We start from the raw sequence: 115,343 nt of genomic DNA on the forward strand, positions 1-115,343 counted from the left end.
TAACGGCAACTGGGCGCATTTAAACAGAGCCGAACAGGGAAAAAAACCGGAATCCGAAATTTTTAAATCGACTCTGGCACCAAATTTCCGAGCGTGCCTGCAAGGGTGTTGGATCTTATGGATTTCAGGGGATCTTTCACTCTGACCCTATTTTTGCAGGGCGCGTCGATGCAGGGGTTGTGACAGATTTTCCTGTCGCCTTTCAGGGGGCCGAATAAATCCCACTCTGGAACCATTTATTGCTTAAAGATTTTTAATTAACGGGGTGGAGGCGGTTCTTTCATCATTAAAGGCTGAGCAGAGAGCGGATTGCCCGCAAATGGAAAATTTTCAATTAACGTGTAATCGCGTGAAATCAAATTTTGGCGATTTGCGCGGGTTACTCAATTGTTGCGTGATGGGGCGTCGGGTATACTGCGCGCCTGCATCATTATGGCCAGTGCGATCTGCACACGTTTTTTCAGTGACGCAATCGACAGAATCCGATCAGCCGGCGCGGTAATGGGAAGTACTGTGCTCATGTTCCAGGGAGGTGGGTGTGAACGATGAAACACGCATAGTCAAGCGGCGGGGCGAGCCCCTGCCGGAATGCGATGACGGCGACACGACAGTTTATGTCGAGCACGAGAATACCGGGGCCAACGATCATCCGCCGGCCAGTGCAAATCCCGGCCTGATCCCCTCTGCGGCCGCCGGCTTCACCGCCGATGCCACCGTCGTCAAACCCGCGGCCCATGTGAAGAGCACGCCCAAGCCACAAGATGCGGTGGAGTTCGAACCTTCGGCCGCCGGCTCCGGCGCCGTCACAAAGACGGTCATCAAGGGGCGCTTCGAGCTCGACAAGCTGCTCGGCGTCGGCGGCATGGGGGCTGTCTACAAGGCGCTCGACCGCCGCAAGCTGGAAGCCAGCGACAGCGAACCCTATGTGGCCATCAAGCTGCTCAACGACGATTTCCAGCAGCATCCGGACGCCTTCATCTCCCTGCAGCGCGAGGCGCGCAAGTCGCAGACCCTGGCGCACCCGAATATCGTAACCGTCTACGACTTCGACCGGGAAGACGATCGTGTCTTCATGACCATGGAGTTCCTCGAGGGCTCCCCGCTCGACAAGCTGCTGCGCGAACACGCCGATGTGGGGCTGGAATTCGACCAGGCCTGCTCGGTGCTGCACGATATCTCCCAGGCCCTGATATACGCCCACTCCCACCAGATCGTACACTCGGACTTCAAGCCCGGGAATATCTTCGTTACCCGCAAGAAAGGCGCCAAGGTTTTCGATTTCGGTATTGCCCGCGCGGTATCCGAGGGCAGTGTCGCCAGTTCAGCGGGCGAGAAAACCCTGTTCGATGCCGGCACCCTGGGGGCGCTGACGCCGGCCTACGCCAGCTACGAGATGCTCAAGGGCGGCGAGCCAGCGCCCAGCGACGATGTCTACGCACTCGCCTGTGTGGCCTACGAGCTGTTCAGTGGCCGGCACCCCTTCGGCAAGCAGCCCGCCGACAGAGCGGCGGAGCGCAAGCTGAAACCCGCACGAATCCGCTCCCTGAGCCGCCGCCAATGGCGCGCCCTGGAGTCCGCCCTCGCGATCCACCGCGAGGACCGGACGCCCACCGTCGACAAGTTCGTGCAGAAATTTTTCGGCAACAATACCTGGAAATGGGTTTTCGGCAGTGTGATAGCCGCGTTGGTGGTCGCTGCCGGCGCCGGCTACACCTATCTGGAAAAAGAAAACGTCCAGGAGCAGAAGCGGGTTAAAGTCGAGCTGGAACAGAAGCTGGAGCAAGAGCTTCTGCAGAGCCGTATCGCCGACAAGCGCGAGGCCATCGACCGGCTGGTGGCCCTCAGTGCCCTCACCCCCGCCTGGGAGGAGGATCTGGAGATCGAGCTTCAGGAGTATTCCGAACTCAACCCCTCGGACGAAAGCTACCTCGATACCACCCAGCAGCAGGTCTACGAACTGTTTGTAGCCGCCGCCACCGGTCAGCTCAATCTCGGCAACCTCGACCAGGCGGAAGACATGCTTACCCGCGGTGCCGGCTGGCACAGCGAAACCGGCGAGGCCGAAGCGATCAAATCGCAGCTGGCAGACGAGCGCCAAGCGCTGCGCCAGCGTCTGGAAGCCGAGCGACTCGCGGCCGAGCGGGAAGCAGCGCTCAAGCGCCAGCGGGAACTGGCCGAACAGCGCCGCCAGGCGGCCCTGGAGGAGCAGCGCAAGATCGATGCGGTACTGGACGATATGGAGCAGGCCCTGCGCTGCAGTTTCAATATGAATATTGCCGGCGGTGTCGGCGGGCAGCTGGAGCGCCTGGCGGCGCTGGATTCGGCCAAGGCGCAGAAAATCCGCCCGGTGCTCGGCGAGGAAATGGCTGGCTGCTTCAGCCGGCTGGCCGACCGAAACCCCGTACGCACTGAGCCCCTCCTGAACGAGGCCAGAGCCCTGCTGCCGGCACAGGCAGTACTGACGGACTTTAAGCTTGATTTCTGCGGGCACCTCCAGCCCGGTAGCGGCGGCCGCGGCGATCGCTACAGCTGTGCCGACCACCTGGCCGGAGGCGGGGAAGCGCCCGTTATGGTTGTTGTCAAAGGGGACAGTAACAAGCCGCTGGTTGTTGGAAAGTACGAGATCAGCAACGGCGACTACCGACACTTCTGCGAGTCGACCGGTCAGTGTGACGATCTATCCTCCCTTGGCCCCGATAACATGCCGCTCAACAACATCTCGCTGGCGCAGGCACAGGCCTATATCGATTGGCTCAGCGAGCAGACGGGGCACCAGTATCGACTGCCCACAGAACGCGAGTGGTTTGCTGCGGCCAGCGCCGGAGGGCAGGGGGAAGTCGCAGACCGCAACTGTTACCTGAAATACGGCGGTATCGAAAAGGGGGCCGAGCTAGTGGCGGTAAGCTCGGGCGGTGGCAACAGCTTTGGCCTAGTCAACCCGGTGGGGAATGTGCAGGAGTGGGCCTACGGTGCGGATGGAAGCCTGTTGGCCGTTGGAGGCAGCCGCGAAGACGCGATGAGCCGCTGCCTCGCTACTACCAAGCGCTTTCACGACGGTCAGGCCGACCTCGTGACCGGTTTCCGGGTCGCGCGAGATCTGAGGCGCTGATCCACATAGGTGGCCATGTCCTTGTGGCTTCCGGCTCCCGTCAATGGTCCCGGTTCGGATTTTTCCGGCCGGATGATTAAAACAACAAGTCTCGGCCGCTTCCGACGAAGCCTGGCTTCGGCCGGTCGAATGATGACTTACAAGGATTGTTAAGGGGTGGATATGTTTTCGCGTTATCGAAGCCGATTAGCTGTTGTCGGAGCCAGTCTGCTGTTGTTGCCGCCTGCAGCGCAGTCGCAGGATGAGGGTTCTAGCTTCCGAAGCAAGGTTCGGGCGGCCTTCGACCAGGATGTGCCCACAGTCAGCGAGCAGGACGCAAGCCGGGAATTTCTGCAGCGGCGACGGGAAGCACGTGACCCTAATCTCGACACTGATATCCCCGAGGCCTCCCAGCGAACCGAGGGACCGCGGATCAGCGTAAAGGAATTTCGCTTTCACCGGCTCAAGGAATTTCCGGAGTATGGAGTTACCCGCGAAAAGGTGCAGCGGCTCGCCGAGGAGTTGCGGGTAAAATTCATGAAAGAGGACCAGCTCGTTGCCAGTGGCTATACCGTAGAGGAGTTGGAGGAGCTGGCTCTTCAGCTTGACGGCATCGGTGCCCGCTATAACGCGGAGGATCTGGGCCCCGCCGAACTGCGCCGGCTGGTCAATATGGTAGAGAAGCAAAACGCCGAGCGCGGCCTCACTTTCGGCGACCTGGAGGAAATTGCCGCGGAAATGACCCGCTTTTACCGTAAACAGGGTCTGTTTCTGGCTCAGGTCCTGATCCCGGCACAGGAGGTAAGCGACGGTGTAGTCACATTGACGGTCCAAGAGGGACTCTTGGGGCAGATCGTTGCCGATGACAACAAGAAATACAGCCTGGAACAGCTGTCCGAACCCTTTGAAGGCCAGCGTGGCCAATTGGTCAGTCACGACAGCGTGGAGGAAGGCCTCTATCTGCTGAACGACCTTCCGAGCCTGAATATCACCGGCTATTTCAGTGCTGGAGAAAATCCGGGAGAAACAAAGCTGAACCTGAGGGTGCGCGACGAAAGCAGCTGGCGAATGGTTAGCCGTTTTGATAACCATGGTTCCACGTTTACTGGCGACCAACGCATGTTCAACTCTGTGGACTGGCTCAACCCTCTCGGTATTGGTGACGCGTTGACGTTAGGCTACCTGAAATCCAGTGATGCCAGTAACCTGGACGAAGACTTTGGCTCGGACCTGGGCCAGTTTCGTTACAGTCTGCCGATGTTTGGTGCTCGCACGCGTCTGCAGCTTTCCGCCGACTACAACCAATTTAAGCTGCACGATGTAGAAAACCCGAACAACGTGGTCAATCTGCTGGAAATCGAAGGGGTTAATGAAAGCTACGCGGTAAGCATAGACCACAAATTCCGTCGTTCGCGGGATTTCAACCTGACGGGATCTTTCAGCCTCACCGAAAAGAAATCCGAGCTGGAAGCCATCGTCCCCCTGCCGGAACCGGGGGACCATGTGTATGGCGGCGAGCTGGGGTTGTATGTCGATACCCTGTCCAGTGGTGCGGTTTCGATGCTCAACATTCTAAATGCCAAAGTCCAGTACGGCGAGCACCAGAACCCGGTCGAGGAGGAGCGCGGGGTCGACTTCACCAAGTTCGCGGCCGACAGCAATTCGCTGATACTTGTCCCCATGCCCTTTAGCGATAAAAAATCGCGCCTGATTCTCAAGAGCCGCTGGCAGTACAGCGACAGCAGTCTTCCAGCATTTGAGCAGTTTCCCCTGGGCGGTGCTAACGGCGTCCGCAGTTTCAACGTACGTGATTTTTCCGCCGATACTGCCGGCCTGCTCTCCGCGGAGTGGTACCTGGATTTTCCGGATACAATCAATCCCCGAATCCTGGGGCGCGAGTTGAACGATATTCTGCAGGTCGCGCTGATAGCCGATGGCGGCTACGGCGTTGTGCGAAACTACGAAGAGGGGGAGCACGATGACTGGGCCAGATTCTCAGGTGCGGGCCTGCTGTTCAAAATGAGCTGGAATGAATCTTTCAGCAGCCAGGTCTCCGTCGCCTGGCCCACCATGTCCAAATCCTCTGTGGATGGAACGGGGGACGATGCGGACGATCCGGCCATCTACGCAGACCTGACGTTCTTCTTCAACTGATCGAACCAAATTTTCGTCGGACAATGCACGCGAGCGGGATGCTCGCTACAGGATACCAGCATGAAAGCAAACAAAGTAGCATTCCAACTCAAGAAACTGGCTTCCGCGATCAGATTATCCCCATTTGCCTGCGCCGGCGTAATTGCCAGCCAGGTGGGGGCTCCACATGCCTACGCCGGACCATCGGGTGAGACCATCGTCAATGGTACGGGTGACGTTACCTACAACATAGAAGAACTCATCACTACCATCGAGCAGGATAGCGATTTCCTGGCCATAGAGTGGGATTCATTCGATATCAGCCCCGATGAGCTTGTCGAGTTCCTTCACTCCGACGAAAGCAACTCTTCCTTCGTGGTCCTAAATCGCATCATCGGTGGAGATGCCAGCGAAATCCAGGGAAGCATCGAGTCTTCGGGCCACGTCATTCTCGTAAACCCGCGCGGTATCCTGTTTACCGAATCTGCGACCATCGATGTGGGGGCCATTACCGCCTCCGGCCTGGATGTCGACGCTGACAAGATCCGTGAAGCCGGCTTCAGCCTGGCGGAAGACTTGTCCCTCGCTGCCGACGGTGCCGGCGGTGGGTATGTGATCAATGAGGGTGTCATCGATGCCGCCAGCGGTTCGGCGGCGCTGGTGGGGCGCCAGGTGCACAATGCCGCCGGCGCACAGCTGATCGGGGCCAGGCTGGCGAGCCTGACCGCGGCAGATGAAGCCGTTCTCACATTTGACGCAGACGGACTGATTGGTGTCAGCGTCGAACAGGCGGTACTGGAAGATGTGCTCGGTATCGACAGTGCCCTGCTGAACCAGGGGGAAGTGGCCGGCGCCCAGGTGCTGATGGAGGCGAGCGTTTCCGGGGGGTTGTTTACCAATGCGGTAAATAACGAGGGTGTCGTCCGCGCGAACGGTATCGACGCCAGTGATGGCAGTATACGCCTGACCGGCAGTGGTGCCGGCATAAGCAACAGCCAGGAACTGACAGCCAATTCCGAACTTATTGCCAGCACCCAAGGTTCGTTCGTCAATACGGGGCTCATCGAGGCCGAAGGTGTAACCATTGATGTGGGTACCGGCGGCGCGGATACCCAGAATACCCTGGGTGATATCAATGTCTCCGGCTCGATTACCGTAACCGGCGGTGCCGGAGAAGACAGCTTTGGCCTGTCGCAGACAGAAGACGACCTGGAAATTACCGGTAGCAAATCCCTGTCGGTTGGTGACAGCACTACATTCAGCCAGGTCGAGATCATCGACGTTTCCGCGGGTACCGGGACAATTGACGGCGCGACAGATGAAGACTGGGTGCTGACGAATGACGGAAATACCCAGAACAGCGATATCACATTTGTCAATGCGCAAGAGCTGCGGGCCAACGGCGGGAAGCTGGTGGGCAGCGGCAATGCCGACGAATTTGTAATCGCGGACCAGAATGCGGTCAGTGTCGGCGATATGACTTTTCGCAATATTTCACAGGTGGAGGGGACCACTGCCGATAATGATCTGGATGCCGGAAACGACAGGATCGATCTCGCCGGCGAGAATCGCAAGCTGACAGCTTCGGGCGTCACCTTCACGGGCATCGCCAGTGCCACGACGGGCTCCCTCCACGGTGATGCCGGAGCCGGGGGCTTTACCCTTAATGCCGGGGGAGGCGTCACAGCTTGGCAAACCACATTCAGTGACCTTTCCAATGTGGTTTCCGATGGCGCCGTCAATCTTCTCGATGCCACCGCTGTAACCGATCTGGCCCTGACCGGAGAATTGAAGCAGGTTAGAGCCGCGAGCATCGACTTCGATGGTCTCGACAGTGTCACAGCCAGCGAACTGGACGCGACTGCGGTCAGCGACCTGGCACTGACCGGAGGTGCGAATGAAGTAAGTTCCTCGGAAATCACCTTCACAGGACTCTCGCACGTCGATGCAACGAACCTGAACGCCACTAGCGCGAATGACCTGGCGTTGACCGGCGAATCGAAGCAGGTTAGAGCCGCGAGCATCGACTTCGATGGTCTCGACAGTGTCACCGCCGGCGACCTGGATGCGACTGCGGTCAACGACCTGGCACTGACCGGAGGCGCGAATGAAGTAAGCTCCTCGGAAATCACTTTCACGGGACTCTCCCACGTCGACGCAACGATCCTGGACGCGACCAGCGTGAATGACCTGGCGCTGACCGGCGAATCGAAGCAGGTTAGAGCCGCGAGCATCGACTTCGATGGTCTCGACAGTGTCACCGCCGGCGAACTGGATGCGACTGCGGTCAACGACCTGGCACTGACCGGAGGCGCGAATGAAGTAAGCTCCTCGGAAATCACTTTCACGGGACTCTCAAACGTCGACGCAACGAGCCTGGACGCTACCAGCGTGAATGACCTGGCGCTGACCGGCGAATCGAAGCAGGTTCGAGCAGGAGGTATCGACTTCGATGGTCTCGGCAACGTCACGGCCGGCGAACTGGATGCGACTGCGGTAAGCGATCTGGCACTGACCGGAGGTGCGAATGAGGTAAACTCCTCGGAAATCACTTTCACGGGACTTTCAAACGTCGACGCAACGAGCCTGGATGGCACCAGCGTGAATGACCTGACGCTGACCGGAGAATTGAAGCAGGTTAGAGCCGCGAGCATCGACTTCGATGGTCTCGGCACCGTCACCGCCGGCGAACTGGATGCGACTGCGGTCAGCGACGTGGCACTGACCGGAGGCGCGAATGACGTAATCTCCTCGGAAATCACTTTCACGGGACTTTCAATCGTCGACGCAACGAGCCTGGACGCTACCAACGTGAATGACCTGGCGCTGACCGGCGAATCGAAGAAAGTTAGAGCAGGGGGCATCGACTTCGATGGTCTCGGCAACGTCACCGCCGGCGAACTGGATGCGACTGCGGTCAGCGACTTGGCACTGACCGGAGGCGCGAATGAAGTAAGCTCCTCGGAAATCATCTTCACGGGACTCTCGCACGTCGATACAACGAGCCTGGATGCCACCAGCGCGACCGACCTGGCGTTGACTGGCGAATTAAAGCAGGTTAAAGCCGCGAACATCGACTTCGATGGTCTCGACAGTGTCACTGCCAGCGACCTGGATGCGACTGCGGTCAGCGAGCTGGCACTGACCGGAGGCGCGAATGAAGTAAGCTCCTCGGAAATCATCTTCACGGGACTCTCGCACGTCGATACAACGAGCCTGGATGCCACCAGCGCGACCGACCTGGCGTTGACTGGCGAATAAAAGCAGGTTAAAGCCGCGAACATCGACTTCGATGGTCTCGACAGTGTCACTGCCAGCGAACTGGATGCGACTGCGGTCAGCGATCTGGCACTGACCGGAGGCGCGAATGAAGTAAATTCCTCGGAAATCACGTTCGCGGGACTCTCGAACGTCGATGCAACGAGCCTGGACGCCACCAGAGCGACCGACCTGGCGTTGACTGGCGAATCGAAGCAGGTTAGAGCCGCGAACATCGATTTCGATGGTCTCGACAGTGTCACTGCCAGCGAACTGGATGCGACTGCGGTCAGCGATCTGGCACTGACCGGAGGCGCGAATGAAGTAAATTCCTCGGAAATCACCTTCGCGGGACTCTCGAACGTCGATGCAACGAGCCTGGACGCCACCAGTGCGACCGACCTGGCGTTGACTGGCGAATCGAAGCAGGTTAGAGCCGCGAACATCGATTTCGATGGTCTCGACAGTGTCACTGCCAGCGCCCTGGATGCAACTGCGGTCAGCGACCTAACACTGACTGGAGGCGCGAATGAAGTAAGCTCCTCGGAAATCACTTTCGCGGGGCTCTCAACCGTTGACGCAACGAGCCTGGATGCCACCAGAGTGGATGACCTGGTGTTGACCGGCGAGTCCCGTGAGGTTGAATCATCCGGTATTACTTTCGCGGGCCTGTCCAATGTGAACGCGGAAAGTCTGACAGGTAGTGGCGATGGCAGTAGCCTTCTGCTTCGGGCCGATGGAGATCTTCGTTCCAGTGACATCATCTTTGCAAACCTGGAAACGGTAGAGGCGGTTGGCGCCGAAGATTCACTGGATGCCAGTGAATATACACAAGGTCTGTCAGTGGAAGATGGAGACAATCATCTGAGTTCCGCTGATATCAACTTTACCGGTATCGATTCCGCTGTTGTCGCCACTCTGGAAAGTGATCGTTCTACGGGGATTTATGAAATAACAGGTGAAAACAGTCTCGAATTCGCGGAAATCAGTTTTAGTGGCCTGGAAAAACTGAACGGGAACGGCGGGGAAGTGGCGTTGGTAACACTGGCAGGCGATATAGCCCTGGATTGGGATTACGACAACGGATATTTCTATTCCGCCAATGGAATTACCGTGACTGGCATTGATGCCCTGGAAGTCGACTCCAGTATTGCGGATGCGGTTCTTCTCGGACGGTCTGGCAACGATGACACCTTCGAGACGAGCAGTAATTCCAAAGAGGTGGACATTGGTGATATTTCCTTCGGGAATATTGCCGAAGTGGATGGCAATGGTGGCGAGAATCACTTGAGTGCGAATGGGGATATTACCCTGACAGGAACTGACAGGGAAGCTGAAAGCAGCGAGATTCTGTTCAAGAATATAAAGAGTGCCGACGGTGATGGGATAACCGCTTCCGATAAAGACGACACTTTTATCGTGACGAACTGGAAGCGTCTGGAAGCCAATGGTATAGAGTTCGATAGTGAAGTGAGCCATGTCGATGGCCTTGATAATGAGGATGACGGAGATAGCGTTAAAGGTCGTGAGGGCCGGGACTGGTATCTGTCTGAGGAGGGGGGCAGTGCGTGGAATTCGGGCATTACATTCGAAAACGTAGAGAATTTTGCCAGCAGCGGCGAAGATATTGAGCTTGTAGGAACGGGATCTCGGGAAGAGTTTCAGCTTGCAAGCGACGGTCGGATATCGATTCAGGGCATGAGCTTTGAGGGGCTCAGTAGGGTGAGGGGGGAAGGCGAATCGGATATGCTGGATGCCCTCGATTACGATGGACAGATATCCCTGACATTCTATGACAATGAGCTATTCGGCAGCGGTATCACTTTCGAAGGTATTGATAGCGCAAAGCTTGTGGAGTTGACAGGGAGAAGTTACGACACTGACTTCGACTTTGTCGATATGGATGGCAGTATTGTACTCAGGTCAAATAATATAGATTTTCTGGATGTCAGCTCTGTTACAGGCGATAGCAATAATGATTTTGTCAGTGTCCTGGGGGATGTTGAGCTTACTGGTAACGAGGGTGGGTTCACCGCGCATGGTGTTACCTTCTCTCGGATAGATAGGGTTGATATCGATGGACTCCTGGTTGGCTCTTCGTCCAATGATGAGTTTATATTGGATGGCCATGATAACAACTACACCCTTAAGGCAAATGGTATTGATTTTGGAATGTATAGCGGGGAAGTGGATTCGGGTGGCGAGAGTGGCGATAGCTTGGATGCAACTGACTATACTGATGGCTTGGAGCTGACAGGCGGATTGCGTGAGGTCAAGGCGAGAAATTCCGAGCTATGGTTCTCCAATATTGAAAATTCTTCTGTTTCTCATTTGTTTGGTACCGTAGGGAACGATGAATTTAAATTCACAGCTGATGGCTGGCTAATTGCAAATGAAATCAGCTTCGACAGTCTAAGTCAGATTGATGGGGGAGACGGCCGAGATTTGGTAGATAATTCATCGGCGGGAGAAGGTATAACTTTCAAAAATATTGAAGTGTTTGCCAATGGGTATGCAGATCTGAGTGATTTTACTGAAGGGAAGCTAAGCTTTGAAACAGCTTCAGACCTTATTTTCGAATATATCGATGAGGATGGCATATCTCGGGATATCACTTACGAAGATGTTGATTTAATCGATGTCGGTGACTCCGAAATGATATCGGTCACCGGATTCTCCGGTGCTGACTGGATTATAAAAGACTATAAAGTAGCGGAAAATAACGGCGTAACTTTTGAAAATGTTATTACCTTGATTGCTAATAATGCGGGTATACGGGGAACGGCTGGTGTAGATACGTTTACGCTGCTGGCCAGTGGCGCACTCTCTATCAACGATATGAATATCACCGGAATGGCCTCCGTAAGCGGTGGTGGTGAAGATGGCAGCGATATTTTGTATGCCACCGATAGGACGGCAATCCTGGATTTCGTCGGGGAGTCCACAGAGCTGACAGTTGAAGACCTGGTGTTCGATGGATTTACCGATATTCATGTCCTGGACTTGGAGAGCAATCTTTCCGGCCAGACCTACACCCTCTCTGGAGAAGATAGCCTGGAGGTGTCAGGTCTCAACTTCAATGACCTGCAAACATTCTCCGCCGACGGCGGGACCCTGGCATTCGATGGTGTCTCCGCAGATATCCTGCTGAATGAGTCATCCGATCAGTCAATAGCGGGCTTCAGTGTAAACAGTATTGGCCAGGTCTCGGGCATCGAGATCATTGATGCGAGCAGCATAGAAGACGCCCAGCTTACCGGCAGTTCCGACAGCAACCGTTTTGATGTGGCACTGGTTACTGATGGATCCGGCGATATTACCGGCAGTACCGTAAGCATCGATAATTTCGAGTTTGCGGGCATATCCGATCTTGATGCCAGCGATGGCGGTATCTCGGTGGTCGATGATGCGACCATCGGGCTGTCCGGCGGTTCGGGTAATGCTCACTATGCCGATGCTAAAATCCGGTTTACCAATCTCGGTTCCGTGTCGGGCGGACTGGTCGAGGGCTCCGCTGATGACGACACCTTTATCGTCAGCGGTGCCGGGGCGGTGTTGGCCAATGATATCCAGTTCTCAGGTCTGGACTCCGTTGATACCGGTGGCGGTGGCGACAAGGTGACCGGTTATTCCGGCAAGAATTGGCTGTTGAACGGCAATGAGGGTGAGGCCGAAAACCATGGCATCACCTTTACCAATATCAGTGAACTGGTAGCCGTTGATGCCGGACTGATTGCCACGAACGCCGAAAGGGATTTCGAGCTTAATGACAACGGCTCGGTGAACATTGATTCCGCCAAACTGGTTGCCAGCGGGCTTGCCAGCCTGGACGCCGGCGGTGGCAGCAATACCCTTACTGTTATCGATACCGCCACCATACTCGACACCCGCTCGGTAGAGGCCGGCGGCATTCGCTTCAGTAATATCGATACGGTTCTGGATACCGGTACCCTGGTCGGCACTACGGGGGCCGACGACTTCACGGTCGATGATGAAGATGGTGAAAGGCAGCTGGAGAGCTACGGGATGGCTTTCCGGGATGTCACATCCGTCGATGCACGCGGAAGTGGTAATCACCTGGAAGGCCTGCTGGATGAGGAATGGGTTCTCAGCGGCGCTGACAGGGCACTGGGTTATGGCAATATACAATTCACCGGCCTGGATTCCGCCGCCGGTGGCTCCGGAGTGATCAGGGGCTCTGATGCCGGCGACCAGTACGCCATCGGTAGCGCAAACAACCTGACTGCCAACAGTATCGACTTTGCCGCTATTGATGAGGTGCGGGCCGGAGATGGTATCGACACCGTGGATGCCTCCAGCGGCACCCAGTGGGTGCTGGGAGACGATAGCGGCAAGGCCCGCGCCGGCGAGATCGACTTCGATGGCATAGAGCGGGTCTCCGCAGAAGAAGTGGTGCTAGATGCGGCCGTCAACGGCATTGCCGACGAGTTTTTCCTGGGTACCAGCGGTAAACAGCTGCGTGTCCGCGATATCACTTTCGCATCCGTCAACCGCGTGGATGCCGGCTCCGCCATGGATGCTACTGTCACCGGTGAGGCCAGCAACTGGCGCATCGATGGCGCCGAGGGGCAGCTTCGGGTCAATGGTGTCGACTTTGCCGGTATCGGTGCGGTCAATACGAGCGACGCCACCCTCAGGGCTACCGGTGATGACGAAGTCTTCACTCTTGTCGGCGGCGATCGCGCCCTGAACGCAGCGGGGATAGACTTCGATGGTGTCGCCTCCATCCGGGCCGATGGTGAAAACAGTCAGCTGCGTTCCGGCTCAGACACAACCTATACGCTGGATGCCGCGGGGGATATCAGCACTGCCGCAATGGCGTTCAGCGGCATTGAGCGGGTATCGTCTGCCGGCAAGGATACGATCAATGCGGATGGTGCCGGTTGGTCCTCCGTCGTGAGTAATGGCGCGCTTAGGGAGGGCGTTGCCCGGGCCTCGGTGAACGGTATTACTGTCCTGTTCGAAAACCTGGCGCAGGTCAACGGCACAGACACCTATATCGGTGCAAACCTCGACAGTACCTACGCCTTTGATGACCTGGATACGATGCGTATCGGTGGCGTTACTTACGCCGGTGTGACAGACCTGCAGGCCGGCAGCGGAACGGACCTGCTGGTGGGGGCGGATATCACTGCCGACTGGCGTGTGGATGCTGGCGGTAGCCGCATCAGCAGTAATGGCGGAAGCCTCAGCTTCAGCAGCGTCGAGTCCATCCAGGCCGGGGGGGGAGTGGATACATTTACCCTGTCCGGTGGCAGTCTCACCAGTATCCATACCGGCGGTGGCAGCGATGTGGTGCGATTGGCGGGTACCAATCTTTCCAGCCTGGACCTGGGCAGTGGAGACAACCGGGTTCGGGTGGACAGCGAAAGTGGCGGCAACCTGTCGATTTCGGCCGGCGATGGTGACAACAGCCTGCAGTACAATGTGGCCGGCAATACCTGGGATATCTCCGCCGATGGCACCCGAGTGGGCAACCTGTCGATAAACGGGTTTCGGCAGCTGGAAAATGGCGCCGGTGACCTGAGCCTGCAGACCGATCTCGGTTTTGACTTTGTGGCCAGTGGCAGCCGCAACGGTATCCAGTTTACCGGCCGGGATCTCTACCTGGCCTATGATGGCAATGAAAACATTACCCTCACCAGTGCCACTACCCGAACCATTGGCGGTGAGCTTCGGGCGGATCACGCGGATCTCTCCCTGTCCGGCGACCTGGATATCAGCGCCGATGCCGACACCCTTAACGTGGCGACCACTGGCGACGATATCGATGTGGCGGTGCTGGCGCTGGGGGATCTGACCATAGAGCAGATAGATGCCGGCCGCGGCGATATCACCCTCACGAGCGACAGCTTTGGTTCGCTCGCCGCCCAGACCTACGGTGTGACACACCTGGTCGGCCACAATGTGACTGTGGGCTCCGAAGTTGGCCAGTGGAGCATGATCGGCAGCGCCATCAACCCCCTCCGGATCGACGCCTCGGGTTCGGTGGAATTTGTGTCCCTCAGTTACTTCGAACCGGAGTTTATTGGCGGGATTCCGCAGTTCGCAGCTACCGGTGACCGGTTGCAGTCTGTAGCCAGCGCCCAGGCGGCCCAGGGGCTCAAGTCCGCGGTCCAGAATGCGGTGGAGGATTTCTCCCAGGTGGACGAGGGTATCTTTGTGGAGGTGGCGCCCTATAGCAGTGGCGTGGACGCGGTCAACCTGCCGGAAGCGTCCCTGACTGGACCCGATTCGAATGAGGACGAGGAGGAAGAGGATCGCCTTCAAGAACAGCCCGAGCTTTCTGCAGCTCCATAGGGCTTACTCAGGGCTCTTCAACGGCATACATATTTTATGTCAACAAAAAAGCCGGCTCAAAAGAGCCGGCTTTTTTTTCGCAATTTATATCAGTATAGATATACGGCGCCACTAAATTCAGATTCGTTGCTGTCTTGAGTGCCATTTATTCCGTTGGCATTGCTGGCTTCATTTTGAGCAGAAACCGCGAGAGTATTACCTTCGGATGACAGCGCAATATGTGCACCAAATAGATCGAAATAATCTTGATTTGATTCGGTGTTGGATGCCTTCAGGTATGCAGTTTGCCTCCATGTACTGCTGGAGTAAGTGAAAAGATATGCCGAACCGGCGGAACGGTTAAATGGATCACTCCCCCCCTGGAAGCTGGATGAATTATCGTTCTCATCACCATTTATTCCCGTAGCATTACTGTCTTCGCCATAGGCTCCTACGGCCAGGATGGAAGCATCGTAAGATAGGGCTAGGTCGGTTCCAAAGGTATCTCCCGCTTCTGAATTAGAAGGTTTTAGATAGCTAACCTGCTCCCAGCTTGATCCATCAAGTGAAAATAGATAAACGGCACCACTATCTTCAGCCTCATTGTTGTTTTCTTCGCCATTGATACCTGTGGACTTACTGTCCTCGCCTAGCGCAGAAACGGCCAGAAATCTTCCGTTTCCTGATAGCGCAATTTTGCTTCCAAAAAAATCATGACCTTCCGCATTCGATGCTTTAATAAAGTATTTCTCTTCCCAGCTGTCTTCATTTTGGGTAAATATGTAGGCTGCGCCACTTCTCAGGGCGCCAGAGTCATTTCCTTCGTTATCACTATCTTCATACTGCGCACTGACAGCTAGGGTTTTACCATCGTTGGATAGGGAGACATCAAAGCCGAACTGGTCATGTGATTCGCCGTTACTTGCCTTAAAGTAGGATTGCTGCTCCCAGTAATTCCCGCTTCGAACAAATATATAGGCAGCACCACTGTTTGAACCACCATTATTGGTCTCGTCTCCATCTATTTCTGTTGCGTCGCTGTCTTCTTCGCTTGCGCCGACTGCCAGAATGTCTCCATTGCCAGATAGTGACAGGCTGATACCAAATTCATCCTCAGGGTCCTGATTGGCCGCGGTTAGCCGGGTTTCCTCTATCCAGGAGCCGTTTTCTTCTCCGAATATATAGATAGAATTGGTGAAGTCTTCATTTAACGACCTTACTGCAAGAGTCTTGCCGTCCGCAGAGAGTGATAAATTATCACCAAAAAAGGCACGCTCTGAGGGGATGGTGGCCTTGAGGTAGGTTTGTTGCTTCCAATGTTGCCCTTGCTTATTGAAGATATAGACCGCGCCACTAGATTCAAGATCATCACTTCCCTCATCCTCTATGTTGTCGCTGTCTTCCCCATCAGCACCAACCGCGAGCACTGAGCCGTCGGCTGAAATAGCCAGGCTAGTGCCAAATAGGTCTCGTGCTCCCGTATTGGACGCTTTGAAATAACCAATAGCTTCCACAAGATTGCTGGTCACATTCGACACAGCCACCGGGTCGGACTCCGTACAGCCATAGTCGTTACAGGCCTCCAGGATATAGCTCGCGTTGATCCGGTGCGGGAGGAAGACCTCCAGGTCGTGCCCGGTGGTGTCGCCGTCGAAGCTGTCTATTTCGGGAAAGCCCGATTCGCCATCCGCGTTCTCCAGTAGTCGGTACTCGTCCGCCCCGCTCACTGGCTCCCAGCCGAACTGGAATATCTTGGTAGCCCGTGGCTCCATGGTGAGGGTCGGCTGGTCAGGCGTAGTACCCGTGCCTCCGCTGCTGCTTCCACTGCTTGAGCTGCTGGAGGAACTGGAACTGCTTGAAGAGCTTCCCCCAGAGCTGCTGCCGGAACTGCCGCCCCCATTGTCGCCACCACCCCCTCCGCCGCCTCCACAGGCCGCCAGAAATGCGCTCAGTAGTAAAACCGGCAATTTGCCGCCCAGGTCTGCAAGCCGGTGGCCGGCCGCTTTGGTGTTTATGATCATTGCTGCTCCTTATGAACTGACCGTGTAGGGTTCCCTTCGATGGTGTTGTTGCGCCGTTGCCGATCCTGATCGGCAAATTTCAACTGGCATACTGTTCGATTTTTATTGGGTAGGGGCCTATCTGCGCTGATATTGCCCTGATGGCAGACCGAGAGGCTCGGGACGGGATTCCGCACAAGTGCTTAATATAATTACCTGTGCCAAATGGCAGGATACTGGAGGAAAGTCTGGAGAATACTTCGCTTTGTCTGCGCCCACAATCCCTTGAATTTTCCCTGTCACGCTGTCGGTCCTACCTGCCCGATTCTAGCGAAACTGGTGGTGTTGTATCCACTCCAGGAGGCTGAATCGGAGAACTGAATCGCATTTTTATTTACTGTAGGGAAAGGGGATGGGAGGTGCCGCGCGCACCCCAGGGTGGAAGGTGTCTCCAATAACCGGTGCATTCGTTGCCGGTCGAAAACCTGCTGATTCGATCACTGGGTTATTTTATGTGGCACGGTTCTATTCAAAGCGAATTCCTGGTTTTATTCATGGGAGTTGAAATTTTGTGTTGACGTACAGGATCAATTGCTATTCCCGCATCCTATGTAAATTAAGAATAAGAAATTTACTGGCCTGAAAAGAAGTGATTTGTATCGAAAAATGTTGCAGATGGAAGTAAATTTCCAGGAAAGTCAGCGATCAGGGGTCTTTCTTCATTTTGAAAATATGCGAACATAGCCGGTTCGTCCTGCTACGGAGAATGAAATTGGTGAACCAGGATCAGAACGCCCCTTTACGGGAAGATGTCCGCCTACTCGGCGAGGAGCTCGGCGCGGTACTGCGCGAGCAGGCCGGCGAGCCATTATTCGATACAGTTGAAACCATTCGCCAGGCAGCGGTGGAAAGCCGCAGCCAGGGGGAAATGGAAGTGGGCCGCCTGCGCGAGCTCCTCGATCCGTTGGATGATGAAACTTTGCTGGAAGTCGCGCGCGCGTTCAGCCAGTTTCTCAATCTGGCCAATATTGCGGAGCAGCGTCACCGTGAACGCCTGCATCGGCACCACCAGCGTTTCCCCGGCGATCCGGATACCGACCAGGGGTTGCGCCAGGTTCTGGCGGAACTGAAGAAGGCCGGCATCGGTCGGGACAGGGTCATGGCGGTTCTGCAGGACCTGTCCGTGGAGCTGGTGCTCACCGCCCATCCCACCGAGGTTACCCGCCGCACACTGATTCGCAAATACGACCAGATGGCCGACCTGCTGAGCGATCTGGACAGGCCCGACCTGACGGAAGAGGAGCAGGAAACGTTGCGCCGCCACCTGCGCGAGCAGATCCTCTCCGCCTGGAGCACCGACGAAATCCGACGCGAGCGGCCCACGCCGGTGGACGAGGCCAAGTGGGGCTTCGCCACCATCGAGCAGTCCCTCTGGCAGGCGGTGCCCCAGGGCATGCGCGAGATCGAAGCGGAACTGGACCGCGCCGGCCTGGACCCGCTGCCCGCGGACTGGGTGCCGATCCGATTTGCCTCCTGGATGGGCGGCGACCGCGACGGCAACCCCAATGTCACTGCCGCCGTCACCCGCCAGGTACTATTGCTGGCCCGCTGGATGGCCGCCGACCTCTACCTGCGCGATGTGGAAAACCTGCTCGCCGATCTCTCCATGCACCGCGCCAGCGACGAACTGCTGGAACACACCGGCCCCAGCCATGAACCCTACCGACTGGTGTTGCGCCGCGTCCGCGATCGCCTGCGCACCACCCGCGCGCGCATGGAAGCCCGCGTGACCGGCCGCCCGGAACCGCAAGGGGAGGGCTACACCAGCGGCAGCCAGCTGTTCGACGAGCTGAGCCTGATCGACCGCTCCCTGCGCGCAGTGGGGCTGGCGGCCATCGCCAACGGCCAGCTCAAGGACACACTGCGCCGCCTCAACTGTTTCGGCATCACCCTGTTGTGCCTGGATATCCGCCAGGAATCCACCCGGCATAGCGACGCGCTGGACGCCATCACCCGCTACTTGGAGTTGGGTAGCTACGCGGAGTGGGATGAGGCGCAGAAGCAGCAGTTCCTGCTGGCTGAACTGGAGAGCCGCAGGCCGCTGGTGGACGAGGCCTTTTACGGCAGCGACCTGTGCAGCGACGAAGTGCGCGAGATTCTGGACACCTGCAAAGTGATCGCCGAGCAGGGGCCGGAAGGGCTGGGTGCCTATGTGATTTCCATGGCCCGGACCTCCTCCGACGTGCTCGCCGTGATGCTGCTGCAGAAGATCGCCGGCGTGCGACAGCCGATGCGCGTGGTACCGCTGTTCGAAACCCTGGACGACCTCAACAACGCCGGCGATACCATGAGTGCGCTGCTGGATATCCCGCTGTACAAACAGCGTGTGGCTGCCGGCCAGGAAGTGATGATCGGCTACTCCGATTCCGCCAAGGACGCCGGCTTCCTGGGCGCCGCCTGGGCCCAGTTCCGCACCCAGGAAAAACTCACCGCGATCTTCCGCGAACACGGCATTCCGCTGACCCTGTTCCACGGCCGCGGCGGCTCCATCTCCCGCGGTGGTTCGCCCACCCGCATGGCGCTCCTGTCCCAGCCGCCTGGCTCCGTGGCCGGCCGCATCCGCGTCACCGAACAGGGCGAGATGATCCGCTTCAAGTACGGCCGCCCCTCGGTGGCGGCCTACAACCTGGAGCAGTATGTGGCCGCCACCCTGGAAGCCACGCTGATGCCGCCGGCGGAACCGCGCCCCGAGTGGCGCGAGGAAATGGACCGATTGACCGAAGTGTCGGTGGACGGTTACCGCCAGGTAGTGCGCGACGACCCCGCGCTGGTGTCCTACCTGCGCACGGTGACGCCGGAAACCGAGCTCAGCCGCCTGGCGCTGGGCAGCCGCCCGGCGCGTCGCAAGCCCGGCGGCGGCGTGGAAACCCTGCGCGCGATTCCCTGGGTGTTCGCCTGGACCCAGATCCGCCTGATGCTGCCCGCCTGGCTGGGCTCCGGCGCAGCGTTGGAGAGGGCCCTGGCGAGTCGCGAAGAAACCGAAACCCTGCGCGCCATGAATGAACAGTGGCCCTTCTTCCAGGGCGCCGTGGATATGCTGGAGATGGTACTCGCCAAGGCCGATCCCCGCGTCGCCGCCTGGTACGAAGAGCGCCTCACCGACGACGCCGAGCAGATCCGCCTCGGCCGCACCCTGCGCGAGCGCCTGGCCAGCACCGTCTCGGCACTGCACCGCCTCACCGGCCACGAGAGCCTACTCGACAACAACCCGGTGATGCGCTGGTCCATCCGCGTGCGCGACCCCTATACAGATCCGTTGCACCTGCTGCAGGCGGAACTGATGGCGCGCCTGCGCAACCGCGATAAGGACCCGGAGCTGGAGAGCGCATTGATGGTAACCATCGCCGGTATCGCCGCGGGGATGCGCAATACCGGATGATGCTGCCTCCAGTGCCCGAATTCGGATGACAAGTTCTCGAAATAAATAAGGCCGACTCTCGCGAGAGTCGGCCTTTTTAAAGTGGTGCCGACGACGTAGGGTGCGCCGTGCGCACCGATCAGCTGCTTGCTTCGGAATAGAGGGTCTCGCCGTAGTCGATGATGGTTATCCCGTCTTTGTCGACATGGGCGGGCCATTTCAGCGGTGCGCAGTCGGACGAAACAGAGAGGTCCGGGCAGGTTTTTCTGATCTCATCGACGATGTTTTGGGTTTCCGGAGACAGGGTGAGTCGAATACTACCGACGATGTTGTCGATTAATTCCTGCATGGGTTTGGGACTTATTTTTTCGTCCTTTTCAGCTTGGTGGCCAGAGCAGCTCTGAAGATAGGCGAAACTGAAGTAGATGATTTTCTCCGGAGATATGGGAAGAAAAACGTACTTGTTTCTATAGGTTGGAATCTTAGTGGATTCCATGCCGAAATATACTGCAGGTACAGGTAGCTTGGTAAGTGGCTCCCAGTCAAGGGGCGCTCTGTAATAGGGTTCCCCCTCATCATACAGAATATGGCCCCAGCAAGCAGTTATAAAACCCAGTACAGCGGATTCAAATGCCTGGGGATTTAGGAAGTTAGCCCGTTGGTTGCGTTCTGCTGTATGTATTCCGCCAATATAGCAAGACAGTGTGCCTTTAAGACCAGTGAACCACGGGCCATAGTAAGCCCACTTGCGGCGAAAAATACTGGTCGCTTTCCAGCTTTCGCTGGGCATCAAGTCCTCATCAAAAGTGATTCCGTCTAGGTCATAGTCTGATCGTGAGGCCTTTCTTTCCGGTATGCTCTCTGTTGATGCTGGTGCGTGCTTGGGAGCGTGAAATTCGAGAGTGCTCCCAAGAAGATTCACTTTAACTTTTTTGGCGCTCGAGAAAGAGGGGCCGCGCGGAATGCAGAGCCCTTCGTGCTTGCGGAACTTTAGTGATGAGTATTTTATAAAGTTGCGCATCAGAATTTGCTCTTTATTTTGTCGTGGTGTTTGGGGAGCCAAGCTCTGACCATCGAATTGCCTATCTTTCCTATTCCTACCGCGGATCCGGCAATAGTGGTGGCTTTGCCCAAAGCGGTCAGGAAGGCCGCTGCCGCCGCCGGAGCCGGTGCGCTAATGACCAGGCCCGCCGCTGCCGCGAGCGTGCCGGCAAAAGCACCGCCGCCATGCAGGCTTTTGCCGTGTTCTACTACATCTGCTGTTGCTTTGGCTAAACTGTAGCTGCCATGCCTGTCCTTTTCATGCTTGAGGCGATTATAGATAAGTTCCAGCTGATCCCGGTTACCGATAATATCCAGCTTATCGGTTTTGGAGAACTTGCGGTCCAGTTTCAGGCCGGCCGCATGGGCTGCCTTGACAGCTTCATTGGGAGAGGTGGTGGGTCTTACGAGAAATGCAGTGTGCTTTTCCAGTTTTACATCTTGGTCGGCGAGAATCCTGAGTGCCTGGGTTAGAATTGCCGACCCTCCGAACTCGGATACCCAGCCGATTCCTTTGAGATCCCTAGCTTCGTACATGGTTCTGGCCAGCAGTAGTGCCGATCCGTGCAGCTCCTGATTCTGCAGTGGGCGGATGGCGCGTTTATAGCTCTTCAGGCCGCCAATACGCCTTTCCCCGGGCGTATAGTGCAGGTCGAAACCGTTGCTATTGAGTCGGAAATTGCCGCCAGAGAAAGGAGCCTCCGCGATTCTAGGTGCTGCGCTATTGGCGGCTGTGTCGGGTTGCCCATAACCGCTATCACATATCGCTACCAAGCGATCATTGTTAGTTGTGATTGTTCCCTTTTTGCGGCGATGGGTTCGCCATTCATCCTCCCAAGGGCTTGCCTTGTACAATCCCGGCCTCTCCTGCCTATCAACCAACTCCGAATAATTAAGATCCGCCTCAAAATGCAGAATCTTGTACCCATCATTGGCCAACTTCTCCGCCGTGACCTTGCACCCCGGCAAGATCACCACAAACTCCTCGGTGCCGCCGCGGTGCGCGGCACCGGGTTTGATAAAGATATTGTTCTGGTGCAGCCGCCCGGCGGCCAGTTGGTTGATGCCGTTGACGGTTATCTGGGCCCAGTAGTTGCCGCTCTGGGCCAGTTTGGCCAGCTCGCGGTAGATGGGTTCCGCCTGGGGCGTGATGGTGACGGGTTTGCCGGAGTGCTGGCCGGCGATCTGAGTTTCCGGTTGGGCGGGGGTATTGGAAAACATAGGCTCCACTTCCTGTGAGTAATTCCATGTCAAAAGATGACGGCAGGAATCCTAACGGATTCTCGATGTGTGATCCACCGGCGCAATGCGGCGGCGTGAGCCGTGGGTGTAGTTCCGGCGGGGCCCTCTTTGTGAGCCGATGTGAGATGAGACGGTGGTACAGGCATCGATTCCGCGATGTCGGGTCTTGTCGATGGGGAGGCAGTGTCTGCGGTACTGGTCGGAGATCATTGGCGGACACAAAAAAGGCCGACTCGTGAGAGTCGGCCTTTTCGTTTTGGGCCATCCGTGACCCTCACCCCTCCGGGGCAGCGAAGCTGGCCAAAATCGCTCCCGGCGATTTTGTGCAAAGATGGTGCCCGGGAGAAGACTTGAACTTCCACGGCCGTAAGGCCACTAGCACCTGAAGCTAGCGTGTCTACCAATTCCACCACCCGGGCAGGTCAACGGCGTTGCCGTTGAGGACGCGCACTATAGCGATTTTCGGGCGCCTGTCAATTGGGACGGTTCGGTGAGCTGGTCTCCGGGGATGAGGCAATCAAAAAAGGCCGGCTCTCGCGAGTCGGCCTTTCTGAAGATGGTGCCCGGGAGAAGACTTGAACTTCCACGACCGTAAGGTCACTAGCACCTGAAGCTAGCGCGTCTACCAATTCCGCCACCCGGGCAAACAACGGCGCACGCCGTTGAGGCCGCGAACTATAGAGATTTGCCCCGGGGGTGTCAACGCCAGTTCTGCGCTTTTTTCATCTTGCCTTGTGCGGGTCGGGGAATGGCCCCATATCGCTTATACTGGCTCTAGTGTACTGTTTCGCGCTTAATGGCTCTTTCAGCGGACCGTTAAGCGGCCAGATGCAAGCGCATTTGCGCAGGAGCAGTGGTTCGCTAGTAGACTACGGCCAGCTGGCCGGCTCCAGATCCCGCCGGCCCGATTCACCTGGCCGGAGACCCCGGCCTCCGCCGCAGGTGCGGCGGCCCTTTCGACAACGGATGCTGTTTTGACCCAAGACAAACCCCAAAATCCCCCCGCCAGCACCGATCCCCATGCGGATCGCGAGGCGGAAAAGTATGAAAAACCCGTTCCCAGCCGCGAGTTCCTGCTGGATTACCTGGAGAAGCTGCCGGAACCGGTGTCCTGGGAGTCGGTCGCCGACGCCCTGGAAATCGACGACGAGGACCGCCGCGAGGGCGTGCGTCGTCGCCTGATCGCCATGTCCCGCGACGGCCAGATCGCCAGCAACCGCGCCGGCGACTTCGGCGTGCTGGACAAGATGAGCCTGGTTCGCGGCCGCGTGATGGGCCACCGGGACGGCTTCGGCTTCGTTTCCCCCCGCGACGGCGGCGACGACCTCTACCTGTCCCACCGCCAGATGAAGAAGGTATTCGACGGCGACGAGGTGCTGGTGCGCGAGACCCCCGGCGGTTTCCGCGGCAAGCGCGAGGGCGCGGTGGTGCGGGTGCTCAGGCACAACACCCACGAACTGGCCGGGCGCCTCTTCCACGAGAACGGCATCAGCTTCGTACGCCCGGACAACCCGCGCATCAACCTGGATATCATGGTGGCGGAGGACAAGACCGCCGGCGCCGGGCACGGCCAGTATGTGGTCGTGGATATCACCACCCAGCCCGGTCGCAAAAGCGTGCCCCAGGGCGAGGTGAGCGAAGTGCTCGGTGACCACCTGGCGCCGGGCATGGAGATCGACGTCGCCATCCGCAATTACGGCATTCCCCACAGTTGGCCGGCGGGGTTGCAGGCCGAGGTCGACGCCATCGCCGACGAGGTGCTGGAAGAGGACAAGAAAGCCCGCGTCGACCTGCGCGACTTGCCGCTGGTGACCATCGACGGCGAAGACGCCCGCGATTTCGACGACGCCGTCTTCTGCGAAGCGCAAAAGGACGGCAGCTGGAAGCTGATGGTCGCCATCGCCGACGTCTCCCACTATGTGCGCCCCGGCACGGTGCTGGACGAGGAGGCCCACAACCGCGGCAACTCCGTCTACTTCCCGGACTTCGTGGTGCCCATGCTGCCGGAAAAACTGTCCAACGGCCTCTGCTCGCTCAATCCGGAAGTGGACCGGCTGTGCATGGTGTGCGAGATGCACATCGACCTGGACGGCCGCATCCTCGACTACCGCTTCTTCGAGGGCCTGCTGCGCAGCCACGCGCGCCTGACCTATACCCAGGTGGGCCAGATCATCGACGAGCGCGACAGCGACATGCGCAAACAGTTCGCCGCACTGACCCCGCACCTGGACAACCTGCACGACCTCTACAAGGCCCTGCGCGGCGCCCGCGACCGCCGCGGCGCGATTGATTTCGAGACCACCGAGACGCGCATCATCTTCGACCCCAAGCGCAAGATCGAGCGCATCGTGCCGGTACAGCGCAACGACGCCCACAAGCTGGTCGAGGAGTGCATGCTGGCCGCGAACGTCTGCGCGGCGGAACTGATGGAGCTGTCGGAACTGCCGGCGCTCTACCGGGTGCACGACACGCCCAAGGCCGCGAAGCTCGAAAACCTGCGCGAATACCTGGGCGAACTGGGCCTGCGCCTGCCCGGTGGCGAAGAGCCGCAGCCGATGGATTTCCAGCACCTGATGGACCAGGTGGGGGAACGCCCGGATGCGCACATAGTGCAGATGATGCTGCTGCGTTCCATGAACCAGGCGGTCTACCAGCCGGAGAACCGCGGCCATTTCGGCCTCGACTACCGCGCCTACGCCCACTTCACCTCCCCCATCCGCCGCTACCCGGACCTGCTGCTGCACCGCGCGCTGCGCTGGCTGATCCGCAACGGCAACGCCAACCCACCGGCGGTGGCGAAGAAGGTACACACGGAGCCCGGCGCCGAAGCGCTGCCCAGGGAGCGGATTATTCCCTACAACATGGAAGCGATGGTGCAGCTGGGCGAACACTGCTCCACCACCGAGCGCCGCGCCGACGACGCCACCCGCGACGTGACCAGCTGGCTCAAGTGCGAGTACCTGCAGGACCATGTGGGTGAGACCTACCCCGGTGTGGTCAGCGCCGTCACCGGCTTCGGCCTGTTTGTCGAGCTGGACAACCTCTACGTGGAGGGACTGGTGCATGTCACCGCGCTGCCCAAGGACTACTACCGCTTCGAACAGGCGCACCAGCGTTTAGTGGGAGAGCGCAGTGGCGCCCGCTACCATCTGGGGGATTCGGTCACCGTGCAGGTGGCGCGGGTCGACCTGGAGGAGCGCAAGGTGGACTTCACCCTCGGTGAGCTGGTATCGCAGTCGGGTAGCAAGGCGCAAAAAGGCCGCAGGCGCAAAGCACGAAAAAAAGTGCAGGGCGGGGCCGAAACAAAGGCGGACAAGACGCCGGCCGGACAGGGCCGGAGAAAAACCGGGAAAAAGCCCGCAAAACAGGGAGTACCCCCGGCAAAAAAGCCCGAAACGCCGGGAGTGCTCCCGGCAAAAAAGTCGGAAACGATGGGAGTGCCCCCCGTAAAAAAGCCCGGAAAGCCGGGGGCGCCCCCGGCAAAAAAGTCTGGTGGCGGCGCTGGTTGGACGCCTGGAGAAAATCCTGATCGGGCGCCAACAGCGGCTAAAAAGGCCGGGGAAAAGAAAGCCTCCCCCTGGGATCGCGGAGCGGAGTCTTCAGCCGGCGTTACGCCTTTCCGCAAACGCAAGGTGGGCTCCACTGAAGCGGTACCGGTAGAGGCGACCCCGCCGCAACCGCAAACCGGCGAGGGGGAAAAGCCGCGCAAAAAAAGCGGCCCCAAACGCACGCCGCCGCGCAAGGGCGGAAAGCGCCCCTCGGTCGCCGCCCGCAAGGCGGCCCAGAAGGCCGCCCGGGCCAACGGCAAGGCCAAGAAGAACAAGGCCGGTGCCAGGCGCCGGAAAAAATAGGCTCGGAATTCCGACAGAAAATCCGCTATCACCCCGTACAGTTCCCTCTCCCGCGGGGAGAGGGTTAGGGAGGGGGGGCCTTCGATGCCCTCTCCCCTGGCCCCTCTCCCGGTGGGAGAGGGGAGCTATTTTTTTGGGTTTCCGGGGCGGAATTCCGTCAGAGAATTCACTATCACCCCATACAGTTCCCTCCCCCTCGGGGAGAGGGTTAGGGAGAGGGGGCGCCGTTCGAGGCCCTCTCCCCCGGCCCCTCTCCCGGTGGGAGAGGGGAGCTATTTTTTGGGGTTTCAGGGCGGGATTCCGACAGAGAATTCACTATTACCCCATACAATTCCCTCTCCCACGGGGAGAGGGTTAGGGAGAGGGGGTGCCGTTCGATGCCCTCTCCCCGTGACTGGAACAAAACACCATGCCCGACCAGATCGTCTACGGCTTCCACGCCGTCCAGGCCCTGTTAAAGAGTTCCCCGCACCAGGTGCGGGAACTGCTGCTACTGCGCGGCCGCAAAGACCAGCGCCTGCAGAAAATCCTCAGCCAAGCGCAAAAAAACAATATCAAACTGCGCCAGGTGGATCGCCGCGCGCTGGACGAAAAAGTCGGCGACGACGGCAACCACCAGGGCGTGGTCGCCGTCTGTGCCGGGCAGGCGAAAGTCCACGACGAACGCTTCCTGAAAGAGTTACTGAAAAAACTGGAGGAAAAAGGCGAGACGCCTTTCCTGCTGATTCTCGATGGCGTCACCGACCCGCACAATCTCGGCGCCTGCCTGCGCTCCGCCGAGGCGGCCGGCGTACACGCGGTCATCGCCCCCAAGGACAAATCCGCCGGCCTCACGCCCACCGCGCGCAAGGTCGCCTGCGGTGCCGCGGAAATATTGCCCTTCGTCACCGTCACCAATCTGGCGCGCACCATGCAGCAATTGCAGCAGGCCGGCCTGTGGTTGTACGGCGCCGCCGGCGAGGCGGAACAGAATATTTACCAGGTTTCACTCACCGGCCCGCTGGTACTGGTAATGGGTGCTGAGGGTTCCGGCCTGCGCCGCCTGACCCGGGAAAACTGTGATCACCTGATCAAGATCCCCATGGCCGGCGAAGTCAGCAGCCTGAACGTCTCCGTCGCCACCGGTGTCTGCCTGTTCGAAGCGGTGCGCCAGCGTCGGGCCTGACGCCCGGTCCCTGCCCGCGAAAACTCCCTCCTTTCACGGCCGTCCGCTTTCCCCTTCCCATAAAAAAGGCCGGGTCTGGGACCCGGCCAACTCCAAGCAACAAGAAACAGCGGGAGATTTACAGGTGAATGATGGAATCCGGGTCGCCGTCCGGGTCACCGCTGACGGTACCGTCGGTATTCGGATTGCCGTTGGTCATCATCATCACCGCGCAGGCGTGGGGTGAGGCCATGGAGGTACCGGAATAGGTGGTGGTACCGCCGCCCATGGCCGTGGACAGGACATCCACGCCGGGTGCCGCATAGTCCACCGGCGGATTGCCCCAGTTGGACCAGGAGGGCATGGTATCGGCGTCGTCATGGGCGGAGATGGTGCGCACATAGGTGCCGTTGGCGCGCGCCGGCGAGTGGTTGTTGGCGTCGTCGCCGTCGTTGCCCGCGGCCAGCACGAAGTAGGCGCCGGAGTTCTCCGAAGCGGCCACGACCGCATCGTCCAGATCCTGGCTGACCCCGCCGCCGAGGCTCATATTGGCGCAGTCGCCGGGAGCGGCGTTGGCACCCACATAGTCGATGCCGGCGATCACGCCGGAGGTGGTGCCGGAACCGCGCTTGTCCAGCACCTTGACCGGGATCACGGTGGCGTTGGCGGCCACCCCGACCACGTCGATACCATTGTCGATCGCGCCCACGGTGCCGGCCACATGGGTGCCGTGGCCGTGGTCGTCATCGATCTTGTCCTTGCTCGGGCCGCGGGTGAAGGCGGTGAAGCCGCGGCTGCCGTCCACGTTCAGGTCGGCGTGGTCCAGGTCGATGCCGGTGTCGATGATCCAGGCATCGCGGCCGCTGCCGTCGACACTGCCGCCCACCCGCGCAATACCCCAGGGGGTGACCTGGCCGGCGGTGCCGATGTCGTCGGAATCCGGTTGCGCGCTGACGCGGACGACGCTGTCCGGGGTCATGCGCAGGATGGAGGAGTCGCCGCCGAATACCGCGCTGGCCGCAGTGCACGACAGGTTGAGAGTGGCCCCCTTGATGGTATGCCGGTACACGTATTGCGCCGCCGCGTTGGCGTGACCGGCCGCCCGGGCCCGGGCGGCCAGGCGCTTGGCGGTGCCCACCGCATCCGCGCCGGAGAAACTGTCGTGGAAGCGCACAATACACCGGTTGTGCACGTCGGCGACGGCGGGGCTGGTGGTGAAGCTCGGCTGGTTGGCCTGGGTTACTGCGCTCGCCGAAACGGCAATAGCCGCGATGAATAGTTTTTGTCTCATGTCAAAGTTTACCTTGTGATTTATTATTGGATGCCGGGGAAACTCCGGCGGGGATCGGATATCCGACCACTGAACCAGGTGATACTTCGACGCAACAACACAGAACTGCGCCTACCGGGCAAACAGATACCCGTGCACAACTTCTCTCGGGCGTGACAGATTGCCGCCGGCGCCAGTCTGCCGCCGGCCATGGCAATCGCCCGTCGAATGAAGCTAGCGAAGAGGGTGTGCAATTACAATTACGCACAATCCGGATTTTTGAGATTTAAATCGTTATTTTTCGCGCGTAATTAAAATTAAATTGCGCCTGGAACTTTTTGTATAGCATTTTCGTGTAAGTGCCTTATGCGCACGAAATCTGTTTTGGAAAAATTATTTTTTTGCGGAACCTTTTGGCGGTCTTCTGCGTGTTAATAGTTCGATCGGGGTTATCGGCAAAGGAGCAATGGGTTGAGTCTGATGCAGTTTTTCCGCGGCCGCGCAGCGCCGCAGGACCGCTTTACCGCCCTGGTGCGCCCGCATCTCCGGCTGATGTACCGCATGGCCTACCGCTGGACGCAGAATTCCGCCGAGGCCGAAGACCTGGTGCAGGATGTGCTGACGCGCCTTTTCCCCCGGCTGGAGGAGCTGGCGGCGGTGGACAAGCCCGGCCCCTGGCTGGTCAAGGTGCTCTACCGCCGGCATGTGGACCTCTATCGCCGCCGCGTCAGTTCGCCCATCGACGACAGCGTCCACTGGGACAGCGACGACGCCTTCTTCCGCGAGCGACTGATCGACGAGCGCGACGACTACCGGCGTCTGGAACTGCAGCGGACCCTCAACCGGGCCCTGGAGGGGCTGGACGAGGGCTGGCGCGATGTAGTGTTGCTGCACGATGTGGAGGGTCACACGGCGCTGGAAGTGGCGGAGATCCTGGAAATCAATGTGGGCACGGTGAAATCCCGACTGCACCGGGCGCGCAAAAAACTGAGAATTGCGCTGCAGCCGGGAACCATCGAGCGCAGTTACGCGTGTTAACCGGTGTCGAGGAGGTGAGTATGGATTGTAATCAGGCCAGGCGGGAACTGGAGCTGATGCGCGAGCAGAACAGCGCTGACTTGTTGGCTCATCTTCGTCGGTGCGCCGACTGTCGCGAAGGCGCCGAGGATCTCAGAATTGCGCGCCTGCTGCGCACCATGCCGGCGCCGGAACCGGCGGAGGATTTCGAACGGCGCGCGCTGGCCGCGGCAATGCCACAGAGCCGGGAGCGTTCCCGTGTGCGCGGTTGGCAGCTGGCGACCGCCGCCAGCCTGCTGCTGGCGGTGCTGATGGCAGTGCCCCGCTGGCAACAGCCGGCGGCACCTGCCCCCGAGGCGGTGGCGGCACTGCCGGTCAGCGTCTCCCTGGATACGCCCCGCAGCCTTTCGGGCGCCACCATTCAGGTCTCCCTGCCGCCCAATCTGGCGTTGGAGGGCTACGGCGATGCCCGGCAACTGCAGTGGCAGGCGGACCTGAGCGCCGGCGCCAACCGGCTGACCCTGCCGGTGCAGATGCGACAGACGGGCGGCGAGGCGGAAATAGTGATCCGCATCGAGCACGAGGGCGCGCGCAGAGAGTTCCGGGTGCCGGTTCAGGCTGGGTCCGCCGACAGATCCCGGCCGCAGCCGACGACAAAAATTTGACGACCCTTCCCCAAAACACAGAAGTGAGGCTCAGAAAATGGATAAATTCAGTAGAACAGTGTCCCTGGCACTGCTTGTCTCCGCGCCGTTGAGCGCGCCGGTCTTCGCCGACGGCGAGGATCTGGACGTGACGGTGAGCGTGGTGGAGGCCGACGATACGGTCGAGGATGCGGTGAATGTGATCGAGCTGCCGGAAGAGGCCAGCGACACGGCCAGAGAGGCCGCCGCCTTGGGTCTCTCCACTGCCAATGCGGCCCGCCAGCGCGGTGAAGAGGAAACCGGTGAAGAGCCGGAGGGCTCCGGAGAAATGCAGGCCGCTGCCGGCGGTGTCGCCGAGCAGGCCTCGGAGCGGGCCAGGGAGGCGGTGAAAAACGCCGAGGGCGCCGCCCGGGATGCGGCGAGCAACGCCAGTGAAGCCGCTGAGGAAGCGCTGAACAATGCCCTGTCCGGCGGCGCGGAAGAAAATGTGCCCGAGGATGTGCTGGACAACATTCCCGAAGACGTCCGCGATCACCTGCCGCTGGATCCGGATTCCGCGGTCGACGACGCGACCGACAATATCCCGGACGATCTTCCGGGCAATGTTCCGGGAAGCTGAGTTGGCAGCCGGAACGGGCGGGCGCGGGGCCCGGCGTTCGGTGTGGCAGCCGGCGCGGACCCCGAAGTCCGGAATATGAAGTTGCAGATGGCCGGGCGGCAACGTCCCGGCCGTCCTTGTTTGGGGACGACGAGACAATAACAATGTGGTTCAAGACATCAATAATGGCATCACTTCTGGGGCTGGTCAGCGCTGCCCCGATGGCACAGGCGCAGGACGATTTTGCCCGCGGCACGGCGGCGTTCAAGAGCGGCGAATACCGGCGCGCCCTGGCGCTGTTCGAAACGGAGCGCCGCCGGGGCGGGAGTAGCGCGAAGCTGACATACAACATCGGCGTCAGCCACTTCAAACTGGGCGACTACGCCGAGGCCGGCCGGTGGTTCGAGCGACTGCTGGAGTATCCGCAGTGGCGCGACCTGGCGCGCTTCCAACTGGGGCTGGTGGCGGAGAAAGGGGGCGACAGCGCCCGCGCCAGGGAACACTACCGAGCGGTGCAGGCGCGGGCCGAATCCGACAGGCTGCGCGCGCTGTCGGGCAAGCGCCTGGCCGCGCTGGCACCGAGTGAGCCGCGCACCGCTACCGCCTCGAGGCAATGGACGGCCCTCGCCAGCGCCTCCGCCGGCTTTACCGACAACGCCTTCGCCCTGCAGGACGAACTGCTGGTGGACTCCACCCTGGCCGAAGACCGCTACTCGGAAGTGTTCGCCTGGGGGCAGTACCGCCTGGCGGGTACCGCGGACAACGGCTGGCGACTGCAGGGCTTCGCCTACCGCCGCGGCTACGCCGAGTACGACTCGCTGGATATCGACAGCTACAACCTGGGGGTGTCCCGCGACCTGAGCTGGAACGGCTGGCGCCTGGAACTGGGCGCCGCCGCCGAAAGCACCTCGCTGGGCGGCGAGTCCCTCGCCCGGACCACCCGCTTCACCGGCCGGTTGCAGCGGGCGTTCGCCGGCAACCGTGTCAGTCTCGCCTACCTGCCCGGCCACTACAGCGGCGGCAGCGACTACAGGCACCTGGATGGCTGGCGCCACCGCGTCGAGGCAAAGCTCGCGCGACCGCTGGGGCGGGCGACCGTCAATGCCCTCTATCGGCTGGACATCGACGACCGGGCGGACCTGGAGCGCGACAACGGCGACTTCTACAGCTATTCCCCCACCCGGCACAGTGCCGCTGTCGAGCTGGAGTGGCCGCTGCGGGACAACTGGACGCTGTCCGCCGGCGTCGAGTACCGCACCAGTGACTACGACGGCCTCAACACCCTGACGGACACCGACGGCACCGCAAAGGAAAAGGCCCGGGAAGGCGAGCGGGTGAAATCCTGGCTGGAGTCGCAGCTCTACCTGTCACCGCGACTGCGGCTGGCCGGCAAAGTCTCCATTGCGGACAACGAGGAGAACTTCGCCCTGTATACCCACGACAGGACCGAGGCCAGTCTGGGGCTCCGCTACACCTTCTGAGCCGGGTTGCGGAGCCTGCCTGCCCCCCGGTAGCTCCGGGGCGCGGGCCCCCGCATTGATCAACTTGCAACCACTCCCCCGACCCCATAGAATACGCCGCCCGCAACAGGCCTGCGGTCCATCCCCGGGCCCGTTGCCCTCCTTGCCTCATCGGATAACCCGGGAGGCTGTTTTAACCCGTAAGGAGCAACAATGCGTCATTACGAAATCGTATTCCTGGTCCACCCGGACCAGAGCGAGCAGGTGCCCGGCATGGTCGACCGCTACAGCGCGACCATCAAGGACAGCGGTGGCCAGATCCACCGCCTGGAAGACTGGGGCCGCCGCCGCCTGGCCTACCCGATCAACAAGATCCACAAAGCGCACTATGTGCTGATGAACGTCGAGTGTACGGACGCGGCTCTGGAAGAGCTGACCACCAACTTCCGTTACAACGACGCCGTCATCCGCAACCTGGTAATCCGCGAAGACGAGGCGATCACCGACGAGAGCCCGATCATGAAGGCGGAAAAAGAGAGCCGTGAGCGCAAGGCCGCCCGCCAGGAACGCACCGAGCGTCGCGAGAAGCGGGACGAGAAGAAGGAAGACAAGAAAGAAGAGACGTCTTCCTCCGAGACAGCGGAAGAGAAGTCTTCCGACAACGCCGAAAGCGACAAGTAAGGGGATTATCAGATGGCACGTTTTTTCCGTCGTCGCAAGTTCTGCCGTTTCACCGCCGAAGGCGTCAAGCGTATCGACTACAAGGATCTCGATACCCTGAAGGCCTACGTCTCCGAAACCGGCAAGATTGTTCCGAGCCGTATCACCGGCACCAAAGCCAGATACCAGCGCCAGCTGTCCACCGCAGTCAAGCGCGCCCGCTACCTGGCCCTGCTGCCGTACACCGACAGCCACGAAGGCTGAGCCGGAAACCCAAGGTTTTCGTGCTTAGACACTGTAACAACAGAGACGCTATCTGATCGTGCGCGCCCTGGCCGAATTCATCATGCGCGGGCGTGTGCGCGCGGTGCTCACCACCATGGTGGGCATTCCGCTGATCAGCCCCGCAGCGTTGGGGCTGGTGAGCCTGCGCCGCGGTGGCAACGACGGCCTGATGGTGCTGGCCTGGGCCATGCTGCCGGTAGTCGCGGCGGGATTCAGCGGCCTCATGTCGCCGCTGATGATCGGACTGGCCAGCAGCCACTTCGCCGCGGTTTTCTGCGGCGCGCTGGTGCTGCGCAGCAGCCGCTCCTGGGCCGCGGCCCTGGTGGCGGTGGCGGCGACCGCCGCCGGCGGCATACTGCTCACCGCCTACTTCAGCGGCGGGCTGCTGAACAGCCTGCTGGAAGCCGCCGAGGCTTCCGGCGGTGATCAGGCCGGGCAACTGCGGGAGATATTCGGCAGCGAGCCGCTGGCCACCGGCTACCTGAGCTGGGTTTCGGCGATTACCGCCTCCCTGGCGCTGGTGCTGGGGCGCTACTGGCAGGCGCTGCTGTACAACCCCGGCGGTTTCCGCCAGGAGTTCCACCAGTTGCGCATGCCGGTGCCGCTGGCGGCGGTGGCCATGCTGGTGTGGGTCTACTGCCTGGTTTCCTCGGACTATGTGTTCTGGGGCGCCGTGGTGGCCTTCCCGGTAGTGGTGGCCGGCATTGCCCTGATCCACTGGCTGGTGGCCAGTCGCGGCTGGGGCAGGGCACCACTGGTGGCGCTGTACGTCACCCTGGTGATTGCGGCACTGCCGCTGGCCGGGTTCCTGTGCGGACTCGCACTGATAGATAGCTGGATCGATATTCGCGGGCGCACCGCCAGGTAACGGGGCGCGTTCCGCACCAAACTGAAATCGTGACGACTCTCCCCTCCCCCGCTTGCGGGGGAGGGGCCGGGGGAGAGGGCTTCGATCAGCGCCCCCTCTCCCTAACCCTCTCCCCAGGGAGAGGGAACTCCAGGGGAGAGTCATTACCTGAAATTGAGGAAACCGAGATGGAAGTTATTCTGCTCGATAAAGTAGGCAAGCTGGGCAATGTGGGCGACCGCGTTGACGTGAAGGCCGGCTTCGGCCGCAACTTCCTGCTGCCGACCGGCAAGGCGATCCCGGCCACCAAGGCCAACATCGCCGATTTCGAAGCCAAGCGCGCCGAGCTGGAAGCCGCCGCCGCCGCCAAGGTGAGCGAAGCCGAAGGCCGCGCCGCCAAGCTGGAAGGCCTGTCCGTGACTATCGCCGCCAACGCTGGCGAGGAAGGCAAGCTGTTCGGCTCCATCGGCACCCGCGACATCGCCGAGGCGATCACCGCCGCCGGCGTCGAAGTGGCCAAGGCCGAAGTGAAGCTGCCGGAGGGCGCGATGCGCGAAGTGGGCGAGTACGAAGTCGACGTACAGCTGCACGCCGACGTGATCTCCACCGTCAAGGTAGTGGTCGAGGCGGAGTAAGCGCCGCGCACCGATTCCACCCGGCCCACCTCGGGCAGCCTCTGGCTGCCCGGATTCGCGCCGGGCGAATTGGTCGCGCTACAATCGGGCGCTGGATTCCCCGTTGCAAACGGGGCGTGTCCAGCGCCCGTTTTTGTTTCCGGTAGCCAGTAAGCCCACTATGAACGACGAATACGCCGTCCCCGAAGAAGAGCAGGCCCAGGAGGTCTCGCCGCTGCCGCACTCGATAGAGGCGGAGCAGTCGGTGCTGGGGGGCCTGATGCTGGACTCCGGCCGCATCGATGCGGTCGCCGAGCAGCTGGGCGAAGTGGACTTCTTCTCCGCCGGCCACCGCAAGATCTTCGCGGTGATGCTGGAGCTGAGCGACGGCGAGCAACCGCTGGATATCGTCACCCTGGCCGAAGCCCTCGCCAGCCGCGACCTGCTGGCGGAGGTGGGCGGCCCCGCCTACCTGGCCGAACTGGCCGAGAACACCCCGTCCGCAGCCAATATCGTCGCCTACGCCAAGATCGTGCGCGAGCGCTCCATGCTGCGCCAGCTGATCGCCGCCGCCGGCGAGATCAGTCGCACCAGCTTCAATCCCGGCGGCCTGGCCTCAAATGACCTGCTGCAGATGGCCGAGCGCCGCGTGGCGGAGATCGCCGAGGGCCGCGCCAAGGACGGCGGCTTTGTCGGCGTCGACACCCTGCTCAAGCAGACCGTCGAACGCATCGACGAGCTGTTCAAGAGCGAGGGCGACATCACCGGTATGGGCACCGGCCTTACCGAACTGGACCAGCGCACCTCCGGCTGGCAGCCGGGCGAGCTGATCGTCCTCGCCGCGCGCCCGTCCATGGGCAAGACCGCACTGGCGCTGAATTTTATCGAACACGCCATGCTGACCCAGGACAATCCCACCCTGGTATTCAGTATGGAGATGCCGTCCGACAGCTTGGTGATGCGGATGATGTCCTCCATCGGCCGTATCGACCAGGGCCGCATCCGCAACGGCAAGCTGCAGGAAGACGACTGGCCCAAGCTCTCCAGCGCCGTGCAGAAGATGAAGGGCCGCTCGCTCTACATCGACGATACCCCGGCACTGACGCCGAGCGAAGTGCGTGCCCGCACCAAGCGCACTGTGCGCGACCACACCAACAAGCTGATGCGGGAAAATTCCCAGCTCACCCGCGAGGAGGCCGAGGCGAAGAGCATGCCGGCGCTGATCATGGTGGACTATCTGCAGCTGATGCAGGTGGCCGGCAGCAACGAGGGCCGCACCCAGGAGATCTCCGAAATCTCCCGCTCGCTCAAGACCCTGGCGAAGGAGTACGACTGCCCGGTAATCGCCCTGTCGCAGCTCAACCGCGGCGTGGAACAGAGGCCCAACAAGCGGCCGATGAACTCGGATTTGAGGGAATCCGGCGCCATCGAGCAGGACGCAGACGTGATCCTGTTTATCTACCGCGACGAGTACTACAACGAGGACAGCCCCGACCAGGGCATCGCCGAGCTGATTATCGGCAAGCAGCGCAACGGCGAGATAGGTACCTGCCGCGCCGCCTTCGTGGGCAAGTACACCCGCTTCGACAACCTGGCGCCGGAGTATTACCAGGGCGAATAAATCCTATCAATCGCCATTCCGGCACAGAGCTTGATCTGGTACCGGAATCCAAGGGGGGCTGGATTGTTATCTGAATCCGATATCCGCGCACTGGCCATCCAGCGCCAGCAACTCCACACGCCCTGGTCCGGTGACCTGCCGTCGCTGATCCGCCACCTGGGCGCCCTGCAACTGGACGCCATCCAGCGCATTGCCCGCGCCCACCACCACCAGCTCTACAACCGCCTGCCGGGCTATCGGGAAAAACAACTGAAACAGGCGGAGCGCAATCGCGAGATCTTCGAGTACTGGTCCCACGCCGCCGCCTACCTGCCGATGGCGCACTACCGCTATGCCCGCGTGCGCATGAACCGCATCCGCGACGGACAGAAGCACTGGTTCGAGAAGAACGCCAGGCTCTGCCGCTACGTACTCGACCGGGTGCGCGTGGAGGGTGCCCTCAAGGCCAGCGATTTCGTCAGGGCCAAGGGCGGCTGGTGGGACTGGTCCGACGAGAAGAAGGCCCTGGAGCAGCTTTTCCACGAGGGCGAGCTGATGGTCAGCCACCGGGAGGGGTTCCAGAAGGTCTTCGACCTGCCGGAGCGGCTGCTGCCATCCCGTATCCGGACTGACGCCGCCAGCGACCTGGACTACGGCCGTCACCTGGTGCGCAGCTTCCTGCGCTGCCAGGGCGCAGGCCGGATCGAAGAGATCGCCTACCTGCGCAAACACGACAGGCCGATGATCGGGAAGGCGGTCGAGGCGATGCTGAAAAGTGGCGAACTGCTGCCGCTCGGCAGGGAGCTGTTTCTGGCGGAGGATGAGGTCGCAGAGCCGGCAAAGCCGCCGCGGAGGGTGCGCCTGTTGTCCCCCTTCGACCCGCTGCTACTGCAGCGCAAACGCCTGAAGCGGCTGTTCGACTTCGACTACCAGCTCGAATGCTATCTGCCGGCCCACAGGCGCCGCTACGGCTATTTCGGCCTGCCGATTCTGTACGGGGAGCGGTTTGCCGGTGTGGTGGATCTGAAGGCGGACCGGGAGTCGGGGATACTGCGCATCGAGGCGCTGCACTGGAGCAGGCGACCGGGCCCGGGATTGCAGGCGAGCTTCGAGCGGGCGCTGCGGCAGTTTGCCCGTTTTCACGGCCTGGTCAGTGAGGCCGAGGTGGCGGCGGTCTGAACGGTGCCGGATAGACTGCCGAGCGCCTGCCGGGCAGCGAGGCTTGCGGTGCGCACCGCTCAGATGCGCACCACCACGTAGACCTCGCGCCCGTCGCGCTGGGTGGGCATGAAATAGTCGTCGCCGTAGCGGTAATACTGCACGCCGTTGATTATCTCCGCCGTGTAGCCGGTGGGCAGATCTTCCACCACCTGGCCGGGGTTGTAGCCGCTCGCCCGGGTCGGCGCGGCTTTCGTCGCCGCGACCGGGGTGCCGGCGGGCGGCGGCACCACCGCGTAGGAGCGGCTCGCCGGCCGCCAGCGGTAGTAGGCGCTGGCGTAGCGATAGTAGATGCCGCTGCCGGTTTCCACGCGCACGGCGCTGCCCGGCAGTGAGGTCACCGAGGCGCCCAGCGGTGCGGTGACCACCCGATAGCCGGTCGGGGCCGGGCGGTAGAAATGGCCGCTGTGGTAATAATAGGGACGGCCGCCCACGGCCAGGTTCACGACGCCGAACGGCAGCATCGGCGCGGTGAGGCCGATCGAGATACGCGGGCCCCGCCGGTAGCGGCGGTGGTGCCGGTGCCAGCGCTTGTGGTGGTGGCCGTGGTGCCAGCTGTGCCCGCCGCGCTCGTAGCCGAGGGTGCCGGCGTCGGCCGGCGGGGTGAAGGCGAAACTGGCTACGGCCAACAGGGCGATACCACCGATCAGAGGCTTCAGGATTTTCACGGCTTCTCCGGAGAAGCGATTACTTACTACAGGTTAAATTTTAACCCCACCGGTGCCCGATTCGCCATGCTTTCGGGTTAAGAAGTGTGAAAAAACCGGGGCATGGCCAACCACGATTGCGCAGCTCTAATCCCTGCGTGTGCGCTGCACAATGCCCATCAGCCGGTAGAGCAGCTGGGCGGCGGCAAAGTCGTAGGCGTGAAAGCCCTCGATGGGCGCGAATTCCAGCAGGTCGAAGCCGATGATCTGCCGCTGCCTGGCCACGCATTCGAACAGGTTGAGGGTCTGGTACCAGCCCAGGCCGCCGGGCACTGGCGTGCCGGTGGAGGGAAAGACCGATGGGTCCAGGCCGTCCACATCCAGCGTGAAGAACACCTTCTCCGGGAAGTCCTCGGGCAGTTCGAATTCCTGCACATTGTTGGGCACCAACTGGTGTGCGTCCAGGTAGTGGACGCCGTACTTGTCCCGAGCGTCCATCTCCTCTTCGCAGTAGGCGCGCACGCCCAGCTGGAACAGCGGGACGCCGGCCTCCACCACCAGCCGCATGACACTGGCGTGGCTGTGCTTCTGGCCCTCGTAGCGATCGCGCAGGTCCGCGTGGGCGTCTATCTGTACCACGCCGAAATCCTCGACCCCCGCATCCAGGTAGCCCTTGATCACGCCCCAGGTGACCGAGTGCTCTCCGCCGATCCCCACCGGCATCCCGCCCATCTCCAGCACCTCGCGGGTGGCGGCGGCGATATTGTCCATCACCCGCTCCGGCCGGCCGGAGACCGGCACCGGGCTGCGGGTGTAGATCCCCAGTTCGCAGGGGTAGGAGAAGTTGTCGTAGGTCTCCAGTTGCCAGGAGGCCTCCAGGATCGCCGCCGGCCCCCTGCCGGTACCGCCGCCGTAGGAGACGGTTTCCTCGTAGGGGATGGGGATGATGTGGAAGAGTGCCTGTTCCGGTTTGGGCTGCTCGATCTCCGAGCCCAGGAAAATCGGGTAGTCGTTTTCTGACAGCATGGTTGTCGCCTTGAATCTGTTGTACAGAGAGGGGTGCCGTTCGAGGCCCTCTCCCCCAGCCTCTCTCCCGATGGGAGAGGGTGCCGTTCGATACCCCTACACGCAGCCGCCGTTCCCGGCGGGCAAAGCCGGTTCGAGTATCTCCCAGTCCCGCCCGGAAAGGCGGGTTTTGAAATCCTCGTAGCCGAATTCCCGGATCAGTTTCAGCTCGTCGGTCTCCGAATTCCACAGCGCGATCGCCGGCAGCGGAATACCGTTAAAGGTATTGGTCTTGACCATGGTGTAGTAGGCCATCTCCTCGAACACCAGCCGATCGCCGATCTGCAGCGGTTCGCTGAAGCTGTATGCGCCGATGGTATCGCCGGCCAGGCAGCTCTGGCCGCCCAGGTGGTAATCGTGGGGCAGTTCGCCGGGGCGGGCGCCGCCGGTGATGTCCGGGCGGTAGGGCATCTCCAGTGTGTCGGGCATGTGGCAGGTGGCGGAGGCGTCCAGGATTGCCTGGTTCTCGCCGTTCCAGGCGATATCCACTACTTCGCTCACCAGTATACCGGCGAACAGCGAGATCGCCTCGCCGGGTTCCAGGTAGACCTGTACCCCGTACCGGTCTGCGAAGGCGCGCACCGTATCCACCAGTTCGTCCACTTGGTAGTCGCTGCGGGTGATATGGTGTCCGCCGCCGAAATTGATCCACTCCATCTGCGGCAGCCATTCGCCGAACTTTTCCTCCATTGCGGCGATGGTGCGCGCCAGCGGCTGGAAGTCCTGCTCGCACAGGGTGTGGAAGTGCAGGCCGCTGATGCCGTCCAGGTCTTCGCCCTCGAACAGCGAGCGCACGATCCCCAGCCGCGAGCAGGGTGCACAGGGATCGTAGAGATCCGTGTGGCCCTCGGAATGCTCCGGGTTGATACGCAGCCCGAAGCGCAGTTCGGGGCGCTGCCGCTGCGCTTCCAGGCACAGGCTTTTGTAGCGCTTCCACTGGGAAAACGAATTGAAAATCACATGGTGGGCGAACTGTAGTATCTCATTCAGCTCGCCCTCCTTGTAGCTGGCGCTGAATACATGCACTTCTTTGCCGGCACCCGAACCGCCGTACTCCTCGAATCCCAGCCTGGCCTCGTAGAGCCCGGACGCAGCGACACCCGACAGGTATTCGGCGACGATCGGCCCGGTGCTCCACATGGAGAAAGCCTTCAGCGCCGCCAGCACTTTTGCGCCGCTGCGTTTCTGCACGTCGGCCAGTACTTCGAGATTGTCGCGCAGTGCCCGCTCGTCGACGACAAAGCAGGGGGACGGCACGCGGTGGGGATCGAAGTTGCCGAAGTAATCGATTCGCGGAGTTAAATCCATCAGAGAACTCGCTAAGGTCGCTGTAAGAGCCGGTAGTTATTGAAAGGGCTTATCCAGCCAGGTTTCCTGCCACGGCAGCCCGTACCGGTTCATATCGTCCATAAACGGGTCCGGATCCAGTTGTTCCAGGTTCCAGACCCCGGGCTTCATCCACTTGCCCTCCAGCATCATTTTGGCGCCGATCATCGCCGGCACGCCGGTGGTGTAGGAGATGGCCTGGGACTGTACCTCCTTGTAGCACGCCTGGTGATCGCAGGTGTTGTAGACGTAATAGATCTTCTCTTCGCCATTTTTCGTGCCGCGCACGATATTGCCGATACAGGTCTTGCCTTTCGTCAGCGGGCCCAGGCTGGCCGGGTCCGGCAGAACGGCTTTCAGGAACTGGATCGGCGCGATCTTCTGCCCCCGGAATTCGATCGGCTCGATGCTGGTCATGCCCACGTTCTGCAGCACTTCCAGGTGCGTCAGGTAGCTGGCGCCGAAGGTCATCCAGAAGCGCGCGCGCTCGATTTCCGGGAAGTGCCTGGACAGGGATTCCAGCTCCTCGTGATACAGCAGGTAGAGGTCCTTCTCGCCGATGCCCTCGGGAAAGTCGAAGACCCGTTTTTCCTCCATCGGTTTGGTGGTGATCCACTGGCCGTTTTCCCAGTAGCGGCCGTTGGCGGTGATCTCGCGGATATTGATTTCCGGGTTGAAGTTGGTCGCAAACGGCAGGCCGTGGTCGCCGGCGTTGCAGTCGAGGATATCCAGTGTCCTGATGCGATCGAAGTGGTGTTTCTTCGCGTAGGCGGTAAAGACGCTGGTCACGCCCGGATCGAAGCCGGAGCCCAGCAGTGCCATCAGCCCGGCCCGCTCGAACTTGTCTTGATAGGCCCACTGCCACTTGTATTCGAACCTGGCCTCGTTCGGGGGCTCGTAGTTGGCGGTGTCCAGGTAGTGCACGCCGGTCTCCAGGCAGGCGTCCATGATATGCAGATCCTGGTAGGGCAGGGCGACGTGGATCACCATGTCCGGCTTGATCTTTTCGATCAGTTTTACCAGTTGCGGAACATCGTCCGCGTCTACTTCGGCGGTATCGATCCTGCGCGGCAGCATGTCGGCGATCCTGTCGCACTTGCTCCTGGTGCGGCTGGCCAGGGTGATGTTTTCAAATACCTCCCCGACCTGGGCACACTTGTGCGCGACCACCTGGCCGACGCCGCCGGCGCCGATAATCAGTACATTGGCCATGGGGGAAATCTCCTTATCTGTAAAGTCTGCGTCGCGATTGCGGAATTGTCTTATGCCTGAAGGTTGGACTGAGCGCAGCGAAGTCCAACATTTGGGGCGGGGATGTGGCGTTGGTGGCTCTTCCGTTCCCCTCTCCCCCGGCCTCTCTCCCGGAGGGAGAGGGGAGCTATTCTTTCAAATTGTGGAATTCGCTGAAGACTCTTTTTCGAGTTCCAAACCCTATTTCTCAAAATAGGTATAACCGCTCATGCTCGCGGTGTAGGTATGCAGAATCTGCTTGCGCTGCTGCGCCGTGATCCTGCCTTCCTTCACCGCCCGCTCCGCCAGCCTGCGGAAGCGCTCGAACAGTTCCTGCGGTCGGTATTCCACATAGCTGAGCACATCGGCGATGCTGTCGCCGTGAATCTCACGGCTGTAGTCGACACTGCCGTCGTCCTGGATGCGCACGCTGACCACGTTGGTGTCGCCGAACAGGTTGTGCAGGTCGCCCAGGGTTTCCTGGTAGGCGCCGACCAGGAAAGCGCCGAGAATATAGTCTTCGTCGTCTTTCAGGTCGTGCAGGTGCAGGGTATCTTCCTGCTCCTGTGTGCCGATAAAGCGGTCTATCTTGCCGTCGCAGTCGCAGGTAATGTCGGCGATGATGGCCGAGCGGGTCGGCGCCTCGTCCAGGCGGTGGATCGGCAGCAGCGGGAACACCTGGTCGATGGCCCAGATATCCGGCAGTGACTGGAAGACGCTCATGTTGGCGTAGTAGATATCCGACAGTACCGTCGGCAGTGCCCGCAGGTCCGCCGGCACTTCCTCCGCCTCGTCCAGCAGTTTGCGGATCTGCTGGGCCCCCTGCAGGAACAGGTTTTCCGCGTTGGCGCGCTCGCGCAGGCTCACCTGGCCGTGCAGGTACAGGGAGCGCATTTCGTCGCGGTAGTAGAGTGCATCGTTGTAGCTTTCCTGCAGGTTGTTACCGTTGACGGTGGCCACCGCGTCCCGCAGGTTGCGCAACATCTGGTGGTCGTCTTCGGTGATTTTCGTGTGCTCGAGTTCCACCGGTTCGAAGCGGGTGGTGTCGAGGATATCGAACAGCAGCACCGACGAGTAGGCGACGGTGGCGCGCCCGGACTCGGTAATGATCACCGGGTGGGCGACCCCCTCGCTATCGAGCGTGCCCATGATTGCCTCCACCACATCCACACAGTACTCGTCCAGGGAGTAGTTCCTGGAGTGGGTGTCGTTGGTGCTGGAGCCGTCGTAGTCCACCGCCAGGCCGCCGCCCAGATCCAGGTAGCCCATGGCCGCGCCTTCCTCCACCAGATCGGCGTAGTAGCGGCAGGCCTCCAGTACACCGGTGCGGATATCGCGGATATTCGGCACCTGCGAGCCCAGGTGGTAGTGCAGCAGTTTCAGGCAGTCGAGCATGTCGTGTCGGCGAAGCTGGTCGACCATCGCGATCAGATCGTTGCTGCCCAGGCCGAAGATACTGCGGTCGCCGCTGGTGGCGTTCCAGTAGCCACCCACCGTCGACGCCAGTTTTACCCGCGCGCCGATATTGGGGCGCACCTGTTCGCGCGTGGCACAGCGGATGATGGTCTCCACTTCCGACGGCGTCTCGACCACGAAAAACACCAGTACGCCGAGGCGCTGCGCCTGCAGGCCCAGGTTGATGAATTCCTCGTCCTTGTAGCCGTTGCAGACGATCAATGATTCGGTATTGTCGAGTATCGACAGCGCCGCGATCAGCTCCGCCTTGCTGCCGGCCTCGAGGCCGTGGTGGAACGGGCGGCCGGCACGGGCGATCTCCTCGATCACCTGGCACTGCTGGTTCACCTTGATCGGGAATACGCCGCGAAACACATTGCCGTAGCCGCAGGATTCGATCGCGCTGGCGAAGGTCTGGTTGATGCGCGCGATCTGGGCGTCGAGCAGGTTCTCTATCCTCAGTAGCAGCGGCATCCCCAGCCCGCGCTCGGTGGCGCCGCGGGCGATCTCCATCAGCGAGACGCTGCGGCTTTCACCGCCGGGGCCATCCACACGGACGGTGATTTCGCCGTCTGCACGGCAATCGAAATAACCGGCTCCCCAGTTGCGAATTCCGTAGAACTCTGCGGCGTCTTCGCAGGTCCAGTCCTGTACTTGCTGTTGCTTCATGGCGCCTGTTTGGTTGTCTGTAGCCGGGTGTCGAAGGCGGGCGCGAGTCATGGGCCCAGACGGGGTTGAAAGCAACAACTATAGATAAGAAAAGCCCGGATTTTTAGTGCCATAAAACCGAGTTTTTATTCGACTATTGGCGTTGATTCCCCTTCTACTGGCGTTTCGGGAGTCTCGGATCAAAAAATAGACAAAAGAGAGGCTGGACATCAAGGTGGCAAATTTTTGCCGCGCCCCTATTTGCCTGGATGCATCATTAAGTGGGTCTGTTCAGTAGCCTGTCAATTCAGGAAGGTGGACATGTCATCGCAAGCTGTGGCGAACGCCTGCACGAACCGCTCGACCTCTTCGCGGGTAATGACAAGTGGGGGCTGAATGCGAATGACGGTGGAACTGTTCGCCGTGACGAATGTGAGTATGCGGTGATCGTTGTTCAGCTTGGTGACGAACCGCATGCAGAACATCTCTGCCAGCGACTCCTCCATACGATCCATGGCGGTGGTTAGATGCTCTTTCACATCGTCCGGGAAGAAACGGTAAGTCAGATGCCAGTCGCCGGGCAGGCGCGTGCCGAACTCCCGCGCACACGCCTCCACGGCGCCGGTGAAGTCGTTGTCGAACTGAACGGCCAGCATCAGTCCGCGGCCGCGGATCTCACTGACAAATGGGTAGCTCGCTGCAACCCGCTCCAACTCGGACTTGAAATAGCCTCCCAGTTTTTCCGCATGTTCGGCCAGCCCCTGCTCGCGGATACCCTCGATGGTGGCAAACCCCGCCACACTCGCCAGGTTGCAGCCCCCGAAAGTGGAGGTGTGGGCGAGAAAGCGGTCGGCGGTGCCATAGGCCGCGTCCCAGATATCCGTCCGACTGAGTGTGGCGCCGATGGGAATCAGGCCGCCGGACAGGGACTTGGATAGCACCAGAATGTCCGGCTCGATGCCTTCCCATTCACAGGCGAACAGCCGGCCGGTTCGGGCCATACCCGTCTGGATTTCGTCGACGACGAGCAGGGTTCCGGTTTCGTGGCAAATGCGCTGAACGTCGGACAGGTAGCCGAGCGGCGGCACGTGTACCCCGCCTTCGCCCTGGATGGGTTCGACGATAAAGGCACATACGTCCCCCGATGCCAGTGCTTCGCGCAAGGCCCCCGAGTCCCCGAACGGCACACTCTCGCAATCCGGGATCAGCGGCCGGAAATGCTCCCGGTGTTTCTCTCGGCCCGTGACGGAAAGCGCGCCCAGCGTCTTGCCGTGGTAGCTGTTGTCGGCGTAGACGAACCGGGGCCGGGGATTGGCGGCCCGGGCCTGCTTCAGTGCCGCTTCGACGGCCTCGGTGCCGGAATTGCTGAAGAACACTCGCTCCATGGCGCCGGGCGCTATATCACAAAGAGTTTCCGCAAGCTTCGCTGTCTCCTGGGGCAGCGACACGTACTGCACGAAGTTCGGCCCCAAGCGGCCGATGTATTCCTGAACGGCTCCGGTAACGCACTGCGGGTTATGTCCCAGATTGAGGCAGCCGTAACCGGCGACCATGTCCAGATAGTCCCGGCCCTCCGTGTCCGTCAGTGTGCAGGCCTCCGCGCGTTCGAAAACCTGGTCGCAGTGCATGTAGTGAAGGAAGTCTGCCATCATCGGGTTGATGTGGCGACGGTAGCGCTCCAGAGTCCGGGTCCGGCGACCTTCACCGGTATCCACGCCGCGCTCCCGGTCCATGGGACCGCGCGCGGGTGCCGACTTGAAGGTCCGGTGATAACGGCGCAGGCCGGCGACCAGCTCCCCGTTGAGACGCTCGCCGTAGGTTGCCAGCGGGAACGCCTCGAATCCGTGCCGCTCGGCGATTTCACCGCTCTCCAGTACCTTTTGCGGCGGCAAGTCGCGACCGATGGAGTAGCACTCCGCACGCCCTTCCAGCGCCAGCACCATGGTTTCCGCCAGGCAGCCATTGATCTGCTGTTTGATGGCCATGCTCAGGGACTCGCCGCCGAGTTTGATGCGGGGCGTCCCCGTCATGTGACCGCCGTCGATGACTATCACATCGTTGCGCCTGGGCTCTGCGGGCCTGATGTCTCGGGGCAGGGCAATGTCCATGACGATGGAACCGGGCAAAAGCCGCGCTTCATCGATCACACTGCCCGAGGATGTTGCGGAAACGAGAATTCTGGTGCGCTCATAGACTGCTTCCATACTGTCGAACAGCTGCACCTGTCCGTCCCGGGCTTCCGGCAGGTACGCCATAAGGCGCCTGCTGTCCGCTCCCGGCCGGTGCACCAGATCCAATTGGCACCCCATCTCCAGCAGCAGCTTGGCCAGCGCCAGAGAGATGGAGCCCGGATAACCCACCACGGCAACGCGTGCCTGTGCCGGGTCCAGCCGCAGCCAGTCAAAGACCTGGTGCAGGCCCCGGTAGGCCGCGTAGGCGGTCAGCGAATTGCCGCTGGTTACGGGCAGACTGGCGCGCTCGGCGGTGTGAAGGCCGCGCCGGCCAATAATCGACGTGAATCCTCCGAGACCCACCAGCTCTGCACCCTGCTCGCGCATGGCGTCGATGCCGGTGAAGATCCGTTCCTGCACCTCCCGCGCTGACGTCAGCATTTCTTCCGCGGTCAGCGGCAGGTAGTGGACAACGCCTTCGGCCGTAGAGCCCGCGGGCGAGCGAATGGTGCCAAAATCCAGGAACGGCACCAGGTTCTCTCGGCGCCAGATCGCCGGGTCGTAACCAGTTTGCAGGTCCCGGGATCCGCGCTCGACGAGATCGAGCATTTTCACATATCGCTTCAGACTGACGGAGGTTGGGTGCGCGATAAATCCGAATTTCATCACAAGCCCTCATATTCGGGGTTGGAGGCGTTATGGTCGATTCCGTCGGGGGACGCGACGGGTGCCCGTTCATGTGTCGGGCTCTCTCGTTGCCAACCCTTGGCGGTGATGAGGCTCATACCGTCGCCTTCGTTGTTGTGTGCCATCACCACGGAGAAAAGATTGATCTGGCCGCGTGTGCGCACGGCTTTGTCGAGCAACTCCCGGTCGAAAGACTCCAGCGTTCGAGAGACAACATGCAGGTCGCCGATATCGCCTTCCCAGTCCGGCTCGAACAGGTTCACCAGCCGCATCTGCCGCGAGGTGCGGTTAAACAGGACGCGCTCCTGGTACGTGTTGATGCTCGAATGGCCGCCGTTGAGAAAATAGAAAATGGTAATATTCTTGTCGCGAATGCGGCCGGGGTAACTGATGGCATTTTCGATAAGGCTCGGGAGGATGTCCGGCACAATGGCCTTGGCCCCATCTCCGATAAAGGCCAACAGGTTGGTGGGACTCGTGAAGGCCAGGCTCGTTGTCGCCTGCAGGGCATCGCCCATGAGTGCCCGGCCATACCAGCCCGAGAAGCCGCGACGGGTGCGGGCCAGGTTGCGCACGGCCGATATGCCGCAACGACCTACGTCGTAAATGCCGGTGTAGTCGTAACCATCTTGAACCACCACCTGCTCGATCAGGCTGTTGAGTCGGGCGAAGAAGTAGTTGGGCGTCATGGGTATTCGGGGAATACGGCACACCACGTCGGATGGAGTTTCGCGAAGGCTGTCTATCAACGTGAAACGACGGTTGCGAAGCTCGTCAGACACGGCCAGATGCCGATCCACGTACTCCAGGAAAGTACGCAGCGCCAGCACTATGGGGACATCGGTGAACGGCGAAATATGTCCCGGGTTGTCCGTCAACTGAACAATATTGATTTTGCGCTGCAACCGGCCTTCGGGAAACGGGGTCGCCACTTCAGCGAGCTTGCTCTTGAGAAAGAAAAGACACTGGTCATCGGTGCCGTTGATCTTGTCGTTGGTGTGCAGGTAGTTGTAAACGCGAGCACTGTAACCGTAGACCGCCAGCGTTCCCAGATAGTTGCGGTTGACCACTCCCTCGTGATACTTGGCCACAGCACCGGGATGGGTCAGGGAGTCCACCAACGCGACACCGGAACGGCGCGCGATGGACAGCACCAGCCTGTGCTCCTCCTCGGTCATGGCACCGCACTGCCAAACCACACGATCCGGCCCTTCGTTAATGATCTCCATGACCTGATCGAGTGATGCCTGTGTTTTGTCATCCAGTGCCGGTTTTGCCCCCTCGACTACCTGCGGCAATTCAATATCTACCGGTGTGCTTGCGTGCAGCACCTGCTGGGTCGCCAGCACGACCACTGGCCCCTCTCCGGCGTCATAGAGCTCCGCGACGCGGCGCAGGTCGTCCGCCATCCGCGCCGGGTCCGCCATGTATACATGGGGAATGCGCCGTGCCTTGAGCACATCACGTGTATCCTCCTCCCGGGTTACCGTCCCCTGAAATGCGAACCATTGACCGGAGCGGTTTTCGGCGCAGACGATGATCCCCTTGGCTCTGGCTTCGCGCATATTGGCGATGGTGCCCTTGAACTCGTCGATCATACCGCTGGTGACAATAATAATGAATGGCTTTTTGTATAGCTGCCAGTTGGCCAGGGCGCCGCAGGCCAGGCCGTGTTCATTCGGAGCGCGCAACATAAGTGCACCGACCTGTTTTGCTTTGCGCTCCAAATGCACGATCAAATTCGACACCAGTGAGCCGGTGAAATAAAACCCCAGCCATTCACTGCCGGAACGGCTGGTAAAGAATTGCGCGAGAAAGGTCCCCATCGTATTGCCTGGAGGAGGTTTTATCTGCGGCTTTACCTGGCGGTTGGTGTAGCTCATCTCGAAGAAATCCATCCACAGGCACAAAAGCTCCGCCTGAAGGACTGTGCGTTCCGTCGGCAAGACACATTCGATATACTCCATGGGCTGATAGCGCATTTTATGGTCCAACCGCCGCCGGAAAACCGCCGTTGAAGATGGTGAACAGAAAACTGGAACTTTAAGCTCCTTGAGCTGCGAGTAAAAAAACGCCAGCCGGTGATCCACCTCCTCGGCAGTCACATTGTCGAGCGCCGGGTCGGCATAATCGATTAACACCATTCCAGCCTGGAAACCACCTGTCTCTCCCGAGCTCGTATGGGTTGTCACTTTTTTTGTGATTTTTTCGAGGTTGTCGCTCTGAATTATTTTTATTGGAGTCCTGTCTTTGCGTTGTTTCAGGAAAGTAACGGACTTCCGCTTGATATTCTCGTAAACGTGGCTATGCACGGGAATACGAGTGCCGTGTTTGATGTCTGCATCAATATCCACTGGTTGAAGGGGACCTCTACAAACGTCATTAATTACACCCGCTGCTGCTTCAAAAAAAGCCTGGCTCCGTGTCACTACTATCACACCAATGGCAACGTTCATGTCGAACCCTCCGCGCGATTTTGAAGTTAAGGGTGCCCGATTTTTGGGCAACTACCGATTAATTAAAATTTATCGATGAGTGTTGTGGGAATAATAAATTTCCCTGAAATTATTACATTGGTAAATGTTTCTGCGAGCTAATTTGTCGATGTTCTGGACTGCATGGAGCTAACAAAGATTTGCCAATTTCATGATTTTCTTAGATGTTGTCGGTTAAAAATTTCGGAAATAACATTTTTATGAATGATATTAATTTATCTTTAAAAAGGATGTGCCTTTATGAACATCGTCTATCCCGTACGGAGATGGAATTGTTGATGGGGTGGAGGCCCAGCTAGTTTTCGATGATTCTACTTACATCGGGACTGGGTTCGGGTCTAAAATGACGTCTAAATTTTTCATATTAGAAAAAAGACTAAAAATTGCTTTTATTTTGGATTTTTAGCATACCCAAAAAATTATTTTTTGCAGGATAATCCGAACCTGTTTGAATAGGTGTCGGGAGGCTGTTTCCTGCCTGGCGGGTTCAAACTGGAAGGAGGGAGAAGGTGGCTGATGGTGAGCGCGCAAAAAAGCGGCCCGCAGGCCGCTGAAAGTTGGGGGTGGTGAACGGGTTATCGGTCGATCAGTAGAAACCGGGATTGGCGACCACGCGATAGCCGCGGCGGTCCGAGTCCCACAGGTAGCAGGTGTCGTAGGCCACGTAGTAATTGCGGCCGCCGAACACCAGGCTGACAGCGGTACGGGGGAGGCTGTGAACTACGGCGCCAATGGGCGCGCGCGACACCACATAGCCCTGGTGATACGGGCGGTAGAAAATGCCGTCGCTGTAGAAAAAGCCCCGGCTGCCGAAGCTGATGCGCACAAAGCTGCCGGGCAGCCGGCGCCAGCGATAGCCGTAGCGAAAGCGATCCGGGCGCCAGTGATGCCGGTGGTGCCTGCGGTGGCGCTTGCCGTAATGGCCGCGGCCGTGATGTCTGTATTTGCGCTTGTAGCGGTGTTTGTATCTGTCGCCGTACGAGCGGCCCCGGCGGTCGTGCCCGCGCCCGTCGTGTTTGCGGTGGCGCTTTTTGTGGTCGCGACCCCGATCGCGGTCGCGATCTTTGTCCCAGTCCCGGCGGCCGTCGCGGCCCCGGCGATGGTCGCGGTCGCCCCGCGCGGGGCGGTGCCTGGAGATTCGCTTCTTGCGGTCGTCGCCGCGCCAGTCGGCCCGGCGCGCCTCGCGGTGCTTGCTGTAGGCCTTTTCCAGTGCCGAACCGGCCAGCTGGTTCTTGCCGTGTCCGGTGCGGTCGGCCAGTGCCGGCCCCGCCAGCAGCAGGCCGGCAGCGGCGATGGCGGTGATCAGTCTTTTCATGGCGGTTTCTCCCGTGCCGCCGGGCGGCATCTCGTCACTTGCCAGCCATTCTGCCCGCCGTCGACTGAATCCTCCCTGAACCGGTGCACAGTGTGCCGGGGCTGTGCGCGGCTGCGGAAAACCGAATAATGATTCTGGTTGGCCGCCGTTGGCGACACCTTTCCGCCAGAAGCCGTGCCTTTTGCCGGAGATACACGCTATTTTGCCCGGTCCTGCAATTGTCGCTCCCGGGCGCAGGGAGTATGATGCCGCGCTGATCCGTTTCAGTCGCAGTGAACGCCATGCAAGTATTCCATCATATCGCCAGCCTGCGCGAGGCGCTGGCCGAGGCCCGCGCAGCCGGCAGAAGTGTCGGTTTCGTCCCCACCATGGGTAACCTGCACGACGCCCATATCGAACTGGTAAAAACCGCCCGGCAGCACTGCGACCTGGTGGTGGTGTCCATCTTCGTCAACCGCCTGCAGTTCGGCCTCAACGAGGACTGGGACAAGTACCCGCGCACAATGGAGCGGGATATGGCGCGGCTGCGGGAAGTGGACTGCGATTTCCTCTTCCACCCGGACGAGAGCGAAATCTACCCCAACGGCATGGACCAGCAGACCCGCGTGGTCTGCCCGGCGATGACCGATGTGCTCTGCGGCGCCAGCCGCCCGGGCCACTTCGAAGGTGTGACCACGGTGGTCACCAAGCTGTTCAATATCGTGCAGCCGGACAAGGCGGTGTTCGGCATCAAGGATTTCCAGCAACTGGCGGTGGTGCGTCGCATGGTGGAGGACCTGTGTATCCCGGTGGAGATTGTCGGCGCGCCGGTGCACCGCGAGCCGGACGGGCTGGCGATGAGTTCCCGCAACAGCTATATCAGCGCCCGGGAGCGCCCGCGGGTGGCGGTGCTGAACCAGTGCCTGAACTGGGCCAGGGACGAGATCGCCGGCGGCCGCCGCGATTTCCCGGCGCTGGAAGACGAGGCGCGACAGCGCATCGAGCAGTCCGGCTTCCGCGTGGACTATTTCTCCATCTGCAACAGCCGCGACCTGCAGCCGGCCGCCGACGACGACCACCAGATCACCATACTCGGCGCCATGTATACCAGTGCCGCGCGGCTGATCGACAACGTATCACTGGAACTGTAAGCGGGAGGTGAACGCGATGCAGATAGAACTGCTGAAATGCAAACTGCATATGGCCGCGGTGACCCAGGCCGAACTCTGGTACGACGGCTCCTGTGCCATCGACGAGGACCTGGTGGAACTGGCCGGCCTGCGGGAATTCGAGAAGATCGATATCTACAACGTCAGCAACGGCGAGCGCTTCCACACCTATGTGATCCTGGCCGAGCGCGGTTCCGGTACCATCTCCATGAACGGCGCCGCCGCGCGCCGGGTGCAGGTGGGCGACCGCATCATCATCGGCTCCTACGCGCAGATGAGCGAGGAGGAAGCGGACAGCTTCCAGCCGAAACTTATCTACCTCGACGAGCACAACCGCGTCGAGCGCAGCAGCAATACCATTCCGGTGCAGCCGGCCGAGGCCTGATTTCCGGGAGCGCTTTTCTCCCGGGTGCACCGGGCCCCAGGCCTACCGCAATCGCACCAGAAGGGACGCTTTTACCTGTCCAGTGTTCCAACTGTTCCAAGGTCCAATGTAAAGGAGCCAAACCGTGTTCGGTATCGAGAATCTGTGGCTGTTTGCCGCCTCGGGAGTTCTGCTGATAGTCCTGCCCGGCCCGGACTCGCTTTATATTGTCGGCCGCAGTGCCGGCCAGGGATTCAGGGCGGGTTCCGTGGCTGCGCTGGGTATCGCCACCGGGACCATGGTGCATGTTACGGCCGCGGCCCTGGGGCTGTCGGTTGTCCTGACGACATCGGCCACCGCATTCACTGTCGTCAAAATCGTCGGTTGTCTCTACCTGCTGTATATGAGTGTTTCGCTGATCTTCAGCAAATCCGCCGGCGATGTTTCCGCCGGACCGGTCAAGACGGTTCCGCCGCCGCGGGCGAAAATCTTCTATCAGGGCTTTCTGACCAACCTGCTGAACCCGAAGATTGCACTGTTTTTTCTCGCTTTCGTGCCGCAGTTTATCGCGGCTGACAGCGACAGCAAGGCGATGGCATTTCTCCTTCTCGGCCTGATTTTCAACATTATGGGCTTGATCTGGTGTCACTGCCTGGCTTGGACGTCCGCATCGGTGAGCAGAAGGCTTTCGGCGAGTGAATCGGTGAAAAAATGGCTGAATCGCGTGGCCGGCACGCTGTTCGGGATCTTCGGTATCAAGCTTGCGCTGAGCACTCAGGGCTGACTGCGCTTTCGAACCCTGTTTCCACCCGCTATCCTGTCGGGGTTCAATCGAAAGGCTCCACCATGCTAACCAGCCCCAAAACCGGCGCGGTGCTGGCCTGGGGCGATCTGCTGAAATCCGGCAACTGGATCTTTATCGGTTCCAACGCCGCCGTCCCCAATGCGCTGATAGCCGACCTGATCGCCCACAGCCGCGGCCTGCACGATATCGAAGTGACCCATATCCAGACGCTGTCGGACAATGTCTGGGCCGAGCGCCGCTACAGCGAGCTGTTCAAGGTCAATGCGCTGTTTATCGGCGGCGCCAATGTGCGCGAGGCCATCGCTGAAGGCCGCGCCGACTACACGCCCTGCTTTCTGTCGGAAATTCCGCAACTGTTCCGCGAGCACCTGCTGCCACTGGACGCGGCGCTGGTGATGGTCAGCCCGCCGGACGAGTTCGGATACTGCTCCCTCGGCGTCAGCGTCGATGTGGTCTCCGCGGCGGTGCGCGCCGCGCGCGTGGTGGTGGCCCAGGTGAACCCGTGTATGCCGCGCACCTGCGGCCACAGTTTTATCCACGTGGACCAGATCGATGCCTGGGCGGAAAAAACCGAGGAACTGCCGGAGCGGCCGCTACCGGAACTGGATCCGGTCACCGAGCAGATAGGTCAGTATGTATCGCTGCTGATAGAAAACGGAGCTACGCTGCAGCTGGGCGTGGGCCGGGTGTCGGCGGCGGTATTGCGCTACCTGGGAAACCACCGCGACCTGGGAGTGCACAGCGAGGTGATTTCCGACGGCATCATCGAGCTGATGCACAGCGGCGTCATCAACAACCGCAAGAAAACCTTTCACCGCGGCAAGGTGGTCACCAGTTTCTGTATCGGCACCCGCGCCATGTACGACTTTGTCGACGGCAACCCGCATATCGAGTTCTACCCGGCCGAGCACGTCAATTCACCCACCCGCATCGCCCGCAACGACAAGATGGTGTCGATCAACGGCGCCATCGAGGTGGACCTGAGCGGGCAGGTGGTGTCCGATTCCATTGGCCGCAAGTTCTACAGCGGTATCGGTGGCCAAGTGGACTTTATCCGCGGCGCCGCACTGAGTCGCGGCGGCCGGCCGGTGATCGCACTGCCGTCCACCACCCGCGACGGCAGTCGCTCGCGTATCGTGCCCACGCTGGCCCCTGGCGGCGGCGTGGTGACCTCACGCGGCCATGTGCACTACGTGGTGACCGAATACGGCATCGCCTCGCTGCACGGAAAAAGCATTCGCGAGCGCGCGCTGGAACTGATCCGCATTGCGCACCCGAAATTTCGCCGCGAACTGCTGAACGAAGTGCGCCAGTTCTACTGGGTACCCGAATACCAGGAGCAGGCGCCCACGTCTGTGCCGGAGCTGGGACCGGTGGAGGAAAAGTATTTCACCTTCCGCGGCATCCGCTACACCCTGCGCCCGCTGCGGCCCGCGGACGAACGGCGGCTGCAGGAGTTTTTCTACACCCACAACAAGGAAACCCTGATGATGCGTTACAACCACCATGTAACGCAGATGTCGCGGGAGAAATCCTGCAGCCTGGTGAGTGTGGACCAGCGGCGCGACCTGGCCCTGTGCTTTACCGACCGCGACGGCGCCGCCGAGGTGATTCAGGGCGTGGGCCGCTACTACCTGAATGAAGCGGACAACAACTGCGAGGTGGCCTTCGTGATCAAGGAAAGCCGCCGCGGCCGCGGCATCGCCACCACGCTGTTGCGGGAGATGGAAGCGATTGCGCGCAGGCGCGGTATTGCCAGAATGTTCGCCTGTGTGCGCCGGGACAATCGCCCGATGCTGGCGGTGTTTGAGAACTGCGGTTTTCAGCCCGCGTCCGGTAGCGAGTTGGATGAGGTGTATCTGGTACTCGATCTGGAATCGGCTGACTCCTCCTGAGATCGGGCCACCGTACCGAGAGGGGCGGTTTGATCGAAGCCGCAATATTGATGCAAAGGCCCTGATGCCGGGAGCACCTTGTGGGACTGTCTGCGAGAGGGACCTCGCAGACAAGCCTCTAGGGATGGATTTATGGCGTGTCCCACAAGGTGCTCCCGGTAGCAGGGCCGCCCCCGGGTAAGCTAAGGCCCGTAGCCTAGATGCAGGTGCGCAGCGCTGGAATCCAGGGTTCCCGGATTTCGCTGCGCTCCATCCGGGCTATTGTCTGTGTTATCGAACGAGGAATAAAAATATGTCCATCGGATTTATAACCAGCCCCACCTGCGCCGGCCACGATATGGGCGACGAGCACCCGGAGTGCCCGGCGCGCCTCGACGCGATTTGCGATCAACTGCTCTCCAGCGGTATCGACTTTGTGCTGCGCCACTTCGACGCGCCCGCAGCCAGCCGCGAACAACTGGAACTGGTACACGATCCGGACTATGTCGCGTCGATCTTCGAGCGCGCGCCGCGAGCGGGCATCGAGCGGCTGGACCCGGACACCTGCATGAACCCCGGCTCGCTGAACGCCGCCCTGCACGCCGCCGGCGCCGCCGTATCAGCGGTGGACCGGGTGATGGCCGGCGAAGTGCCGTCCGCCTTCTGCGCCGTGCGCCCGCCGGGCCACCACGCCGAGCGGGACAAAGCCATGGGCTTCTGCCTGTTCAACAATATCGCCATCGCCGCCGCCCATGCCCGCGAACACTACGGACTGGAAAGGGTCGCGATTGTCGATTTCGACGTGCACCACGGCAACGGCACAGAGGACTTCGTCAAAGGGCGCGATGGCTACCTGCTCTGCTCCAGCTTCCAGTCCCCCTTCTATCCGTTCAGCGGCACTGGTGAACTGCCGGGCAATGTTGTCAACTCGCCGCTGGAGGCGGGTGCCGGCGGCGCCGAACTGCGCCGCGTCGTCGAGGAAACCTGGCTGCCGGCGCTGGAGGAATTCCGCCCACAGATGCTGTTCGTCTCCGCCGGTTTCGACGGCCACCGCGAGGACGATATGGCCCAGCTGCACTTCATCGAGGACGACTACCGCTGGGTGACCGACAGACTCAGGGAAGTTGCCGACCGGCACGCCGACGACCGCATCGTCTCCGCCCTGGAAGGCGGCTATGCACTGAGCGCACTGGGCCGCAGCGTCGTCGCCCACCTGCAGGGCCTGATCGGCGCCAAATAATCCCCGCGGGTGTGAAAGCCCGCGGGGACCGGGCTATCATGAAGGGAAACGCCTGTTGACAGCGTTGTCATTTATCTGGCGCCAATGTTATAACTGGCCCCAAGGTTTGACCGCGGCGCCAGCCCGGTCGCCAGATAATTCTAATAAGGGAGAAAACGATGTCAGAAGTCCACATTCACCCCGTACCCGCCGAATTTGCCTCCAGGGCGCATATCGACGCCGGGGACTACGAAAAACTCTACCGCGAGTCGATCGAGAATCCGGAAGCCTTCTGGTCCCGGCAGGCCCAGGATTTCCTGCAGTGGGAGAAACCCTTTACCAGGGTGGTCGAGGAAGATCTCAAGAAGGGCCATACCGCCTGGTTTGCCGACGGCGAGCTGAATGTTGCCGTCAACTGCATCGACCGCCACCTGCCGGCCCGCGCGGAGCAGACCGCGCTTATCTGGGAGGGTGACGACCCCGCCGACAGCAAGAACATTACCTACAGCGAACTGCACGAGCAGGTCTGCCGCCTGGCCAACCTGCTGAAAGAACGCGGCGTAAAAAAGGGCGATCGCGTCTGCATCTACATGCCCATGATTCCCGAAGCCGCCTACGCCATGCTCGCCTGCGCACGTATCGGCGCTGTGCACTCGGTGGTCTTCGGCGGCTTCTCCCCCGGTTCCCTCAGGGACCGTATCCTCGACTCCGACTGCCGCCTGGTGATCACCGCCGACGAGGGGGTGCGCGGCGGCAAGACGGTGCCGCTCAAGGCCAATGTGGACAAGGCGCTGGCGGATTGCCCGAACGTGCACACCGCCATCGTGGTCAAGCGCACCGGCGCCGATGTGGGCTGGAACGGCGAGCGCGATATCTGGTACGCGGAGTCCGTCGCCGAACAGAGCAGCGACTGTGCGCCGGAACCGATGAACGCCGAGGATCCACTGTTTATCCTCTACACTTCCGGCTCCACCGGCAAACCCAAGGGCGTGCTGCACACCACCGCCGGCTATCTGCTGATGTGCACCATGACCTTCAAATACGCCTTCGACTACAAGGAGGGCGATATCTTCTGGTGTACCGCCGACGTCGGCTGGATCACCGGCCACAGCTACATCGTCTACGGTCCCCTGTCCACCGGCGCCATCTCGCTGATATTCGAGGGTGTGCCCACCTATCCCGACGCCTCCCGCTGCTGGCAAGTGGTGGAGAAGCACAAGGTGAACAGCTTCTACACCGCCCCCACCGCCATCCGCGCGTTAATGGGCGCCGGCGACGAGTTTGTCACCAAAACCGATCGCAGCTCCCTGAAACTGCTGGGCACCGTGGGCGAGCCGATCAACCCCGAGGCCTGGGAGTGGTACTACAAAGTCGTCGGCGAAGAGCGCTGCCCGATCATCGACACCTGGTGGCAGACCGAGACCGGCGCCCACCTGATCACGCCGCTGCCCGGCGCCATCGACATGAAAGCCGGTTCCGCCACCAAGCCCTTCTTCGGCGTGCAACCCGCACTGATGGATGATCAGGGGCGGGAAATCGATGGCGAGGGCGCGGGCGCGCTGGTGATGAAAGCCAGTTGGCCGAGCATGATCCGCAGCGTCTACGGCGACCACCAGCGGATGATCGACACCTACTTCAGCGCCTATCCGGGCTACTACTTTACCGGCGACGGCGCCCGCCGCGATGCGGACGGTTACTACTGGATCACCGGCCGAATGGACGATGTGCTGAATGTCTCTGGCCACCGCCTCGGCACCGCCGAGATCGAGAGCGCCATAGTCCTGCACGACGACACCGCCGAGGCGGCCGTGGTCGGCTATCCGCACGATATCAAGGGCCAGGGTATCTACGCCTACGTGACCCTGAAAGCCGGCCACGAGCCCAACGAGGAACTGCGGCAGGAACTGATCGACCTGTGCGTGAAGGAAATCGGCTCCATCGCCAAGCCGGATATCATCCAGTGGGCCCCGGGCCTGCCGAAGACCCGCTCCGGCAAGATCATGCGCCGCATCCTGCGCAAGATCGCCGGCAACGAGCTGGACAGTCTCGGCGATACCTCCACGTTGGCGGATCCGTCGGTGGTCGAAGAACTGATCGAGCACCGCGCCAATTGCTGATAGCGCACCGCCGAAAGACCAACCGTAGGGGCGAACCTCGTGTTCGCCCTTTCTCTATCCCTCTGGTCGACCTGTAGGAGCCCACTTGCAGGCGAACCGCGGCGAAGCCGCGCCCGCTCCTCCCGATCTGTATATTTACCCTCGAGCCCTGTATAAAAGGCATTGCCACGAATTGCGATAAAGGAGGCCGCAATGCAAAAACTGACGGGGAAATGCCTCTGCGAGGCTATCGAATACGAGATCGCCGGCGAACTGGGGCCCATCTTCAACTGCCACTGCTCCAAGTGTCGCCGCTGGCACGGTGCCGCCTTCCGCACCCGCGCCACGATCAAAAGCAGCCAGTTCAAATGGCTGAAGGGCGAGGAGCACCTGTCCCGTTACCACTCCTCGGAAAACAACGTCAAAAGTTTCTGCTCCATCTGCGGCTCCAACCTGATCAGCACCTACGACGACAGACCGGATAAAGTCGGCATTCCCCTCGGCGGGCTGGACCAGAACCCGAACAACAAGGTGGAAGGGCACTTCTTCGTTGGCTCCAAATCCCCCTGGTACGAAATCGACGACGACCTGCCGCAGTACGAAGCGTTTCCCGGTTCCGAGGACAGTGTCATGGAGACGGCGGAGTGACCCGGGCCTATCTGGAATCCAGCGAGCATATCGACTGTCGGGAGGAGGCCGTGTGCTCGAAAGCGACGGAACTGTCTTCCGGTAGCAGCGACGACGAGGTGATCGCCCGCCGCTGCTTCGAATTCGTCCGCGACGAAATCCGCCACAGCTGGGATGCCCGGGAAAACCCGGTGACCTGCCGCGCCTCCGATGTCCTGCAACACGCGACCGGCTTCTGCTACGCCAAAAGCCATCTGCTCGCGGCGCTGCTGCGCGCCAACGGTATTCCCGCCGGCCTGTGTTACCAGCGGCTGCGGCTCGACAGCGGCGGCTTCTGCCTGCATGGACTGAACGCGATCTACCTCGAGCGGTACGGCTGGTACCGTGTGGATCCGCGCGGCAATCGGGGGGAAATAGCGGCCGAATTCCGGCCGCCGCAGGAAAAACTGGCGTTTTCCATCGCCGCCGACGGCGAAGCGGATCTGCCCGGAATCTGGCCGGAGCCGCTGCCCGTGGTGGTTGAGGCTCTTGATCGCGCCGGCAGCTTTCGGGCACTGGCCGCGAATCTGCCGGACTGCCAACCGCAACAACTCGGGGAAGTAATCTGTGACTACTGAAATCTGCAGCGGCGGTTGCCACTGCGGCGCTGTGCGCTTTGCAGCCAGCGGCGAGCCGAAGATTGTCGAGCGCTGCCACTGCGGCAGCTGCCGCCGCACCACCGGCGGTGCCTTTGCCACCTGGGTGGGGTTCGACGATGAGCAGGTCGAATGGCTTTCACCACCGGCCTTCTATCGCAGTTCGAAGGGCGTGCGGCGCGGTTTCTGCAGGGACTGCGGGACGCCGCTTTCGTACCAGGGAGGGCAATGGGCCGGCGAGACCTATTTCCTGATCGGCGTCTTCGAGGAACCGCGAGAGTTTGAACCCCGCGGCGATGTGTTCATCGAAGAGGCACTCGACTGGTGCCTGGAAGGATATCGACAACAATAATGTCGGGGCTCGGTTTACAATGAGTGCTGGTCAAAAAACCGCAGACTGGGCGTGCGACCCAGGTGCAGCAATGTAAATGATCTGGGAAAGTATGATTCTCCGTTCCGCCACCCCCGCCGACCTGGGCCTGCTGCGCCACTGGGATCGGCAGCCCCACGTAATCGCTGCCGACCCGAATGACGATTGGGGGTGGGAACAAGAGCTGAGTCGCCAACCGGATTGGCGTGAACAGCTGATCGCCGAGCTGGACGGTCGTCCGATCGGTTTTGTGCAGATTATCGATCCGGCGCGGGAAGACAGCCATTACTGGGGCTCTGTGCCGGACAACCTGCGTGCGATCGATATCTGGATCGGTGAGGCGGGCGACCTGGGGCGCGGCTACGGTACCCGCATGATGACACTGGCGCTGCAGAAATGTTTCGCTCCGCCGGAAGTCACCGCGGTACTGATCGACCCGCTGGCAAGCAATGTCCGCGCCCACAGATTCTATGAGCGCCTGGGATTCCGGTTTGTCGAGCGTCGCCAGTTCGGCGATGATGACTGCTTTGTCTATCGCCTGCACAGGTCCGACTGGTATCGGGGCGGTTGATGACCGACAGTGGGGAGAAAGGAATTTGCATCAGCGTTCGTACCTGTGGGAGCACTATCGCTTCAATGCGGAACAGCGCCTCAAGGGCTTCAACTTTTTTGTGGTGCTGTCGATGTTCGCGGAAGGCGGCATATTCACCGCGGTGGAGAAGGGCTTTCATCCGCTGAGCCTGGCGCTGCTGGGCGGTTTCGTGGTCATCCTCTGTGCGGTCTTCTGGCTGGTGGACGCCCGCAGCCGCCAATTGCTGAGCCTGGCCACACCGGGCCTGAAACAGCTCGAGCAGGAGCTGCCGGAAGAGAGCCGCCTGTTTACCCGCGACAGGGACTGCCGCGGTACCCTGGCCCGCTATACCTTCGCGATTCGCACCCTGCTGATCGCGCAGTTTCTTTTCGGTACCGGCGTCGCCGCCTACGGCCTCTACCAGTGGAGCATGCCGTCGTGAACCCGGACGAGCTGGGTGCGCGACTGCCGTCCCTGGAGGGCGAAGGTCTGCAATTGCGGTGGCTGATCGGGCGGGACCTGCCGGCGCTCGAGTCCATCTTCTCGGATCGCGACGTGGTGCGCTATATGGCCACCGAACCGCTGGATACGCGCGCCGCGTCGGAATGCTACCTGCAGTCGATCCGCGAGGGGTTTCTCGAGGGCAGCCTCTACCAATGGGGAATAGAGCGAGCCGGACAGATTGTCGGCACCTGCACCCTGGCCGCGATCGACCGCGACAACCGCTGTGCGGAGATTGGCTTTGCACTTGGCCGACAGCACTGGGGCCGGGGATTGGTACTGCGCGCCGTGCCGGCGGTGATCGATTTCGCGTTCGGCAGGCTGAAGCTCCACCGACTCGGCGCCGATGTGGACCCGCGCAACAGCGCATCGATCCGCGTGCTGGAGAAACTCGGTTTCCAGCGCGAGGGGTTGCGGCGCGAGTGCTATTTCCACCTCGGCGAAATTCAGGACGCGCTGCTGTTCGGCCTGCTACAGCGAGACTGGTGCCGCCCGTGACCCGTGTCCACAGCTTCGCCCCCATCGCCGCCGCCGACGCCACACGGCTGGTGCTCGGCTCCATGCCCGGTGTCGCCTCGCTGCGCGCCGGGCAGTACTACGCCCACCCGCGCAACGCCTTCTGGCGGATCCTTGCCGAACTGCTGGGATTCGACAGCGACCTCGGCTATGCGCAGCGCTGCGACCAACTGCGGGCAAACCGTATCGCGCTGTGGGATGTGCTGCAGGCCTGTACCCGTTCCGGCAGCCTCGATTCGGCGATTGTCGAATCGTCGATCGTGCCGAACGATTTTGGCGGTTTCCTCGCCCGCCACCCGCAGGTACAGAATATCTACTTCAACGGCGCCAGGGCGGAGCAGATGTACAGGCGCCACGTGCTGCCGGAGTTGCCGTCGTCGCTCGCTGCCATCCCGACGCTGCGGCTGCCGTCCACCAGTCCTGCCCACGCCGCGCTCACTGTCCCGCAGAAGCTGGCACAGTGGCGCGCCATTGTCGATTAGCGCCAGGGCCGGCCGCTACACTGAAGGGAGTCACTTTGTAGCGGGCTGTATCGGGGCACCCTGTGGCCGATCGACAGTCTCCTCGCCGCGGTGGCGCGCATACATTCTGGACCCGAACGCAACTGAACGGATATCGCAATGCTGGACCATATCGGAATTCATATTCACAGTTACGAGCGCAGCAAGGAGTTCTACCGCCTGGCGCTGGCGCCGCTCGACTACGAACTGATTCTGGAATACGACGACTGGGCCGGTTTCGGCTGGGCCGGCAAACCGAATTTCTGGATCAAGGGCGGCAAGAGCACGGCGCCGAACCTGCACCTCGCCTTTCGCGCCGACGACCGGAAAACCGTGGACGCGTTTCACAGGGCGGCGCTGGAAGCCGGTGGCACGGACAATGGCGCGCCCGCCGAGCGCCCGGAATACCACGAACACTATTACGCGGCTTTCGTGCGGGACCCGGATGGGCATAACATAGAGGTTGTCTGTCACACGCCCGGAGACCTGTAATACATCGTGAAAACTATCGGCCTGCTCGGCGGCATGAGCTGGGAATCCACCCAAGTCTACTACCGCCTCATCAACGAAACCGTACGCGAAAAACTCGGTGGCCTGCACTCGGCGCGCCTGCTGCTGAACAGTATCGACTTCGCCGATATCGAGCCGCTGCAGCGCAACGGCCAGTGGCGGCAGGCCGGCGAGTTGCTGGCGGCCGCGGCCGAGTCCCTGGCCGCCGGTGGGGCCGACTTTCTCGTGCTGTGTACCAACACCATGCACAAGGTGGCGCCGACGATTGAAGCGGCGGTGCCGCTACCGCTGCTGCATATCGCCGATGCCACTGCGGCGGTCATCGAGCAGGCGGGTATCCGGCGGGTCGGCCTGTTGGGGACCGCGTTTACCATGGAACAGGATTTCTACCGCGGGCGGCTGCTGGAGAAGCACGGTATTGCGGTGGATGTACCGGGAGAGATCGATCGCGCGCTGGTGCACCGGGTTATTTTCGAGGAGCTCTGCCGCGGTACTGTGACGGAGGCGTCCCGGCGTGAGTTCCGCGATATCGTCGCCCGGCTGCAGGACGCCGGCGCCGAAGCCGTGGTGCTCGGCTGCACGGAGATTGGCCTGCTGTTGCGGCCGGAGGATGTGCCAATACCGCTGTTCGATACCGCCGAGATTCATGCGCGCGCCGCGGTAGAGCTGGCGCTGAAGTGATAAGATGCCGGCTCAGAATAACAACTGGGCAACGGATTCATGCAGGAAGTCTTTATCACCGGGAGCGGCAGCTTTTTACCCGGTGCACCGGTGGGCAATCGCGAGATGGAATCGCGCATCGGCCTGCTCGGTGAGCACAGCCGCAAGCTCAAGGCGCTGACACTGCGCCAGAACGGCATCCGCACGCGCCACTACGCCATCGATGCCGACGGCAATTACCGCTTTACCAACGCGCAGATGGCCGCCCGTGCGGTAGAGGCGGCCTGCGACAGTGCCCGGCGCGATCCGGCGCAACTGCAATACCTCGCCTGCAGCACCACCCAGGCCGACCTGCTGGTACCGGGTATCGCCAGCAGTGTGCATGGAGAGTTGGGCGGCACTCCGCTGGGCGGCACCCCGCTGGAGATCAGTTCCCACCAGAGTGTCTGCGGCAGCAGCATGATGGCGATCAAGTCCGCCTGGCTGAATATCCGCGCCGGTGAGCACCGCGTCGCCGCCGCTAGCGGCAGCGAGTTTTCCAGCCGCTGGTTCCAGCCGGATTTCTACCGCGCGCTGGATTTCTCCAGCATGGACATGGATGAGGCGCTGCAGTACGAATTCCTGCGCTGGACCCTGTCGGACGGTGCCGGTGCACTGGTACTGGAGGACGAACCGGATCCGGATCGCCCCTGCCTGAAAATCGACTGGATCGAACAGAAATCCTTTGCCGACCGCTTCCCCACTTGCATGTACGCCGGCGCCTTCGGCAGCGGCCCGGAGGACTCCCGTCCCTGGTCCCACTACGGCTCGCCCGGCGCCGCCTACGAACGCGGTGCCATCATCCTGCGGCAGGATTTCGACCTGCTGGAGCAGATGTTCCCGGTGTGGATGGGGTATTTCCTCGAGGTGCTGGACAAGCACAATCTGTCGCCGCGGGATATCCGCTACTTCCTGCCGCACTACTCGGCCCGTTCCCTGGGCGAGCGGATGAAGACACTGCTGACCCGCTCCGCCGCAATGATTCCGGAGGAGCGCTGGCGCAACCACCAGCGGGAAGTCGGGAATGTGGGCTCCGCTTCGGTTTTTCTGCTGATCGACCGGCTGCTGCGGGAGGAAAAGTTGCAGCGGGGCGATCGCATACTGTGTTTCGTACCGGAGAGCGGTCGTTGCCTGGCCTCGTTTATGGGGCTGACGGTGGTGTAGCGGCGGCTTTACAGGCGGGGCAAGTGCACCCGTCTCTGTCGTTGCCGCGGGCTCCGCCCCTCGAAGTGAGAACAAAAAGGTAGAGATATGGAAGTTGTAGAAAACGAATCCACAGCGGTGATCCGCGAACTCGGCAAGACCTGGGCGGATTTCGAGGGTCGCCTGGTAAAGGTGCCGATCATTGCCCGGGGGCTGCGCGGCGCCCTGCGGCTGGAGGACTACCGGCTGTTGCTGCACGATCACTACCAGCAGGTGCTCGACGGCTCCCGCTGGATTGCCTGCGCGGTCTCGTCCATCGGTCGCGAGCACCTGGAGCTGCGATCGCGTTTTCTCGAGCACGCGCGCACCGAGCACCGCGACTACGAAATGCTAGAGCGGGACTATGAATCCGCGGGCGGCGATATCGCGGCGCTGCGCCGCGGCCGCCAGAATATCGGTTCCCGGGCGCTGTCCGCCTGGATGTTCCAGTGCGCCGGCCGGCCCGATCCGCTGGACCTGCTGGGAGCCATGTTTATCATCGAGGGCTTGGGCAAGCACTTCGCCGGAATTTTTGCCCGCGCCCTGCAACAACATCTGGGGCTCGAGCCCGGCCAGGTTTCATTTTATCGTTATCACGCCGAGCATGACGAAGACCACCTGGGAGAACTGCAGGAGGTGCTGGAGTCGGGCGTGTTGCAGGTCGACGGCCTGGCGGAGCGGATACTGGAGACGGCGCGGGTGACCGGGCGGCTCTATCTGTTGCAATTGGAAGAGTTGGGGAACTACTAACGCAGCGCGGGATTAGTTCCGGGAGCTGGAGCGGGGTGCGCCTTTCCGGGACACGCCGTTAATACGTCCCTGTAGGCTTGTCTGCGAGGTCCCTCTCGCAGACAGTCCCGGAAAGGCGCACCCCGCTCCAGCTAGTGCTACCGGCTGACCTCGTGGATTTCTAAACCTGAACCACTGAATTGAGAGACTGGCATGAGCTGGAACAGTGATTTCGAAAACGAACGCATCGACCGCCGCGACCCCAACCCCTGGCTGGCGCTCTACCTGGACCGCAGTCTGCCGATCCACGAGCCGGCCAAGAAGGCACTGCTGGCCGGCAACAACACCTGGTCGCGCCGCCTGCTGCTGCCGGTGGTGCGGCCGCTGGCGCGGCTCAGTATCGTGCTGGTGCAGCTGCTGCGCATCGTCATTCCCGAGCGCTGGAATTCGTCGCGGCTGCTGCACAGAACCATCTACTGGGGCCTCAAGTATTTCGTCCGCCGCGATGCCAACTACCTGATACTGCGCCATTTCCATATCGGCACCGAGATGCTGCAGTTTATCGCCGACAATGTCCGCGAGGTAAAAATAGACAGCACCCGGCCTCTGCGCCCGCGCAACCTCGAGGATCTGCTGCAGGACACCTTCCTGATCCACGACCTGAATATCTACAATTTTATCGCCGAGCTGAACGAACAGTTGCGCCGCGACGACCGCGATATCGACGCCGCCGACCGGCTGGATTTCTCCGCCATTACCGACGGCGAATTCGAGCTGGATGCGGGCGGGAACCACGTCACCAATGTGCTCGACCTGCAGACCGCGATCGAGATGTACACGCCGCTCTACGCGCTCTTCCTGTCCGACCACGACTTCTGGCGCGCCAGCAATTCCCTGCAGCTGGACGAAACCGTCTCCATCTATATCGGCAAGCTGTTGAACGACGGCATGGCCCTGTCGCTGGTCAGCAACCGCCACCCGATGGTGCCGCACACGACACTGCAGGCCGGTTTTCGCCTGATGTTGCACGGGCTGGATGCAGAGTTGCTGCACGGCTACCTGCGCCGCTTGAAGTCGGAGAGCCGCTATTCCGGTGAAATGCAACGCGAAATATCGGAGCCTGCCTGAGTCTGCCCTGTCCCGGCTGGTTCGCGGCCACACAGGAGCAGCGCTGCGAGTAGCGCTGCGGCGCCGACCGCCGCCGTGGCGGGCCCGAGCAGCGCGATCTGTGTGTGCGCAATCACCTGCCCCCCGAGTAGGGCACCACCGGCGATGCCCAGGTTACAGAGGGATATATTCAGTGAAGCGGCAAAGGCGTCCGCATCCGGTGCCGCCAGCATGACCCGCACCTGGCAGGTGACGAAAGCCGCGGTGTGTGCTGCACCCCAGACGGCGACCAGAAGGAATGTGGCGAGCGCGGATCCGGAGGCGAGGGGCAGGGCCGCAACCGTTACCGCCAGTATCGCCGCGATCAGTGCGGTCAATGTTGTCGGCAACTGTTCCACTCTCCGCGCCGCCAGCCAGTTGCCCAACACACCCGCGATGCCGAAAATCAGCAGCGCCGGTGCCAGCAACTGCTCGCGCAGGCCGCCGATGCGGACCACCAGCGCGGCGATATAACTGTAGCTGGTAAACATCGCGGTAAACAGCAACGCGGACAGCAGCAGGTGGCCGAGAAAGCGGGGGCGGCGCAATACGCCGACAGCGCCTGTACCCGCGCCACTGCCGTGTCGTTCCAGGGTCGGCAGGCTGGATCGCACCGCGATAGCGGCCAGCGCTGCCAGAACGCCCAGCGCGGTAAATACCGCCCGCCAACCGACGGTACCCGCCGCCGCCACTCCCGCCGGAACTATGGCGACTGTGGCGACCACTGTACCGAGGTTCACCCAACCGAGGGCGCGGCCGGCGTTGCCGCGACCGGCCACCTGTGCGGCCGCACTGCTGGCCACGCCGATAAATACCGTCAATGCCGTGCCCTGTGCCAGGCGCACACCGAGCAGTAGTGGAAAGGAAGGTGCGGCGGCCGCGGCCAGGTTGCCCAGGCAGAACAGCAGCAGGCAGGCCCCAAGCAGGTTCCGCGGTTGCCAGTGTTCGCTGAGCAGGGTGGCGGCGGGGCCAAACAGTGCCGCTGCCAGGGCAAATCCGGACACCAGCCAGCCCGCCGTGGACAGGGAAACGCCCAGGTCGGCGGCCAGTATCGGCAGTAGCCCGATGGCGACAAATTCCACTGTCGCAATCACCGCGGTGGCGATGGCAAGCGCGGGAACTGCCGCACCGCCGCGTCCCGTCACGCGTTACTGCCGCCGTCGATGGTGAACTCGGCGCCGGTGACCGAACGCCCGTCGGGGCCCGCCAGCCACGCGACCATGCCGGCGATATCCGAGGGTTCGTTGTAGCGTTGTATCGCCATGGTGCCGCGCTGCATATCGGACAGTTCGCCATCGGCCGGGTTCATGTCGGTATCGGTGGAACCGGGATGGATCACATTGACGTTGATCCGGCGCTCGCCCAGGTCCCGCGCCAGGCCGCGGGTAAATCCGACCAGGGCCGCCTTGCTCATCGCATAGAGACCGATACCGGGCCAGGGCACCTGCAGCGCCAGGTTGCTGCCGATGGTCAGAATGCGCCCGCCGTCGGGCATATGCCGCAGCGCGGCCTTGCTGGCCCCGAATACTGCGCGCACATTGATATCCATGGTGCGATCGAAATCTTCCAGCGTCAGCTGATCGATAGTGCCCGTGTGAAAGATACCAGCGTTGTTGATGAGAATATCGATAGCGCCGTAGCGCGCGGCCACTTCCTCCACCGCAGCTTCCAGCGCCTGCGCATCGCGGTTATCGGCCCGCAGTGCCAGCGCCTCGCCGCCGGCGGACTCGATTTCGCGGACCAGGGTGTCGGCGCCGTCACGCGACTGGCTGTAGGTGATCGCGACCCTGGCACCGTCTCCGGCCAACCGCTGAGCAATGGCCGCGCCTATGCCGCGGCCGCCGCCGGTTACCAGTGCCGTTTTTCCCGTTAGTGGTTGCATCGTTCAATCTCCTATTTTGTAGTGATCGATACATAATATGGGCGACTTGCCATCTCGGGTCAAGTGGGTTATTAAATGATCATTACAGAATTGATGGAGGAAGGTCATGGGTGAACGGGGACGACCGCGCAATTTCGATCGCCGGCAGGCGCTGCGCTGCGCGATGGAACTCTTCTGGCGAAAGGGCTTTGACAACACCTCAATGGCCGATTTGACGGAAGCCATGGGGCTCAGGCCGCCCAGTATCTACGCCGCATTTGGCAGCAAGGAAGCCTTGTTCAACGAGGCCCTGGAGCTCTATGTGGCCAGCGAGGGCCGGGAGATCTGGGACGGAATAGACACGGCGCCGAGCGCCCGCGCGGCGATGGAGCACCTGCTGAAATCCACCGCCAGGAGTTACACCGCGGGGCCGGGGTTACGGGGCTGCATGGTCGTGCTGGCGGCGCCGCAGATGGAGGGGGCCAACGCCGCGGTGAGCGAGCGCCTGAAAGCCGAGCGCGCCGGCAATGTGGCGGTACTGGAACGGCGCCTGAAACGCGCCGTATCCGAGGGCGAGATAGCGCCGCGAGTCAGCTGCCGGGCCATCGCCAATTACTTTGCCACTGTTCAGCACGGCATGTCGATACAGGCCCGCGACGGCGCTTCGCGACGCGCACTGCTGGCGGTGGCCGACTGTGCCATGGCCGGCTGGGATGCACTAGTAGGCCGCTCGCAAAGTTAGGTAACAGTTCGCTTCGCCAAATCGTCCGGTTCTGCGTTGAGAAAGCTTGAACCTGAATCCGTGACTTCAGGTCGGATGCAGAGCGTAAGATATTGGCGTCACAGTGGATTTTCCGAAGGAGTGGCGTATCGGTGACTACGGCCGACTGAGGAAAATTCGCTGTGGCGTCAAGAGCTTGCGCTCGGCGCCGTCATGAAGTCACGGATTCAGGTTGAAGTAACGCTGCTATTCCAGCGCTTTCTCGCCTTGATCTGAACGGTTTGGCTGTGTTCCTTTGTTACCGAACTGTACAAGCAGCCCACTGGCCGGTCGTTGAGAGATGCTGAAAGCGCCATTCGCGCCCGGACCCGTCGCGGGCAGACCTCCCTCCCCCATTGGTATAATTGTTCACTTTTTCGGCGACAGAGGAATTGCTCTCTACTATCAGGGCAATAATAACGTCTAATTTCCCCGTCATTGTGCGCCCCTATAGGCTTTACCTGCTCAATAGCGAAACCATTAAGGGACGCAATCCAATGCTCAAGAAAACACTACCGATAGCGGCGGCGCTGGCTGTGGCCATCTCCGCCAACGTCGATGCCGCGGACGCCCCCATGTCCAATCAGGACTGGTGGCCCGACAGGCTCGACCTGCAACCCCTGCGCCAGCATTCCGAGAAGTCCAATCCGCTGGAAGATGACTTCGATTACGAAGCGGCCTTCAACAGCCTGGACCTGGACGCGGTCAAGAAAGACATCGAGGAAGTGCTGACCACCTCCCAGGACTGGTGGCCCGCCGACTACGGTCACTACGGCCCCTTCTTCATCCGCATGGCCTGGCACAGTGCCGGTACCTACCGCGTCTACGACGGCCGCGGCGGCGCTGGTGGTGCCCAGCAGCGCTTCGAGCCGCTCAACAGCTGGCCCGACAACGTCAGCCTGGACAAGGCGCGCCGCCTGTTGTGGCCGGTGAAGCAGAAGTACGGCAACAAGATCTCCTGGGGCGACCTGATGGTGCTGGCCGGCAACGTGGCACTGGAATCCATGGGCTTCGAGACCTTCGGCTACGCCGGTGGCCGCGTGGACGAATGGGAAGCCGACACCGTCTACTGGGGCTCCGAGCGCGAGTGGCTGGGCCAGGACAAGCGCTACTCCGGCGACGACCAACTGGAGAAGCCGCTGGCCGCTTCCCAGCTGGGCCTGATCTACGTCAATCCGGAAGGTCCGGGTGGCAACCCGGACCCGAAGCTGGCCGCCGACCGCATTCGCCAGACCTTTGGCCGCATGGCGATGAGCGACGAGGAAACCGTGGCGCTGATCGCCGGCGGTCACACCTTCGGCAAGGCGCACGGCGCGCACAAGGCCAGTGACTGCATGGGCGACGCCCCTGCCGGTGCCGGTCTGGAGCAGCAGGGCCTGGGCTGGAAGAACAAGTGCGGCAAGGGCCATTCGGAAGACACTGTGACCAGTGGTCTGGAAGGGGCCTGGTCCTCCAATCCCACCAAGTGGACATCCGAGTTCCTGACCTGGCTGTTTACGTTTGACTGGGTGAAAACCGAGAGCCCGGCGGGCCACACCCAGTGGGAGCCGGAGAATGCCGAGGAGTCCAAATTCGTGCCGGACGCGCACGTCGAGGGCAAGCGCCACGCGCCGATGATGTTCACCACCGACCTGTCGCTGAAGTTCGATCCGGAATACCAGAAGATCGCCAAGCGCTTCCACGACAACCCGGACGAATTCCAGCTCGCCTTCGCCAAGGCCTGGTTCAAGCTGACCCACCGCGACCTGGGTCCGCGGGCGCGCTACCTGGGAGACGAGGTGCCGGCAGAGAAGCTGATCTGGCAGGACCCGATCCCGGCAGTGGATTACACCCTGATCGACGAGGGTGATGTCGACGAGCTGAAGGAAGAGATCCTGGATGCCGGCCTGAGCGTACCGGAGCTGGTCCGCACCGCCTGGGCTTCCGCCTCCACCTTCCGCGGTACCGACATGCGCGGCGGCGCCAACGGCGCGCGCGTCCGCCTGGCACCGCAGAAAAACTGGGCCGTGAACGACCCGCGCGAGCTGGACAGGGTCCTGGACGAGCTGGAGGAAATTCAGGAAGACTTCAACGACAGCGCCTCCGGCGACAAGAAAGTCTCCCTGGCCGACCTGATCGTGCTGGGTGGTGCTGCCGCCATCGAGAAGGCCGCCGCCGATGCGGGCCACGATATCGAGGTGCCCTTCACCCCGGGCCGCAACGACGCCACCCGGGCGCAGACCGACGTACAGGCGATGTCCTTCCTGGAGCGCAAGGCGGACGGTTTCCGCAACTACTACAGCAGCGATGCCCACCTGATGCCGGTGGACATGCTGATCGACCGCGCGGACCTGATGACCCTGAGCGTACCGGAAATGACCGTACTGGTCGGCGGCATGCGCAGCCTGGGTGCCACCAGCGGCGACTCCAGAAACGGTGTCTTCACCGATCGCCCGGGAACCCTGAGCAACGACTTCTTCGTCAACCTGCTGGACATGTCCACCAAGTGGTCCAAGTCCTCCGAGGAAAACGGCCTCTACGTGGGTTACGACCGCGAAAGCGGCGAGAAGAAGTGGACCGCCACCCCGGTGGACCTGGTGTTCGGCTCCAACTCCGAACTGCGCGCCGTGTCCGAGGTCTACGCCATGAACGGCAGTGAAGACAAGTTCGTGCAGGACTTTGTCGACGCCTGGAACAAGGTGATGACCCTGGACCGCTTCGACCTCAAGTAATCCCATCTCTCACAGGATGTGATCGGGGCCGCAACCGGGTTGTGGTCCCTGAGAACGGCGGTGTCGAACGACACCGCCGTTTTTCGTCGGCGCGCCGGATCGCGACCGCCGCGCCATCCTCCCCGATTGTCCCCGCCGCCGTCGCCGCGTTAGCATAATCGCCCATAACGCAGCCGGTATCCCCCATGTCCCAGAGTCAGCACCCCTACGACGCCCTTACCCCGGATACCGTTATCGACTGTGTCGAAAGCACCGGGCTGATCAGCGACGTGCGCATCTTTCCCCTGAACAGCTACGAAAATCGCGTCTACCAGGTGGGCATCGAGGACAGTGAACCGCTGATCGCGAAGTTCTATCGCCCCGGCCGCTGGAGCGACGAGCAGATCCTGGAGGAGCACCGCTTCACCCTGGAACTGGCGGCGGCGGAGATCCCGGTGGTGGCGCCGCTGACGTTCGACGGCCGCACCCTGATGGAACACCAGGGTTTCCGCTTTGCGCTCTTCCCGCGGCGCGGCGGCCGCCAGGTGGAGCTGGACAACTTCGAACACCTGGAGCAGGTGGGCACCATGCTCGGGCGCATCCACGCGGTGGGCAGTGCGCGCCCGTTCGAATACCGCCCGGCGCTGACACTGCAGCATTTCGCCATCGACAGCCGCGAGTTCATCCTGCGGGGTGACTTCCTGCCGCGGGAAAACCGCGAGGCCTACGACACCATCACCGCGGATATCATCGAGCGCATCCAGCCCGTCTTCGAGCAGGACTGGCAGACGCTGCGCCTGCACGGCGACTGCCACGCCGGCAATTTCCTCTGGCGCTACGAAACCCCCTGGTTCGTCGACCTGGACGACTGCCTGACCGGTCCCGCGATCCAGGATATCTGGATGCTGCTCTCCGGCGACCGCGTCGACCGGACCGCCTACCTGGACGCGGTGATCGAGGGCTACGAGACCTTTTCCCGCTTCAATCCGCAGGAACTGCAACTGATCGAACCGCTGCGCTGCCTGCGACAGATGAATCACGCCGCCTGGCTGGCGCGGCGCTGGCAGGACCCGGCATTCCCGATGGCGTTTCCGTGGTTCAATAGCCCGCGCTACTGGGCCGAGCATATACTGGCACTGCGCGAGCAGCAGTCGGCACTGCAGGAGCCGCCGCTGACGCTGGGGGCGGTGTAAGGTGGACGGCGGGTTTTGTTCTGGGAGCCGGAGCGGGGTGCGTCTTTCTGGGACACGCCGTAAATCCATTTCTGGAGGCTTGTCCGCGAGGTCCCTCTCGCAGACAGTCCCAGCAAGACGCACCCCGCTCCGGCTAGTGCCAGCAGCAGGTGCCTCGAATTCTGAAACTTTGAAGAGCAAAGTCGTCAAACTGCCCGATTGCAGCGAGGCGAGGCCCTGACGCCGGGGGCCTTCTGGGAGACGATTGCCGATGAGGCTGTCGAGCAGAAGGCCCCCGGCGCCAGGACCGACTCGAAGCCCCAAACCCGCGGTGCCTCCAAACGAAGGAGTTGGTAAAAAATGGAAGCCATCCAATCACAGCAAGCAGAGGACGAACTCTGGCAACAGATCCGCAGTGGCGTGGCCCAGCAGGTGGAGCGGGAGCCGATCCTGGCCAGCTACCTGCACGCCACCATCCTCAACCACCCCACGCTGGAGTCCGCCCTGAGTTTCCACCTGGCGAACAAGCTCGACAGCCCGGTGGCGCCGGCGCTGCTGATCCGCGAGGTGATCGACGAGGCGCTGGCCGGGGACCCGGCCATCGGCGGCGCCGCGCGCGCGGACCTGAGCGCGGTCTACCAGCGGGACTCCGCCTGCCAGTCCCTCTACGAACCCTTTCTCTATTTCAAGGGCTACCACGCCCTGCAGGCCCACCGCGTGGCCCACTGGCTGTGGTTGCAGAACCGCCGCTCCCTGGCGCTGTTCCTGCAGCACCGCATCTCGGTGGTGTTCGGCATCGATATTCACCCGGCGGCCACCCTGGGCGAGGGCATACTGCTCGACCACGCCACCGGTATCGTCATCGGCGAGACCGCAGTGGTGGACGACAATGTCTCCATCATGCAGTCGGTGACCCTCGGCGGCACCGGCAAGGAGAGCGGCGACCGCCATCCCAAGGTGCGCTGCGGCGTGCTGATCGGTGCCGGCAGCAAGGTGCTGGGCAATATCGAGATCGGCCAGTGCGCCCAGGTCGCTTCCGGCAGTGTGGTACTCAAGGACGTGCCGGCGCAGAAAATGGTGGCGGGCGTTCCCGCCCGGGTGATCGGCGACGCCAGCTGCGCCGAACCGGCGCTGTCAATGGACCAGTGCGCGCTGACCCAGGTGGACAGGCAGTTGCCCTGACGGTATGAAGACTATCCTTAAGACATGAAATACAGTCTCAGCGCCAAGAATCTCGTCTGCCGAAACCTGGAATCCCGCGCCAGCTACTGCGCGGACCTGTTGCACGCGGACAGCACCAGGGAGATCACCGGCGTACTGCGCAGCGACAGCGGCCTGCTGTCGCACACCTTCAACCAGGCGGTGACCAACTCGGTGATGCCGGCGCGGATACTGCAGCGCTTTGTGGTGGACTATTTTGCCGAACGCCACAGCCCCTTCACCCTATGGCACTGCGCCAACAAGCCCCTCGACGACAGCGAGATGCTGGAGCTGGGGCTGAAACGCGGCGAATCGCGGGTGGCGATGGCGGTGGAAGTGCAGCGCCTGGCGGCGGACGAATCCCTGCCGCCGGAACTGGACGGCAAGCTGCAGATCGGCCAGATCGATGCCGAGCAGCTGGACGAATACGGCGAGCTGCAGGCGGCCCCCTACAACGGTGCCCGCGAGGGGGCGCAGATCCGCAAGTTCTATCAGCAGCTGCGGGAAGTGCCGGAGCAGAAGCGCAGCCGCCTGAAGTTCTACTTGGCGCGCCTGGACGGCGAGGTGGTCGCCGGCGGCTGCCTGTTCGCCTCCGCCGACGCGCTGGGTTTCTACGACATGGTTACCCGCGAGGATTACCGCGGCCGCGGTATCGGCCGGGCGCTGTTCCACCACCTGGTGGCCCAGGCGTTGACCAGTCACCACAAGCACGCGGTGGCCCTGACACCGGAGAATCGCCAGGAACTGTTGCTGGAGGCCGGTTTCTTCGCCGTGGGGGACGTGGCCACTTACCGTTTCGAGCCCTGATTCCGGCCCCCGCTCAGGCCCTCTCGATCGGAAACGCCATCACCTCGTCGATACGCTGGTAACCGCCGGCCAGCATCAACAGCCGATCCACACCCAGCGCCACCCCGGCGCACTCCGGTATCCCCGCCCGCAGGGCGCCCACCAGGCGTTCTTCAAATGGCCGCTCGATCAGCCCGTGTTCGCGCCGGTAGCGCTGGTCCGCCCGGAAGCGGCGCAACTGCTCCTCGGCATCGGTCAGTTCCCAGTAGCCGTTGGCCAGCTCCAGGCCACCGGCATAGGCCTCGAAGCGTCGCGCCACCGGGGTGCCGGTGTCGTCTTCCAGTACCTTCGCCAGCGCCGCCTGGGAGGCGGGGAAATCGTAGAGTAGGGTGATACCGTCGCCCATGGCGGGTTCCAGCCGGTGGCTCATCAGCAGGTCCAGGCACTCGTCGCGATCCGCCGGTTCGAACGACAGTTCCAGCTCGCGGGCGGCGCAGGCGCGCAGCGTGTTGTCATCGGCCGTGTGTGGGTCCAGCTGCAGCTCCCGCTGGAAGAGTGCGCGGTAGCTCAGCGACTGTACGTCGTTAATGCCGAGCACCCGGCTCAGCAGCTCGCCCACTTCGCGCATCAGCCGGCGGTCGTCCCAGTCGCAGCGGTACCACTCCAGCATGGTGAATTCCGGGTTGTGGCGGCCGCCGGCCTCGCCCTCGCGGAAGGCCCTGCCGAGGCTGTAGCAGTCGCCCAGCCCCGCCGCCAGCAGCCGCTTGAGCGCGAATTCCGGGCTGGTGGCCAGCCAGGCGTCGGCGCCGTTGCAGTGCGCAGCTATCGACTGGATATGCGGATCGCTGGTGGCGCGGCGGGACAGCAGCGGCACCTCCACTTCCAGCACATCCCGCGCGGCGAAAAAGCGGCGGATATCCGCCAGCAGCGCCGCGCGCCGGCGCAGGGCTTCGAGGGAGGCGGTGGGTTGCCAGGAATTCTCGGTCATAGGGAGGGAGTGGCGTGGATTGGAGCTGTAGGGTGCGCCGTGCGCACCATTGATCGGGCCTGTGGAGGCTGCCGGAGCTTGGGGCCCGTAAGCAGATGCCGGGGCGGCCCTGCTGTCGGTGGTTGTTTGTGAAACGATTGCCGATGAGGCTGTTGAGCAAACAACCACCGACAGCAGGGCCTTCGCGTCCGGCCTCGGTATTCTTTTTGACATTGATCGGCCGGTGCGCAGGGCGCACCCTACCGAGGGCCACGGGGCCCGACCCTACTTGGCCCGCCCCAGATACTCCCCGGTGCGGGTATCCACCTTGACGGTCTCGCCGATCTCCAGGAACAGCGGCACTTTCACCACCGCGCCGGTGGACAGGGTGGCGGGCTTGGTGCCGCCTTGGGCGGTGTCGCCCTTCAGGCCCGGGTCGGTATCGGTGATTTCCAGGATCACGTGGTTGGGCGGGGTCACCGCCAGCGGTGCGTCGTTGTACAGTGTTACCACATAGGTGTCCTGCTCCTTCAGCCACTTGGCGTTGTCGCCCACGGCGTCGTTGCTGGCCGGGTACTGCTCGAAGGAGTTGGGTTCCATGAAATAGTAGAATTCGCCGTCGTTGTAGAGGTACTCCATCTCCAGGTCCATCACGTCGGCGGCTTCCAGGCTCTCGCCGGAGCGGAAGGTGCGCTCCCAGACGCGGCCGGTCTTCAGGTTGCGCAGCTTCACGCGGTTGAAGGCCTGGCCCTTGCCGGGTTTGACGAATTCGTTATCCACGATGGAGCAGGGGTCGCCATCGAGCATCACCTTCAGGCCGCCCTTGAATTCGTTGGTGGAGTAACTAGCCATAGAAAGAAAACTCTGCTGGTCGTCGATTGATGCCGCGGGATTATACAGGACCACTGCGCCCAGAACGAATCGATCAATCGGCCCACTAGGAGCAGGAGGTCACGCAGTATTCCGCCGGTATCCGCACCGGGTAGAAAGCGCCGCTGAAGGTCGCGACTATGGTCAGCCCCAGCAGCAGGCCCAGTGCCATCAGTGCAACGGCGGCGCGATCGAGGGTCGCGGTGGGGAGGCGTGCCCGCAGCAGCCAGCGCAGACCGCAGGCCAAGTGCGTAAAATAGGCAGCCACGGCCAGGGTGTAGTAGGGCGTAAAAAAAACAGGAAAGGCGCCCAGGTTCAGGGTGGCGGCGGCGAAATTGAAGTTGGTGTCGAGCCCCTGACTGCGGCCGTAGAGCACGGCACCGACGTGAAATAGCAGGAAGAAGGCCAGGTAGCCGCCCGAGATGGCCTGGGCGCGATCGAAAAAGCCGCGCCGTTGGCCCCGACGTCGCAGGATAAAGGTGATGCCGGAGGCGACCTGGAAAAATACACAGATCAGCAACAGAAGTTCTACCGGCGCGGCGCGGTAGACTTGGCGGTAGCTGCGCATAAAGTCGATGTGTGCCTCGACTCCCGCCAGTGCGACCAGGTGATTGGTCAGGTGGAAAAGCACGTAGACGCTGATCAGCAGTGCCGAAATTCGGTGCAGTCTGTGCAACATGGGGCCAACTCCTTTACCTCTGATACCTCTGTGCCGGCCAGGGCGCCGACTCAACTGAGCGGGCTCTCCCCGCCGCTGCCGATCTCGCGCAGGGCCCTGCGCGCGTAGTAGGCGAAAGTGGCCTGGGTGCGCTTTTCCTGAAGGACCCAGTCGTGGGCTTCGCGGGCCAGTCCGGCGTCAATATCGCGAATGCCGCCGGCGGATTCCGCCAACAGTTGCAGCCGGGCCGTGCGTTCACACTGGATCGCGATCACGCAGGCCTCTTCCACCGAGCTGCAGGCCACCACCAGGCCGTGGTGGGCGAGCAGTGCGGCGCGCTTGTCGCCCAGCACACCGGCAATGATTTCCCCCTCGTTGTTGCCTACCGGCACTCCGGGCCATTCTTCCAGGAAAGCGATGTCATCGTGCAGGGGGCAGCTGTCCATGTGCGCAATCTTGAGTGGTCGGCCGAGCATCGACAGCGCGGAGAGATGTTGCGGGTGGGAATGCACTATGCAGCGCACATCCGGTCGCGCGCGGTAGATCCAGGAGTGGAAGCGGTTGGCCGGGTTGGCCATGCCGTCGCCGGACAGTACCTGTAAGTCTTCGTCTACTGCGAGCAGGTTGGATGCCGTTATCTCGTCGAACCCCAGCCCGAGGCGCTGGGTGTAGTAGGTACCGCTAGACGGTGCGCGCGCAGTAATCTGGCCGGCGAGGCCGGAATCGTGTCCCCGGGCGAACAGGATGCGGCAGGTCAGCGCGAGCTTCTCCCGCAGTGACCAGCCGGGGATGCTGAGGTGTGTGTGCATCTGCTCGCGGGCGCGCTCCACCAGTTCGCCCTTTTCCATTGTCAGGGTTTCAGCCACGGTTTTCTCCTGTGTTGACTGGCTGTTTGCGCTTCTACAGGCGCCTCAGGCAGGTATAGCCCCAGTCATGTGTTCTTGCAGTTCTGCACCGTTTCGTTGTCGGTCGCGGTGGGCCGCCTCGATGGAGTCGAAAAAGTGCATGCGGGCTTCTACGATATCGCGCCCGGCGTCGAGCATAATGTCGATCTGCTTTGAGTCGGCGGAGGCGATATCCACCATGATGTCGCGGATGGTTTCCGCGTGGCCGTCGTCACACTCGATATGCAACAGGAAAAACTCAATGGCCCTGTCCTCGATGCCGCAGCTGCGAAAGCCGGCCACCAGGTCGGTGTAGAGGTCGGGCACCAGCGCCTCGGCCCCGAGGCACAGGGCGCCCAGCCCGGCACTTGGCGACAGTGCACGACAGTGGTGGAACATGCGTTCTATCAGGTGGCGGGTGCCCGCCAGTGGTTCGGCGCCGGCAAGGTTCAACCCGAAATGTTGCAACATTTCGCGATAGATCAGGTGGTGCGGCTGTGGGCTGTCGGGTTCCAGGCCCAGTTCTTCGAACAGGTTGTCCGCCAGTGCGAGTACTTCATCGTTGCCGGGCAGGTTTGCCATCATCGCGCACAGGTAGCGGGTGAAGTAAGTGCTGTAGAACCCCTGTTGCACAAGGAACAGTTTCAGTTCCTCCAGTTTGACCTCGCCCCGGCGACAGCGCACCAGAAAGGGGTGGGTGCGGGCGCGCGCGATCAGGTCGCTCTTACTGGCCTCAAGCAATTCAAGTTGCATATCCATCGAGTGTTTACTCCTTATTTCCGGTTGGTGTGTGCCTTGCCGCCGCGCGGCTTTGTGGTTGTCCTTTTCTGGCGCAATGCCGGTTGAATCGAGCGCAACAGGTTGTTGCGATTCGGCAATTTTTTCTGCATGTCATAGAAGTGCGCTACAATCGGCGTGTCTTACACGGGTAAAACAGAATAAATTTTCAATTTTTCTCTGATTCTTGGGGGGATGCCTTGCGCCCGCAAATGGAAGTGATTCGGGCCTTGCCGGACCTGTTGTCCGCGCAGACCTTTGACCAGGTCAAAGAACGGATTCAGCGTTCCGTCAGTGCCATCGGGTATGACTATTTTCTGATCGGTATCGAAGCGTCGCCGGTCGTCGGCAAGTCCCGACACACGGTGGAGACCAACTACCCGCGCAATTGTGTCGAGCGCTACAACCGCCAGCGCTGGGTGGCCTGTGATCCGGTGGTACGTCACTGCCGGCAGTCGCCGGTACCACTGGTCTGGCACCGGGCGCACTTTTCGGGGGAGGCCCGGCAGCTGTACGAGGAGTCCGTTGCGCACGGAATATCCACCGGCGTGGCCACCGCCGTGCGCGGTGCCGCGCAGAGCCGTGCGATGATGATTTCGGTGGCCAACGGCGAGATCTACAGTTCCAAGCTCGAGGCCTGGCTGACGGAAACAATGCCGACGATCCAGTTGCTTGCATCCTATGCCTACGAAGCCATCAGCCGTATTGAGGAAGCCTCTACATCGGCTGCGATTGGCCTGACGCGGCGCGAGGATGAATGCCTGCACTGGGCCGCGGCCGGGAAGACTTCCTGGGAAATCTCGCGCATCCTCGGCTGTTCGGAGTCGACGGTGAATTTCCATTTCCGCAATGTCATCCATAAACTGGGGGTCTCCAACCGACGCCAGGCCGTGGCTCGCGCTCTGTCGCTGGGATTGATCAAACTCTAGGCCAGCATCGCGCCGGCCTTGGCTTTTGCCACCGGGTCTTCAGCCAGGCTGCGCAGTTCCTGGCGTTTCAGCTTGCCGCTGGGGGTGGTGGCGATATCATCCACCAGCTCTATACGGTCGGGCCGCAGCGCGCGCGGGTGAAGCTGTTGGCGGATGCGCTTCATCAGGTCGTCGATCAAGGCGCTGGCGGTATAGCCGCCGCCGTTGGCCACGACATAGGCGCGCAGCCGTGTCAGTCCCTCCTCGGTTGCCACTGGCAGTGCCGCCGCCCTGGCGACGCGCCTGTCCGCCAGAAGAAATTCCTCCAGCTCCTGCGGGCTGACCCAGTGGCCGGCCACCTTGATACGCTCGCTGTCGCGGGAGAGGAAGTGCAGTCCGTCGGCATCGCGCAGGAAGAGGTCGCGGGTGTCGAACCGGGCCGGCACCGGCTCCAGCAACAGATCCAGGTGCGGGCTCAGGTAGCCGAGCATCAGGCAGCCGCCGGAGATGCTCAGGGAGAAGGCGCCGTCGCTGCCGTGGGGTGTCTCGGTATAGAGGAAGCCCTCCACCCGCTGCAGAGCTTCCGGCCCGCTGGCGGTTTCCGACAGGTAGGGAGCGAAGGTCTCGGTGGTGCCGATGGAGTTCAGCACCCGCGATCCGCTCCACTCCTGCCAGCGCTGTCGAATCACTGCCGGCAGCCGCTCACCGGCGGACAGAGACAGGCGCAGACTGTCGAGGCGGTAGTCGCGGCGCGCTCGTGACATCAGCAGGTGGAACAGGGTTGGCACTGCGAGGAATACGCTGACCGACTCCGCCTCAATCACATCGAGGAATTCCGTGTGCTGCTGCCACTGGGGTAACATCACGGCGGTGGCCCCCTGGCTCAGTGGCACATGCAGCCCCTGCAGGCCGAAGGAGAAGAAGGGGCCGGTGCTGGCCAGCACACGGTCGTCTGCGCATATATCCCACAGGGTGCGGCTGACAGTGCGTTCAAATTCCCAGAATGCACGGTGGCTGTGCACGCACAGTTTGGGTCGGCCGGTGGATCCGGAGGTTGCCAGTACCAGGGCCGGCCGCAAATCCAGGCTGGCGGCGAGGTCGCTCACCTCGTTCAACTGGCCTGCGATATCCCCGGCCAGGCTGAGCTCTTCCACCGGCGTCATCTTCTCTACATCCGGCAGATCAGTGCAGGAGTCCGCGAGTACCAGTTGCGGATCGAAATCCTCCCACAGTCCCTCGTAGTGTTCCTGCGGCAGGTCCGGGTGCACCATGAAGGGCAGGTGACCGGCGCGCATCGCGCCGAGCCAGTAGACGGTATTCTCCAGCGTGGCCCCGCCCACCAGGGCTATGCGCTGCTGGTAGCGACTGCCGGCGAGCCTTACGTTCAGCTCCTGCGAGACGGCCAGGGTCAGTTGTTGCAGTTGGCGGTAGCTCAGGGTGCGGCGGCCCGCTCGACCGCACTCCACCAGTGATGGATGGTCGCCCCGTCCGGCGCGGACATGCCGGTCGACGAGCAGGTCGACACTGCTGGGGCTGGCATCAATATGAATCATGGCAAATCTCTCTCTTCAGGTACGAGACAAAGTGGGGACGCTGTCAAACGGCAATTTCGGCCTCATCTTCCTGTAGGGCGGTGCGCCGAACGCTGAAATCCACGGGGGCGCCGCTGCGGAACACACCCAGTAGCCGGTGCAGGGTCGACGGCGGGTTGGAACGCTGGAAGACGTTGCGGCCGACGCAGATGCCGCCGGCGCCGTGGCGCACAACGGCGCCGGCCAGGTCGGTCAGGGCGCGTTCGTCCGCCAGAGCGCCGCCGGCGAACAGAACCGGGGTGTGGCTCTGTACGCCGTCGAGCAATTCCGGCATCTGCTCCAGCGAAGGTGGCGCAGCCACTTTCAGCGCATCCACGCCCAGCTCCATCGCGGCGCGCATGAAGTGGCGCATGCGCGCCAGCGCCCCGTGGTCTGATGGCGCCTTGTCGTACACCATGTTCAGTACCGGCAGGCCCCAGGCGTGGGCCTCGTCCACGATGCGCCCGGTGAGGCAGAGGTTGTGCGACGCAGTGGCGGGGGAGAAATTGGTCTGCAGGGAAACCGCGTCGGCCCCCAGTCGCACAGCGGCTTCCACACTGGTTACCAGCTGTTTCACGTCCGGCTGTTCGTCCGAGCTGAGCGCGCCGTTCAAGTGCACCACCAGGCCACAGCCGGATACGCCGCCGAGGCGTTCGGCAAAGCCCTTGTGCAGCACCACGCCGGTGACCACCTCGGGGCTCAGCCACCGCAGTATTTCCTCGGGTTGGCTGATCCCCGGTATCGGACCCATGGTCAGGCCGTGATCCAGCGGTATCACCAGCGCCTTGCCGGACTGGTTGTCGACGAAGCGTTCCCAGCGGCGTCTGCGTGCCATTTCAGTCATTGAAATTTCTCCTTTCCGTGTCAGGGCGGTTGTCACGCGTCCGAGAGTACGGCGCGGATGGGCCGTCTCAGTATCTTGCGGGTGGGTATGGAACTGGCGAATGCGGCGAGCAATACCACGCCCAGCGCGGTGGCCACGTAGGTCGGGATGACCCAGGCCAGGTCAACCGGGACGGCGTTGCTGGAGCCGGGTGGGGTCCACATTATCTGCGCCGCGCGCACGGCCCAGACAATGATGGCGGCGCCGCCGACCCCCAGTAGCGCGGCGGCCAGCGCCAGCCAGCTGTTCTCCAGCGCAGTCAGCGCCAACACAAAGCGGCGGGTAAAGCCGAGGCTGCGCAGGGTGGCGAACTCTCGCGCGCGCTGGGCGAAATTCATGTAGCTGGCATTCAGCAGGCTGGTGAAGCCGATGGCGCAGGCGATGATGGCGATAAAGTTCAGGAAGCCACTCAGCACCGCTTTCACCTGCCGGTAGAAGGCGGCGCGGTCGGACCAGCGGAAGACCTCGACATCCTCCAGGCCGGCCGCGCGCATCTCCGCGGCGATACGGCTGTGGGCGGCGTCCAGGTCGGCACCGTCCTGCAGCAGCACGTGGTACTCGCTCACATCCTCGGTGTTCAGCAGCGCCTGGGCGTCGGCCATGGGCATCACCACCAGGCGGTCGTTAATCTCCTTGATCCCCCAGTCCATAATACCGGTGGGTACCGCGAAGGTGGCGTTGATGCGCGCTGAGCCGCGTGTGGAGGCCGTCAGTTCCAGCGGCCCCGGCGGGCAGTTCATGGGACGTGTCTCGGGGGTATCGCCGGGTTTCAGTGGTGCGAAGCCCACGTCGGGCACGTCGCAGCCCAGGATTGCGGCCAGGCCCTGGCCCAGCACCAGTGGGTGGGAGCGCTCCTCCATCCACAGCGGTGTGCCGGCCACCACGTCGTACTCGTAGGCGGGGCCCTTGATGCGGCGAATCTCCTGAACATCCTGGCCGATGCCGGCGAAGATGGTGCTGACCTGTGCGTTCGACACCATGCCGGAGATGCGCAGTACCCGCGCGCGGGTCACCACCTGCGGGTCGGCCTCCAGGACCTCGTCGATGCGTCGCTGTATCTCGCCGGTCAGCGGCAACTGGCCGGCACCTTCCACCTGTTTTGCCAGCTCGGATGCGGGGCGCTCAATGACCAGGTGGCCGCGGGCCCCCCAGCGCATGAAGGCGTCGCGGATCAGTTCAATGTTGGACTGCATATAGCCGGAAAGGAGGCACAGGGCCAGGATCGACACACTCATCACGATGAAGGTGCCGAGGGATTTGTTGCCCTGTCGCAACAGGTTGCGCAGGGACATACTCAAAAGCAGTTTGGCGGTCATGTCTGCTCCTACAGGGTCATCAGTGTGTCGACGGTAAACAGGCTCTCGGGCGGGCTGGCCTCGGAGACCCGGGCGTATTCCAGCAGGCTGAAGCGCTCGGGGAAGTTGGCGTTGACGATCTTCATGCTGGACACGAAGGGCTGTTCCTCGCCGTCCACCAGAACCCGATTGCGGTACTCGAAGTGGGCCACCTTGAAGGTCATGCCGCTGGAGGTCAGGAATTCCGCCTTGATGCCCAGGCGGGTGTTCCGGTCGAGGTAGTAGATGATGGATTCATAGGTAGCGCCGTCGGTGGCGGCAGTCAGGCGGAGCTTGTGGCAGGGGCGGCCGTCCAGCTCCTCGACACCCAGGTACTCGGGGTTGTAGTCGCGCGCGTACTGGGTGGCGGCGATATCGCCGTTGGCCGCCTCGCCCACCAGTCGCTGCTGTGGACTGATACTGACCGGTTTGCGCAGGCCGGGCTTGGCGTACCACATGGCGCGGGATGCGATCAGTATCTTCTCGCCGCGGTAGCGGCGCGGTGCGGTGGTCATCGCCAGTGCGCGGCCATCGCGCACGGCGATGTCGTAGCTGGTGTCGGTGGCGCCGGCCGGGTCCTCGGTGTGGATGGTCAGCTTCCACTTGTAGCTGCCCCAGCCGCCGCGGGCCAGGTCTGCCTCGCGCAGCCAGCGGCGCAGTGTTTCTGCATCCGGTGCGGCTCGCTGCCCCGCGGAGGGTTGTGGGGCGGTTTCGCTGGCACCGGCCGGCAACACCGTGCCGAAAGCTAGCAGCAGGCAGGCGGCGCCGGCCAGCAGCCGGGTCAGCGGCACGCCGCGACGCCCCGGGCGCACTTCGCCGCCGACGCGCTTGCGCGCGGTGACCAGGGCACCGAGGGCTATGCCCAGGCCGGCGCAGGCAATGGCGGTCAGCGCCCATAGCGGCGGCAATTGCAGTTTCAGGATGGCCGGTTCGGCGATGCGCGGCAGCTGGGTCTGCACGCCGGCGGCGGCGATTGCAGCAATGACCGTGTAGGCCAGCATTGTGGCGGCGGCCGCGGCGGCCAGTGTCGTCAGCACGCTCTCGCGCAGGAAGAGTCCGGCGATGCGCCTGCGGCCGAAGCCCATGGCGCGCAGCGTGCCGATTTCGCGGGTGCGGTCGGCCACGTTCATCGCCACTGTGTGCTGGATGGTGGTCAGCGCGATGGTGAATACCACGATACCGGTAAAGGCGAACACCAGATTAAAGAAGCCCATAAAGCTGGTGTACAGCTGGCCTATCTGCGGGTGATTCCAGGTGGTGACCTCGAAACGGCCCGGGGCCCGCTGTTCCAGTTCTGCGGCCAGCCAGTCGCGGAAGGTGCCGGCGTGGCTGCGGTCGTCCAGCTGTACTGCGACCCGCGACACCACATCTGTGTCGTACAGGGACTGCAGCAGCGCCAGTGGTGCCTTCAGGCCCTTGCCTTCGATTGCCTCGATGCCGGTGGAGAAGTCCCCGGCGAGCGGTGCCTCTATCGCATTCATGCGGTTGGCGTAGGAGGCGGAGAAGAGCTGGAGAGTGGAGCCTTTGTCCGGGTAGCCGAGTAGATCCTGCAACTGCCTGGTCAGCAGCAGGCCGTCGTCGGACAGCGGCGAGGCCTGTGAGGCCAGCGGGCTCTCCGCCTGCAGTGCTGCCTCAAAGGCCGGGTCTATGCCGCGGGCCAGGAACACCGAACTCTCCGCGCCCGCCTGTACTACGCCGACACCCACCAACTGGTCCGAGGCGCGGACAAAGCGCGGCTGGTCGGCGACGAGCCGGTGAATCAGTGCCTGATCATCGCGATTCAAGGAGTACTCCGCCGGCGCCGCCGCCAGTTGCTCAGGACCGTCCTGGCGGTAGATCTGCACGTGCGCGTTGGCATCGCGATAGATGACGACGGAGGCGAGGGAGCTCTCCACGAAACGGATATAGCCGAGGAACATCAGCACCGCGAACAGGCCGGCGCCCACGGCGATCACTGTGGCGAGGGTGCGCCGCCGGTCGCGGTAGAGATTGCGGAAAGCCATGGACCACATCACGCCACCTCGCTTTTGCCGGTTTGCAGGGCGGTACTGGTGTCCGCTGCTGAGTCATCGGTTGACGTCAGGCGGCCATCGCGCAGTTCCACCACGCGACCTACGTGCTCCAGCAGCCGCTGGTCGTGGGTGGAGAAGACGAAAGTCACCTGCTGCTCGGTGTTGAGCTCCTTCATCAGCTCGACCAGCGACAGCGCACTGGCGGTGTCGAGGCTGGCAGTGGGCTCATCCGCGAGAATCAGTTTTGGTTCGGTGACCAGCGCGCGCGCGACGGCGACCCGCTGGCGCTGGCCGCCGGACAGTTGATCCGGGCGGAAGTCGGCAAAGCGCGCCAGGCCCACCGACTCGAGCGCGGCGCGGGCGCGTCGCTCCATTCCGGATTTGGAAAGGCGGTGCAGGTGCAATGGCAGCATCACATTCTCCAGCGCGGTCAGTACCGGCACCAGGTTGAAGTTCTGGAAGATGATGCCGTAGGTGCGGCTGCGCAGTGTGTCCAGCGCTTGCCCGTCCAACTGGCTCACCGGCTGGCCCAGCACCCGGATTTCGCCACTGTCGGCGGCATCGAGACAGCCGATCAGGTTCAGCATGGTGGTTTTGCCACTGCCGCTGGGGCCGGTGAGGGCCACGAAGTCGCCGTGTTGCACGGTAAAGTCGACGCTGTCGAGCGCGGTGACCTCCACCTCGCCGAGCCGGTAGCTTTTACTGACGGATTCGAGTTCGACCAGGTTCATTGGCTTCTCCTTTCATTTCCTTGTTTCTCGTGTTGTCCCGCCGCGTCAGAAGAAGACGTCCAGGGCCAGGTAGGCGCTGCGGGTTACTGGCTGTGTCATCGACAGCGCCTCGCCGGCACGGCTGTGAGACAGCCCCATGTACAGGGTGGTGGCGTCGCCGGGGCTGTAGGACAGCTCGGCAAAGCTGCTGGTACTGGCGCTGTCCAGCCCCTGCAGCAGGCGCGCGGTCAGATTCCAGCGGCGATCGCCGAACAGCTTCGGCCAGGTGGTCTGCAACAGCGCGTAGCGGCTCTGCGCGTAGGGGTGCAGCGGACGATTGCGCGAGGGGCCGCGGCCGGCCGACGGAAAGGCGGCGATCAGGGGGTTGCGGATTTCCGAGTCGTTCTGGGCGTAGCCGTTGTAGACCAGTTCCAGGCCTATCTCGGCGCCGGAGGAGGCGCCGTAGCGCAGGTTGACGAGGCCGTCCCAGCGCCAGTGCGCGCGGTTCTGGGCGAGCGGCTGCGTGCCGCCGTCTCGGCGGGCGTAGCCGCGCGACACGGCTGCCTCGAAACCGAGGGTCCAGGCCTCGCCGAGGCCGTGCTGAAAGTAGCCGCCGAAGTAGGGGCGGAAACCGCCTCCGCCGCCGGTGACGGCACCGAGGGTGGTGATTTGTCCCTCGACCCAGTTCCACTCGGTGCGGGCCAGGCCGAAGGTGCCGCCGGTATCGATGCCGGCGACGTCATCCAGGCGCGGATCCGCCAACAGCAAGTTGAGGCGGCCGCGCCCGGCGATGTCTGTGGCGGCGAAGATCATCGGCTTGCCGGGAATATCCCGTCGCGGGGTCAAGGCGCCGTTATCCGGGAACAGACGGTTGGTGGGGCTGTACAGCAGCGACGGTCCCCAGCCCACCAGTCGTTTGCCGGCACCAATCCGGGCGCCGCCCTCCAGGTCGCGCAACAGGTAACCCTCGGCCAGCCAGTCCGGCTGCGGGTCTGTCATCGCCTCCGGTCGATCGTCGTGGTCCAGTGCCAGGCGGGGTTTCAGTACGGCGCGGGTGCCGTCGCAGGCCTCGATGTTGCAGCGCAGCTGCAGGTCGAGGCGCAGTTCGGCCGCACTGCGGTCGGCGTAACCGCCGCCCAGTGGCGCGAACAGCGATTCGCGCTCGCGGATCAACTGCAGGGACAGGTCCCGCTGGGCGCTCCAACTGCTCTGCGGTTCCTGTGTCTCGAAGGCCCAGTCGTCGTCCGCCGCTGTGGGTGCGGCGCAGAGAGCTGCAAGCAGCGCCGGGATCAGGCCGGTTCGCGGATTTCGCATGGCGTCCTCTCCGGTGCTTCTTCCCGGTGTGCCTGCAGCAGGCCGTTGTACTCCTCGCGCAGGCGGCGCTTGAGAGTCTTGCCGGTGGCGCCGATGGGGAACTCGTTCCAGTCGACCAGCCACAGGTATGCCAGCCGTTGTGCCTCCGGCAGTTGTCGGTTCAGCTCGTGCCTGAAAGATTCGCTGTTGTCGATCGGTGCGTCGCCGTGGAGCGCCACCACCGCCGCGGGCACTTCCGCACTCTCCGGCTGTGGGCGTACACCAAATACGCAAGTGTCCAGTACGCCACTCTGTTTCAGTACTATCTCTTCGAGCGGCAGGGTGTACGCCGGGCCGCGGTCGGTGTGTATCACATCTACCTCCCGGTCCAGGTGCACCACTTCGCCGTCTTCGCCGAGGCGCACCATGTCGCCGGTGAACCACCAGCCGTCGCAGGTGGCGGCGTAGAAGACATCGTGGGCATTCCAGTAGCCGTCGAACATGCTTTTGCCCTTGATCATCAGCCGGCCGACCTCGCCCCGGGGCACCGGTGTGCCGTCGGTGTCGGCGATCTTGATTTGTGGTCCCAGCGGAGTCTTGCGGCCGACGCGACGCGCAAATTTTTGCGTCCAGGGGGTGGCGATACGCAGCAGTGCGGCGATGCCCACCTCACTGGAGCCCAGGCCGTCCACAAACAGTGAGCCGCGTTTGGGAATACCCAGGCGGGTAAAGAAAGAGCCGCGCGGGATAAATGCGCGCTGCTGTACTTCGTGGCTGGCGTCGGCGGTGGTACCCCAGATGCGGATGCTGCTCAGGTCCAGGTCGAGTGCGCCGGCCTGCATGAGGCGGGTGTAGGTGATCGGGAAACCGAAGAAGACCGTCGGTTTGCGGCGCTCCAGTTGTCGCACCAGGCCCGGCGCCGCCAGTTCGCTGTCGACGATGCAGCGCACGCCCATCAACAGCACGCCGTGCAGGTACAGGTGCGATACCTGGTGGTTGAGCGGCAGGGCGAAACAGGCCAGGTCGCGGCGGGACACCGGGTTGAACAGCACGATCGAACGCAGCGACTGGGCGATGCCCTCGGCTTTCAGGATCACCCCCTTGGGCACGCCGGTGGTGCCGGAGGTGTGCACTATGTACATCGGGTCTGCCGGGCCGCGGTCGGGTTGGGGCGCTGCCGGCAGCTCTGCCGCCAGCAGGTCCTGCAGGCGATGCAGCGGCGGGCTCCCGGTGTCGCTGTGCCCCGCTGCGTCAGTCAGCACCACCTGTTCGACAGTGGCGGGCAGCCTGCCGTCGCCCGGGCCGCTCAGCTTTTGCCAGCCGGCGCCGTCACTGACCAGCAGCTTTGCGGCCAGGCGCTCCATGTAGCCGGCCGCGATTTCCGGGGCCACATTGACATTGATGGGCACCGCGATGGCGCCGAGGCGCAGGGCAGCCACAGAGAACAGGAAATAGTCGAACTGGTTGGCCTTGTAGATGGCGATGCGGTCGCCCTTGCGGGCACCCAAGTGGTGCCAGCAGGCGGCCAGGCGCCCGGCCATGTCGAGGATCTGCGGGGCATTCCAGTGCCGCTCGTCGTGCCAGGCCAGCGGCTGCGCCAGTTCTATCAGCTTGCGTTCGCCGTGGCGGCGCGCGGCAAATTCCAGTGCGCGGTCGATGCGGTCGTCCCAGCTTGCCAGCAGCGCCAGGCGGCCGATATAACCGAGGCGTACGGCGACGAACGAGAGGTAGCCGAGTAGCAGCAGGAAAATTGCGGTCAGTGCGTAGCTCATAGAGGTTTTAACTCCGGGGTGGATTCCAGCTCATCCAGCAGCCGCCGCAGCTCGCACAGATAGGGTGCGGCGAATTCCGCGTGGATGTCGCTGAAGGCCGTGCGTCGGTAGACCAGGTCCAGTTGCATGCGGCCGTTGACGGTGGGGGTATACAGGATGAAATCGTAGGGCGGCACCAGGCAGCCGAAGCCGACGTAGCTCTGGGTGCAGTGTTCCGGCGACCCGAAAGACGAGAAGTCCTCTGCGATGCGGCCGGGATTGGAGTAGCAGGCGTTTGTGCCCTGGCAGCGGTTCAGCAGGCGGCGCGACAGGCCGCGCAGGGCCGGTAGCCGCAGCAGCGGCAGCAGCGATTCCAGCCGTGCCAGTTCGGTGCCTATTTCGCGCTCGCTGCGCGCGTTGCCGACGGCGCGGTGCACACTGCGTACGAGGGCCCTTGTGCCTTGGCCCATGGACAGGCGGATGTTGCTTGGTACCAGGTAGTTGCGGAAACTGAGGTCGTAGCTGCGCTCTATCAGCCGGCGCAGGCTCACTGCGCAGGTGATGCGCAGACGACCGCGACGGGACGGCGCGCGGGACTCCATCAGTCGAGCCAGCGCGGCGCACAGCAGCGTGTTGACCGTGACACCAGCGTCTCTGGCGATACGGCCGAGGCGCAGTTCCAGGTCTTCCGGCAACAGGCTCTGGAAGAAGTCCAACTGGCCGATACCCGGGTCGCTGGAGGGGCGCTCCCAGCGCTGGCCGCGCAGATCCAGATGCAGGCCGGTGTCGCTCCGCAGCAGGTCGGCGGTGACACTGCCCAGTGCCCGCAACCAACGCCGCGCGCGGTGCAGTGGCCGGTACCAGTCGGGACGGATTTCCGTCAGCGGCGCAAAGGGCAGCCGACGGCTCGGGATGTCGGCGCCGGGTACACCGCAGAGGTGCGCGTAGTGATCGATAATCGCGCGCAACAGCAGGCAGTCGCTGCGCGCATCCGCCACGCCGTGGTGGCTGCTCAGGTAGACGCAGGAGTTATGGCCGTTGCCGCCGGTTACCAGCAGCAGCTGTAGCGGCAGACGGGCACGCCAATTGAGCCGGCGCGCGGAACTGAAGTCCATCAACAGGTGGCGGAAGGCCGGGTCGCTGAAATCGCAAGTGCCGGGGTAGTCCCGGTGTTCCACCCAGCGCGTGTCCGCACTGTCGTGCTCGTGCAATACCGCGCCGTCCGGGCGGGTATGCAGCAGCGGAATCTGCGCCGTGGCGCGGCGCACGCTTTGCTCCAGTATTGCCGGGTCCAGCCGCCCACTGACGATCATGATCTGGTTGGTATTGACGTTGGCCATTTCCCCCAGATGCAGGAACACTTCGGCCAGGGCATCCAGTGGCCGGGTGCTGCCCGCCATGGTGGTGGTGCCCGTTGTGCTGCTTAGCGCGGTCACGGCTCTCTCCCTCAACTGGCCTCGGTCACTTCGGCGTCATGTGTCTCGCGCTGCGGCTGTGACTCGCTGGCGTACCAGTTGCAAAGAGCATGGAGCTCGTCGCGATTGAGGGGCTTTACCGGCCGGCCGCGGCCGGTGGCGGCATCTAGTTGCGAACGGTCGAATTGCCACTCGGTGCGCGCGAACGGACGGTTGGGCCTGACGGCGCGATCGAATTTCTGCTCCAGCGAGGTGGTGGGGGAACCGAGGCGTGCCTTGACGCCGGCCACGTCGCCCCAGATGTGGACTATCTCTTCCATCGGCACGCGGATACCGCCGGCGCAGTGGAAAACTTCGAAGTCTTTGCCGGCGTCCCGGCGGAGGGACAGGGAGCAGGCGTCGCTGGTTAGTTGGTCAATCGGTACCAGGTCCGGCCGAGCGTCCGCCAGCAGGTCCACGGTCAGTTCCCGGTGCCCGGCCCTGGCGATGGCAATCATTGCGTCCTGGAACATGTAAAAGCCGAAGCCGTTGCGGTGTGCCCAGCCGGTGGTGCTATGGCCGACCACGACAGTGGGGCGGAAGATGCTGACCGGCAGCTGGTGGCGCTGGTGCAGCAGGTGCAGGGACTGCTCGGTGCTCCACTTTGCAACCTGGTAGGTGTTGATCATGCGGCTTTTCGTATGCAGTTCCTCGCGCACGGTGCCGCCGGCCATGCCCGCGACATAGGCGGTGGACACATAGTAGAAGCGGCGGCAGTTGGGGGCGCATCGGGCGACCGTTTCGTAGAGGCGCGCACTGTTGCCGACATTGGTGTCGAAGGACGCCGCCAGCTTGTGTGCCGAGTAACTCATCTCCGCAGCCACATGCCAGACACTGGTGATATCCGCCAGTTTGTCTTCGGTCAGATGGGTTTCCAGTTGGGCAAAATCGATATTCACTACACGCAGGTGTTTTCTGACTGCGCCGGTGATATCCAGGCCGCAGCCGTGGGCGGCAGTGAGCACGGCGTTGACGGTGCGCACGCCGTCCGGGTCATTGCGCGAGACGGCGGTAACGCCGGCGCCGCGGGCGAGAAAGCTGGCGGCCAGAGCGCTGCCGACAAAACCGGTGGCGCCGGTGATCAGAATCTGGTGCACTTCCACACTCCTTGATATTTTGGTTTGCTGGCAAAAAGACGGGCGGCGCTTCGGCGTGCCACCCGCCGGGTGGGAGGGGTCACAGTTCGATGATGTGCTCGTCGACTTTCACGCCCACATGGCGGCCGGGCTCGGTGCCGAAACCGAGTACGCGATCGCCGGGCTTTAGTTCGGTGACGTTGAGGGGCTTGGCCTTGTCGGAGAAAACCCGCACGTGCCAGTCGTCCTGCATGATGATGTTGACCTTGCGGTTGTCCGGGAAAGTGGCCTCGATCAATAGCAGTGGACGGATTTCGGTCTTGGTGCGGCCCACGTAAACCTGGCGGGTTTCGCCGCTGGCGTTGACGGTGGTCAGCTGGCTGCCGGCGCGCAGTTCGCTGATATAGCTGGTGCGGTCGTTGCCCTGAAATACGTAGCTATGCACCGAGGCCGCATTGATGCGAAAGGGGCGCAGTTCCATATAGGGCAAGTGGAAAACCTCGGGGCAGCAGAGAATGCCGCCGGTAGAGGTGGAGCCCACGAGAATGCCCTCGTCCGGGTTGAACATGTGCGTGGCATCGATACAGGCGCGGTAGCCCAGGCCGAGATGAGTGGTGCGGTCGATCGTGCCCACCTGGATATCGATTTTCGGGGATGCCTGTGTGTCCATCTTGCTGGCGAAGCGGTCAAACTGCTCCATGCTGGTGAAGGACGCCAGCACGCCATCGCTGCCCATTTCCAGTACACCGAGTGCGATCACCGCGTCGTCCACGTCCTGATGCACTTCTTTCAGCAATACCGTGTTGGTCTTGTGCAGCTCGGCGATGACCAGCTCCAGCGGGATATTGGTCGGGTCCTTGAAGGACACCATCAGATGGTCGTAGTGCATGCCCTGGTGGAACGACGCATGCAGGCTGTCGGCGTTGTCGACATGCATGCGCAGGCTGGTGCGATAGCCGGCCTCGCGCGCCGCCGTGAGCACTTCCGGCTTATAGCTGGATATCACCGCGATGCGTTTCCTGCCAGCGTCGCTCTCCAGCAGCTCGGCGTGGCGGGACCACTCTTCACTGTTCTCGAGGTGCAGCACCCGCTGCAGGCGCGGCGACACCCCCTGATCCAGCGATTCGAAGTTTTCGCTGTAGAGCACTAAGCCGTTGTAGCGGCCCTGGCCGAGACGCTGCAGAATCGCGGTGCGGGTCTCGTCGTCGAGGGAGGCCAGTGCGCGGGAGTCGTACCAGAGCACGTTTTCGCGGCTGTCCGGCAACTCGGTAGTGGCCGGGAAGAGCGCGGTGTTGGCCGGAGGTGCCGGCTTGAGCGGTGTAGTGGGTTCGCGCTTGTCCACGGCCGCTTTCGCGGCGCTTTGCTTGCCGCGTTTTTTTTCCGCTGCCGGACGTTTGCTCTCAACTTGTTCCATGGTTTCCTGACTCACTGGTTGAACGGTTTACAGGTTGTAGGGAAGGCCCGCGCTGGGCGGGCCGTCGGGAAGCCGGGGTAAACCGGGAGGAGAGACTGCCTGAACTGCACCTGCCGACAGCTTCCCTGTGCTTGGCTGGGGGGCCATTTGCATCGCTGTGCAGGCTATTGCGGGGGGCGGCGGAACGTCACCTGGCAGAAATGCTAGGTGTCGATTTCTGGCATCTTTGTTAACGAAGATGCGAATCGAACTGCTGCTCGAGAAACGTAGAATATGGCGCCATCTGGTACAATTCGCTTATTTCACTGGCTGAATCTATGATCCGGGATCTCTTGGCTACCGATGCCGGCGCGCGCGGCCCAAACACCGCTGAGAGCCGCCGCTGGCAGGATGAAATGGCTGATCTGGTAACCGATCCCCGCGAATTGCTGCAACTGCTGCAGTTGGACGCCGGGCAACTGCCGGCGGCAGTCGCGGCCGGTGGCGAGTTCGCGCTGCGCGTGCCGCGGCCCTTCCTGAATCGCATCCGGCCCGGCGACCCGCGGGATCCGCTGCTGCTGCAGGTACTGCCGGGCGCGCCGGAACTGGAGGCGAACCCGGGCTACAGCGCCGACCCGCTGGAGGAGGCGGGGGCCAATCCGGTGCCGGGGGTGGTACACAAGTACCGCGGGCGCCTGCTGCTGATCGCCGCCGGCCAGTGCGCGGTGAATTGCCGCTACTGTTTCCGCCGCCAGTTCCCCTACAGCGACAACCACCTGAACCGCAGCCAGATGTGCGCGGCGCTGGACTATATCCGCGCGCAGGGGGACCTGCGCGAGGTGATCCTGAGCGGCGGCGACCCGCTGGTGCTGAACGACCGCCAACTGGCCCGGTTGGCCGGGGAGCTGGCGGCGATTCCGCAACTGGACAAACTGCGCGTGCACAGCCGCCTGCCGATTGTCGCCCCCAGCCGCATCACCGACGGGCTGGTCGAGTGGCTGGCCGGCACGCGTTTGAAACCGGTGCTGGTGCTGCACTGCAACCACGCCAACGAAATCGACGGCGCCGTGCGCGCGGCACTGCAGAAGCTCCGCGCCGCCGGCGTCACCCTCCTCAACCAGGCGGTACTGCTGAGGGGCGTCAACGACAGCGCCGGGGCGCTGGAAAACCTGAGCGAGGCGCTGTTCGATGCCGGTGTGCTGCCCTACTACCTGCACCAGTTGGATCGGGTGCAGGGCGCGGCGCATTTCGAGGTGGACGACGCCCGCGCGCGGGCGCTGGTGGCGCGGATTCGCGGGCACCTGCCGGGCTACCTGGTACCGACGCTGGTGCGCGAGATTCCCGGCGAAGTATCCAAGTCGCCGCTCTGAGGCGGCGGGCAAAGGCGCAAGTTGCAAAATGGGCGCTGATCGCTTTCTTTCCCGTTTGTTCAAAAAAATACAGGCTCCCTATACTTCGGAAAAACCAAAGGATGGTGTGCCCGAATGCAGGAAGCTGTTTCCCCGGCCGCCGACGCCGCACCACAGGAGCAATGGATCGCCGGTTTGCGGCTGCCGCCCCCCTCCCTGTCGTCACTCAGCTGCGGCTGTGCCAACGAGCGCCAGTTGTTCCGATGGCTGATCGCCTGCGACCTGCAGCCCTACCGGCCCGCTGACCGGCAGCGTCTCGTCGATATGCTGTTTGTCCTGATCGGCGAGATTGCCCGTTGGCAGGCGCCGGCGCCGCGGCGCCTGGCCATGCTGGAGCTGCTGCGCCAGTACACCCTCGCCTGTGTGGATTCCATGGCGCTCCAGCACGCGACCTTCGCCGGGGCCCAGACCATCGAACTGCGCAAGTCGGTACTGGCGGCCATGCGGCTGCTGTTGTACCTGGGGCGCGCCTTTGCCGGCGCCGCCGTACAACTGGCCGGTCCGGACGGTGTGGGGTTGCTGGCGCGGGAGAAATGCGCCCGCAGCCTGCAGCGCGCGGTCGACGTCCACCGCCGCACCGTGCGGTTGCACACCCTGTTCGGGCTGGTGGCACCGGAAAATACCTGGCGGGATATGCAGCTACTGGTGCAACTGGGGCGGCGGTGGAAACTGGCCGACAAGAAAGTGCGGGATACCCGGCATCCCCGCAATCGGGACAGTGCCGCCGGCGCCTACCTGCAGGCGGCACTGTTCGCCAGCGCCAATCCGGTGCAGTTGGCCGCCGACGAGCAGGAGCGCTTCTGGAACAGGACCTGCGACTGGGCCCGGGCCGGGGCCATCGTCGATCGCTATACCGGCAGGGCCAACGCGCTGCTGGCCTCCCTGGCGCTGGACCAGCCTCCGGTGCCTGCCAACCGGCTCGGCAACTGCCCTGTGGACCTGCGGCATTTCAGTGGCAGCCGCGGCTGGAAAGTGGACCTCGGCGGCGTTCTCGCTCTGCTGGAGCGGCAGCGGCGCAGGCGCCGCGACCCCCTGCTGGAACACGCCCGGCAGATCTGGGCCCAGCAGACCGGCCGCGGTGAGCGGCGCACGCCGGTGCAACGAGACTGCGATATCGCCATCGGCATCAGTGCCATCTGCCATCACCTGGGTGGCCGCGGCAAGCTTCCCGGGAAATTTTTCGACGGGGCCGCGCCGGACGGCGATCACCTGTGCCTGGAAGTGGACGCAGTGGATTTCCACTCCGGCCAGACGCTGGGCGAATACGCTGTAGCGCTGCCCCCCGCGCCGGGGCGCGCCGGCGGGACCCGCGCCCGCCGACGCGCCGGCGAGCGCTACCGGCTGGAGCGGGCCAATCTGCTCAACAGCAGCGACCGCGGTATGGGTCTCAGCCTGCCGTTGTCCAGTCGCGACCGGTTGCGGGTCGGCGACCTGCTGGGCCTGCGGCTGGACGGCGCCTGGCAACTGGCGGTGGTCCGCTGGCAGCACACGCTGCCGGATCACTGCCGCGCCGGCGTGGAGGCGCTCGTCGCCGGGCCGCTGCCGGTGGAAGTGCAGCGCCACACCGCCGCCGGCCACCTGTCCGCCCCCATCTCCGGCCTGTTGGTAAAGGCCGTGCGCGGCAAGAGGGCTTCGCTGTTGCTGCCGGTGCCCCTGTTCAAGTGCTACGACACCGTCGAACTGCAGGGGCGGGACCGGTCCCGCGCGGTGACCCTGGAGCGCCAGACCCTCGCCACCGGCAGCTTCGCCGGCTTTGAATTTGTGTGATGCCCGTCGCCGGACGGGTTCGTGTAAGCGCTTGTAAGCCACCATTGCCGCGACCTACACTTAGCCCCCGCGACACCGCACGGCCCGCAGTGCCGGCCCGGCCTGCCGCCGGCCGAAGCAGTAGCAAGAGCACAAGCACAATAAATGAGCAGCAACGACACTATCCGACTCCTGTTGATTCACGATACCCCCTCCGAAGCGCAGCGCCTGGTGAGCATGCTGCACAATGCCGGGCGCCCCAACCGGGCCCAGCATGTCGCCAGTGGCGAGGTGCTGGCCAAGTTGCTGCAGGACAAGACCTGGGATCTGCTGATCGCCGCCGACAACAGCGAAAAAGTGCCGCCGGCAGTGGCGCTGCGCACCATCAGCAAGCTGCAGAAGGATGTGCCGGCGGTGCTGCTCAGCGAGCGCGACGGTGCGCAACCGGTAGTGGAAGGGCTCAAGCTGGGTGCCCGCGACGTGGTCACGGTAGATGAGGACCAGCACCTGCTGATGGTGATCCAGCGGGAGATGATCGCGCTGGAGAACCGCCGCAGGGCGCGCCTGCACGATCGCCGCTACCACGCCACCCTGCAGCGCGCCAAGGAACTGCTGGACAGCTCCAAGGATGCCATCGCCTATGTCTCCGACGGCCTGATCGTCTACGCCAACGACTCCTTCGCCGAGCGCTTTGGCTATTCGGACAATGAGGACGTCGAGTACCAGCCGCTGATCGACATGTTGACGGAGGGCGAACAGGAGGATGCGCGGGATTTCCTCAAGCAGTGCGCCATCGACAACAACGAGGTGGAGGCGCGGGAGTGGAAGTTCACCGCCAAGACCGCCTCCGGCAGCCCGCTGCCGATCCGCGCCGAGGTGTTGTCCACCGTGTACGATGAAGAGCGCTGTCTGCAGGTGCGTATCTCCGCGCGCGGCGGCGACACCGAACAGCTCGAGGCGCAACTCACCGATATCAAGAACCGCGACCCGCTCACCGGCCTCTACAACCGCCAGCACTTCCTGCCACTGCTGGACAAGGTGATCCAGGCCACCGCCGGTTCCCAGCGCACCGGCGGCCTGATGTATATCGAGATCGACCGCTTCGAGGAGACGGTACAGAAAACCGTGGGGGTCGCGGGTGCCGACGCACTGCAGAAAAAACTGGCCGAGCTGCTGCAGTCCAGCCTGCGCCGCGGCGATATGGTGGCCCGCTACGGCGAGCAGAGCTACTGCCTGCTGATGCCGGAGACCACGCCGGACAGCGCCGAGCTGCGCACCCGGGACCTGCTCAACAAAATCGCCGACACCATTTTCGAAGCCGGCGGTAAGACGCTGCATATCACTGCCTCGGCGGGCATCTCGCTGCTGAGCGAAGCCTCCGGCGCGGCGCAGAAGGTGCTCGACCAAGCCCTGCGGGCCCACGACCAGGCGCTGAAGGAGAGTGAAAAAGGCAACGGTTTCGCCCTCTACGAACCGGACACCGACCAGCAGGGCGATGCCGACACCTACCACCGCGCGCGTGTATTGCAGGCGCTGGAAGACGGCAACATGAAGTTGCTCTACCAGCCGATTCTCAGCCTGCAGGGCAGCGGCGAACAGATCTACGAGGTGCTGGTGCGCCTGGTGGATGGCAAGGAGGAACTGGCTCCGGTGGCTTTCCTCGAGGCCCTGGGCGACGCCAGTCTCGCCACCAAGATGGATCGTTGGGTGATACTCAATGCGATCAAGGCCGCCGCCAGACAGCGCGCCGGGGGAAAGGATGTCTCGCTGTTGCTGCATATCACCGGCGCCTCGCTGGTGGACAACGGCCTGCCGGCCTGGCTCGGTGTCGCCTTCAAGGCCGCCAAGGTGCCACCCAAGGGTGTGGTGTTTCAGCTGCGCCAGGAAGATATCGACAGCAACCTGCACGCCGCGCGGGATTTCACCAAGCAGGTCCAGGAGCTCGGCTGCCGTGTTGCCGTGTGCCATTTCGGCACCGGTCTCAACCCCTTCAAGGCGCTGGAGCACGTCAAAGTGGATGTCGCCAAGGTGGACCCCTCATTCGTGCGCGAAGTGCAGGACGAGGGCGAGAGCAGCGAAACCCTGGCCGGCCTGGTCAAGCGGCTGGGTGAGGCCGACACCCGGGTGATAGTGCCGCATATCGAACAGGCCAGCATGCTGCCGACCCTGTGGCAGACCGGCACCGACTATATCCAGGGCTACTATGTGCAGGCGCCGGCGGAAGAGATGGATTTCGACTTCAGCCTGGATTGAGCATTATCGGGACCCGCGGAGCCCCAGCTCCGCTCTCCCTTCGCTCCCAGGCCACCCACCCGTGCAAATCTGCTCCCGATGGGTTTACCAGCATTCCGCATTCCGCATTCCTCAAGTATCCTGTCCTGCGAACCAATAAGCAGAACATCCATGGAGCCCTGCATGTTGCCCCGTATACTCACTACCAGTCTGCTCGCCAGCGCCTTTGCCCTGGCGGTCGGCTGTTCCAAGTCCGAGCCAGCTCCCGAACCGGAGGCGGCCAGGCCCGCGGCGGAAGATAAAGAGGCCGCCGCCCCTGCGACAGAAAAAGCGGACAAAGAAAAAGCCGGCAAAAAATCCCCGGAATCCGGTGTGGATTACCACTCCCTCGCCAATACCGGCGATTACCGGGTCGAGCACCTCGACCTGGACCTGACTGTCGACTTCGAGCGCAAGATACTCGAGGGCGAGGCCAGGCTGCAGTTCAAGCGCCTGAACGACAAGAACCCGCCACTGGTTCTCGATACCCGCGGCCTGGAAATCGAGGCAGTGGAGGCCGGCCACGGCGACACACTGGAGCCGGTGAAGTTCGCCATGGGCGAGACGGATCCGCACCTGGGCACGCCGCTGGAAATCCAGCTGCCGAAAAACGCCACCGCCGTTGCCATCCGGTACCAGACCTCTCCCGACGCCTCCGGCGTGCAGTGGCTGGAGCCGCAGCAGACCGCCGGCGGCGAGTATCCGTTCCTGTTCACCCAGGCCCAGGCGATCCACGCGCGCAGCTTCGTGCCGCTGCAGGATTCGCCGCAGGTGCGCCTCACCTACAACGCCACCATCCGCACGCCGGAAAATCTGCGCGCGGTGATGAGCGCCGACAATGACCCGGAGGCGGAAATCGATGGCGTCTATGAGTTCGAGATGCCGCAGCCGATCCCCTCCTACCTGCTGGCGCTGGCCGTGGGCGACCTGGAATTCAAGCCTATGGGGGAACGCACCGGCGTCTACGCCGAGGCCGAAATCCTCGACGATGCGGCGAAAGAGTTCGAGGACACCGAATCCATGCTCGAGGCCACCGAGAAGGTCTACGGCCCCTACCGCTGGGACCGCTACGACCTGCTGATCCTGCCGCCCAGCTTCCCGTTTGGCGGTATGGAAAACCCGCGCCTGAGCTTTATCACCCCGACCGTGATCGCCGGCGACAAGAGCCTGGTGGCGCTGATCGCCCACGAGCTGGCGCACTCCTGGTCCGGCAACCTGGTCACCAACGCCAGCTGGCGCGACCTGTGGCTGAACGAAGGCTTCACCACCTACCTGACCAACCGCATCATGCAGAATATCTACGGCGACGAGCGTTACCGTATGGAAATGGCGCTGGGCTACGACGACCTGCAGGCGGCCCTGGAAGACAAGCCGGACAGCGACGAGATCATGGCCATCGACCTGCGCGGCCGCGATCCGGACGAGGTCTTCTCCAATATTCCCTACGAGAAGGGCTCGCTGTTTCTGTACGAGCTGGAGCAGAAGATCGGCCGCGAGAATTTCGACCAGTTCCTGCTGGACTACTTCAACGAGTTCTCTTTCCAGAGTATCAACACCGAAGACTTCGTCAGCTATCTGCAGAAGACCCTGCTGGCGCAGTACCCGGACAAACTGGACGAGGCGCGCATCAGGGAGTGGATCTTCGAACCGGGTATTCCCGAGGGCGCGCCGCACCCGCAGTCCGATGCTTTCAGTAAGATTGATCCGGTGCGCCAGCAGTGGCTGGACGACGAGATCGCCGCGGCGGATATCGACACCGGCGACTGGACTTACCACCAGTGGAAGTACTTCCTCGACGGCATGCCGGAGAAGCTGAGCGATGAGCAGCTGCAGGAACTGGACGGGGCCTTCGACCTGACCGAGTCGAAGAACAACGAGATCGCCTTCAGCTGGCTGATGATCGCCGTGCGGAACGACTACGAGCCGGCCAATGCACGGCTGGAGGATTTCCTCACCAGCATCGGCCGCAACAAGTTTCTGCGCCCGCTGTACCGCAACCTGGTGGAAAACGGCGAGCGGGAAAAGGCCGCGCGTATCTTTGAGCAGGCCAAGCCCGGCTATCACCCGCTGACCGTCAAGGTGAACAGCCAGATCATCTACGGCGACGATCAGTGATGCCGTTCCGCGGCAGTCGTGATCGGGATCGCGGCTGCCGCCGCCCGCCAAAAAATTGGCGGGCGATTCCCTTGCCCGCTGTTCAGTGGACCCGCCTTTGAGTAACCTTCCCGAACCGAAAACCGTTCGCAGGTGAGGGAGGTGCTTATGCGAAACCGGGTTATCTTCATGGTGCTACTGGTGCTGTCTATCAGCAGCTGCGCCGGTGGCGTCTGTACCGATCGCGAAAAGCAGCGCCCGCTGCCAATCCCGCACGCCTTTGCCTGAACCGCCGCTCCTGTGCGGAGGCCGCTATAGCTGTAGGCCGGGGTGAGCTCCGCGAAGCCCGGCAGGAGGGCCCCGGCGGTCCGTTACGGCAGCGCGGCGATCTGCCGGTCGTTGAGCCCGAACAGATACAGCGCCGCATCCAGCCCGAAATGCGTAATCGCCTGCGGCGCCTCCAGGCGCACCTTGGGCTTGGGGTGAATGGCGATGCCCAGCGCGCCCAGGTTCAGCATCGGGATATCGTTGGCGCCGTCGCCGACGGCGATCACCCGGTCCGGATCCAGCCCCAGCTCTTCCGCCATCTGCTGCAGCAATTCCCGCTTGCGATTGCCGTCGACGATTGGCTCGATCACGCCACCGGTCAGTGCGCCGTTTTCGAACTCCAGCTGGTTGGCGTGGATAAAATCCAACGGCAGTTTCTCCCGCTGCAGGTAGTCGGCGAAATAGGTGAAACCGCCGGACAGGACGGCCGTCTTGCAACCCAGCGCCCGCAGCGCGCGCAGCAGTTGCTCCGCGCCGCCCTTGATCGGCAGTTGCGTCGCGATTTCACCCAGGCGCTGTTCGGAAAAACCTTTCAGCAGCGCCATGCGCTTTCTGAAACTCTGGCGGAAATCCAGCTCGCCGCGCATGGCCGCCTCGGTGATCGCCGCCACCTGATCGCCGATACCGGTGATCTTCGCCAGCTCGTCGATCACCTCGGCGTCGATCAGTGTCGAATCCATATCGAAACCCGCCAGCCGTGGCGGGCGCTGACTGTGGCCCGGCTGTAACACCAGGTCTGCCTCCAGCTTCTCCGCCAGCTGCAGACAGGCGTGCCTGGCCGGGGCAAAATCCGGTTCGGCGTCCAATTGGAAGCGCAGCACGGTGCGGTCGTCGCGCCGGGCCAGGGTGTCCACGGCGGTTACGGGCCACTTGCGCCCGGCGAAAAAGGCCAGCAGTTGCTGCAGCCGGGCGAGACTCAGGGCCGGGGAGAGCAGGGTGGCGCACCAGGGGCTGCCGACGGGCGCGGGTTCCGCCGCTGCAGCGGCGGCTTCGGTACCCCCTTTCCCCAGGGGCGAAACGCCGGCGTACTCCAGCCCGAGGTGCGCCAGGTCGCCGTGGCATTCGAGGTAGCGGACTGTCGCATTTTCCGCGGCCGGGATCTGCGCTATCTCCGCCAGCGGTATCCTGAATTCCCGAAGTGTCGTCGCTGTGGCCATGATCGCTTCCCTGTGGGTTGTCGGAATGGGAGGCGCATTATAGCTCCCGCGGCATTATTCGCTAAAATCACCCGATCGATACCCACAACGACAACAGACAGCGCGGCCAGCCAATGATTGCCTTCCTGATCGACAAGAGCCAGAACCTGCCGAAACGCCTCGCGCGGTTGCCGCAACACCGGCGCCAGCAGTTGCTCGCGGCCCTGATCTGGCTGGTGCTGGCACTCTTCTGTTGCGCGGTCCTGGGGCACTATTACGGCCAGCAGCGGGATGCCGCCGCTACGCGCGACCGTGCCGAGGCGCGGGCGGCGGCCACTTTCCTGGCCGGCCAGAGCCTGGAGCGCATCGTCGCCGGCGATCGCATCAGTACACAGTTGCTGACCCGGCAACTGCTGGCGCTGCCGGCCATCTCCGGTATTACCGTGCAGGACGTGGAGTCCAATCCGCTGGCGCAGGTAGGGGATCCGGAGCGCGGCGAGACGGTGACCGAGCCGGTAGTGTTGCACGACAGCCTCGCCGGCAGTGTCACTGTCAATGTGGTGCCGGGGAGCGGTGTGCACTTCCCCTGGGGTAGCCTGCTGCTGGTGCTGGTCTTCGCCCTGCCGTTCAGCGCCGCAGCGGCGCTGGCTGCCAGCCAGCTGCCTGCGCGCCGCGCGATGCCGGTGATGGAGGCGACACCGGTACCGCAGCCGAAACCGGAGCCGGAAGTGCGGGTGGGGCTGTATATCCGCCCGCTCAACTGGGTGCAGCTCGGCAACCAGCTCAGTCGCAGCGCGCTGGACAGCCTGCAGTCGGAACTGGAGGAGCGGCTGCAACTGCTGCGGCGCATCTACGATGCGCGCCCCCTCGAACACGCCGGGCCGCATCGGGGGTTGGGGTTCTGTGGTGAGGATGCAGTCTTTCGCGCCGTCTGCTGCGGCCTGTTGTTGCGAGAGTTGCAGGGGGCCAGTCGCGCCACTGGCCTGCAACTCGCGGTGGCGGTGGTGCCGGCCCGGACGGAGTCCTTCGAGTTTTCCGGCGAGCAATTGCTGTCCCAGGCCCGCGATCTGTCCCTGCACGGCGAGCTGCTGGAGGATGAATCCCTGGCCGGCCGTATCGAGAGCTACGGCGTGGACTGGGGCGCCCAGGTCACCGGTCTCACTTCCCCCTACCAGAAACTGCTCGACAACCAGTTGCACCAGTTGCTGCAGGCATGACCATCCGCGCTTTATGAGTCCGTTTTTGTTGCAAAGTTGACGTTTACGTTAACGTAAACTGCTGCTAGTCTTTGCGGCAATCGGGTCGGCACCCGCGCCGCGCGCATCCCCTGTACGGCAGGCCTGTGCGGTGCCATCAGTCAGTCGGTGGAGCTGCCGCCGCGTCACCGGAAGTCTCTATGAACCGCAAGCCTGAAGAAACCAGCTACAGCATTTCCGACCTGGCGCGGGAATTCGATATCACCACCCGCACCATCCGTTTCTACGAAGACAAGGGCCTGATCTGCCCGGCGCGCCGGGGGCAGACCCGCGTCTACAGCCCGGAAGACCGGGTGCGGCTGAAGCTGATCCTGCGCGGCAAGCGGCTGGGCTTCTCGCTGGACGAGAGCCGCGAAATCATCGACATGTACGACCCGGCCCACGGCAATGTCGAGCAGTTGCAGCGGCTGCTGGAACACATCGAACAGAAACGCGCGCAGCTCCAGCAGCAGTTGCGCGATATCCACAGCCTGATGGGCGAGCTGGATGACGTCGAGGCGCGCGCCCGCGCTTCTCTGAAGGATCGCCCGGAAAGCTGAAGAATCAACCGTTACGGAGTTGCCATGAACACGCCCTACCCAACCCTGAATTTTGGTCTCGGCGAAGAGATCGACATGCTGCGCGATATGGTTCACAAATTCTGCCAGGCGGAGCTGGCACCGCGCGCGGCGCAGATCGACGAGGACAACCTGTTCCCGGCCGATATGTGGAAAAAGTTCGGCGACCTGGGCCTGCTGGGTATGACCGTCGAGGAGGAGTTCGGCGGTTCCGATATGGGTTACCTCGCCCACGCGGTGGCGATGGAGGAAATCTCCCGCGCGTCTGCATCCGTGGGCCTGTCCTACGGTGCTCACTCTAATCTCTGCGTGAACCAGATCCGCAAGAACGGTACGAAAGAACAGAAGGCCAAATACCTGCCGAAATTGTGCTCCGGCGAGCATGTCGGCGCGCTGGCCATGAGCGAACCCAACTCGGGGTCCGATGTGGTCAGCCTGCAGCTGCGCGCGGAGAAAAAGGGCGACCGCTATATCATGAACGGCAACAAGATGTGGATCACCAACGGCCCCGATGCCAATACCTACGTGATCTACGCGCGCACCGAGCCGGGCGTCAGTTCCGGCGGCATCACCGCGTTTATCGTCGAGCGGGATTTCCCCGGTTTTTCCCGGGCGCAGAAACTCGACAAGCTGGGCATGCGTGGCTCCAACACCTGTGAACTGGTGTTCGAGGATTGCGAGGTACCGGAAGAAAACATTCTCGGTGAGCTGAACGGCGGCGTGCGAGTATTGATGAGAGGTCTCGATTACGAGCGCACGATTCTTTCAGGTGGTCCGGTGGGTATCATGCAGGCCTGCCTGGATACGGTCGTGCCTTATGTCCATGAGCGCAAACAGTTCGGCAAGGCGATCGGCGAGTTCCAGTTGATGCAGGGCAAGGTTGCGGATATGTACACCGACCTCAACGCCAGCCGCGCCTACCTTTACGCCGTGGCCCGCGCCTGCGATCGCGGCGAGGACTCGCGCAAGGACTCCGCTGCGGTGATCCTCTTCACCGCCGAACGCGCCACCCAGATGGCCCTGCAGGCGATCCAGACCCTGGGCGGCAACGGCTATATCAACGAATACGACACCGGCCGCCTGCTGCGCGATGCCAAATTGTACGAGATCGGCGCCGGCACCTCGGAAATCCGCCGCATGCTGATCGGCCGCGAATTGTTTAACGAAACCCGCTAGCCGGGAGCGCCGAGCCCCAGCTCGGCAAGCGGACCGCAGGTCCGCTCTCCCCTCTCCCGCTTGCGGGAGAGGGGCCGGGGGAGAGGGCGGTGTCGGTGCCTTCTGAGGTTTTTGCGGTGCCATTCGCCAACTTCGTGGCGGCGCTGCTACCGGTACTGCCTTGCGAGACACGCCGTGTATACATCCCTGTAGGCTTGTCCGCGAGGTCCCTCTCGCGGACAGTCTCGCAAGGCAGTATCGGCATCAGCGCCTTCGCATCTAACCTCTGAGCTGTTAGCGACTGCCTGGAAACGCGAATCAGAATCTATGAGCCAACTACAAAGCAAAATTAACACCCGCGACAAAACCTTCACCGAAAACCGCGAACAGATGCAGAAACTGGTCGCGGACCTGCGGGGAAAAGTGGAGAAAATCTCCCTCGGCGGCAGCGAGCGGGCGCGTGAAAAACACGTCGCCCGCGGCAAGCTGCTGCCGCGCGACCGCGTCGATGCGCTGCTGGATCCCGGCAGCCCCTTCCTGGAGTTCTCCCAACTGGCCGCCCACGAGGTCTACGGCGAGGAGGTGCCGGCCGCCGGCATCATCACCGGTATCGGCACCGTCTCCGGCCAGCCCTGCGTCATCGTCGCCAACGACGCCACCGTCAAGGGCGGCACCTACTATCCGCTGACGGTGAAGAAACACCTGCGTGCCCAGGCCATTGCCGAGCAGAACAACCTGCCGTGCATCTACCTGGTGGACTCCGGCGGCGCCAACCTGCCGCGCCAGGACGATGTCTTCCCGGACCGCGAGCATTTCGGCCGTATCTTCTTCAACCAGGCCAACCTGTCGGCGCAGAACATCCCGCAGATCGCCGTGGTCATGGGCAGTTGCACCGCCGGCGGCGCCTATGTGCCGGCGATGGCCGACGAATCCATCATGGTGAAAGAGCAGGCGACGATCTTCCTGGCCGGTCCGCCACTGGTGAAAGCCGCCACCGGCGAAGAGGTGACTGCCGAGGAGCTGGGCGGGGCCGAGGTGCACTGCCGCGATTCCGGTGTTTCCGACCACTACGCCAACAACGACAGGCACGCGCTGGAACTGGCGCGCCGCTCGGTCGACCGCCTGAACCGGGTCAAGAATCCGGGCCTGGATATCCGCAAACCGATCGAACCCATCTACCCGCCGGAGGAAATCTACGGCGTGGTGCCGGCGGATTCCCGCCAGCCCTACGACGTGCGCGAAATCATTGCCCGCACCGTGGACGGCTCCGAGTTCGATGAATTCAAGGCGCTCTACGGCACCACCCTGGTTACCGGTTTTGCGCGCATTCACGGCTATCCGGTGGGCATCGTTGCCAATAACGGCATCCTGTTTGCCGAGAGCGCGCAGAAAGGCGCGCACTTTATCGAGCTGTGCGCGCAGCGCAATATCCCGCTGGTGTTCCTGCAGAACATCACCGGCTTTATGGTCGGCAAACAGTATGAGGCCGGCGGTATCGCCAAGCACGGCGCCAAGATGGTGACTGCGGTGGCCACGGCGAAAGTGCCCAAGATCACGATCCTGATCGGCGGCTCCTTCGGCGCCGGCAACTACGGCATGTGCGGCCGCGCCTACGACCCGAATTTCCTGTTCATGTGGCCCAATGCCCGCATCTCGGTAATGGGCGGCGAGCAGGCCGCCGGTGTACTGGCGCAGGTCAAGCGCGACCAGATGGAGGCCCGCGGCGAGAGTTGGAGTGAGGAGGACGAGCAGGCGTTCAAAAAGCCGATCGTCGACGACTACGAACACCAGGGGCATCCCTACTACGCCTCGGCGCGTCTGTGGGACGACGGCGTGATCGATCCGGCGGATACGCGGCGGGTGCTGGGGCTGTGCCTGGCGGCGGCGACGTACAGGGAACCCGAAGAGACGAAGTTCGGCGTTTTTCGCATGTAGCGAGAGCCCTCTCCCTAACCCTCTCCCGGAGGGAGAGGGAACTGGTGGGGGGAACTAGCGAAGCCACTGGGTTTATAGAGCCTGCGCAGCCTCCGATAGAGCTCCCCTCTCCCTCCGGGAGAGGGGCCGGGGGAGAGGGCCGCCGAGGAACACCACGAAATTTTACTGTAGGGTGACTCCCCAAATTCACCGAACAAGGAACCCACTATGAGCGACAAACTGCAGTGCGAAATCGACAGCGAGGGCGTGGCCACGGTTACCCTGAATCGGCCGGATATACACAACGCCTTCGACGACGGGTTGATTCGCGAACTGGGCGAGACCTTCGACCAGTTGTCGCAGAATCCCGAAATCCGCGCCCTGGTACTGGCGTCGAACGGAAAGAACTTCTCCGCCGGCGCCGACCTGAACTGGATGAAGCGCATGGCGGAATATTCCGAAGAGGAAAACCGCCACGATGCCGCCGCGCTCGCCGCCATGCTGCACAAGCTGGATACCTTCCCGGCGCCCACCATCGCGCGGGTGCAGGGCGCCGCTTTCGGTGGCGCCGTGGGCCTGGTCAGCTGCTGTGATATGGCGGTGGCCAGCGAGCGCGCCAGTTTCTGCCTGTCGGAAGTGAAGATCGGCCTGCTGCCGGCCACCATCAGCCCCTATGTGATCAACGCCGTGGGCACACGCCAGGCGCGTCGCTACTTCGTCACCGCCGAGCGCTTTTCCGCCGAACGCGCGCGGGAGATCGGCCTGGTGTCGGAAGTCTGCCCCGAGGGCGAACTGAACCTGACAGTGCAGAACCTGGTCAACGCCATCACCGACAATGGTCCCAAGGCCGTGGCCATGTCGAAGCAACTGGCGATGTCCATGTCCAACCGCGTGATCAACGAGGAACTGCAGGGACAGACCAGCGCCCTGATCGCCGCCGTGCGCGTATCGCCGGAAGGGCAGGAGGGCCTGAGCGCATTTCTGGAGAAGCGTGCGCCCGAGTGGATGGGTGGCGGAAACGAATAACACCAGTTTCAGAATGCTGCGCGCTTGTTAATGGCAGAAGCCGGGGCGGGGTGCGCCTTTCCGGGACTGTCTGCGAGAGGGACCTCGCAGACAAGCCTACAGGGATGTATTAACGGCGTGTCCCGGAAAGGCGCACCCCGCCCCGGCTCCCGGAGCAGAGTCTCGAAACCTGACGAGTGATTTGTGCCCGGAGCTTTGATTGCGGGGCCGGAAGTGTTGAAAAAGAGTGAACCATGATTCGCAAATTGTTAATCGCCAACCGCGGCGAAATCGCCTGCCGGATTATCAAGACCGCCCGCCACCTCGGTGTGGCCACCGTGGCGGTCTACTCGGATGCCGACGCTAGAGCGCTGCATGTGCAGCTCGCCGACGAGGCGGTGTACCTGGGGCCGGCGCCGGCGAAGGAGTCCTACCTGGATATCCGGAAGGTGCTCGCCGCCGCGCAGCAGACCGGCGCGGATGCGGTGCACCCGGGCTACGGTTTTCTGTCCGAGAATGCGGAATTCTGTCGCGCCTGCGACAGTGCCGGCATCATATTCGTCGGCCCGCCGGCAGCCGCCATCGATGCCATGGGGTCCAAGTCCGCCGCCAAGCGCATCATGGAGGAGGCCGGGGTGCCGCTGGTGCCGGGCTACCATGGCACCAACCAGGACGCCGGTATTCTCGAGGGCCACGCCCAGCGCATCGGTTACCCGGTACTGCTGAAGGCCGCCGCCGGCGGCGGCGGCAAGGGCATGCGCCGCGTCGACAGTGCGGACGAATTCCACAGCGCACTGGATGCTGCCAAGCGCGAGTCCATGAATGCCTTCGGCGACGACCTGATGTTGCTGGAACGCTACGTGGTCCAGCCGCGCCACGTGGAAATCCAGGTGTTCTGCGACAAGCAGGGCAACGGCGTCTACCTGTTTGAACGCGACTGTTCAGTGCAGCGCCGCCACCAGAAAGTGGTCGAGGAAGCGCCGGCGCCGGGCATGAGCGAGGAGCTGCGCGCACAGATGGGCGAGGCGGCACTGCGTGCGGCCCACGCCATCGGTTACGTGGGCGCGGGCACGGTGGAATTCCTGCTCGATGCCAGCGGTGCCTTCTACTTCATGGAGATGAACACCCGCCTTCAGGTGGAGCACCCGGTAACCGAAATGATTACCGGCCAGGACCTGGTGGCCTGGCAACTGGCGGTGGCCGCCGGCGATCCGCTGCCGATGCAGCAGGACGACCTGACGATCATCGGCCACGCCTTCGAAGTGCGCATCTACGCCGAGGATCCGGACAACGACTTCCTGCCGGCTACCGGCACTCTGGTGCGCCACCGGCCGCCGGAAGAGGGGAACGGGGTGCGCGTGGATACCGGCGTGCGAAGCGGCGATGAAATCAGCGTGCACTACGACCCGATGATCGCCAAACTGATCTGTTGCGGGCGCAACCGCCGCGAGGCATTGGCGAAACTGGACCGCGCGCTGCAGCAGTACCAGATTGCCGGCGTGCGCCACAATATCGAATTCCTGCGCCGCGTCATCAACCACCGCGAGTTTGCCGGCGGCCGAGCCACCACCCATTTTATCGAAGACCACGAAACCGAAATCCTGCGGCGGGAACACCAACTGACGCCGCTGAAATGCGCCGCCATCGCCGGCTACCTGAGCGAGCGCGAGAGTCGCGACCTGTGTGCGCGGGCGCCGCAGGCCGACAGCCGGTCGCCCTGGCACAACGGCGACAACTGGCGCAGCAATCTTGTCGGTCGCCGCCGCCACCATATCGACCACCGCGGCCAACACGCCGAGATCCGCTTTGCCTACAACGGCGAAACCCTGAACTGGCAGAGCCGGTCCGCGGAAGGCGAAGAACAGTCCGGCGAAATCCGGCTGCTGCGCGATCGCGAACTGGCGCTGGTGGACGGTCGCCGCGTCGGCTTCAGCAGCGTGGATACGGACACAGAGACAAAAAGGTGCGGTTCGATTTTTATCGACAACACCCAGGTGGAGTTCGAATTGCTGCCGCCGGATATGGGCGAGGCCGGCGATCGCGATCGGGGCCTGGAAGCGCCCATGAACGGCACCATCGTCGCCCTGCTGGTGGAAACGGGCGCGGCGGTGGAGAAAGACCAGCCGCTGCTGGTGATGGAAGCGATGAAAATGGAACACACACTGCGCGCCCCCGCTGCCGGCAGCGTGCAGCAGTTTTTCTGCGCCGAGGGCGAGCTGGTGGATGGCGGCAGACTGTTGATTGATTTCGCCGCCGGGGAGTAACGGTAGGGTGCGCCGTGCGCACCGAAAAAAATACGGGCTGCCACCGGTTTTCGGTGGTGCGCACGGCGCACCCTACGATCGGATACTCGATATTGGAAGATTGATTATGAACCTGCCGAAAAAGGTAAAAATGGTCGAAGTGGGCCCCCGCGACGGCCTGCAGAACGAGAAGCGGGAAATTTCCGTGGCCGCCCGGGTCGGGCTTGTCGACCGCCTCAGCGCCGCCGGCCTGCCGGTGGTGGAGGCCGGCAGTTTCGTCAGCCCGAAGTGGGTGCCGCAGATGGCGTCCAGCGAGGAAGTGCTGGCAAAGATCCAGCGCAAACCCGGCACCGTCTACAGCGCCCTGACGCCGAACATGAAAGGTTACCAGCGTGCACTGGAAGCAAAGGCGGACGAGGTGGCGGTATTTGGCGCAGCCTCGGAATCCTTTACGCAAAGGAATATCAACTGCTCCATCGAAGAGAGCCTGGAGCGTTTCCGCCCGCTGCTGGAGCAGGCGCAGAAGGACGGTATCCGCGTGCGCGGCTATGTCTCCTGTGTGCTGGGCTGCCCCTACGAGGGGGAAATCGACCCGGCCAAAGTGGCCGAGGTCAGTGCGGCCCTGTTCGAAATGGGTTGCTACGAAATCTCCCTGGGCGACACCATCGGCGTCGGCACGCCGGAAAAAGCCCGGCAGATGATCGAGACCGTCGCCGCAAAAGTGCCGCAGGAAAAACTGGCGGTGCATTTCCACGATACCTACGGCCAGGCCCTGGCCAATATCTATGCGGCGCTGCAGATGGGCGTGGCGGTGGTGGATTCCGCCGTGGCCGGCCTCGGCGGTTGCCCCTATGCGAAGGGCGCGTCTGGCAATGTCGCCAGCGAGGACGTGCTCTATATGCTGAACGGCCTGGGTATCGAGACCGGCGTCGACCTGGACCTGCTGGCGGAGGCCGGCCACTTTATCTCTCAAAAGCTGGGTCGGGACAGCAATTCGCGCGTGGCGCGGGCGCTGGCCGACTGATCCCTCTCCCCCGGAACGGCGGCGCTTGAAACGGGCGCCGCCGGACCCCATCGTTAGCGGAACACCGAACCTCTCCAAGGAGTTAGCAGATGTCCCGCCATTTCGAGCAGGCCCCGGGCCTCGCGGAAAGCGCCGATCCGGCAACCGAAGGCTATGTCTTCAACCAGACCATGCTGCGTATCGTGGATCCCGAGCGCAGCCTGGATTTCTATACCCGCGTGCTGGGCATGCGCTTGGTGCGCAAGCTGGATTTCCCGGAAATGCAGTTCACCCTCTATTTTCTCGCCTACCTGGACGAGCAGCAGGCGCAGGCGGTACCGGAGGACGACAATCGGCGCACCACCTTCACTTTCGGCCGCGAGGCCATGCTGGAACTGACCCACAACTGGGGCACCGAGGAAAAGGCCGGTTTCGAATACCACAACGGCAACGACGAGCCCCAGGGTTTCGGCCATATCGGCATTGCGGTGCCGGATGTGTACAGGGCGGCGGAGCGCTTCGAATCCCTGGGAGTGCCTTTCCAGAAGCGCCCGGACGACGGCAAGATGAAGGGCCTGGCGTTTATCCGCGACCCGGATGGCTACTGGATCGAGATTCTCCAGCCAGACATGATCGAACGCCAGCAAAAGGCCGACTGAACGGCACGGCAGCGCCCGGCGGGACTGTGTCACAGCGAATCTGATACTATCGGGCAAACTGGAAAACCGACTGTCCGCCCATGAAATTTCTGCGCCTGACCCTTGTTTCTCTCACTGCACTGCTGGTTGCCGCGGCACTGGCGGCCCCCGGCTTTATCGGCCCCAGGGTGGAGGAGATCTGGAAACAGCAACTGGCGCAACTGCAGGGCGGCCGGGTCAGCGACTACGAGCGCGGCTGGTTCGGCGCCGAGGCGGGCACCTCCGTCCGCAGCGGCGACGGCACCACCGAGCTGCGCAGCGATATCCAGCACGGGCCGCTGCTGTTTACCGCCGGCGGTCCCAGGGTGGGCGCCATGTACAGCGAGACGCGGCTGTCGGTCGAGGGGCTGGCACCGGCGCTGCGCGCACAACTGGAGCGGCTCTACGGCCGCCTGGACCACAGCCCGCTGGTGCTCGAGTCCCTGGTGGCGGCGAACAACCGCGTGATCAACACCCTGCGCCTGGAACCCTTCACCCGCAGTGATTCCGGCGGCGAACTGGAGTTCGACGGCGGTCGGGTGCGGCTGGAAACCGACTACAGCGGCGCAACTCCCACCGGCACCATCGAGCTGGGCGCCCTGCGCTGGATGCAAAAGGGGCGCGAGCGCCTCTACACGGATTCGCTGTCCGGCAAATTCCGTATCCGGCCCGGCGCCTCCGGCGACATCGCCCTGGTGTTGCCGCTGCTGCGCGCCGATTCCGATTCCGGCCCGCTGGAGATGCGCGACCTGTCGCTGGATATTTCCGCTGAGCTGCTGCCTTCCCGCAAGCTGAAACTGGTGTCCGACCTGCGCGCGCCGCGGATACAGTCGGCCACGCCCATCAGCTCGGTAAAGCAGCAGATGACTCTGCCGCAGATCAGCCCCGCCGACCTGGGCCATTTTCTGCGGCCGCTGTTGCAGGCGCCGGCGGAGCGCAACTGGCCCCGGATACTGCGGCGCCCGTTGCAGCTGCAGCAACAGCTCGCCATCCAGTCCGCCAACGGTCCGGTGTTGCTGGACGCGGATATCGACTGGGCCGGTATTGCCGCCGGCGTACGGCCGGTGGCGGAGGCCCCGGCGCAGTGGATGGAGCCGCTGACCGGCACCGCGACCTTCAGCGCCGCCGAGCAGGCACTGCTGCAGTCGCCGTTGGTGGGCCAGGCCATGACCCTGCGCAAGTACGGCCTGCTGCTGGAGGAGGACGGGGAACTGCAGATGCATCTGCAGGTGGACCGGGGGGAGTTGCAGGTCAACGGCCAACTGCTGCCGCCGGACCTGTTCCTGCTGGCGCTGAGCGGCCAGTTCTGAGCGGGTTGGGGGCCGGCCGGGTCGGTGCCCGCGGCAGATTCAGCTTCAAGTTTCGGTGTTGGAAATGCCTGCCCATAGCACAGGCCGGGGTGGGGGGGGGCGCCTTTCTGGGACACGCCGTAAATACATCCCTGTAGGCTTGTCCGCGAGGTCCCTCTCGCGGACAGTCCCGGAAAGGCGCTCCCCACCCCGGCCCCTCGAGTTCTGCCGGGATCAATAGGCGGGCCGGTTGTCCACCAGCGTCAGCCAGCCGCGGATCACGCGATAGGCGGCCCAGACCCAGGCGATGCCGATGATCAGGAAGCCCAGCCCCAGTACCCACCAGGTCAGGGAGCCGATCACCGTCCACAGCAGCCAGAACCAGAAAGTGCGGATCTGCCAGCGGAAATGGGATTCCGCCTGGGTGCCGCGCACGTCGCTGCGCTTGAAGTAGTTGATCAGGACGGCGACGAAAAAGGGGACGCCGGTCAGCAGGGCGATGCCCTGCACCAGGTAGACCAGGGTGGCCAGATCCCGGCCGCTCTGCTCGCGGGCCTCCCGGTCGGGTGAAGGGAACTGCTCGGACATGGTGTTCTCTCGCAACGGTGTGACTCCAATATAGTGTGTGGGCGCTCGCCTCATTATCAAGACGCGGCGGCGAGTCCGTCCGGATGCATCCCCGGCAAGAGATTGCCGACCACCCGTCGACCTCCACTCCCACAGCCGCCTACTCCAGGGTCCTCTCGGTGTGCACATTCTTCTCCCGCCAGGCCTTCAGTTGCTGGACAGATGAACGCATCAGCTTCAGCAGTTCGGTGCGCTGGTGGCGGCAGTATTCCCGCTCGCTGTCGATCGACAGGCGCGCCGACAGTGATCGCAGGCGTGCGGCTATGGCCTCCAGGCCGATTTCGTCGGCGCTGGCACTCAGGGCGCGGGCCATTTTTGCCGCATCGAGCCAGTGGCGCCCGGTCAGGGCACTGGTGAGTGCGGTGACTTTCCTGGGCAGGCTGGCGGTGCGGTCACTCAGCAGTTCGGCGAAGGGCAGGTGGCCCAGGGTATCGCGCTGGCGCATCAGGGTGCTGTTGTTCAGCAGTCGCGTGGGGCGCGGCCTGCGCTCCCGGCCGGCGGATTTGCGCGCGCGGCCCAGAGTCCACTTGAGCAGCTGCTGCAACCGGTCATCGCTCACCGGTCGCGACAGCACGCCGGTCAGGCCGCGGGCCCGATAGCGCTCCCTGTCGCCGGGGCGGAGGCCGGCGACCATGGCGAATATCGGCAGTTCCGGGCCGCTGCCGCGGCGGATCCTGCCGGCGGCCTCGACGCCGTCGATCAGCGGCAAGCGGCTGTCCAGCAGGATCAGGTCGAAACGGTCGCGCAGCGCGGCGTCGGCGCCGTCGATACCATCGGTTTCCCGTTGTACCCGGTGACCGCGGGCCTCCAGCGGTTTCAGCAGTGAGCCCTCCGCGGAGGCTTCCACCAGCAGGACTTTCAGGCCGGCACCGCCCGGGGGGACCGCAGACGGTTTCACTGTTGCCACCTCCTGTTCGCCCGGGTGCCGGATTTCATCCAGTGCCTGCAGGCCGGTCTGCAGTTGCCGCCGGGCGATGCTCACCCGTTGCGCGGCCCCCTCGTCGCCGCTGCGGGCGAGCAGGTTCAGGGTGCTGTGCACGGCGTCGAGGGGCCGGCGCAGCCGGTGGTCGATGGTCGCCTGCAGGTCCGCCTTTTCCCGCCGCTGCTGTTCAATGGTCTCGCGCGCCTCACTCAGGTCCCGTTCCCGCGCAGAGAGCTCCCGGTGGTAGGCCTGCAACTGTCGGTAGACGCTCCTGTTGTCCGACCGCAGGGACTCGACCAGATCGTCGCTGTCCTCGATGGTTCGCCGGAGGCGTATCCCCAGCAGGATGGCGATGCCGCTCGCCAGCAGCAGTGCGACGCCCAGGGCGGCGGGCCAGTAGAGGGGCAACTGTATCTCGGTGAGGGACACCTGCAGCGGCGCCGCCCGGGCGGCGGGCGCGGCTAAGGCGGGTGCAGCGGGGGC

At 62.6% G+C, this 115,343-nt stretch carries 86 protein-coding genes and 2 tRNA genes; 54 read left to right on the plus strand and 34 right to left on the minus strand.

Annotation, left to right across the window (positions count from 1 at the left end; all coding sequences use genetic code 11):
• The first annotated feature begins 538 nt into the window (after nt 1-538).
• From OQE62_RS05655 to OQE62_RS05670, 4 genes are all read left to right on the plus strand, one after another.
• Nucleotides 539-3,109, plus strand: coding sequence for a bifunctional serine/threonine-protein kinase/formylglycine-generating enzyme family protein (locus OQE62_RS05655; RefSeq protein WP_265721029.1), 2,571 nt, complete (start codon nt 539-541; stop codon nt 3,107-3,109).
• A gap of 162 nt (nt 3,110-3,271) precedes the next feature.
• Nucleotides 3,272-5,242 (plus strand): ShlB/FhaC/HecB family hemolysin secretion/activation protein, encoded by a 1,971-nt coding sequence (locus tag OQE62_RS05660; protein WP_265721137.1) that lies wholly within the window; start codon nt 3,272-3,274, stop codon nt 5,240-5,242.
• A 60-nt stretch (nt 5,243-5,302) separates the two neighbouring features.
• Nucleotides 5,303-8,482, plus strand: a complete 3,180-nt coding sequence (locus OQE62_RS05665) for a two-partner secretion domain-containing protein (protein ID WP_265721030.1) — start codon at nt 5,303-5,305, stop codon at nt 8,480-8,482.
• 195 nt (nt 8,483-8,677) lie between these two features.
• Nucleotides 8,678-14,800 carry a beta strand repeat-containing protein gene (locus OQE62_RS05670; protein ID WP_265721031.1) on the plus strand — a complete coding sequence of 2,041 codons (6,123 nt, stop codon included), beginning with the start codon at nt 8,678-8,680 and terminating at the stop codon, nt 14,798-14,800.
• Nucleotides 14,801-14,889: 89 nt separating this feature from the next.
• Here the strand turns inward: OQE62_RS05670 and OQE62_RS05675 are convergent, their stop codons facing one another.
• Nucleotides 14,890-16,800 (minus strand): hypothetical protein, encoded by a 1,911-nt coding sequence (locus tag OQE62_RS05675; protein ID WP_265721032.1) that lies wholly within the window; start codon nt 16,798-16,800, stop codon nt 14,890-14,892.
• Between the two features lie 745 nt (nt 16,801-17,545).
• Between OQE62_RS05675 and ppc the strand changes: the two genes are divergently transcribed.
• A complete protein-coding gene (ppc, locus tag OQE62_RS05680; protein ID WP_265721033.1) occupies nt 17,546-20,218 on the plus strand; it encodes a phosphoenolpyruvate carboxylase in 2,673 nt (890 codons plus the stop codon).
• Between the two features lie 118 nt (nt 20,219-20,336).
• On the opposite strand, the gene OQE62_RS05685 is transcribed toward ppc, so the two are convergent.
• From OQE62_RS05685 to OQE62_RS05700, 4 genes are all read right to left on the minus strand, one after another.
• Nucleotides 20,337-21,218 carry a hypothetical protein gene (locus OQE62_RS05685; protein ID WP_265721034.1) on the minus strand — a complete coding sequence of 294 codons (882 nt, stop codon included), beginning with the start codon at nt 21,216-21,218 and terminating at the stop codon, nt 20,337-20,339.
• Nucleotides 21,218-22,459 carry a hypothetical protein gene (locus OQE62_RS05690; RefSeq protein ID WP_265721035.1) on the minus strand — a complete coding sequence of 414 codons (1,242 nt, stop codon included), beginning with the start codon at nt 22,457-22,459 and terminating at the stop codon, nt 21,218-21,220. Before OQE62_RS05690 ends, OQE62_RS05685 begins: the two co-directional genes overlap by 1 nt.
• Before the next feature lie 353 nt (nt 22,460-22,812).
• A tRNA-Leu gene (locus OQE62_RS05695) sits at nt 22,813-22,899 on the minus strand.
• A 138-nt stretch (nt 22,900-23,037) separates the two neighbouring features.
• A tRNA-Leu gene (locus tag OQE62_RS05700) sits at nt 23,038-23,124 on the minus strand.
• A 330-nt stretch (nt 23,125-23,454) separates the two neighbouring features.
• Here OQE62_RS05700 and rnr point away from each other — a divergent pair.
• On the plus strand, nt 23,455-26,331 hold the full coding sequence (rnr, locus tag OQE62_RS05705) for a ribonuclease R (protein ID WP_265721036.1): 2,877 nt from the start codon (nt 23,455-23,457) through the stop codon (nt 26,329-26,331).
• Between the two features lie 409 nt (nt 26,332-26,740).
• The gene (gene rlmB / locus OQE62_RS05710) at nt 26,741-27,496 is read left to right on the plus strand and encodes a 23S rRNA (guanosine(2251)-2'-O)-methyltransferase RlmB (protein WP_265721037.1); all 756 of its coding nucleotides are present in this window, start codon (nt 26,741-26,743) and stop codon (nt 27,494-27,496) included.
• A gap of 118 nt (nt 27,497-27,614) precedes the next feature.
• Here the strand turns inward: rlmB and OQE62_RS05715 are convergent, their stop codons facing one another.
• Entirely contained in the window at nt 27,615-28,766 is a 1,152-nt protein-coding gene (locus OQE62_RS05715) for a S8 family serine peptidase (protein WP_265721038.1), read from the minus strand.
• Nucleotides 28,767-29,225: 459 nt separating this feature from the next.
• Here OQE62_RS05715 and OQE62_RS05720 point away from each other — a divergent pair, with 459 nt between their 5' ends.
• The 10 genes from OQE62_RS05720 (at nt 29,226) to OQE62_RS05765 (ending at nt 37,649) form a co-directional block, all read left to right on the plus strand.
• Nucleotides 29,226-29,783 (plus strand): RNA polymerase sigma factor, encoded by a 558-nt coding sequence (locus OQE62_RS05720; protein ID WP_265721138.1) that lies wholly within the window; start codon nt 29,226-29,228, stop codon nt 29,781-29,783.
• Nucleotides 29,784-29,803: 20 nt separating this feature from the next.
• Nucleotides 29,804-30,427, plus strand: coding sequence for a hypothetical protein (locus OQE62_RS05725; RefSeq protein ID WP_265721039.1), 624 nt, complete (start codon nt 29,804-29,806; stop codon nt 30,425-30,427).
• Nucleotides 30,428-30,464: 37 nt separating this feature from the next.
• Nucleotides 30,465-31,025, plus strand: a complete 561-nt coding sequence (locus OQE62_RS05730) for a hypothetical protein (protein WP_265721040.1) — start codon at nt 30,465-30,467, stop codon at nt 31,023-31,025.
• A 164-nt stretch (nt 31,026-31,189) separates the two neighbouring features.
• The gene (locus tag OQE62_RS05735; RefSeq protein WP_265721041.1) at nt 31,190-32,485 is read left to right on the plus strand and encodes a tetratricopeptide repeat protein; all 1,296 of its coding nucleotides are present in this window, start codon (nt 31,190-31,192) and stop codon (nt 32,483-32,485) included.
• Between the two features lie 192 nt (nt 32,486-32,677).
• Entirely contained in the window at nt 32,678-33,145 is a 468-nt protein-coding gene (rpsF, locus tag OQE62_RS05740) for a 30S ribosomal protein S6 (protein WP_265721042.1), read from the plus strand.
• Nucleotides 33,146-33,157: 12 nt separating this feature from the next.
• The gene (gene rpsR / locus OQE62_RS05745) at nt 33,158-33,388 is read left to right on the plus strand and encodes a 30S ribosomal protein S18 (protein WP_265721043.1); all 231 of its coding nucleotides are present in this window, start codon (nt 33,158-33,160) and stop codon (nt 33,386-33,388) included.
• A gap of 58 nt (nt 33,389-33,446) precedes the next feature.
• Nucleotides 33,447-34,277, plus strand: coding sequence for a hypothetical protein (locus OQE62_RS05750; RefSeq protein ID WP_265721044.1), 831 nt, complete (start codon nt 33,447-33,449; stop codon nt 34,275-34,277).
• A gap of 167 nt (nt 34,278-34,444) precedes the next feature.
• Nucleotides 34,445-34,891, plus strand: a complete 447-nt coding sequence (rplI, locus tag OQE62_RS05755) for a 50S ribosomal protein L9 (protein ID WP_265721045.1) — start codon at nt 34,445-34,447, stop codon at nt 34,889-34,891.
• Between the two features lie 160 nt (nt 34,892-35,051).
• Nucleotides 35,052-36,491 carry a replicative DNA helicase gene (gene dnaB / locus OQE62_RS05760; RefSeq protein ID WP_265721046.1) on the plus strand — a complete coding sequence of 480 codons (1,440 nt, stop codon included), beginning with the start codon at nt 35,052-35,054 and terminating at the stop codon, nt 36,489-36,491.
• Nucleotides 36,492-36,554: 63 nt separating this feature from the next.
• Entirely contained in the window at nt 36,555-37,649 is a 1,095-nt protein-coding gene (locus OQE62_RS05765) for a winged helix-turn-helix domain-containing protein (RefSeq protein ID WP_265721047.1), read from the plus strand.
• A 59-nt stretch (nt 37,650-37,708) separates the two neighbouring features.
• Here OQE62_RS05765 and OQE62_RS05770 read toward each other — a convergent pair whose 3' ends face one another.
• The 8 genes from OQE62_RS05770 to OQE62_RS05805 form a co-directional block, all read right to left on the minus strand.
• Nucleotides 37,709-38,356: a DUF6515 family protein gene (locus OQE62_RS05770; RefSeq protein ID WP_265721048.1), complete on the minus strand. Its 648-nt coding sequence runs from the start codon at nt 38,354-38,356 to the stop codon at nt 37,709-37,711.
• A 126-nt stretch (nt 38,357-38,482) separates the two neighbouring features.
• A complete protein-coding gene (speB, locus tag OQE62_RS05775) occupies nt 38,483-39,361 on the minus strand; it encodes an agmatinase (protein WP_265721049.1) in 879 nt (292 codons plus the stop codon).
• A gap of 96 nt (nt 39,362-39,457) precedes the next feature.
• Nucleotides 39,458-40,708 (minus strand): carboxynorspermidine decarboxylase, encoded by a 1,251-nt coding sequence (gene nspC, locus OQE62_RS05780; protein ID WP_265721050.1) that lies wholly within the window; start codon nt 40,706-40,708, stop codon nt 39,458-39,460.
• Nucleotides 40,709-40,744: 36 nt separating this feature from the next.
• On the minus strand, nt 40,745-41,938 hold the full coding sequence (locus OQE62_RS05785) for a saccharopine dehydrogenase family protein (protein ID WP_265721051.1): 1,194 nt from the start codon (nt 41,936-41,938) through the stop codon (nt 40,745-40,747).
• Nucleotides 41,939-42,157: 219 nt separating this feature from the next.
• Entirely contained in the window at nt 42,158-44,080 is a 1,923-nt protein-coding gene (gene speA / locus OQE62_RS05790) for a biosynthetic arginine decarboxylase (protein WP_265721052.1), read from the minus strand.
• Nucleotides 44,081-44,361: 281 nt separating this feature from the next.
• The gene (locus tag OQE62_RS05795) at nt 44,362-46,839 is read right to left on the minus strand and encodes an aminotransferase class III-fold pyridoxal phosphate-dependent enzyme (RefSeq protein WP_265721053.1); all 2,478 of its coding nucleotides are present in this window, start codon (nt 46,837-46,839) and stop codon (nt 44,362-44,364) included.
• Between the two features lie 56 nt (nt 46,840-46,895).
• Entirely contained in the window at nt 46,896-49,373 is a 2,478-nt protein-coding gene (locus tag OQE62_RS05800; RefSeq protein ID WP_265721054.1) for a hypothetical protein, read from the minus strand.
• Nucleotides 49,374-49,998: 625 nt separating this feature from the next.
• Complete coding sequence (locus tag OQE62_RS05805; RefSeq protein WP_265721055.1) at nt 49,999-50,727, minus strand: DUF6515 family protein; 729 nt, start codon at nt 50,725-50,727, stop codon at nt 49,999-50,001.
• A 281-nt stretch (nt 50,728-51,008) separates the two neighbouring features.
• Between OQE62_RS05805 and panC the strand changes: the two genes are divergently transcribed.
• The 18 genes from panC (at nt 51,009) to OQE62_RS05895 (ending at nt 66,201) form a co-directional block, all read left to right on the plus strand.
• Nucleotides 51,009-51,857, plus strand: a complete 849-nt coding sequence (gene panC / locus OQE62_RS05810) for a pantoate--beta-alanine ligase (protein WP_265721056.1) — start codon at nt 51,009-51,011, stop codon at nt 51,855-51,857.
• A 16-nt stretch (nt 51,858-51,873) separates the two neighbouring features.
• Nucleotides 51,874-52,260 (plus strand): aspartate 1-decarboxylase, encoded by a 387-nt coding sequence (gene panD, locus OQE62_RS05815; RefSeq protein WP_265721057.1) that lies wholly within the window; start codon nt 51,874-51,876, stop codon nt 52,258-52,260.
• Between the two features lie 124 nt (nt 52,261-52,384).
• The gene (locus OQE62_RS05820) at nt 52,385-53,023 is read left to right on the plus strand and encodes a LysE family translocator (RefSeq protein ID WP_265721058.1); all 639 of its coding nucleotides are present in this window, start codon (nt 52,385-52,387) and stop codon (nt 53,021-53,023) included.
• Between the two features lie 62 nt (nt 53,024-53,085).
• The gene (locus OQE62_RS05825) at nt 53,086-54,939 is read left to right on the plus strand and encodes a bifunctional acetyl-CoA hydrolase/transferase family protein/GNAT family N-acetyltransferase (RefSeq protein WP_265721059.1); all 1,854 of its coding nucleotides are present in this window, start codon (nt 53,086-53,088) and stop codon (nt 54,937-54,939) included.
• A gap of 292 nt (nt 54,940-55,231) precedes the next feature.
• Complete coding sequence (locus OQE62_RS05830; protein ID WP_265721060.1) at nt 55,232-56,158, plus strand: histone deacetylase family protein; 927 nt, start codon at nt 55,232-55,234, stop codon at nt 56,156-56,158.
• Nucleotides 56,159-56,316: 158 nt separating this feature from the next.
• Nucleotides 56,317-58,254: an acetate--CoA ligase gene (acs, locus tag OQE62_RS05835; RefSeq protein ID WP_265721061.1), complete on the plus strand. Its 1,938-nt coding sequence runs from the start codon at nt 56,317-56,319 to the stop codon at nt 58,252-58,254.
• Nucleotides 58,255-58,446: 192 nt separating this feature from the next.
• Nucleotides 58,447-58,881, plus strand: a complete 435-nt coding sequence (locus OQE62_RS05840; protein ID WP_265721062.1) for a GFA family protein — start codon at nt 58,447-58,449, stop codon at nt 58,879-58,881.
• Nucleotides 58,878-59,477, plus strand: coding sequence for a transglutaminase-like domain-containing protein (locus tag OQE62_RS05845; RefSeq protein ID WP_265721063.1), 600 nt, complete (start codon nt 58,878-58,880; stop codon nt 59,475-59,477). The genes OQE62_RS05840 and OQE62_RS05845 overlap by 4 nt, the downstream gene beginning before the upstream one ends.
• Nucleotides 59,467-59,847: a GFA family protein gene (locus OQE62_RS05850; RefSeq protein ID WP_265721064.1), complete on the plus strand. Its 381-nt coding sequence runs from the start codon at nt 59,467-59,469 to the stop codon at nt 59,845-59,847. The genes OQE62_RS05845 and OQE62_RS05850 overlap by 11 nt, the downstream gene beginning before the upstream one ends.
• Nucleotides 59,848-59,938: 91 nt before the next feature.
• Nucleotides 59,939-60,436 (plus strand): GNAT family N-acetyltransferase, encoded by a 498-nt coding sequence (locus tag OQE62_RS05855; RefSeq protein ID WP_265721065.1) that lies wholly within the window; start codon nt 59,939-59,941, stop codon nt 60,434-60,436.
• 25 nt (nt 60,437-60,461) lie between these two features.
• The gene (locus tag OQE62_RS05860) at nt 60,462-60,878 is read left to right on the plus strand and encodes a RipA family octameric membrane protein (RefSeq protein WP_265721066.1); all 417 of its coding nucleotides are present in this window, start codon (nt 60,462-60,464) and stop codon (nt 60,876-60,878) included.
• Nucleotides 60,875-61,435: a GNAT family N-acetyltransferase gene (locus OQE62_RS05865; protein WP_265721067.1), complete on the plus strand. Its 561-nt coding sequence runs from the start codon at nt 60,875-60,877 to the stop codon at nt 61,433-61,435. Before OQE62_RS05860 ends, OQE62_RS05865 begins: the two co-directional genes overlap by 4 nt.
• Nucleotides 61,432-61,935: a DNA-deoxyinosine glycosylase gene (locus OQE62_RS05870; protein WP_265721068.1), complete on the plus strand. Its 504-nt coding sequence runs from the start codon at nt 61,432-61,434 to the stop codon at nt 61,933-61,935. The genes OQE62_RS05865 and OQE62_RS05870 overlap by 4 nt, the downstream gene beginning before the upstream one ends.
• A gap of 138 nt (nt 61,936-62,073) precedes the next feature.
• Entirely contained in the window at nt 62,074-62,445 is a 372-nt protein-coding gene (locus tag OQE62_RS05875) for a VOC family protein (protein ID WP_265721069.1), read from the plus strand.
• A gap of 6 nt (nt 62,446-62,451) precedes the next feature.
• On the plus strand, nt 62,452-63,144 hold the full coding sequence (locus OQE62_RS05880) for an aspartate/glutamate racemase family protein (protein WP_265721070.1): 693 nt from the start codon (nt 62,452-62,454) through the stop codon (nt 63,142-63,144).
• A 39-nt stretch (nt 63,145-63,183) separates the two neighbouring features.
• Nucleotides 63,184-64,326, plus strand: a complete 1,143-nt coding sequence (locus OQE62_RS05885; RefSeq protein WP_265721071.1) for a 3-oxoacyl-[acyl-carrier-protein] synthase III C-terminal domain-containing protein — start codon at nt 63,184-63,186, stop codon at nt 64,324-64,326.
• A gap of 87 nt (nt 64,327-64,413) precedes the next feature.
• Nucleotides 64,414-65,094: an iron-containing redox enzyme family protein gene (locus OQE62_RS05890; protein ID WP_265721072.1), complete on the plus strand. Its 681-nt coding sequence runs from the start codon at nt 64,414-64,416 to the stop codon at nt 65,092-65,094.
• A 192-nt stretch (nt 65,095-65,286) separates the two neighbouring features.
• On the plus strand, nt 65,287-66,201 hold the full coding sequence (locus OQE62_RS05895; RefSeq protein ID WP_265721073.1) for a DUF6999 family protein: 915 nt from the start codon (nt 65,287-65,289) through the stop codon (nt 66,199-66,201).
• On the opposite strand, the gene OQE62_RS05900 is transcribed toward OQE62_RS05895, so the two are convergent.
• Together OQE62_RS05900 and OQE62_RS05905 are read right to left on the minus strand one after the other, a co-directional pair.
• Entirely contained in the window at nt 66,159-67,364 is a 1,206-nt protein-coding gene (locus tag OQE62_RS05900) for an MFS transporter (protein ID WP_265721074.1), read from the minus strand. The genes OQE62_RS05895 and OQE62_RS05900 overlap by 43 nt on opposite strands.
• Nucleotides 67,361-68,101 carry an SDR family NAD(P)-dependent oxidoreductase gene (locus tag OQE62_RS05905; RefSeq protein ID WP_265721075.1) on the minus strand — a complete coding sequence of 247 codons (741 nt, stop codon included), beginning with the start codon at nt 68,099-68,101 and terminating at the stop codon, nt 67,361-67,363. The genes OQE62_RS05900 and OQE62_RS05905 overlap by 4 nt, the downstream gene beginning before the upstream one ends.
• A 106-nt stretch (nt 68,102-68,207) precedes the next feature.
• Here OQE62_RS05905 and OQE62_RS05910 point away from each other — a divergent pair, with 106 nt between their 5' ends.
• The 5 genes from OQE62_RS05910 to OQE62_RS05930 all read left to right on the plus strand — a co-directional run bounded on the left by OQE62_RS05910 (nt 68,208) and on the right by OQE62_RS05930 (nt 74,709).
• Nucleotides 68,208-68,822, plus strand: a complete 615-nt coding sequence (locus tag OQE62_RS05910) for a TetR/AcrR family transcriptional regulator (RefSeq protein ID WP_265721076.1) — start codon at nt 68,208-68,210, stop codon at nt 68,820-68,822.
• 515 nt (nt 68,823-69,337) lie between these two features.
• Complete coding sequence (gene katG / locus OQE62_RS05915; RefSeq protein WP_265721077.1) at nt 69,338-71,551, plus strand: catalase/peroxidase HPI; 2,214 nt, start codon at nt 69,338-69,340, stop codon at nt 71,549-71,551.
• A 185-nt stretch (nt 71,552-71,736) separates the two neighbouring features.
• On the plus strand, nt 71,737-72,723 hold the full coding sequence (locus tag OQE62_RS05920) for a serine/threonine protein kinase (RefSeq protein ID WP_265721078.1): 987 nt from the start codon (nt 71,737-71,739) through the stop codon (nt 72,721-72,723).
• A 339-nt stretch (nt 72,724-73,062) separates the two neighbouring features.
• Complete coding sequence (gene cysE / locus OQE62_RS05925; RefSeq protein WP_265721079.1) at nt 73,063-73,884, plus strand: serine O-acetyltransferase; 822 nt, start codon at nt 73,063-73,065, stop codon at nt 73,882-73,884.
• Between the two features lie 24 nt (nt 73,885-73,908).
• Nucleotides 73,909-74,709, plus strand: a complete 801-nt coding sequence (locus OQE62_RS05930; RefSeq protein ID WP_265721080.1) for a GNAT family N-acetyltransferase — start codon at nt 73,909-73,911, stop codon at nt 74,707-74,709.
• A gap of 13 nt (nt 74,710-74,722) precedes the next feature.
• On the opposite strand, the gene epmA is transcribed toward OQE62_RS05930, so the two are convergent.
• From epmA to OQE62_RS05955, 5 genes are all read right to left on the minus strand, one after another.
• Nucleotides 74,723-75,676, minus strand: coding sequence for an EF-P lysine aminoacylase EpmA (epmA, locus tag OQE62_RS05935; RefSeq protein ID WP_265721081.1), 954 nt, complete (start codon nt 75,674-75,676; stop codon nt 74,723-74,725).
• A 264-nt stretch (nt 75,677-75,940) separates the two neighbouring features.
• Entirely contained in the window at nt 75,941-76,507 is a 567-nt protein-coding gene (gene efp / locus OQE62_RS05940) for an elongation factor P (RefSeq protein ID WP_265721082.1), read from the minus strand.
• A gap of 85 nt (nt 76,508-76,592) precedes the next feature.
• The gene (locus OQE62_RS05945; protein WP_377535372.1) at nt 76,593-77,258 is read right to left on the minus strand and encodes a hypothetical protein; all 666 of its coding nucleotides are present in this window, start codon (nt 77,256-77,258) and stop codon (nt 76,593-76,595) included.
• Nucleotides 77,255-78,049 (minus strand): aldolase, encoded by a 795-nt coding sequence (locus OQE62_RS05950; protein WP_265721084.1) that lies wholly within the window; start codon nt 78,047-78,049, stop codon nt 77,255-77,257. Before OQE62_RS05950 ends, OQE62_RS05945 begins: the two co-directional genes overlap by 4 nt.
• Before the next feature lie 45 nt (nt 78,050-78,094).
• On the minus strand, nt 78,095-78,826 hold the full coding sequence (locus tag OQE62_RS05955; RefSeq protein ID WP_265721085.1) for a TenA family transcriptional regulator: 732 nt from the start codon (nt 78,824-78,826) through the stop codon (nt 78,095-78,097).
• Nucleotides 78,827-79,062: 236 nt separating this feature from the next.
• Between OQE62_RS05955 and OQE62_RS05960 the strand changes: the two genes are divergently transcribed.
• Nucleotides 79,063-79,773, plus strand: coding sequence for an autoinducer binding domain-containing protein (locus OQE62_RS05960; RefSeq protein WP_265721086.1), 711 nt, complete (start codon nt 79,063-79,065; stop codon nt 79,771-79,773).
• Here the strand turns inward: OQE62_RS05960 and OQE62_RS05965 are convergent.
• The 10 genes from OQE62_RS05965 to OQE62_RS06010 form a co-directional block, all read right to left on the minus strand.
• Complete coding sequence (locus tag OQE62_RS05965; protein ID WP_265721087.1) at nt 79,770-81,305, minus strand: class I adenylate-forming enzyme family protein; 1,536 nt, start codon at nt 81,303-81,305, stop codon at nt 79,770-79,772. The genes OQE62_RS05960 and OQE62_RS05965 overlap by 4 nt on opposite strands.
• A 43-nt stretch (nt 81,306-81,348) precedes the next feature.
• Complete coding sequence (locus OQE62_RS05970; protein ID WP_265721088.1) at nt 81,349-82,167, minus strand: class I fructose-bisphosphate aldolase; 819 nt, start codon at nt 82,165-82,167, stop codon at nt 81,349-81,351.
• A gap of 32 nt (nt 82,168-82,199) precedes the next feature.
• Complete coding sequence (locus OQE62_RS05975) at nt 82,200-83,522, minus strand: ABC transporter permease (RefSeq protein WP_265721089.1); 1,323 nt, start codon at nt 83,520-83,522, stop codon at nt 82,200-82,202.
• An 8-nt stretch (nt 83,523-83,530) separates the two neighbouring features.
• Entirely contained in the window at nt 83,531-85,552 is a 2,022-nt protein-coding gene (locus OQE62_RS05980; protein WP_265721090.1) for an outer membrane lipoprotein-sorting protein, read from the minus strand.
• Complete coding sequence (locus tag OQE62_RS05985) at nt 85,552-86,283, minus strand: ABC transporter ATP-binding protein (RefSeq protein ID WP_265721091.1); 732 nt, start codon at nt 86,281-86,283, stop codon at nt 85,552-85,554. Before OQE62_RS05985 ends, OQE62_RS05980 begins: the two co-directional genes overlap by 1 nt.
• Nucleotides 86,284-86,328: 45 nt before the next feature.
• Complete coding sequence (locus OQE62_RS05990; protein WP_265721092.1) at nt 86,329-87,576, minus strand: hypothetical protein; 1,248 nt, start codon at nt 87,574-87,576, stop codon at nt 86,329-86,331.
• A complete protein-coding gene (locus OQE62_RS05995; protein ID WP_265721093.1) occupies nt 87,552-89,327 on the minus strand; it encodes a class I adenylate-forming enzyme family protein in 1,776 nt (591 codons plus the stop codon). Before OQE62_RS05995 ends, OQE62_RS05990 begins: the two co-directional genes overlap by 25 nt.
• Complete coding sequence (locus OQE62_RS06000; RefSeq protein ID WP_265721094.1) at nt 89,324-90,742, minus strand: hypothetical protein; 1,419 nt, start codon at nt 90,740-90,742, stop codon at nt 89,324-89,326. Before OQE62_RS06000 ends, OQE62_RS05995 begins: the two co-directional genes overlap by 4 nt.
• A gap of 11 nt (nt 90,743-90,753) precedes the next feature.
• Nucleotides 90,754-91,857, minus strand: a complete 1,104-nt coding sequence (locus OQE62_RS06005) for an NAD-dependent epimerase/dehydratase family protein (RefSeq protein ID WP_265721095.1) — start codon at nt 91,855-91,857, stop codon at nt 90,754-90,756.
• A gap of 79 nt (nt 91,858-91,936) precedes the next feature.
• A complete protein-coding gene (locus OQE62_RS06010) occupies nt 91,937-93,250 on the minus strand; it encodes a 3-dehydroquinate synthase II (protein ID WP_265721096.1) in 1,314 nt (437 codons plus the stop codon).
• 317 nt (nt 93,251-93,567) lie between these two features.
• Between OQE62_RS06010 and epmB the strand changes: the two genes are divergently transcribed.
• From epmB to OQE62_RS06030, 4 genes are all read left to right on the plus strand, one after another.
• A complete protein-coding gene (gene epmB, locus OQE62_RS06015; RefSeq protein ID WP_265721097.1) occupies nt 93,568-94,599 on the plus strand; it encodes an EF-P beta-lysylation protein EpmB in 1,032 nt (343 codons plus the stop codon).
• A gap of 114 nt (nt 94,600-94,713) precedes the next feature.
• Entirely contained in the window at nt 94,714-96,405 is a 1,692-nt protein-coding gene (locus tag OQE62_RS06020) for a hypothetical protein (RefSeq protein ID WP_265721098.1), read from the plus strand.
• A gap of 144 nt (nt 96,406-96,549) precedes the next feature.
• Nucleotides 96,550-98,637 carry a GGDEF/EAL domain-containing response regulator gene (locus OQE62_RS06025; protein ID WP_265721099.1) on the plus strand — a complete coding sequence of 696 codons (2,088 nt, stop codon included), beginning with the start codon at nt 96,550-96,552 and terminating at the stop codon, nt 98,635-98,637.
• A 162-nt stretch (nt 98,638-98,799) separates the two neighbouring features.
• Nucleotides 98,800-100,770, plus strand: a complete 1,971-nt coding sequence (locus OQE62_RS06030; RefSeq protein ID WP_265721100.1) for a M1 family metallopeptidase — start codon at nt 98,800-98,802, stop codon at nt 100,768-100,770.
• A 350-nt stretch (nt 100,771-101,120) separates the two neighbouring features.
• Here OQE62_RS06030 and serB read toward each other — a convergent pair whose 3' ends face one another.
• Nucleotides 101,121-102,233, minus strand: coding sequence for a phosphoserine phosphatase SerB (gene serB, locus OQE62_RS06035; protein WP_265721101.1), 1,113 nt, complete (start codon nt 102,231-102,233; stop codon nt 101,121-101,123).
• Between the two features lie 113 nt (nt 102,234-102,346).
• Here serB and OQE62_RS06040 point away from each other — a divergent pair, with 113 nt between their 5' ends.
• The 9 genes from OQE62_RS06040 to OQE62_RS06080 all read left to right on the plus strand — a co-directional run bounded on the left by OQE62_RS06040 (nt 102,347) and on the right by OQE62_RS06080 (nt 113,332).
• Nucleotides 102,347-103,429 (plus strand): hypothetical protein, encoded by a 1,083-nt coding sequence (locus tag OQE62_RS06040; RefSeq protein ID WP_265721102.1) that lies wholly within the window; start codon nt 102,347-102,349, stop codon nt 103,427-103,429.
• Between the two features lie 179 nt (nt 103,430-103,608).
• Nucleotides 103,609-104,007: a MerR family transcriptional regulator gene (locus tag OQE62_RS06045; protein WP_265721103.1), complete on the plus strand. Its 399-nt coding sequence runs from the start codon at nt 103,609-103,611 to the stop codon at nt 104,005-104,007.
• Nucleotides 104,008-104,031: 24 nt separating this feature from the next.
• On the plus strand, nt 104,032-105,201 hold the full coding sequence (locus tag OQE62_RS06050; RefSeq protein WP_265721104.1) for an isovaleryl-CoA dehydrogenase: 1,170 nt from the start codon (nt 104,032-104,034) through the stop codon (nt 105,199-105,201).
• Between the two features lie 306 nt (nt 105,202-105,507).
• On the plus strand, nt 105,508-107,115 hold the full coding sequence (locus tag OQE62_RS06055) for a carboxyl transferase domain-containing protein (protein WP_265721105.1): 1,608 nt from the start codon (nt 105,508-105,510) through the stop codon (nt 107,113-107,115).
• A gap of 207 nt (nt 107,116-107,322) precedes the next feature.
• The gene (locus tag OQE62_RS06060) at nt 107,323-108,120 is read left to right on the plus strand and encodes an enoyl-CoA hydratase/isomerase family protein (protein ID WP_265721106.1); all 798 of its coding nucleotides are present in this window, start codon (nt 107,323-107,325) and stop codon (nt 108,118-108,120) included.
• 233 nt (nt 108,121-108,353) lie between these two features.
• Complete coding sequence (locus OQE62_RS06065; RefSeq protein ID WP_265721107.1) at nt 108,354-110,363, plus strand: acetyl/propionyl/methylcrotonyl-CoA carboxylase subunit alpha; 2,010 nt, start codon at nt 108,354-108,356, stop codon at nt 110,361-110,363.
• Nucleotides 110,364-110,469: 106 nt separating this feature from the next.
• Nucleotides 110,470-111,366, plus strand: a complete 897-nt coding sequence (locus OQE62_RS06070; RefSeq protein ID WP_265721108.1) for a hydroxymethylglutaryl-CoA lyase — start codon at nt 110,470-110,472, stop codon at nt 111,364-111,366.
• A gap of 89 nt (nt 111,367-111,455) precedes the next feature.
• Nucleotides 111,456-112,004 (plus strand): lactoylglutathione lyase, encoded by a 549-nt coding sequence (gene gloA / locus OQE62_RS06075; protein ID WP_265721109.1) that lies wholly within the window; start codon nt 111,456-111,458, stop codon nt 112,002-112,004.
• An 80-nt stretch (nt 112,005-112,084) separates the two neighbouring features.
• On the plus strand, nt 112,085-113,332 hold the full coding sequence (locus OQE62_RS06080; RefSeq protein ID WP_265721110.1) for a DUF945 family protein: 1,248 nt from the start codon (nt 112,085-112,087) through the stop codon (nt 113,330-113,332).
• Nucleotides 113,333-113,545: 213 nt separating this feature from the next.
• Here the strand turns inward: OQE62_RS06080 and OQE62_RS06085 are convergent, their stop codons facing one another.
• Entirely contained in the window at nt 113,546-113,899 is a 354-nt protein-coding gene (locus tag OQE62_RS06085) for a DUF4870 family protein (RefSeq protein ID WP_265721111.1), read from the minus strand.
• A gap of 139 nt (nt 113,900-114,038) precedes the next feature.
• The gene (locus OQE62_RS06090; RefSeq protein ID WP_265721112.1) at nt 114,039-115,289 is read right to left on the minus strand and encodes a response regulator; all 1,251 of its coding nucleotides are present in this window, start codon (nt 115,287-115,289) and stop codon (nt 114,039-114,041) included.
• Between the last annotated feature and the right edge of the window lie 54 nt (nt 115,290-115,343).

Origin of the sequence: Microbulbifer halophilus, assembly GCF_026183675.1 — a bacterium.
GTDB classification, from domain to species: domain Bacteria; phylum Pseudomonadota; class Gammaproteobacteria; order Pseudomonadales; family Cellvibrionaceae; genus Microbulbifer; species Microbulbifer halophilus.

What these genes read in the sequence shown, in the direction of transcription:
- OQE62_RS05660 (WP_265721137.1), top strand. Translation starts at nt 3,272, where the DNA reads ATGTTTTCGCGTTATCGAAGCCGATTAGCTGTTGTCGGAGCCAGTCTG.
- OQE62_RS05665 (WP_265721030.1), top strand. Translation starts at nt 5,303, where the DNA reads ATGAAAGCAAACAAAGTAGCATTCCAACTCAAGAAACTGGCTTCCGCG.
- OQE62_RS05675 (WP_265721032.1), bottom strand. Translation starts at nt 16,800, where the DNA reads ATGATCATAAACACCAAAGCGGCCGGCCACCGGCTTGCAGACCTGGGC.
- ppc (WP_265721033.1), top strand. Translation starts at nt 17,546, where the DNA reads ATGAAATTGGTGAACCAGGATCAGAACGCCCCTTTACGGGAAGATGTC.
- OQE62_RS05685 (WP_265721034.1), bottom strand. Translation starts at nt 21,218, where the DNA reads ATGCGCAACTTTATAAAATACTCATCACTAAAGTTCCGCAAGCACGAA.
- OQE62_RS05690 (WP_265721035.1), bottom strand. Translation starts at nt 22,459, where the DNA reads ATGTTTTCCAATACCCCCGCCCAACCGGAAACTCAGATCGCCGGCCAG.
- rlmB (WP_265721037.1), top strand. Translation starts at nt 26,741, where the DNA reads ATGCCCGACCAGATCGTCTACGGCTTCCACGCCGTCCAGGCCCTGTTA.
- OQE62_RS05715 (WP_265721038.1), bottom strand. Translation starts at nt 28,766, where the DNA reads ATGAGACAAAAACTATTCATCGCGGCTATTGCCGTTTCGGCGAGCGCA.
- OQE62_RS05720 (WP_265721138.1), top strand. Translation starts at nt 29,226, where the DNA reads ATGCAGTTTTTCCGCGGCCGCGCAGCGCCGCAGGACCGCTTTACCGCC.
- OQE62_RS05725 (WP_265721039.1), top strand. Translation starts at nt 29,804, where the DNA reads ATGGATTGTAATCAGGCCAGGCGGGAACTGGAGCTGATGCGCGAGCAG.
- OQE62_RS05730 (WP_265721040.1), top strand. Translation starts at nt 30,465, where the DNA reads ATGGATAAATTCAGTAGAACAGTGTCCCTGGCACTGCTTGTCTCCGCG.
- OQE62_RS05735 (WP_265721041.1), top strand. Translation starts at nt 31,190, where the DNA reads ATGGCATCACTTCTGGGGCTGGTCAGCGCTGCCCCGATGGCACAGGCG.
- rpsF (WP_265721042.1), top strand. Translation starts at nt 32,678, where the DNA reads ATGCGTCATTACGAAATCGTATTCCTGGTCCACCCGGACCAGAGCGAG.
- rpsR (WP_265721043.1), top strand. Translation starts at nt 33,158, where the DNA reads ATGGCACGTTTTTTCCGTCGTCGCAAGTTCTGCCGTTTCACCGCCGAA.
- rplI (WP_265721045.1), top strand. Translation starts at nt 34,445, where the DNA reads ATGGAAGTTATTCTGCTCGATAAAGTAGGCAAGCTGGGCAATGTGGGC.
- dnaB (WP_265721046.1), top strand. Translation starts at nt 35,052, where the DNA reads ATGAACGACGAATACGCCGTCCCCGAAGAAGAGCAGGCCCAGGAGGTC.
- speB (WP_265721049.1), bottom strand. Translation starts at nt 39,361, where the DNA reads ATGCTGTCAGAAAACGACTACCCGATTTTCCTGGGCTCGGAGATCGAG.
- nspC (WP_265721050.1), bottom strand. Translation starts at nt 40,708, where the DNA reads ATGGATTTAACTCCGCGAATCGATTACTTCGGCAACTTCGATCCCCAC.
- OQE62_RS05785 (WP_265721051.1), bottom strand. Translation starts at nt 41,938, where the DNA reads ATGGCCAATGTACTGATTATCGGCGCCGGCGGCGTCGGCCAGGTGGTC.
- speA (WP_265721052.1), bottom strand. Translation starts at nt 44,080, where the DNA reads ATGAAGCAACAGCAAGTACAGGACTGGACCTGCGAAGACGCCGCAGAG.
- OQE62_RS05795 (WP_265721053.1), bottom strand. Translation starts at nt 46,839, where the DNA reads ATGCTCGATCTCGTCGAGCGCGGATCCCGGGACCTGCAAACTGGTTAC.
- OQE62_RS05800 (WP_265721054.1), bottom strand. Translation starts at nt 49,373, where the DNA reads ATGAACGTTGCCATTGGTGTGATAGTAGTGACACGGAGCCAGGCTTTT.
- OQE62_RS05805 (WP_265721055.1), bottom strand. Translation starts at nt 50,727, where the DNA reads ATGAAAAGACTGATCACCGCCATCGCCGCTGCCGGCCTGCTGCTGGCG.
- panC (WP_265721056.1), top strand. Translation starts at nt 51,009, where the DNA reads ATGCAAGTATTCCATCATATCGCCAGCCTGCGCGAGGCGCTGGCCGAG.
- panD (WP_265721057.1), top strand. Translation starts at nt 51,874, where the DNA reads ATGCAGATAGAACTGCTGAAATGCAAACTGCATATGGCCGCGGTGACC.
- OQE62_RS05825 (WP_265721059.1), top strand. Translation starts at nt 53,086, where the DNA reads ATGCTAACCAGCCCCAAAACCGGCGCGGTGCTGGCCTGGGGCGATCTG.
- OQE62_RS05830 (WP_265721060.1), top strand. Translation starts at nt 55,232, where the DNA reads ATGTCCATCGGATTTATAACCAGCCCCACCTGCGCCGGCCACGATATG.
- acs (WP_265721061.1), top strand. Translation starts at nt 56,317, where the DNA reads ATGTCAGAAGTCCACATTCACCCCGTACCCGCCGAATTTGCCTCCAGG.
- OQE62_RS05840 (WP_265721062.1), top strand. Translation starts at nt 58,447, where the DNA reads ATGCAAAAACTGACGGGGAAATGCCTCTGCGAGGCTATCGAATACGAG.
- OQE62_RS05855 (WP_265721065.1), top strand. Translation starts at nt 59,939, where the DNA reads ATGATTCTCCGTTCCGCCACCCCCGCCGACCTGGGCCTGCTGCGCCAC.
- OQE62_RS05875 (WP_265721069.1), top strand. Translation starts at nt 62,074, where the DNA reads ATGCTGGACCATATCGGAATTCATATTCACAGTTACGAGCGCAGCAAG.
- OQE62_RS05885 (WP_265721071.1), top strand. Translation starts at nt 63,184, where the DNA reads ATGCAGGAAGTCTTTATCACCGGGAGCGGCAGCTTTTTACCCGGTGCA.
- OQE62_RS05890 (WP_265721072.1), top strand. Translation starts at nt 64,414, where the DNA reads ATGGAAGTTGTAGAAAACGAATCCACAGCGGTGATCCGCGAACTCGGC.
- OQE62_RS05895 (WP_265721073.1), top strand. Translation starts at nt 65,287, where the DNA reads ATGAGCTGGAACAGTGATTTCGAAAACGAACGCATCGACCGCCGCGAC.
- OQE62_RS05905 (WP_265721075.1), bottom strand. Translation starts at nt 68,101, where the DNA reads ATGCAACCACTAACGGGAAAAACGGCACTGGTAACCGGCGGCGGCCGC.
- OQE62_RS05910 (WP_265721076.1), top strand. Translation starts at nt 68,208, where the DNA reads ATGGGTGAACGGGGACGACCGCGCAATTTCGATCGCCGGCAGGCGCTG.
- katG (WP_265721077.1), top strand. Translation starts at nt 69,338, where the DNA reads ATGCTCAAGAAAACACTACCGATAGCGGCGGCGCTGGCTGTGGCCATC.
- OQE62_RS05920 (WP_265721078.1), top strand. Translation starts at nt 71,737, where the DNA reads ATGTCCCAGAGTCAGCACCCCTACGACGCCCTTACCCCGGATACCGTT.
- cysE (WP_265721079.1), top strand. Translation starts at nt 73,063, where the DNA reads ATGGAAGCCATCCAATCACAGCAAGCAGAGGACGAACTCTGGCAACAG.
- OQE62_RS05930 (WP_265721080.1), top strand. Translation starts at nt 73,909, where the DNA reads ATGAAATACAGTCTCAGCGCCAAGAATCTCGTCTGCCGAAACCTGGAA.
- epmA (WP_265721081.1), bottom strand. Translation starts at nt 75,676, where the DNA reads ATGACCGAGAATTCCTGGCAACCCACCGCCTCCCTCGAAGCCCTGCGC.
- efp (WP_265721082.1), bottom strand. Translation starts at nt 76,507, where the DNA reads ATGGCTAGTTACTCCACCAACGAATTCAAGGGCGGCCTGAAGGTGATG.
- OQE62_RS05955 (WP_265721085.1), bottom strand. Translation starts at nt 78,826, where the DNA reads ATGGATATGCAACTTGAATTGCTTGAGGCCAGTAAGAGCGACCTGATC.
- OQE62_RS05965 (WP_265721087.1), bottom strand. Translation starts at nt 81,305, where the DNA reads ATGATTCATATTGATGCCAGCCCCAGCAGTGTCGACCTGCTCGTCGAC.
- OQE62_RS05970 (WP_265721088.1), bottom strand. Translation starts at nt 82,167, where the DNA reads ATGACTGAAATGGCACGCAGACGCCGCTGGGAACGCTTCGTCGACAAC.
- OQE62_RS05975 (WP_265721089.1), bottom strand. Translation starts at nt 83,522, where the DNA reads ATGACCGCCAAACTGCTTTTGAGTATGTCCCTGCGCAACCTGTTGCGA.
- OQE62_RS05980 (WP_265721090.1), bottom strand. Translation starts at nt 85,552, where the DNA reads ATGTGGTCCATGGCTTTCCGCAATCTCTACCGCGACCGGCGGCGCACC.
- OQE62_RS05985 (WP_265721091.1), bottom strand. Translation starts at nt 86,283, where the DNA reads ATGAACCTGGTCGAACTCGAATCCGTCAGTAAAAGCTACCGGCTCGGC.
- OQE62_RS05990 (WP_265721092.1), bottom strand. Translation starts at nt 87,576, where the DNA reads ATGCGAAATCCGCGAACCGGCCTGATCCCGGCGCTGCTTGCAGCTCTC.
- OQE62_RS05995 (WP_265721093.1), bottom strand. Translation starts at nt 89,327, where the DNA reads ATGAGCTACGCACTGACCGCAATTTTCCTGCTGCTACTCGGCTACCTC.
- OQE62_RS06010 (WP_265721096.1), bottom strand. Translation starts at nt 93,250, where the DNA reads ATGGAACAAGTTGAGAGCAAACGTCCGGCAGCGGAAAAAAAACGCGGC.
- epmB (WP_265721097.1), top strand. Translation starts at nt 93,568, where the DNA reads ATGATCCGGGATCTCTTGGCTACCGATGCCGGCGCGCGCGGCCCAAAC.
- OQE62_RS06020 (WP_265721098.1), top strand. Translation starts at nt 94,714, where the DNA reads ATGCAGGAAGCTGTTTCCCCGGCCGCCGACGCCGCACCACAGGAGCAA.
- OQE62_RS06025 (WP_265721099.1), top strand. Translation starts at nt 96,550, where the DNA reads ATGAGCAGCAACGACACTATCCGACTCCTGTTGATTCACGATACCCCC.
- OQE62_RS06030 (WP_265721100.1), top strand. Translation starts at nt 98,800, where the DNA reads ATGTTGCCCCGTATACTCACTACCAGTCTGCTCGCCAGCGCCTTTGCC.
- serB (WP_265721101.1), bottom strand. Translation starts at nt 102,233, where the DNA reads ATGGCCACAGCGACGACACTTCGGGAATTCAGGATACCGCTGGCGGAG.
- OQE62_RS06040 (WP_265721102.1), top strand. Translation starts at nt 102,347, where the DNA reads ATGATTGCCTTCCTGATCGACAAGAGCCAGAACCTGCCGAAACGCCTC.
- OQE62_RS06045 (WP_265721103.1), top strand. Translation starts at nt 103,609, where the DNA reads ATGAACCGCAAGCCTGAAGAAACCAGCTACAGCATTTCCGACCTGGCG.
- OQE62_RS06050 (WP_265721104.1), top strand. Translation starts at nt 104,032, where the DNA reads ATGAACACGCCCTACCCAACCCTGAATTTTGGTCTCGGCGAAGAGATC.
- OQE62_RS06055 (WP_265721105.1), top strand. Translation starts at nt 105,508, where the DNA reads ATGAGCCAACTACAAAGCAAAATTAACACCCGCGACAAAACCTTCACC.
- OQE62_RS06060 (WP_265721106.1), top strand. Translation starts at nt 107,323, where the DNA reads ATGAGCGACAAACTGCAGTGCGAAATCGACAGCGAGGGCGTGGCCACG.
- OQE62_RS06065 (WP_265721107.1), top strand. Translation starts at nt 108,354, where the DNA reads ATGATTCGCAAATTGTTAATCGCCAACCGCGGCGAAATCGCCTGCCGG.
- OQE62_RS06070 (WP_265721108.1), top strand. Translation starts at nt 110,470, where the DNA reads ATGAACCTGCCGAAAAAGGTAAAAATGGTCGAAGTGGGCCCCCGCGAC.
- gloA (WP_265721109.1), top strand. Translation starts at nt 111,456, where the DNA reads ATGTCCCGCCATTTCGAGCAGGCCCCGGGCCTCGCGGAAAGCGCCGAT.
- OQE62_RS06080 (WP_265721110.1), top strand. Translation starts at nt 112,085, where the DNA reads ATGAAATTTCTGCGCCTGACCCTTGTTTCTCTCACTGCACTGCTGGTT.
- OQE62_RS06085 (WP_265721111.1), bottom strand. Translation starts at nt 113,899, where the DNA reads ATGTCCGAGCAGTTCCCTTCACCCGACCGGGAGGCCCGCGAGCAGAGC.